This is a genomic window from Streptomyces sp. NPDC043726 (assembly GCF_056436565.1).
In genome coordinates this window covers 222860-338202 of sequence record NZ_JBWKCI010000002.1, presented here as the reverse complement: position 1 = coordinate 338202, position 115343 = coordinate 222860, and the positions used below count along the sequence as shown (strand labels likewise).

Annotated in this window: 87 protein-coding genes and 3 pseudogenes; 42 read left to right on the top strand and 48 right to left on the bottom strand. The window is 71.4% G+C overall.

Features of this window, described 5'->3' with window-relative positions; genetic code table 11:
• Positions 1-250: 250 nt before the first annotated feature.
• The gene (locus AC068Z_RS06235; protein WP_478552815.1) at positions 251-823 is read right to left on the bottom strand and encodes a DUF4383 domain-containing protein; all 573 of its coding nucleotides are present in this window, start codon (positions 821-823) and stop codon (positions 251-253) included.
• 59 nt (positions 824-882) lie between these two features.
• Positions 883-1380 (bottom strand): MarR family winged helix-turn-helix transcriptional regulator, encoded by a 498-nt coding sequence (locus tag AC068Z_RS06230; RefSeq protein WP_478552813.1) that lies wholly within the window; start codon positions 1378-1380, stop codon positions 883-885.
• Positions 1381-1454: 74 nt separating this feature from the next.
• Between AC068Z_RS06230 and AC068Z_RS06225 the strand changes: the two genes are divergently transcribed.
• The 9 genes from AC068Z_RS06225 (at position 1455) to AC068Z_RS06185 (ending at position 14213) form a co-directional block, all read left to right on the top strand.
• Complete coding sequence (locus AC068Z_RS06225) at positions 1455-3560, top strand: MMPL family transporter (RefSeq protein WP_478552811.1); 2106 nt, start codon at positions 1455-1457, stop codon at positions 3558-3560.
• A gap of 75 nt (positions 3561-3635) precedes the next feature.
• Entirely contained in the window at positions 3636-4535 is a 900-nt protein-coding gene (locus AC068Z_RS06220) for an SDR family oxidoreductase (protein WP_478552809.1), read from the top strand.
• A 481-nt stretch (positions 4536-5016) separates the two neighbouring features.
• On the top strand, positions 5017-6588 hold the full coding sequence (locus AC068Z_RS06215) for an SDR family oxidoreductase (protein ID WP_478552807.1): 1572 nt from the start codon (positions 5017-5019) through the stop codon (positions 6586-6588).
• Positions 6589-6620: 32 nt separating this feature from the next.
• A complete protein-coding gene (locus tag AC068Z_RS06210) occupies positions 6621-7985 on the top strand; it encodes a cryptochrome/photolyase family protein (RefSeq protein WP_478552805.1) in 1365 nt (454 codons plus the stop codon).
• A gap of 14 nt (positions 7986-7999) precedes the next feature.
• Positions 8000-9499, top strand: coding sequence for a cryptochrome/photolyase family protein (locus AC068Z_RS06205; RefSeq protein WP_478552803.1), 1500 nt, complete (start codon positions 8000-8002; stop codon positions 9497-9499).
• 73 nt (positions 9500-9572) lie between these two features.
• Entirely contained in the window at positions 9573-10703 is a 1131-nt protein-coding gene (locus tag AC068Z_RS06200; protein ID WP_478553731.1) for a polyprenyl synthetase family protein, read from the top strand.
• Positions 10700-12223, top strand: coding sequence for a phytoene desaturase family protein (crtI, locus tag AC068Z_RS06195; RefSeq protein WP_478552801.1), 1524 nt, complete (start codon positions 10700-10702; stop codon positions 12221-12223). The genes AC068Z_RS06200 and crtI overlap by 4 nt, the downstream gene beginning before the upstream one ends.
• Positions 12220-13206, top strand: a complete 987-nt coding sequence (locus tag AC068Z_RS06190; RefSeq protein ID WP_478552799.1) for a phytoene/squalene synthase family protein — start codon at positions 12220-12222, stop codon at positions 13204-13206. The genes crtI and AC068Z_RS06190 overlap by 4 nt, the downstream gene beginning before the upstream one ends.
• Entirely contained in the window at positions 13203-14213 is a 1011-nt protein-coding gene (locus AC068Z_RS06185; RefSeq protein WP_478552797.1) for a Rieske (2Fe-2S) protein, read from the top strand. Before AC068Z_RS06190 ends, AC068Z_RS06185 begins: the two co-directional genes overlap by 4 nt.
• Before the next feature lie 43 nt (positions 14214-14256).
• Here AC068Z_RS06185 and AC068Z_RS06180 read toward each other — a convergent pair whose 3' ends face one another.
• The 4 genes from AC068Z_RS06180 to AC068Z_RS06165 form a co-directional block, all read right to left on the bottom strand.
• On the bottom strand, positions 14257-15438 hold the full coding sequence (locus tag AC068Z_RS06180) for a lycopene cyclase family protein (RefSeq protein WP_478552795.1): 1182 nt from the start codon (positions 15436-15438) through the stop codon (positions 14257-14259).
• 8 nt (positions 15439-15446) lie between these two features.
• Positions 15447-16157 carry an SDR family NAD(P)-dependent oxidoreductase gene (locus AC068Z_RS06175; protein WP_478552793.1) on the bottom strand — a complete coding sequence of 237 codons (711 nt, stop codon included), beginning with the start codon at positions 16155-16157 and terminating at the stop codon, positions 15447-15449.
• 135 nt (positions 16158-16292) lie between these two features.
• Positions 16293-17378, bottom strand: a complete 1086-nt coding sequence (locus tag AC068Z_RS06170; RefSeq protein ID WP_478552791.1) for a GNAT family N-acetyltransferase — start codon at positions 17376-17378, stop codon at positions 16293-16295.
• A 536-nt stretch (positions 17379-17914) separates the two neighbouring features.
• Positions 17915-18274 (bottom strand): ArsR/SmtB family transcription factor, encoded by a 360-nt coding sequence (locus tag AC068Z_RS06165; RefSeq protein ID WP_478552789.1) that lies wholly within the window; start codon positions 18272-18274, stop codon positions 17915-17917.
• Between the two features lie 138 nt (positions 18275-18412).
• Here AC068Z_RS06165 and AC068Z_RS06160 point away from each other — a divergent pair, with 138 nt between their 5' ends.
• Entirely contained in the window at positions 18413-19750 is a 1338-nt protein-coding gene (locus tag AC068Z_RS06160; protein WP_478552787.1) for an MFS transporter, read from the top strand.
• A gap of 66 nt (positions 19751-19816) precedes the next feature.
• On the opposite strand, the gene AC068Z_RS06155 is transcribed toward AC068Z_RS06160, so the two are convergent.
• Positions 19817-20299 carry a molybdopterin-dependent oxidoreductase gene (locus AC068Z_RS06155; protein ID WP_478553729.1) on the bottom strand — a complete coding sequence of 161 codons (483 nt, stop codon included), beginning with the start codon at positions 20297-20299 and terminating at the stop codon, positions 19817-19819.
• Positions 20300-20438: 139 nt separating this feature from the next.
• Here AC068Z_RS06155 and AC068Z_RS06150 point away from each other — a divergent pair.
• From AC068Z_RS06150 to AC068Z_RS06135, 4 genes and pseudogenes are all read left to right on the top strand, one after another.
• Positions 20439-20567 (top strand): annotated as a pseudogene (locus AC068Z_RS06150) (helix-turn-helix domain-containing protein); the annotation flags it as partial.
• A gap of 115 nt (positions 20568-20682) precedes the next feature.
• Positions 20683-21510: a molybdate ABC transporter substrate-binding protein gene (modA, locus tag AC068Z_RS06145; protein ID WP_478552785.1), complete on the top strand. Its 828-nt coding sequence runs from the start codon at positions 20683-20685 to the stop codon at positions 21508-21510.
• Entirely contained in the window at positions 21507-22355 is an 849-nt protein-coding gene (locus AC068Z_RS06140; protein ID WP_478552783.1) for an ABC transporter permease, read from the top strand. Before modA ends, AC068Z_RS06140 begins: the two co-directional genes overlap by 4 nt.
• A complete protein-coding gene (locus AC068Z_RS06135; protein WP_478552781.1) occupies positions 22352-23440 on the top strand; it encodes an ABC transporter ATP-binding protein in 1089 nt (362 codons plus the stop codon). Before AC068Z_RS06140 ends, AC068Z_RS06135 begins: the two co-directional genes overlap by 4 nt.
• A 40-nt stretch (positions 23441-23480) precedes the next feature.
• Here the strand turns inward: AC068Z_RS06135 and AC068Z_RS06130 are convergent, their stop codons facing one another.
• From AC068Z_RS06130 to AC068Z_RS06115, 4 genes are all read right to left on the bottom strand, one after another.
• Positions 23481-24446, bottom strand: a complete 966-nt coding sequence (locus AC068Z_RS06130; protein WP_478552779.1) for a terpene synthase family protein — start codon at positions 24444-24446, stop codon at positions 23481-23483.
• A 28-nt stretch (positions 24447-24474) separates the two neighbouring features.
• Positions 24475-25341: an SAM-dependent methyltransferase gene (locus AC068Z_RS06125; RefSeq protein WP_478552778.1), complete on the bottom strand. Its 867-nt coding sequence runs from the start codon at positions 25339-25341 to the stop codon at positions 24475-24477.
• Between the two features lie 391 nt (positions 25342-25732).
• Positions 25733-26350, bottom strand: a complete 618-nt coding sequence (locus AC068Z_RS06120) for a hypothetical protein (RefSeq protein WP_478552776.1) — start codon at positions 26348-26350, stop codon at positions 25733-25735.
• A 298-nt stretch (positions 26351-26648) separates the two neighbouring features.
• The gene (locus tag AC068Z_RS06115; protein WP_478552775.1) at positions 26649-27635 is read right to left on the bottom strand and encodes a MerR family transcriptional regulator; all 987 of its coding nucleotides are present in this window, start codon (positions 27633-27635) and stop codon (positions 26649-26651) included.
• A gap of 170 nt (positions 27636-27805) precedes the next feature.
• Between AC068Z_RS06115 and AC068Z_RS06110 the strand changes: the two genes are divergently transcribed.
• From AC068Z_RS06110 to AC068Z_RS06100, 3 genes are all read left to right on the top strand, one after another.
• The gene (locus AC068Z_RS06110; protein ID WP_478552773.1) at positions 27806-28417 is read left to right on the top strand and encodes an RNA polymerase sigma factor; all 612 of its coding nucleotides are present in this window, start codon (positions 27806-27808) and stop codon (positions 28415-28417) included.
• 104 nt (positions 28418-28521) lie between these two features.
• On the top strand, positions 28522-29205 hold the full coding sequence (locus tag AC068Z_RS06105) for a DUF4397 domain-containing protein (protein ID WP_478553728.1): 684 nt from the start codon (positions 28522-28524) through the stop codon (positions 29203-29205).
• Positions 29206-29352: 147 nt separating this feature from the next.
• Positions 29353-29829, top strand: coding sequence for a hypothetical protein (locus AC068Z_RS06100; RefSeq protein ID WP_478552771.1), 477 nt, complete (start codon positions 29353-29355; stop codon positions 29827-29829).
• Between the two features lie 402 nt (positions 29830-30231).
• On the opposite strand, the gene AC068Z_RS06095 is transcribed toward AC068Z_RS06100, so the two are convergent.
• Positions 30232-30846 carry a TetR/AcrR family transcriptional regulator gene (locus tag AC068Z_RS06095; RefSeq protein WP_478552769.1) on the bottom strand — a complete coding sequence of 205 codons (615 nt, stop codon included), beginning with the start codon at positions 30844-30846 and terminating at the stop codon, positions 30232-30234.
• 114 nt (positions 30847-30960) lie between these two features.
• Here AC068Z_RS06095 and AC068Z_RS06090 point away from each other — a divergent pair, with 114 nt between their 5' ends.
• Positions 30961-32019: an aldo/keto reductase gene (locus AC068Z_RS06090; RefSeq protein ID WP_478552767.1), complete on the top strand. Its 1059-nt coding sequence runs from the start codon at positions 30961-30963 to the stop codon at positions 32017-32019.
• Between the two features lie 205 nt (positions 32020-32224).
• Here the strand turns inward: AC068Z_RS06090 and AC068Z_RS06085 are convergent, their stop codons facing one another.
• A complete protein-coding gene (locus AC068Z_RS06085) occupies positions 32225-33145 on the bottom strand; it encodes an alpha/beta hydrolase (RefSeq protein ID WP_478552765.1) in 921 nt (306 codons plus the stop codon).
• A 190-nt stretch (positions 33146-33335) separates the two neighbouring features.
• Between AC068Z_RS06085 and AC068Z_RS06080 the strand changes: the two genes are divergently transcribed.
• On the top strand, positions 33336-34226 hold the full coding sequence (locus tag AC068Z_RS06080) for a helix-turn-helix domain-containing protein (protein ID WP_478552763.1): 891 nt from the start codon (positions 33336-33338) through the stop codon (positions 34224-34226).
• Between the two features lie 97 nt (positions 34227-34323).
• Positions 34324-35727, top strand: coding sequence for a CHASE3 domain-containing protein (locus tag AC068Z_RS06075; RefSeq protein ID WP_478552762.1), 1404 nt, complete (start codon positions 34324-34326; stop codon positions 35725-35727).
• A 10-nt stretch (positions 35728-35737) separates the two neighbouring features.
• Here AC068Z_RS06075 and AC068Z_RS06070 read toward each other — a convergent pair whose 3' ends face one another.
• Both AC068Z_RS06070 and AC068Z_RS06065 read right to left on the bottom strand, forming a co-directional pair.
• Positions 35738-36040, bottom strand: coding sequence for a WhiB family transcriptional regulator (locus AC068Z_RS06070; protein WP_478552761.1), 303 nt, complete (start codon positions 36038-36040; stop codon positions 35738-35740).
• Between the two features lie 74 nt (positions 36041-36114).
• Positions 36115-36519, bottom strand: coding sequence for an SsgA family sporulation/cell division regulator (locus AC068Z_RS06065; RefSeq protein WP_478552759.1), 405 nt, complete (start codon positions 36517-36519; stop codon positions 36115-36117).
• Between the two features lie 314 nt (positions 36520-36833).
• Between AC068Z_RS06065 and AC068Z_RS06060 the strand changes: the two genes are divergently transcribed.
• On the top strand, positions 36834-37493 hold the full coding sequence (locus AC068Z_RS06060; RefSeq protein WP_478552757.1) for a response regulator transcription factor: 660 nt from the start codon (positions 36834-36836) through the stop codon (positions 37491-37493).
• Between the two features lie 30 nt (positions 37494-37523).
• On the opposite strand, the gene AC068Z_RS06055 is transcribed toward AC068Z_RS06060, so the two are convergent.
• Both AC068Z_RS06055 and AC068Z_RS06050 read right to left on the bottom strand, forming a co-directional pair.
• Positions 37524-37889: a response regulator gene (locus tag AC068Z_RS06055; RefSeq protein ID WP_478552755.1), complete on the bottom strand. Its 366-nt coding sequence runs from the start codon at positions 37887-37889 to the stop codon at positions 37524-37526.
• Positions 37890-37894: 5 nt separating this feature from the next.
• Complete coding sequence (locus AC068Z_RS06050) at positions 37895-38122, bottom strand: cupin domain-containing protein (protein ID WP_478552753.1); 228 nt, start codon at positions 38120-38122, stop codon at positions 37895-37897.
• Between the two features lie 119 nt (positions 38123-38241).
• On the opposite strand from AC068Z_RS06050, the pseudogene AC068Z_RS06045 reads away from it, so the two are divergent.
• Positions 38242-38418 (top strand): annotated as a pseudogene (locus AC068Z_RS06045) (DUF6924 domain-containing protein); the annotation flags it as partial.
• Positions 38419-38483: 65 nt separating this feature from the next.
• Here AC068Z_RS06045 and AC068Z_RS06040 read toward each other — a convergent pair.
• The 10 genes from AC068Z_RS06040 to eccD all read right to left on the bottom strand — a co-directional run bounded on the left by AC068Z_RS06040 (position 38484) and on the right by eccD (position 65966).
• The gene (locus AC068Z_RS06040; RefSeq protein WP_478552751.1) at positions 38484-39815 is read right to left on the bottom strand and encodes a ricin-type beta-trefoil lectin domain protein; all 1332 of its coding nucleotides are present in this window, start codon (positions 39813-39815) and stop codon (positions 38484-38486) included.
• A gap of 203 nt (positions 39816-40018) precedes the next feature.
• On the bottom strand, positions 40019-58147 hold the full coding sequence (locus AC068Z_RS06035; RefSeq protein WP_478552749.1) for a WXG100-like domain-containing protein: 18129 nt from the start codon (positions 58145-58147) through the stop codon (positions 40019-40021).
• 6 nt (positions 58148-58153) lie between these two features.
• Positions 58154-58489, bottom strand: a complete 336-nt coding sequence (locus AC068Z_RS06030; RefSeq protein ID WP_478552747.1) for a hypothetical protein — start codon at positions 58487-58489, stop codon at positions 58154-58156.
• A gap of 4 nt (positions 58490-58493) precedes the next feature.
• A complete protein-coding gene (locus AC068Z_RS06025; RefSeq protein WP_478552745.1) occupies positions 58494-59018 on the bottom strand; it encodes a YbaB/EbfC family nucleoid-associated protein in 525 nt (174 codons plus the stop codon).
• Positions 59015-61582, bottom strand: a complete 2568-nt coding sequence (locus tag AC068Z_RS06020) for an AAWKG family protein (protein WP_478552743.1) — start codon at positions 61580-61582, stop codon at positions 59015-59017. The genes AC068Z_RS06025 and AC068Z_RS06020 overlap by 4 nt, the downstream gene beginning before the upstream one ends.
• Positions 61583-61644: 62 nt before the next feature.
• On the bottom strand, positions 61645-62094 hold the full coding sequence (locus tag AC068Z_RS06015; protein ID WP_478552741.1) for a type VII secretion system-associated protein: 450 nt from the start codon (positions 62092-62094) through the stop codon (positions 61645-61647).
• Between the two features lie 74 nt (positions 62095-62168).
• On the bottom strand, positions 62169-62486 hold the full coding sequence (locus AC068Z_RS06010) for a WXG100 family type VII secretion target (RefSeq protein WP_478552739.1): 318 nt from the start codon (positions 62484-62486) through the stop codon (positions 62169-62171).
• Positions 62487-62546: 60 nt separating this feature from the next.
• Entirely contained in the window at positions 62547-62891 is a 345-nt protein-coding gene (locus AC068Z_RS06005) for a hypothetical protein (RefSeq protein WP_478552737.1), read from the bottom strand.
• A 166-nt stretch (positions 62892-63057) separates the two neighbouring features.
• Complete coding sequence (eccB, locus tag AC068Z_RS06000; RefSeq protein ID WP_478552735.1) at positions 63058-64521, bottom strand: type VII secretion protein EccB; 1464 nt, start codon at positions 64519-64521, stop codon at positions 63058-63060.
• Between the two features lie 44 nt (positions 64522-64565).
• Positions 64566-65966 (bottom strand): type VII secretion integral membrane protein EccD, encoded by a 1401-nt coding sequence (eccD, locus tag AC068Z_RS05995; protein ID WP_478552733.1) that lies wholly within the window; start codon positions 65964-65966, stop codon positions 64566-64568.
• A 345-nt stretch (positions 65967-66311) separates the two neighbouring features.
• Here eccD and eccCa point away from each other — a divergent pair, with 345 nt between their 5' ends.
• Positions 66312-70253 (top strand): type VII secretion protein EccCa, encoded by a 3942-nt coding sequence (gene eccCa / locus AC068Z_RS05990; RefSeq protein WP_478553726.1) that lies wholly within the window; start codon positions 66312-66314, stop codon positions 70251-70253.
• A 65-nt stretch (positions 70254-70318) separates the two neighbouring features.
• Here the strand turns inward: eccCa and AC068Z_RS05985 are convergent, their stop codons facing one another.
• Positions 70319-71536 carry a S8 family serine peptidase gene (locus tag AC068Z_RS05985; RefSeq protein WP_478552731.1) on the bottom strand — a complete coding sequence of 406 codons (1218 nt, stop codon included), beginning with the start codon at positions 71534-71536 and terminating at the stop codon, positions 70319-70321.
• On the bottom strand, positions 71533-74847 hold the full coding sequence (locus AC068Z_RS05980; RefSeq protein WP_478552730.1) for a right-handed parallel beta-helix repeat-containing protein: 3315 nt from the start codon (positions 74845-74847) through the stop codon (positions 71533-71535). The genes AC068Z_RS05985 and AC068Z_RS05980 overlap by 4 nt, the downstream gene beginning before the upstream one ends.
• 328 nt (positions 74848-75175) lie before the next feature.
• Between AC068Z_RS05980 and AC068Z_RS05975 the strand changes: the two genes are divergently transcribed.
• The 8 genes from AC068Z_RS05975 (at position 75176) to AC068Z_RS05940 (ending at position 84661) form a co-directional block, all read left to right on the top strand.
• Positions 75176-75415 (top strand): hypothetical protein, encoded by a 240-nt coding sequence (locus AC068Z_RS05975; protein WP_478552728.1) that lies wholly within the window; start codon positions 75176-75178, stop codon positions 75413-75415.
• 111 nt (positions 75416-75526) lie between these two features.
• On the top strand, positions 75527-76243 hold the full coding sequence (locus AC068Z_RS05970; protein ID WP_478552726.1) for a ricin-type beta-trefoil lectin domain protein: 717 nt from the start codon (positions 75527-75529) through the stop codon (positions 76241-76243).
• Positions 76244-76386: 143 nt separating this feature from the next.
• A complete protein-coding gene (locus tag AC068Z_RS05965; RefSeq protein ID WP_478553725.1) occupies positions 76387-79173 on the top strand; it encodes an AAA family ATPase in 2787 nt (928 codons plus the stop codon).
• A gap of 92 nt (positions 79174-79265) precedes the next feature.
• The gene (locus tag AC068Z_RS05960; protein WP_478552724.1) at positions 79266-80990 is read left to right on the top strand and encodes a dolichyl-phosphate-mannose--protein mannosyltransferase; all 1725 of its coding nucleotides are present in this window, start codon (positions 79266-79268) and stop codon (positions 80988-80990) included.
• 97 nt (positions 80991-81087) lie between these two features.
• Positions 81088-81516: an SRPBCC family protein gene (locus tag AC068Z_RS05955; RefSeq protein WP_478552722.1), complete on the top strand. Its 429-nt coding sequence runs from the start codon at positions 81088-81090 to the stop codon at positions 81514-81516.
• 217 nt (positions 81517-81733) lie between these two features.
• Positions 81734-82201, top strand: coding sequence for an SsgA family sporulation/cell division regulator (locus tag AC068Z_RS05950; protein WP_478552720.1), 468 nt, complete (start codon positions 81734-81736; stop codon positions 82199-82201).
• Between the two features lie 175 nt (positions 82202-82376).
• Positions 82377-83249 (top strand): Bax inhibitor-1/YccA family protein, encoded by an 873-nt coding sequence (locus AC068Z_RS05945; protein WP_478552718.1) that lies wholly within the window; start codon positions 82377-82379, stop codon positions 83247-83249.
• A 179-nt stretch (positions 83250-83428) separates the two neighbouring features.
• A complete protein-coding gene (locus tag AC068Z_RS05940; RefSeq protein WP_478552716.1) occupies positions 83429-84661 on the top strand; it encodes a cytochrome P450 family protein in 1233 nt (410 codons plus the stop codon).
• Between the two features lie 87 nt (positions 84662-84748).
• On the opposite strand, the gene AC068Z_RS05935 is transcribed toward AC068Z_RS05940, so the two are convergent.
• The 4 genes from AC068Z_RS05935 to AC068Z_RS05920 form a co-directional block, all read right to left on the bottom strand.
• On the bottom strand, positions 84749-85354 hold the full coding sequence (locus AC068Z_RS05935; protein WP_478552714.1) for a DUF308 domain-containing protein: 606 nt from the start codon (positions 85352-85354) through the stop codon (positions 84749-84751).
• 40 nt (positions 85355-85394) lie between these two features.
• The gene (locus tag AC068Z_RS05930; RefSeq protein WP_478552712.1) at positions 85395-86996 is read right to left on the bottom strand and encodes a DUF6351 family protein; all 1602 of its coding nucleotides are present in this window, start codon (positions 86994-86996) and stop codon (positions 85395-85397) included.
• A gap of 172 nt (positions 86997-87168) precedes the next feature.
• Complete coding sequence (locus AC068Z_RS05925; RefSeq protein WP_478552710.1) at positions 87169-87849, bottom strand: cytochrome b/b6 domain-containing protein; 681 nt, start codon at positions 87847-87849, stop codon at positions 87169-87171.
• On the bottom strand, positions 87797-88519 hold the full coding sequence (locus AC068Z_RS05920) for a molybdopterin-dependent oxidoreductase (RefSeq protein WP_478552708.1): 723 nt from the start codon (positions 88517-88519) through the stop codon (positions 87797-87799). Before AC068Z_RS05920 ends, AC068Z_RS05925 begins: the two co-directional genes overlap by 53 nt.
• A 367-nt stretch (positions 88520-88886) precedes the next feature.
• Here AC068Z_RS05920 and abc-f point away from each other — a divergent pair, with 367 nt between their 5' ends.
• From abc-f to AC068Z_RS05905, 3 genes are all read left to right on the top strand, one after another.
• On the top strand, positions 88887-90521 hold the full coding sequence (gene abc-f, locus AC068Z_RS05915; RefSeq protein WP_478552706.1) for a ribosomal protection-like ABC-F family protein: 1635 nt from the start codon (positions 88887-88889) through the stop codon (positions 90519-90521).
• A 79-nt stretch (positions 90522-90600) separates the two neighbouring features.
• Entirely contained in the window at positions 90601-92247 is a 1647-nt protein-coding gene (locus AC068Z_RS05910; RefSeq protein WP_478552704.1) for an ABC-F family ATP-binding cassette domain-containing protein, read from the top strand.
• 103 nt (positions 92248-92350) lie between these two features.
• A complete protein-coding gene (locus AC068Z_RS05905; RefSeq protein WP_478552702.1) occupies positions 92351-92905 on the top strand; it encodes a CGNR zinc finger domain-containing protein in 555 nt (184 codons plus the stop codon).
• 4 nt (positions 92906-92909) lie between these two features.
• Here AC068Z_RS05905 and AC068Z_RS05900 read toward each other — a convergent pair whose 3' ends face one another.
• Positions 92910-93827, bottom strand: a complete 918-nt coding sequence (locus AC068Z_RS05900) for an AraC family transcriptional regulator (RefSeq protein ID WP_478552700.1) — start codon at positions 93825-93827, stop codon at positions 92910-92912.
• A gap of 304 nt (positions 93828-94131) precedes the next feature.
• On the opposite strand from AC068Z_RS05900, the gene AC068Z_RS05895 reads away from it, so the two are divergent.
• Entirely contained in the window at positions 94132-94821 is a 690-nt protein-coding gene (locus AC068Z_RS05895; protein WP_478552698.1) for an alpha/beta fold hydrolase, read from the top strand.
• Positions 94822-95021: 200 nt separating this feature from the next.
• On the opposite strand, the gene AC068Z_RS05890 is transcribed toward AC068Z_RS05895, so the two are convergent.
• Both AC068Z_RS05890 and AC068Z_RS05885 read right to left on the bottom strand, forming a co-directional pair.
• Positions 95022-95597 (bottom strand): hypothetical protein, encoded by a 576-nt coding sequence (locus AC068Z_RS05890; RefSeq protein ID WP_478552696.1) that lies wholly within the window; start codon positions 95595-95597, stop codon positions 95022-95024.
• A gap of 29 nt (positions 95598-95626) precedes the next feature.
• Positions 95627-96145: a sigma-70 family RNA polymerase sigma factor gene (locus tag AC068Z_RS05885; protein WP_478552695.1), complete on the bottom strand. Its 519-nt coding sequence runs from the start codon at positions 96143-96145 to the stop codon at positions 95627-95629.
• Positions 96146-96449: 304 nt separating this feature from the next.
• Between AC068Z_RS05885 and AC068Z_RS05880 the strand changes: the two genes are divergently transcribed.
• Both AC068Z_RS05880 and AC068Z_RS05875 read left to right on the top strand, forming a co-directional pair.
• A complete protein-coding gene (locus AC068Z_RS05880) occupies positions 96450-100541 on the top strand; it encodes a discoidin domain-containing protein (protein ID WP_478552694.1) in 4092 nt (1363 codons plus the stop codon).
• Between the two features lie 214 nt (positions 100542-100755).
• A complete protein-coding gene (locus AC068Z_RS05875; RefSeq protein ID WP_478552692.1) occupies positions 100756-101307 on the top strand; it encodes a hypothetical protein in 552 nt (183 codons plus the stop codon).
• Between the two features lie 26 nt (positions 101308-101333).
• Here AC068Z_RS05875 and AC068Z_RS05870 read toward each other — a convergent pair whose 3' ends face one another.
• The 6 genes and pseudogenes from AC068Z_RS05870 to AC068Z_RS05845 form a co-directional block, all read right to left on the bottom strand.
• Positions 101334-101939, bottom strand: a complete 606-nt coding sequence (locus AC068Z_RS05870) for a GOLPH3/VPS74 family protein (RefSeq protein ID WP_478552690.1) — start codon at positions 101937-101939, stop codon at positions 101334-101336.
• The gene (locus AC068Z_RS05865) at positions 101936-103375 is read right to left on the bottom strand and encodes a dihydrolipoyl dehydrogenase family protein (RefSeq protein WP_478552688.1); all 1440 of its coding nucleotides are present in this window, start codon (positions 103373-103375) and stop codon (positions 101936-101938) included. The genes AC068Z_RS05870 and AC068Z_RS05865 overlap by 4 nt, the downstream gene beginning before the upstream one ends.
• A 147-nt stretch (positions 103376-103522) precedes the next feature.
• Positions 103523-103969, bottom strand: coding sequence for a VOC family protein (locus AC068Z_RS05860; protein WP_478552687.1), 447 nt, complete (start codon positions 103967-103969; stop codon positions 103523-103525).
• A gap of 233 nt (positions 103970-104202) precedes the next feature.
• Entirely contained in the window at positions 104203-104628 is a 426-nt protein-coding gene (locus tag AC068Z_RS05855) for an organic hydroperoxide resistance protein (RefSeq protein ID WP_269664341.1), read from the bottom strand.
• 259 nt (positions 104629-104887) lie between these two features.
• Positions 104888-105082 (bottom strand): hypothetical protein, encoded by a 195-nt coding sequence (locus tag AC068Z_RS05850; protein WP_478552684.1) that lies wholly within the window; start codon positions 105080-105082, stop codon positions 104888-104890.
• Between the two features lie 138 nt (positions 105083-105220).
• Positions 105221-105495 (bottom strand): annotated as a pseudogene (locus AC068Z_RS05845) (alpha/beta fold hydrolase); the annotation flags it as partial.
• A gap of 233 nt (positions 105496-105728) precedes the next feature.
• On the opposite strand from AC068Z_RS05845, the gene AC068Z_RS05840 reads away from it, so the two are divergent.
• From AC068Z_RS05840 to AC068Z_RS05830, 3 genes are all read left to right on the top strand, one after another.
• Positions 105729-106562 carry an oxidoreductase gene (locus AC068Z_RS05840; protein WP_478552683.1) on the top strand — a complete coding sequence of 278 codons (834 nt, stop codon included), beginning with the start codon at positions 105729-105731 and terminating at the stop codon, positions 106560-106562.
• 52 nt (positions 106563-106614) lie between these two features.
• A complete protein-coding gene (locus AC068Z_RS05835; protein ID WP_478552681.1) occupies positions 106615-107472 on the top strand; it encodes an oxidoreductase in 858 nt (285 codons plus the stop codon).
• Between the two features lie 103 nt (positions 107473-107575).
• Entirely contained in the window at positions 107576-108394 is an 819-nt protein-coding gene (locus tag AC068Z_RS05830) for an oxidoreductase (protein ID WP_478552680.1), read from the top strand.
• Positions 108395-108554: 160 nt separating this feature from the next.
• On the opposite strand, the gene AC068Z_RS05825 is transcribed toward AC068Z_RS05830, so the two are convergent.
• Positions 108555-109997: an aldehyde dehydrogenase gene (locus tag AC068Z_RS05825; RefSeq protein ID WP_478552678.1), complete on the bottom strand. Its 1443-nt coding sequence runs from the start codon at positions 109995-109997 to the stop codon at positions 108555-108557.
• Between the two features lie 260 nt (positions 109998-110257).
• Between AC068Z_RS05825 and AC068Z_RS05820 the strand changes: the two genes are divergently transcribed.
• Entirely contained in the window at positions 110258-111316 is a 1059-nt protein-coding gene (locus AC068Z_RS05820; RefSeq protein ID WP_478552676.1) for an alpha/beta fold hydrolase, read from the top strand.
• A 113-nt stretch (positions 111317-111429) separates the two neighbouring features.
• Here the strand turns inward: AC068Z_RS05820 and msrA are convergent, their stop codons facing one another.
• Positions 111430-111945 carry a peptide-methionine (S)-S-oxide reductase MsrA gene (msrA, locus tag AC068Z_RS05815; RefSeq protein ID WP_478552674.1) on the bottom strand — a complete coding sequence of 172 codons (516 nt, stop codon included), beginning with the start codon at positions 111943-111945 and terminating at the stop codon, positions 111430-111432.
• A 194-nt stretch (positions 111946-112139) separates the two neighbouring features.
• Here msrA and AC068Z_RS05810 point away from each other — a divergent pair, with 194 nt between their 5' ends.
• The gene (locus tag AC068Z_RS05810) at positions 112140-112991 is read left to right on the top strand and encodes an alpha/beta fold hydrolase (protein WP_478552672.1); all 852 of its coding nucleotides are present in this window, start codon (positions 112140-112142) and stop codon (positions 112989-112991) included.
• Between the two features lie 243 nt (positions 112992-113234).
• Here the strand turns inward: AC068Z_RS05810 and AC068Z_RS05805 are convergent, their stop codons facing one another.
• From AC068Z_RS05805 to AC068Z_RS05790, 4 genes are all read right to left on the bottom strand, one after another.
• The gene (locus AC068Z_RS05805; RefSeq protein ID WP_478552671.1) at positions 113235-114035 is read right to left on the bottom strand and encodes a GNAT family N-acetyltransferase; all 801 of its coding nucleotides are present in this window, start codon (positions 114033-114035) and stop codon (positions 113235-113237) included.
• Positions 114036-114090: 55 nt separating this feature from the next.
• A complete protein-coding gene (locus tag AC068Z_RS05800; protein ID WP_478552670.1) occupies positions 114091-114243 on the bottom strand; it encodes a BBE domain-containing protein in 153 nt (50 codons plus the stop codon).
• Positions 114237-114506, bottom strand: coding sequence for a hypothetical protein (locus AC068Z_RS05795; protein ID WP_478552668.1), 270 nt, complete (start codon positions 114504-114506; stop codon positions 114237-114239). The genes AC068Z_RS05800 and AC068Z_RS05795 overlap by 7 nt, the downstream gene beginning before the upstream one ends.
• Positions 114507-114723: 217 nt before the next feature.
• Entirely contained in the window at positions 114724-115326 is a 603-nt protein-coding gene (locus AC068Z_RS05790) for an FAD-binding oxidoreductase (RefSeq protein ID WP_478552666.1), read from the bottom strand.
• Between the last annotated feature and the right edge of the window lie 17 nt (positions 115327-115343).

Sequence of the window (115343 nt, the reverse complement as noted above, 5' to 3'; positions counted from 1 at the left end):
GTGAACAGGGGGCGGAGGGGGGCCGGGCCGTCTCCTTCGCCGCTGTCGAGGATGTACGGCGGCACGACGTCCTCGGGGTGGTCCGCGGGGGCGTCGAGCCGGGGCCCGCTCCGCCTCCTGTTCCCGTCTCGGCTCCTCCTTCCCTCATCTCCCGTGCACCTTGTCCGTGCTTCCCCTGTCGGAGCCCGTTCGGATGCGCTCGCTGAACCATTCGGCGGGCGGGGGCTCGGGCAGGGGCGTCATTCGTGCCTCACTCAGCCGTTCGCCGGGATGCCGTCGTGCCGGTCGGCTGGGACGCGGGCAGGGCCGGTGCCGCCGCGACCGGCAGGGCCGGGGCCGCGGACCTGCCGCGCCGGGCCGCCTTCTCGGGGTGCCTGCGCTGCCAGTAGGGGTTGTCGGGCGGGAGTTTGCTGGAGACCCGGCCGTACATGCCGAAGGTGGCGATCAGCAGGCCCATGACGAAGCTGAAGACCACGTTGGTCATTCCGAAGTCGAGCACGTTGGCGGGCCGGTCCAGGACGAACAGGTGGGCGAAACCGCTCAGCACGAAGAGCGTGCCCACGGTCATGTTGAGCGTGGAGGCGAAGTTGCCGCCGATCACCGCTCCGGCGAGCAGCGCGAAGCCCACGACGGCGGAGATGACGCTGAGGGCGATGTTGGTGGTCATCCCGGCGATGGTGTCGCCCGCCGTGTCGAAGGGCTTGAGGGCGTCGGCGAAGCCGAGGACCGAGAAGGTCAGCAGGATCAGGCCGCACAGGCCGGCGCCGTAGCGGTAGACGGTCGCCAGGTGGTGGTCTACCGGAAGTTCGTCTCGTAGCTTCATGCCCGCAATTCGGCGGTTTGGGACTGTACGGATGCGATTGCCCCGTATGTTCGGGTCCGCTACGCCGGGCCCTCGCGCAGGAGCACGAGTTCCCGGTTCATCTCGGTCAGGAACCGGACGACCACCGCCAGTTCCTCCTCGCTGAACCGTCCGCGCGCCGTGTCGGTACTGCGGGCCAGGGGACGGAAGTAGTCCCGGGCGAGGCCTCGGGCCGCGGGCGCGTAGTGCAGGTGGACCACGCGGCGGTCGTCCACGGCCCGGACCCGCCGTACATGGCCCGCGCGTTCCAGCCGGTCGACGCAGGCGGTCATCGCGCCGGAGGTGAGGTTGAGCTGCCGGCGCAGCCGGCCGGGAGTCATGGGGCCCTCGTCGGGGTCCGCGTCGAGGATGGCGATCAGCGCCTGGACGTCGGTCAGGTGCAGACCCTGAGCCTGGGCGAACTCCTGGGCGATGCGGTTGAACTCGCCGTTCATCCGACGCAGAAGAACGGCGAAGGACTGCAACCCCGTGGGGTCGTCGCGGAGAAGAGGTTGCGAGGGCATGCCAGGAGTGGTCATGACCCAAGTATAAAATCGCTCGATGATTGAGATACTTTACGGTTGACCTATTCCGCTCACTGCTTGGGAAGCTCATGAGAATCGCACCGCGCCTGGCCCGGTGGCTGCTGCCCGTGGTCCTGCTGTCCGTCTGGCTGGGTGTCGGGGGCACGCTCGGCCCCTACGCCGGGAAGCTGGGCGAGGTGGCCACCAACGACCAGGCGGCGTTCCTGCCACGGAGTGCCGAGTCCACTCAAGTGCTCGACGCCCGCGAGGCGTTCGACCAGTCCGAGACCCTGCCCGCCATCGTGGTCTGGACGGCGGACGGGGAACGGATCAGCACCGCCCAGCAGAGCGCCGCCACCCGGGCCATGGCCCAACTCGCCGGACAGCCCGGATTCGTCGGCCGCCCCTCCCCCGCCCTGCCCTCCGAGGACCGTCAGGCGATGCAGGCCGTCGTCCAGCTGGCACCCGACCTGGGCGACGAACTCCCCACGGCCCTCGAAGCCATTCGCAAGGCGGCTGGGGACGTGGACGGCGCCACGGCGCAGATCGCCGGACCGGCGGCGAGCCAGGCCGATCTGTCGGACGCGTTCGCGGGCATCGACGGGCTCCTGCTGGGCGTGGCCCTCGGCGCCGTGCTGCTCATCCTGCTGCTGGTCTACCGCAGCGTCCTGCTCCCGTTCCTGATCATCCTCGGTTCCGTCTTCGCCCTCGGGCTCGCGTGCGCCGTCGTCTACGCGCTGGCCGAGCGGGACATCGTCCGGGTCGACGGCCAGGTCCAGGGCATTCTGTCGATCCTGGTGATCGGCGCCGCCACCGACTACGCCCTGCTGCTCGCCGCGCGCTTCCGCGAGGAACTCGCCGCGAGCGGGGACCGCGCCGCGGCAGCGGTGGCCGCCGTACGCCGCTCTTTCGGAGCGATCACCGCCTCCGCCGCCACCGTGGCCCTCGGGCTGCTGGCCCTGCTCGCCAGTGACCTCACCAACAACCGCGCCCTGGGGCCGGTCGGCGCCATCGGCATCGTGTGTGCCGTCCTGTCCACCCTCACCTTCCTGCCCGCCGTGCTGGCCCTGCTGGGCCGTGCCGCCTACTGGCCGTCCCGGCCGAAGCAGACCGGCACGGCCGGCAGCGGCCTGTGGCGACGGGTCGCCTCGACGGTGGACCGCAAACCGCGCCGGACCTGGGCGGTGACCGCGCTCGTCCTCGCGGGCTTCGCGGCCTTCTCGCCCACCCTGTCCTCCCAGGGCGTGCCCCTCGACGAGACCTTCGTCAACGACGCGCCCTCCGTCGCCGCACAGCGCACGCTCAGCGAGCACTTCCCCGGCGGCTCCGGCAACCCCGCCGTGATCATCGCCGACGCCGACCGCCTCACCCAGGTCGCCGCCGCCGCGCGAAACACCGAGGGAATCGCCTCGGCCGACGCCGTCTCCGCCTCCGGGCGGCCGGGCGCGGGAGAGCCGCTCGTCGTCGACGGACGGGTCCGCATCGACGCCACCCTCACGTCCGCCGCGGACAGCGACGAGGCCAAGACGACCATCGAGCGGCTGCGCGAGAGCGTGCACGCCGTCCCGGGAGCGGAGGCGCTGGTCGGCGGCTACACGGCACAGCAGTACGACACCCAGGAAACGGCGGCCCGGGACGTCGCGGTCATCGTGCCGGTCGTGCTGGCCATCATCCTGCTGATCCTCATGGTGCTGCTGCGCTCCCTGCTCGTCCCCGTGCTGCTGGTCGCGACCGTCGCACTCAACTTCCTGGCCACGCTGGGGGTGTCCGCGCTCGTCTTCGAGCACCTGCTCGGGTTCAGCGGGACGGACGCCTCGGTGCCGCTGTACGGCTTCGTGTTCCTGGTGGCGCTCGGCGTGGACTACAACATCTTCCTGATGTCCCGGGTCCGGGAGGAGGCTCTGCTGCACGGCAACCGGCAGGGAGTCCTGCTCGGGCTCACCACCACCGGCGGGGTGATCACCTCGGCCGGGGTGGTGCTCGCCGCCACCTTCGCGGCCCTGATGGTGATCCCCCTGGCGTTCCTGGTCCAGATCGCGTTCATCGTCGCCTTCGGGGTCCTGCTGGACACCCTCGTGGTGCGGTCGCTGCTGGTGCCCGCGCTGGTCATCGACATCGGCCCCAGGGCGTGGTGGCCCAGCGCCCTGGCCCGCGGACGCGTCGACGCCCCGGAACGGGAGACCCAGCCGGTCTGACGACCGCCGGAATGCCGACGGCCCGGTCCGCGCCTAGCGTGGGCCGGGCGAGTGCCCTCGCGGAGAGGAACTGCCATGCCGCTCACCCGGAGCCCGCTGCACAGCCGTACCGCCGTCGTCACCGGAGCCGCGCGCGGCCTCGGCGCGGGGCTGGCGCGGGACCTGTCCCGCAAGGGCGCGAGGGTGGCGCTGCTCGGCCGTGAGGAACGCACCCTGGCCCAGGTCAGGGACGCCCTCCCGGGCGAGTCGGCGTGCTGGGAGGTCGATGTGACGGACGCCGGAGGCATGCGGCAGGCCGCCGAGGAGATCCGTGCGCGGTTCGGCCCGCCGTCGGTGGTGATCGCCAACGCGGGGGTGGCCGAGGGCGGCCCGTTCGAGGAGGCCGATCTCGTGGTCTGGCGCCGGGTCGTCGAGGTCAACCTCATCGGCAGCGCCGTCACCGCCCACACGTTCCTGCCGGACCTGTACGCCACGCGCGGCTTCTTCCTCCAGGTCGCCTCGCTCGCGTCCATCGCCGCCGCTCCGATGATGAGTTCCTACTGCGCCTCCAAGGCCGGCGTCGAGTCCTTCGCCCACGCGCTGCGGGCCGAGGTCGCCCACCGGCGCGTGGGCGTGGGCATCGCCTACATCAACTGGACGGACACCGACATGGTCCGCGACGCCGACGAGCACGCCGTACTGCGCGAACTGCGGGGCCACATGCCGCCGCCCGCGCGCAAGGTCTACCCCGTCGACCACGTCGCCGGGCGGCTCGTCACCGCCGTGGAACGGCGCCGCCCGTCCGTCTACGTGCCCGGCTGGCTGCGGTCCACGCAACTGGTGCGCGCGGCGATGCCGGCGGTCGTCACGATGCTCTCGCGCCGCGAACTGCCGCGGCTGGCCGCCGCGGAACCGTTCACCGCCACGGGACTGCTCGGCGAGGGCGGCCGGGCCGACCAGGCCGGTACCCAGTCCGTCGAACGGCAGGCGCGATAGCGGGCACAAGGCGGCGGGCGCCTCGGCATCCGCCTGCGGGGCCGCCCACAAACTGACCGCCGGGCCCCCTTCGCGGCCGAGCGGCCCACCGACTCCGCACGGCGCCGACGACACACCTGGCGGCCGACTTCACGCCGTCCCCGACTACGACAGGACGGACCACCAACTCCACGCCACCCCGACGACACGACTGGCGGCCGACTCCACGCCACCCCTGACGACACGACGGACCACCGACTCCGCACGGCGCCGACGACACAACTGGCGGCCGACTTCACGCCGCCCCCGACGACACGACGGACCACCGACTCCACGCCACCCCGGCAACACAACTGGCCACCGACTCCACGCCGCCCCCATGACACGGTCGGCCCGCATCCGGAGGCGGCGGTTCGGGCGAAGTGGTCGTATGAGCACCTGGGCGTGGCCGTTTCCGCGCCGTGGTGCACGGCTGCCGGGCGAGAGAGCGTGGAGGGCGGGTATGGGTACGGACCGGCACGGCACGGAAGGGCCGCTGCGCTGTCTGGTGACCGGGGCGTCCGGGTACATCGGCGGGCGTCTCGTGCCGGACCTGCTGGAGGCGGGGTTCCAGGTGCGGTGTCTGGCGCGTTCGCCGGGCAAGCTGCGTGACCATCCCTGGGCGGGGGACGTCGAGACGGTCCGGGGCGACGTCACCGACGCGGAGTCGGTCGCCGCCGCCCTGCGCGACGTCGATGTCGCCTACTACCTGGTGCACGCCCTGGGCGGGGGCCCGGGATTCGAGGACACCGACCGCCGGGCGGCCCGGATCTTCGCCGAACAGGCGCACGCCGCCGGTGTGCGCCGGATCGTCTACCTCGGCGGGCTCACCCCGCGAGACGTCCCCGAGCGGTCGCTCTCACCGCATCTGCGCTCCCGGGCCGAAGTGGGCCGCATCTTCCTGGACGCGCCGGTGCCCGCCGCCGTCCTGCGCGCCGCGGTCGTGATCGGGTCGGGCTCGGCCTCCTTCGAGATGCTGCGCTACCTCACCGAACGCCTGCCCGTCATGGTCACCCCCAGCTGGGTCCACACCCGCACCCAGCCCATCGGAGTGCGCGACGTACTGCGCTACCTCGTCGGCTGCGCCACCCTGCCCGACGACGTCGACCGGGCCTTCGACATCGGCGGACCCGACGTCCTCACCTACCGGGACATGATGTGCCGCTACGCCTCGGTCGCCGGACTGCCCCGGCGGCTCATCGTGCCGGTCCCCGTCCTGACGCCACGGCTGTCCAGCCACTGGGTCGGCCTGGTCACCCCGGTGCCCGCCTCCCTCGCCCGGCCGCTGACCGAGTCGTTGCGGCACGAGGTCGTCTGCCAGGAACACGACATCGCCCGCTACGTGCCCGACCTTCCGGGCCGCCCCCAGCCCTTCGACGAGGCGCTGTCCCTGGCGCTGCGGCGGGTCCGGGAGGCTCAGGTCGCCACCCGCTGGTCCTCCGCCGCCGTCCCGGGAGCGCCCAGCGACCCGCTGCCCACCGACCCGGACTGGGCCGGCGGCAGCCTCTACGAGGACGAGCGGCGGCTTCCGGTCGACGCGCCCCGGGAAGCCCTGTGGAAGGTGATCGAGGGCATCGGCGGTGACAACGGCTGGTACTCCTTCCCGCTGGCCTGGGCCGTGCGGGGCTGGCTCGACCGGTTCGTCGGCGGGGTCGGTCTGCGCCGGGGGCGGCGCGACGCCGAACGCCTACGGGTCGGCGACTCGCTGGACTTCTGGCGGGTCGAGGAGATCGAGCCCGGACGGCTGTTGCGGCTGCGAGCGGAGATGCGGCTGCCCGGACTGGCCTGGCTGGAGATGTACACCGAGACCGACGCCGAGGGCCGCACCCGCTACCGGCAACGCGCGCTCTTCCATCCCCGCGGTCTGCTGGGCCACGCCTACTGGTGGTCCGTCTCCCCCTTCCACGCCCTCGTCTTCGGCGGCATGGCCCGCAACATCACCCAGGCCGCCGCCAAGGGCATGAGCGCGCGCCGGGATCCGTACGGCGCCTCCCGCATCCGACGACCGCGCCGCGGCGGAAGTGTGCGGCAGTAGAACGCTCCCGCATCGCACCATCTGGAGTTTCCATGACCGTCGCGGTCGTCCTGTACACGTCGGACCTGCGCGTGCACGACCACCCGCCGCTGCGCGCCGCCGTCGAGGCGGCGGACGAGGTCGTCCCGCTGTTCGTCCGCGACCCCGGCGTCCACGCGACCGGCTTCGACGCGCCCAACCGCTGCGCCTTCCTCGCCGACTGCCTGACCGACCTCGACGCCGCGCTGCGCCGACGCGGCGGACGGCTCGTCGTGCGCTCGGGACCGGTCGTCCGCCAGGTCCGCGCTGTCGCCGCCGAATGCGGGGCGACGGAAGTGCACATGGCGGCCGGCATCACCGGATACGCCCAGCGCCGGGAGGAACAGCTGCGCGACGGCCTGCGCCGGCAGGGAGCGGAGCTGCACGTCCACGACACCGTGATCACCGCCGTCGCCCCCGGCGCGGTGACGCCCACCGGCGGCGACCACTACGCCGTCTTCACCCCGTACTTCCGGCGGTGGTCGCAGGAGCGCCTGCGCGACATCTGCCCCGCGCCCCGGACCGTCCGCGTTCCCGACGGCGTGAGCGGCGAGTCACTGCCTCCCCAGGACAAGACCGGCCTGTCACCGGGCCTTCCCGCCGGCGGCGAGGGACCCGGACGCGAAAGGCTCTCCCGGTGGCTCCGCGATGACCTGGCCGATTACGAGGAGCGGCACGACGACCTGCCGGGCGACGCGACCTCGCGGCTGTCGCCCTACCTCCACTTCGGTGCCCTCTCGCCGGTGGAGCTCGTCCACCGCGCCCGTACGCGCGGCGGGCCCGGCGCGGAGGCCTTCGTACGGCAGCTGTGCTGGCGGGACTTCCACCACCAGGTCCTGGCCGCCCGGCCCGACGCCTCCGTCCGGGACTACCGCGGCCGCGACGACGAGTGGCGGTCCGAGAAGGACGCGGCCGAGGACATCGCAGCGTGGCGGGACGGCCGTACCGGCTACCCGGTCGTCGACGCGGCCATGCGCCAGCTGCGCCACGAGGGCTGGATGCACAACCGGGCCCGGCTGCTGACGGCGAGCTTCCTCACCAAGACCCTGTACGTCGACTGGCGGATCGGCGCCCGGCACTTCCTGGATCTGCTGGTGGACGGCGACATCGTCAACAACCAGCTCAACTGGCAGTGGGTCGCCGGAACCGGCACCGACACCCGTCCCCACCGCGTCCTCAACCCGGTCGTCCAGGGCAAGCGGTTCGACCCGCAAGGGGAGTACGTCCGGCGCTGGGTGCCGGAGTTGCGGCACGTCGGGGGCGGTCGCGTGCACGAACCGTGGCGGCTGCCGGAGGACGAGCGGGGCGACTATCCCGCGCCCATGATCGACCTCGGGGACGGTCTGGCGCGGTTCAAGCACGCGCGGGGCCGGAACTGACGGAAGGAACACCCGTGCACTGGCTCTTCGGTGACCAACTGGGACCTCACTTCCTGTGTCCCGGCGACGACGGCGGCCCCGGCCGTGACACCCCGGTGCTGATGATCGAGGCCCGGTCGGTGCTCCGGCGCCGGCGCTTCCACCGGGCCAAGGCACACCTGGTGCTGTCCGCCATGCGCCACCGGGCGGCCGAACTCGGCGACCGGGTCACCTACGTCCGCGCCGACACCTACCGGGAGGGCCTGTCCCGGGCGGCGGGCCGCGACCCGGTGACGGTCCACCACCCCACCTCGTACGCCGCCCTGCGGCTGGTGCGCTCCCTGCCCCGGGTCACCCTCGGTCCCGCGCGCGGATTCCTGGTGCCGATGGCCGACTTCAGCGCGTGGGCGGACGGCCGGGGCGGGCAGCGGCTGCGTCAGGAGGACTTCTACCGCTGGGTCCGCCGCGGCCACGACCTGCTCATGGACGGCGACCAGCCCGCCGGCGGCCGCTGGAACCTCGACCACGACAACCGGCAGCCCCCGCCGCGTGACGCCGACGTTCTCCCGGTCGGCCGCCCCTACCGGCCACGGGAGGACGAGATCGACGCGGAGGTCCGCCGCGACCTCGACCGGTGGGAGAAGGACGGCGACGTGAGCTTCGTCGGGCGCGACGGACCACGTCTGTTCCCCGCCACCCGCACCGAGGCAAGGGCGGCGCTGCGGCGCTTCGTCGAGCACCGGCTGACCACCTTCGGTCCCTACGAGGACGCCATGCTCGCCGCCGACCCCGTCATGAGCCACAGCCTGCTCTCCTCCTCGCTCAACCTGGGCCTGCTCGACCCCGCCGAGTGCGTCGAGCAGGCGGAGGCCGCGTGGCGGGCCGGGCAGGCGCCGCTGAACAGCGTGGAGGGCTTCGTACGCCAGATCGCCGGCTGGCGCGAGTACGTGTGGCAGCTCTACTGGTACTTCGGCGAGGATTACCGGCACAGCAACGCGCTGCGGCACACCGCGCCGCTGCCGGACTGGTGGAGCGACCTGGACGCGGACGCCGTCCGGGCCCGCTGTCTGCGTACGGTCCTGGCGCAGGTGCGGGACACCGGCTGGACGCACCACATCCCCCGGCTGCTCGTCCTCGGCAGCCACGCCCTCCAACGGGGCTGGGACCCGGCCGCGGTCACCGACTGGTTCCACCGGTGCTTCGTGGACGGCTACGACTGGGTGATGGTGCCCAACGTCGTCGGCATGTCCCAGTACGCCGACGGCGGCCGTATGACCACCAAGCCGTACACCTCCGGCGGTGCCTACCTGAACCGGATGAGCGACCTGTGCGGTCCCTGCGTCTACCGCCCCGGCGACCGGACCGGCGAGCACGCGTGCCCGTACACCGCGGGCTACTGGACCTTCATCGACCGCCATCGCGACCGGCTCGCCCACCAGCACCGCACCGCCCAGGCCGTACGACAGCTCGACCGGCTCGGTGATCTGGCGGACGTCCTGGAGCAGGAGCGCGTACGGCAGGACGCACCCCCGTGATGGGTGCATCCACTCCGGCGCACTCGGCAGAAGCCGTGGTGTGCAGATGACCAAGGGTGAAAAGGGGCTGTGCATGCTGGGACTGCGGCCGGCGGCGACCGAGGCGGCACAGGTCGTCGACGCCGGGCTCACCGCTCGCGAGGCGACCGACGCCGTGGGGGCGGTGCTGGAGGACTGGCTCGCCGCTGCCCTCGACCGCGCGCACGGTACGGACCCGTTGTTCGCCCGTGAGGTGGCTTCACGCGTCCGCGACTTCGTCCTGCGCGGCGGGAAACGGCTGCGCACGGCGTTCGCCTGGTGCGGCTGGCGGGCCGCGGGCGGCTCGGGGGATCCCTCGGCCGTGCTGCGCACCGGCGCCGCCCTCGAACTGCTCCAGGCGTGCGCGCTCATACACGACGACGTGATGGACCAGTCGGTGCTGCGCCGCGGGGCACCCGCCGTGCACGTCGACTTCGCCCGCGCGCACTGGGCCGCGGGCATGTCCGGGCGTGCCGAGTGGTTCGGCACGTCCGCCGCCGTACTCGCCGGTGATCTGGCGCTGGCCTGGGCGGACGACCTCCTGACGGAGACGGCGCTCGCGTCGCCGCACGGCGCCTCGCTGCACCGGCAATGGCAGGCCATGCGCGGCGAGATGGTGGCCGGACAGTACCGCGACCTCCACGCGCAGGCGGCTCGCTCGTCCCGTACGGACGAAGCCCTGGCCGTCGCCACCCTGAAGAGCGCCCTGTACACCGTGGCGCGTCCGCTGGCCTTGGGGGCCGCGCTGACCGGGGCCGACGCCCGCACGCTGGACGCGCTGTACGCCGCCGGCCGGTGCGCGGGACTGGCGTTCCAGCTGCGGGACGATCTGCTGGGCGCCTTCGGTGACCCGGTGCGCACCGGCAAGCCGGCCGAGGACGACCTGCGCTCCCGCAAGCTGACCTATCTCCTCGCCGTCGGTGTGGAGCTCGCCGAGGTCCGCGGGGACCGGCTGGCCGCAGCCCACCTCCGCGCGGGCACCGGAACCACGGTGGAGCGGATGCGCGCGGCACTCGAACGCGTGGGCGCCCGGGAGACCGTGGAGGCGAAGATCGCGGAGCTCGCGGGCACGAGCCTGCGGCACTTCGAGGCGACCGGCGCCGAACCCGCCGTACGACGGGAGTTCGCCGCCCTCGTGCAGCGGGCCACGGGCTCGGTCGTCCCTCTCGGCGGGGAGGGCGCATGAGGACGGTGGCGGGACCGACCGACCACGTCGTCGTCGTGGGCGCCGGGCTGTCCGGCCTCGCCTGCGCCCTGCACCTGCTGGGCGCGGGCCGCCGGGTCACCGTCGTGGAACGCGACGCCGGGCCGGGCGGCCGGGCCGGACGGGTGCGCCTGGGCGGTTACGAGGTGGACACCGGGCCGACGGTGCTGACCATGCCGCACCTGGCCGACGAGGCGTTCGCCGCCGTCGGCGACAGCCTCGCCCGCAGGGTCGAGCTGATGCCCCTGCACCCCGCCTACCGGGCGGACTTCGCGGACGGAACCTCGCTCGACGTGCACACCGACGGCGGGTCGATGGAGGAGGAGGTCCGCCGGTTCGCCGGGCCCGCGGAGGCGGCGGGCTACCGCAGGCTGCGGGACTGGCTGACCCGGCTGTACGCCGCGCAGATGCGGCGCTTCATCGACGCCAACTTCGACTCGCCCGTCCAGCTGCTCCACCCCGATCTGGCCCGGCTGGCCGCGCTCGGCGGCTTCGGGCGGCTGGACCGGCAGATCGGCCGCTTCCTCACCGACTCGCGTCTGCGCCGGGTCTTCTCCTTCCAGGCGCTGTACGCGGGAGTCGCCCCCGCCAGGGCGCTGGCGGCCTACGCGGTGATCGCCTACATGGACACCGTCGCCGGTGTCTGGTTCCCCAAGGGCGGCATGCACGCCGTCCCCCGCGCCATGGCGGACGCCGCCGCGGACGCTGGAGCGGACCTGCGGTTCTCGGCGGAGGTCGGCTCGCTGGAACGCTCCGCGGGCCGGGTTCGCGCCGTTCGGCTGACCTCCGGCGAGCGCGTCCCCTGCGACGCGGTGGTGCTCAGCTGCGAACTCCCCGCCGCGTACGGCCTGCTGGGAGGTGCGCCCCGCCGGCCGGTACCGCTCAGCCACTCCCCCTCGGCGGTGATCCTGCACGCCGGGGGCGACCGCACCTGGCCCCGGCTCGCCCACCACACGCTCTCCTTCGGTACGGCGTGGGAGCGCACCTTCGAGGAACTGACCCGCTCGGGAACGCTGATGAGCGACCCCTCCCTGCTGATCACCCGGCCGACGACCCACGACGCCTCCCTGGCCCCGCCCGGCCGCCACCTGCACTACGTGCTCGCCCCCTGCCCCAACACCACCGTCGGCCCCACGGCCGCCGCCTGGCGCGACCTCGGCCCGCGCTACCGGGACAGCCTGCTCGCCGAACTCGAGCGCCGCGGGCTGGACGGATTCGCGGCGAGCGTCGAGGAGGAGCTGCTGGTGACACCGCTGGACTGGACGGCCTACGGCCACGCGGCGGGCAGCCCGTTCTCGGTCTCCCACCGGTTCGCCCAGACCGGACCGTTCCGGCCCCGCAACGTGGTCCGCGGCTGGGACAACGTAGTGCTGGCCGGGTGCGGAACCACTCCGGGTGTCGGGGTCCCGACCGTGCTCGTCAGCGGCAAGCTCGCCGCCGCCCGCATCACCGGCGGCAGCGCCCGCCCGGCCCTCCGCCCCGCCCTCGGCAGGCAGCGATGACCACCCGTGAACTGGATGCCGCGGGCATCACCGACCCCGCCCTCCGCGCCGCCTACGCCCATTGCCGACAGCTCAACGCCCGCCACGGCAAGAGCTACTTCCTCGCCACCCGGCTGCTGCCGCTGGAACGCCGCTCGGCGGTGCACGCCCTGTACGGGTTCGCCCGCTGGGCGGACGACGTCGTGGACGACCTCGACCTGGTCTGGACACCGGACGAACGCGACCGGCTCCTCAAGTGCCTCGACGACGACCTCGCCACGGCCCTGCGCTCGGGCACCGCCCACGAACCGGTGGTGCGAGCCGTGGCCGACACCGCCGACCGGTACGGCATCGACCACACGCTCTTCGCCGACTTCCTCACCTCGATGCGCACCGACCTGACCGTCACCGACTACGCCACCTACGCAGACCTGCGCACCTACATGCACGGTTCGGCCGCGGTGATCGGACTGCAGATGCTCCCGGTGCTGGGGACGGTCGTGCCCCGGGCTGAGGCGGCACCCCACGCGGCAGCCCTCGGCGAGGCCTTCCAGCTCACCAACTTCCTCCGGGACGTCGGCGAGGACCTGGACCGGGGCCGCGTCTACCTGCCGGCGGACCTGCTGGCCGCGCACGGCGTGGACCGGCCGCTGCTGGAGTGGAGCCGCCGCACGGGGCGCCGCGACCCGCGCATCCGCGCCGCCCTCGTCGCCGCCGAGGCCCTGACCAGGGAGGTGTACCGCAGGGCGAGACCCGGCATCGCGATGCTCGACCCGCGGGTACGCCCCTGCATCCGCACCGCGTTCATCCTCTACGGCGGCATCCTCGACGCCATCGCGGACCAGGACTACTCGGTGCTGCAGCGCCGTGCGGTGGTGTCGCGCAAGCGCCGTGCCGCCATCGCCGCCGCCGGTGCCGTCCAGGTGCTCGGTGCCCGCCGATGCGCCCGCGGTCGCCGCACGGCCGACGGCGCGGCACTCCTGGAGAAGGGAAACAGGACGTGACCAAGGACAGGAACGGCGGCCGGTGGACGTCGCCGCTGCGGCGACGGCACGGCGCCCCCGACTGGGCCGCGCAGAAACCGACCTGGCGCGACGCGCGGCCCGCGCTGATCGCCGACGCCCTCAAGCGGGCGTCGGCCCGTCCGTCCGGCAACTGGTTCGTCGTCGGCGCCTCGCGGGACGTGCGCGCGGGCGGGCGCCCGTACGGCACGACGGTGAGCGGCCTGGAAGTGGTGCTGTGGCGCTCCGAGACGGGAGACCTGCGGGCCGGTCCGGGCGCCTGCCCGCACCTGGGCGCTCCCCTGCGCGACAGCCGGGTGGTGTGCGGAACCCTGGTGTGCCACTGGCACGGACTGGCCCTCGACAGCACCCCGTACGCCGGCTGGAGCCCCTATCCCGTGCATGACGACGGGGTGCTGGTGTGGGTGCGGCTGGACGCGGCGGGCGGTGAGGTCCCGTCGGAGCGTCCCGTGGTCCCGGCCCGCCCAGCGCCGGGACGAGGGCTGGACTCGGTGTTCACGGCGGTGGGCCGGTGCGAGCCGCAGGACGTCGTCGCCAACCGGCTCGACCCGTGGCACGGCTCCTGGTTCCACCCGTACTCGTTCGTCGACCTGAAGGTGGTCCGGGAGCCGGAGGGAGCCGAGGACGACGCGTTCGTCGTCGACGTCTCCTTCCGCGTGACAGGCCGGCTGGTGGTGCCGGTACAAGCCGAGTTCACCGCGCCGGAGCCGCGCACGGTCGTCATGCGCATCACCGAGGGCGAGGGCGCCACGTCCGTGGTGGAGACGCACGCCACCCCCCTGACCGGGGAGGGCGACGAACGGCCCCGGACAGCGGTGATCGAGGCGGTCGTCGCCGCCTCGGACCGGCGGGGCTTCGCACTGGCCCGGGCCGCCGCTCCCCTGCTGCGGCCGGTGCTGCGCGGGACGGCCGGCCGCCTGTGGCGCGACGACATGGCGTACGCCGAACGCCGCTGGGCCCTGCGCAGCACCGGGCGATTCCCGGGGTGAGCCGACGGTCCTCACGGGCCGGGTGAGCCGACGGCCCCTCGCCTCAGGTCCGGTGGCGGGGCAGGAAGGGGAGTTCGAGGGCGGTGCGCAGCATGGGAGCGACGGGGACGCGCAGTCCGACGCCGAAGTCCTCCCGGAGCGTGGTGCCACCGTCCAGGAAGCGCAGCAGGCGTTCGCCGGGGACACGGCTGAACAGCCCGGTGAAGAAGGCGGGTCCGTCGATCCGCCCGGTGTCCAGCGCCCGCAGGAACACCGCGTCCATCGCCAGCGAGCGCCAGGAGTGCGGTGCGGGCGCGACGGCCCGCCCCTCGCGCAGAGCGGCGGCGATGACGCGGCTCTGACGCTGGACGGCGGCGAAGGTGTAGCCGGTCGAGGGGCGAGTGGCGCCCCCTGCCGTGCCGATACGGAAGACGGACGCGCCGACCCGGCGGGGGAACCGGGCGTCGGTCATGGGGATGACGCCCTGTTCCGCGCCCTCCACAGCGAACGCGCCGAGCCCCAGGACCTTTCGGCAGTAGTGACCGAGCGCCGCTTCATACGCCTCGGTCGTCAGCGCGGCCCGGGAGAACTCGGTGTACTCCACCAGTGCCCGGTCCCGGGCCAGGGGGAGCACGTAGCCGAAGGCCAGCCCGTGGCGCGGCTGCGGGACCCGGAAGTCCATCAGGTCGGCGACCGCGGGATCGAAGCGGTCCGCGTCCGTCCGTACGAACCAGCCACGGAAATGCTGGAGCAGCACGGTACGGGCCGGAGGCAGGGCGCGAGGCGGGCGGGAGTCGAACACGTGGCGGGCCCGCAGGGTCAGTCGCCGGCCGTCGGGTGCGGTGCAGCGGACCTCGGCGCCGTCGGTCACGTCGCGGACGTCGTCGGCCGTCGCGCGCAGCAGGCGTGCGCCGGGCGTGCGCGCCAGCCGGGCGTGCACCAGCTCCTCGAACCGCGTGGACCGCAGCATCCGGTAGCGCAGGGGCGCCGGGTCGACGGTGATGGCGGTGCCGTCGGCGCCGTGCACCCGGAGCCGGGACCAGGAGGCGGTGATCGCCTCCTCGAACTCGCGGGGCTCTTCGTCCCAGTAGCACCAGGTGCGTTCGGGCGGCCTCGTCGGTCCGTCCGGCGGCTCGACCACGGTGACGCGCGGTCCGCCCTCGCCCACCAGCCGGCGCGCGAGGCTCAGTCCGGCCGCCCCGCCTCCCACGACGACCACGTCGCAGGCGTCCGCCGCTCCTCCCACGCCGCCGCTCACCTGGCCTGCCGCTCGACCACGGGGACGCCGTCCGGCGCCGTGCGCACGAGTTCGGCGTCCGACCCGAGTGCGTCCACCACGGCCTCGACGACCCTGCCGGGGTCCGCTCCCGGCGGCAACGGCGGCGCCGTCCCGGCCACCGCCCGGTCGGCGAAACCGGTGCTCAGATGGCCCGGCCGGATGTCCAGCACCCGCACCCCGGCGCCGCGCGCCTCACGGCGCACGGCGTCGAGCCACGCGCACAGGGCGGCCTTGGAGGCGCTGTAGTCGGCCATCGCGGGCTGCGGCCGGTCGGCCACCACCCCGGTGAAGGCGGCGATCGCCGAGCCGGGAGCCAGCACACCCAGTGCGGAACGGAAGAACGCGGCGGGCGCGAGGAAGTTGACGGCCATCAGATGCTCGGCGACCTCGTCACCGACCTCGCCCGCCCGGCCGAAGGCGACGCAGCCGAAGGCGGTGACGACGGCGTCCAGGCCCCCCAGTTCGGCGGCGGAGTGCTGCACCGCACGCGCGCAGGAGCCGGGGTCGTACGCGTCGAAGACCACGGTGGGAACTCCCGGATGGGTCCGGGCGAGGTGGGCCAGGCGGTGCCGGTCACGTCCGGCGGCCACCACGTGTGCTCCTCGACGGCTCAGCTCGGCGGTGAGAGCACCGCCGAGCACGCCGGTGGCCCCGGCCACCAGGACACGTGCGCCATTGATGTCCACGACTCGCTCCACATCGCCAGGTCCGGGCGGGCTTCGGTGCATCGTGCTGACCCGCCTCCATCCTTCGACCTGACCGACCCGTGTGGATGCAGAGCCGTCGGCCGAAGCGACATTCGCCGCGACGGCATCCGCCCGTCAGCGGGTCCGTACGGCGCCGATCGTCCCGAGGGCGCGTTGCGCCGCCGTCCTCAGCGCGGGTCGCTCACGGACGAACCGGTGGGCGGCTCGCATCGGTTCGCGGCGCAGCCAGTGCAGGGCGGCACCCGGACCGGCCGCGCGCACGGCTCCTTCGTGGACGAGCAGATCCCCGGTCTTGAAGGAGTCCTTGTACGCCGCCTGCCCCCTGCCGAAGTCGACCTGCCGGATCCCCGACGCGGCGCACCCCTCGATCATCCGCAGGTAGAGGACGCGGCCCGGCGAGAAGGTGGCCAACGACCGGTCGTAGGAGGGGAACCAGCAGGAGAACACGGTCCGGGAGCTGAGGCCGAAGTGCGCGGCCACGGGGCGGCCGGCCGCGTACAGCACCGACAGGATGCCGGAGCAGTGCGCTGACGTGGTGGCGGCCAGCGACTCCACGAGCCGGTCGATCCAGGGCTGGGCGAAGGGGTCCCGGCGGCCGGTGCGGAGGTAGTGGGCGGACTTCCAGGCGATGAGGGTCCGCAGGGCCGCGGGGTCCCGCTCGTCGTGGACGTAGCGCAGGGGGCCGAGGTTGCGGGCCATGCGCCTCTCCTGGGCCCGTGCCGCCTTGAGGAACCCACGAGAGCGCGCCCGAAGGTGCTCCTCGTACCGTTCGAAACCGTCGGACAGGTCGACGACGGGTGAGGCGAACCCGCCCGTGGCGTACGGCAGAAACAGTTCCTGGCCGCCTTCCAGGTGGTTGAACTCCCAGGCGTTCAGGGAGCAGGCCCGCATGAGGTGCCGGGGGTCCAGATCCACGTCGGGCCGCAGAACCGCGCCCTGGCAGTCGGAGACGCCCAGGCCGACCGCTGCCCCGTGCCCCCATCTCCCTTGCTGGTAGGGGAAGTAGCCGATCGGCTCCCCACGGCGGCGCAGGACGGCGACCCTGGTGTCGGACCGCACCCGGCCGACGGCTCGGGTGAACTCCGCGCTCATGAAGGGGTTGGGCAAGTGTGCGGTCAGGGCCCGCAGTTCATTCCACCGTGCGACGTCGGCGGCGGCGAGGTCGCTGGGGTGCAAGACGTCGATACGCGGTGAGGGCATCTGAGCTCCTGGTGCGGCGGGAAAACAGGCGTACGGGAAAGCGGACGTGCCGGCAAGCACACGGGCGGGGAAATCAGGCAGGCATGCGGAAAGCGACGGGCCGGGGGCTGTGCGGAGGGCGCTGGAAGAGCTCGTCGAGCCGTGCTCGGCGGCCCCTCGGCTCCGGCGTTCTCGTCCTGCCCGCCGCGCACACCGCCGGACCAGGACACGCGCAGCGTCATCACGAGATGGCAGACCGTCTGGGCGGCACCGTGGAAAGCCGTATCCAGGACGGGGAAGTCGCAGTCGAAGAGGGCCGCATGCCGGCCGGCGGCGGCCGGCGCGGTCGCGGACGTGGCGAAGAACGCCGTCGGCAGCACCCTCCTCCCGGCCAGGCCGCGAAGCGGCGGGAGTGCCAGGAAGGGCAGGAGTGCGAGCGTCGTCATGTCCTGCCCATCGTGCGACAGAGACACGGCCGACGGGGGTCTTCGGGGAGAGCGGCGTATCGGAACATTTGCGCGGCAACTACCCCTGCCGTCGCATGAATCCCGCTGAGGTCAGTCGTGCGGCGCCTTGCCGCTGACCCGGTGGTCGGCGTGGCTCAGGGCCTCCAGGACCAGGCGGCGCAGGTGGCCGTCCCGGAGGCTGTAGTGGATGTGGCGGCCCTCGCGCCGGGTCTCCACGAGCCCGGCGAGCCGCAGCTTCGCCAGGTGCTGACTGACCGCCGTACGCGAGGCCCGGCACCGTTCGGTCAGTGAGCCGACGTCGGACTCACCCTGGGCGAGCAGCCACAGCAGATGCAGCCGCGTCGCGTCCGACAGCAGGGCGAACACCTCGGTGGCCTCCGCGAGACGGGCACTGTCCGGGGCGCGCAGATGCGCATCGGACGCAGGTGGCAGGGGCTCGCGAGGAGGCATGCACACCAGGGTAGAGGCCGCAGCGCGCGGACGCGGGGGCGGACGGCAGCACCCTGACATTGATATGTGCGCAGATGCGCAAGTGTCGCTACGATGGATTGCGTCGCGCCTGCCCTCACCGGCCCGGGAGACCTCCGCATGCTCTCCGTCCTGCGCAACCGCACCTACCGTCGCCTCTTCACCGCCCAGGTCATCGCCCTGGTCGGCACGGGCCTGGCGACCGTGGCGCTCGGCCTGCTCGCGTACGACATCGCGGGCGCCGACGCCGGTTCGGTGCTCGGCACCGCGCTCGCGATCAAGATGACGGCCTACGTGGTGATCGCTCCGGCCGTCGCGGCGGTGGCCGACCGCCTCCCGCGCCGCGCGCTGATGACGGGCGCGGACCTGGTACGGGCGACGGTGGCGTTGTCCCTGCCCTTCGTGGACCAGGTCTGGCAGGTCTACGTCCTGATCTTCCTGCTCCAGTCGGCGTCCGCGGCCTTCACGCCCACCTTCCAGGCCGTCATCCCCGATGTCCTGCCCGCCGAACGCGACTACACCCAGGCGCTGTCGCTGTCCCGGCTCGCCTATGACCTGGAGAGCCTGTTCAGCCCCGCTCTGGCCGCCGCGCTGCTCTCCCTGATCACCTACAACTGGCTGTTCCTGGGCACGGTGTTCGGCTTCCTCGCCTCCGCCGTACTGGTGGTGTCCGCCGTGCTGCCGAAACCGACGGCGGCTCCGGACAGTCGTGGGGAGAGCGTGTACGCCAAGGCCACAGCGGGCGCCCGCCTGTTCTTCGCCACACCACGTCTGCGGGCCCTGCTGGTGCTCAACCTGGCCGTGGCGGCGGCGAGCGCGATGGTCACCGTCAACACCGTGGTCTACGTGCGCGATCGGCTGGGACGCGGTGCGGCGGACGTGTCGCTGGCGCTCGGCGCGTACGGCGCCGGCTCGATGGCCGTGGCCCTGCTGCTGCCCCGCCTCCTGGACCGCGTGTCCGACCGCGCGGTGATGCTGTCCGGCGCCCTCACGCTGCCCCTGGTCTTCATCGGCCTCGGTGCTCTGTCCATGGCCGGCGACGGCTGGCGCTGGCCGGCCCTGCTGGTGACGTGGGGGGCCTTCGGCGCCGCGTGCTCGATGGTGCTCACGCCGACCGGCCGCCTGATCCGCCGCTCGGCCCCGCCCGAGCGGCGAACGCAGGCGTTCGCGGCCCAGTTCTCCCTCTCCCACGGCTGCTGGCTGCTGACGTACCCACTGGCCGGATGGCTCGGCGCAACGGCGGGTCTCCAGGCGGCCGTGCTCTGCCTGGGCGCGATCTCACTGGGCGCCGCGCTGCTCGCTGTACGCCTCTGGCCGCAGCGGGACCGACCTGTCGTGGAGCACGAACACACCGACCTCCACGCCGGGCACCCCCACCTGGTCGGCGCCCGGCGCGTGGCGTACGGCTGGCGGCACAGCCACACGCACCTCACCGACGCACTCCACGCCGGGCGGTGAGCCTGGGCGCAGCATCAGACGGGCAGCCCTGCGCGCCCGTCCCCTCCGGACACGTGCCGCCCGACGTCACGCCCACAGGGCGTAACCGCCGTCCACGCGGATCGCGTTGATCCCGCTGATGTGCCGGGCGCCGCAGCGTTCCTGGGGCAGGACGAGCTGGGGGCCCGCGCGGTCGGGCGGGGTGTCATCAATCGTGACGGCGAGCAGGACGGGTGCGCGGCCGAAGTCGGGGTCGATCTCCGCCCAGGAGAGCAGAGCGTGGTGACCGTCCGCGCCGGAGACCGCGATCAGAAAGCGCAGGCGGTCCTTGCGGCGGGCGGGGTCGAAGGCGGGACCGGCCGCCGACAGGACGTCGTGCAGCAGCGGGCCCGTGAAGCGGTGGTGCTGGATGCCGCTGGTGGCGCACTCGAAGCTGACGTCGGCCTCGTGCTGCGGCCAGGTCAGCAGGTCGGCCACCGTCAGCCGGGCCAGGCGGTCCAGATCTCCGGCCAGGACTGTCTCCGCCGCCCGAGCGGCGGCCGTACCGGCGGCTGCGAGGGACCGACTCAGGCGCTACCACCTCCGCGCAGGACCGTACCCGGATCCGCGTCCCGTACAAACGCACATGCCAACATGGCAGACCACAGTCCCGGCTCATGCAAAGCGACAGGAGACTTTCGCCTCGCATCTGCGGCATTATCATCGGCACATGCACAGCTACCGGATCGGGGACGCGGCCGCCTTACTCGGCGTCAGCGCCGACACCGTGAGGCGTCTGGTCGACGGCGGGAAACTCACCGCCGGGCACGACGAGCTGGGCCGCCGGATCACCCCCGGGGGCGGCCCGCGCCTGCGCCGGGCAGCCGACCGACGTGGTCGTCGAAAAGCCGTAGCCGGCCCGTTCAGGGCCGTTGGTGATTGAGTCCGTCAGGACCAGAGGGAGTGGACCCGTAATGACCCGTACCGCGCGCCGGAACCGCCGGACCCTGCAGGTGGCCGGTGCAGGCGCCGCCGCGCTGCTGGCCCTGAGCGCCTGCTCCTCCTCCGACGACTCCTCGTCGGCGAAGTCGGACTCCTCCGCGTCGGGCTCCGCCTCGGACAAGATCTCCGGAGACGTGACCGTCTTCGCCGCGGCCTCCCTGAAGGAGAGCTTCGAGGAGCTGGGCAGGCAGTTCGAGCAGGAGCACCCGGGCACGAAGGTCACCTTCAGCTTCGGCGGCAGCGACTCCCTCGCCGCGAGCATCACCGGCGGGGCTCCGGCGGATGTGTTCGCCTCCGCCAGCCCTAAGACGATGAAGATCGTCACGGATGCCGGGGACGCCTCCGGTACGCCCGCCACCTTCGTGCGCAACCAGCTGGAGATCGCCACCCTGCCCGGCAACCCGGACAAGGTCGACTCCCTCGAGGACCTCACCAATTCCGACCTGAAGGTCGTCCTGTGCGACGAGGAGGTGCCGTGCGGCGCCGCCGCGCGGAAGGCCCTCGACGCCAGCGAGCTCAAGCTCACGCCGGTCTCGTACGAGCAGGACGTCAAGGCCGCGCTGACCAAGGTCGAGCTGAAGGAGGCGGACGCCGCGGTCGTCTACAAGACCGATGTGAAGGCCGCGGGTGACAAGGTGGAGGGCGTGCACTTCCCCGAGTCGGCCGACGCCATCAACGACTACCCGATCACCCTGCTCAAGAACTCGCAGAACACCGAGGCCGCCAAGGCGTTCATCGCGCTCGTGCGGTCCGCCGAGGGCCAGCAGGTCCTGAGCGAGGCCGGGTTCCTCAAGCCGTGACCTCCCCGCACAAGACCGGTGCCGCGGCCGACCCCCGCACGGGTGGGCCGCGGCGCGGACGCGCCCGCACCGGCGCCCCCCTCCCCCTGCTGCTGCCCGCACTACTGGGCCTGGCCTTCCTGGTCGTGCCCCTGATCGCCCTGCTCGTACGAACGCCGTGGAGCAGTCTGCCCGAGCAGCTCACCAGCGCCGAGGTGTGGCAGGCGCTCCAGCTGTCCCTGGTGTGCGCGACGGCGGCGACCGCGGTGAGCCTGGTGATCGGCGTGCCGCTGGCCTGGCTGCTGGCCAGGGTCGACTTCCCCGGCCGCGGCTTCGTACGCGCCCTGGTCACCCTCCCCCTCGTCCTGCCGCCGGTCGTCGGCGGTGTCGCGCTGCTGATGGCGCTCGGCCGCAACGGCATCGTCGGGCAGTGGCTGGACTCGTGGTTCGGGATCACCTTGCCGTTCACGACGGCGGGGGTGGTCGTGGCCGAGGCGTTCGTGGCCATGCCGTTCCTCGTGATCAGCGTCGAGGGCACGCTGCGGGCGGCCGACCCGCGCTTCGAGGAGGCGGCCGCCACCCTCGGCGCCTCCCGCTTCACCGCTTTCCGCCGGGTCACACTCCCTCTCATCGCGCCGGGCATCGCGGCGGGCGCGGTGCTCGCCTGGGCCCGCGCTCTGGGCGAGTTCGGCGCGACGATCACGTTCGCCGGCAACTTCCCCGGCCGTACCCAGACCATGCCGTTGGCCGTCTACCTGGCCCTGCAGAGCGACCCCGAGGCGGCCATCGCCCTCAGCCTGGTGCTGCTGGCCGTCTCGATCGCGGTGCTGGCCGGCCTGCGCGACCGTTGGATGACAGCACGATGACCGAACTTCGCGACACCGCACGCATCGTCCCGGCCGAGACCTCCGGGGCGGGACTCGACGCCCGACTCGTGGTGGACCGGGGCGGCTTCCGCCTGGACGTGTCCCTCAGGGTCGCTCCTGGTGAGGTGGTCGCCCTGCTCGGCCCCAACGGCGCCGGCAAGACGACAGCCCTGCGCGCACTGGCCGGCCTCGTCCCCCTGTCCGACGGCCATCTACGCCTGGACGGGGACGAGTTGGACCGTACCCCGCCGGAATCCCGCCCGGTCGGCGTCGTCTTCCAGGACTACCTTCTCTTCCCGCATCTGTCGGCGCTGGACAACGTGGCCTTCGGACCGCGCTGTCACGGCACGGCCAAGGCGGAGGCACGCGCGCAGGCGGCCACCTGGCTGGACCGCATGGGGCTGGCCGAGCACGCCGCGGCCAAGCCGCGCAAGCTGTCCGGAGGCCAGGCCCAACGCGTCGCCCTCGCCCGCGCGCTGGCCACGAACCCCCGGCTCCTGCTGCTGGACGAGCCTCTAGCGGCCCTGGACGCCCGCACCCGCCTGGAGATCCGCACCCAACTCCGCCGCCACCTGGCCGACTTCGAGGCAGTGGCCGTACTGGTCACCCACGACCCGCTGGACGCCATGGTCCTGGCCGACCGCCTGATCGTCGTCGAGCACGGCCGGGTCGTCCAGGAAGGCACCCCGGCGGACATCGCCCGCCATCCACGCACCGACTACATCGCTCAACTCGTGGGCCTGAACCTCTACCAGGGTCACGCGGAAGGCCACACGGTCCGCCTCGACGCCGGACCGGCCATCACGACCACGGAGGATCTCACCGGCCCGGTGTTCGTGGCGTTCCCACCGAGCGCGGTCACCCTGTTCCGCGAGCGCCCCACCGGCACGAGCGCCCGCAATCTCTGGCGCTGCCACGTGGCGGGCCTGGAGACCCACGGCGACCAGATCCGCGCCGACCTCACCGGCCAACTCCCCCTCGCCGCCGACCTCACGACGGTGGCCGCCGCCGAACTGGGCCTGCATCCGGGGGCGGAGGTCTGGGCGACAGTCAAGGCGACACAGACCCATGCCTACGCCGTATGAGAGCAACACCCGCCGACACCGAGATCTGAGCGGATCGTGATCAGGTCCATCCTGAGTAGCGGCCGCTGAGGCGTTCCCAGTCGTAGTTGCCGCGGACGCAGTGACGCATCATCGACAGGTAGTCGGTGGTCTGTGGTGAAGCGGTGCGTGCGACCTCGTCCGCCAGAGCGATGAATTTCCGGGTTTCCTCGTCATGGAGCCGGGCGGCCTCGTCGATCGCTTCCTGGGGTGTCAGGCCGTGGTGCTCGGCGAGCACGGTGGGCAGTGACAGCGACGGGCGGACCGGCTGCAGAATCTCCTTGGGGTAGGAGTAGATGTCGTTGAGCCAGCTGGTGATGTTCGCCGCCATGCGGGCCAGCGAGCGCATGGTGCTGGAGACGAACTCCGGCTGGGGCAGATCGATATCCGCGCCGACTTCCAGGATGTGCCACAGCAGCATCATCGTCGAATCTTCGGCTCGGAAGAACTTGTAGTCGGACGGCGACGGCTGGCGCCCTGATTCCACGTGGACGGCTTTCCACAGGCTCCCCAGGAAATAACCCTGCCATCCGTCAGCCAGACGGAACCATTGATCATCCGTGCACAGATCACGCATGATCAGTTGGAAGTCCCGGAAAGCACGCAGGAGCGGATCATCGGCGGCGAGCGGTGCGTGAGGATCGTCGACCACCCGGAGATACCGCGGCACAGCGTCAGCGATCCTGCGTACGGGATCATCCGTCGTATCGAGGATGAGATCGTCCATGCGGAAGGCGAGCGTGAACCAGATCAGCACCGCTTCCAGGCGCTCGCCATTCCCTTGCGGGCACACGCGTGCGGTGAGATCGGCGAACTGTGCTCGCGTGTATTCGTCGACTTCGGCATCAGAGGTCAGCAGGTCGCGTTCTTGGAACCAGGAAAGGACGGCCGCACCAAGGGAATCGACCCGGGGAAGGTTACGGTCGTTCGGCGGGTCGGGGCAGTACAACCGTGGCAGGACGAGGACACACTCGGGTGCGGTGGCCATGCATGTCTCCCTGGAGATGGTGCTGTTGTCAGCAACGGTTCTTCGTGTCGGTGAGCCGGAACAACAACAGCCGTGTCTCCATGGCGTGGTCGCGCCAGATACGGAAGAGCTTGCCGTGGGTGAGCGCGGACTCAATGAGACGTTCGCGGCTCCAAGCCGTTCGCATGGTGCTTCCGTCGGCAGCACAGCGGTCCAGTTCGGCGGTGTTCCAGGCCATGGACTGCACCCAGAACTCGGCAACTCGGTCCGTGACGTCCTCGTCCTGCTCGAGTTCGAAGCCTGCGGCCTCCGCGGCGTTGATGTACTCGGTGAGGGTGCCGAGGGAGGTCTTGTAGTAGCCGTTGATGAACTCGGCCCATTCGGGGCGGCAGATGAAGTGCTCCTGGATACCGAACCAGCCACCTGGCTTCAAGGCGCGGGCCACCACCTGGAAGAGTCGCTCGCGATCCATGTATCCGGAGGACTCGTTGGCGTAGGCGGCGTCATACGCCTGCCGCTCGTTCAGGTAGTGGATGTCGCCGTGGACAGCGTTGACCCGGTCGCTGACCTCGGCTTGCCGCGCGAACTGCTTGATGAGCGGCAAATGCTCGCCGACGACGGTGAGGCCGGTGACTTTGGCTCCGTGCTCCATGGCCCAGTAGAGCGAGCCGCCACCGACGCCGCAGCCGATGTCGAGAAGGGATCCGGGGGGACTGTCGAAAGCTCCCCAGGATTGGGCGGCATGGTCGACGATGGCTTCCTGCGCTGCGACGATACGGCGCTTGAGAGCGGCCTGGGAAACGGTGGTGTTGGGGGCCGCTCCTGATGCGAACAGTCCGACGTGAAAATGAACGCGTGGACCAGGGCCGTACTTGTGCAGGATCGCTTCGGTCTTGCGCGCGTAGTAGCGCGGCACTTCACATGGGTTCGCGACCGACAGTGCGGGCTTCTCACTTAGCTGCGTTATGACGGGCTCCTGAATCTGGTGGGGGTTCCGCGTTGTGCAAGCCGGGAGCCCAGCTCCGTACGCGCCGCAGTCGGGGGGCCCGTCCCGTCGTCGGTCTGCAGCGGCCAACTCCCCGCACCGCGTGAGCGAGCACAGCGACGGCAGCCGGGGGGACGGCCGCGGAACTGGTTCCGATGCACACGTGCTGGTCCTGCCGACGGGAACATTTCAGTCCCGAGATAGACAGGTGTGTGACCGGCTACTCCTCAGCGGGCAGATCTGCACCCCCGAGAGTGACGCGCATGGCCCGGGTGCTGCAGCCGACCAGCTGCCCTGGCCCCGGGCCGCCCCACGCGGTTCCTCAGCCGGCACTGGCTTCGCCGGAGCAGGTGCCGAAGCGGTCACCGGCTTTCGCTGTCCCGGAGCCGAAGGTGTCGTTCAGGACACCTGCGAACTCAGGAGTGAGCGTGACCTCGACGCCGGAGGCACGGACGGTCGCCTTGAGCGGCACCGCGGAGAGCTCGGGATTCAACCCAGCCGGGGCCGCGTAGTCGAACACCGGAATACGGGTTCCGGTCGCCTCGCCGGACTTCACCACGGCCGTGGCCCCACCCAGGGGGAGCTTGGCATCGAGATCCGAGAACTCGACCACCTTGTCCGTACCCTGCGTGAGCGTGAACTGGCCCTTGGTCTGCACCGTCACGTCCAGGGCCTCGGCGAGCGCCGCAGGGTTGGCGGCGAGGAGGACGGGGTCGCCCTCGATGTCGACCGTGCCGGAGTTTCCGGTGAACGCCACGCCCTTCCCGCTGCCCTCACTCGAGGGAGTCTGCGCCTCGAAGGTGACGTCCGGCGCTGTCCAGGACACGGCACATTCACCTTTCAGACTGGTCACCTGCAGCGTTGCGGCCTGGGCGTAGGCACCTGCGACGAGGGCGGGGAGCGTCACCGCTCCGAGGACGAGGATCAGCTTGCGGCGCATGGAGTCTCCTGGAGATGGACGACGTGGGCCCGGAACGGACCGCTTTCCGTGGCCATGCTTGTCGCGGCCTCCACAGCGCGCACGACATCAGGACCGAACAGGTGACCGGTACAGACACGGCGTTCCGTGCTCCCGAGCGGCCTGTACCCCCGGCTTCCAACCTGTTCGCGGCCGGGCGGGGCGACGCAGTCACACCCGCCGCTCCGCCGGCTGCATCGCTTTCGGAGCCGGCGCGTGGGGCGCAGGCACTTCCGGGGACACACGCGCACACGTGCGGCGGCCTCGGCCACTCCGGCGCCTACGGATGTACCAGTGACTCCACCGCCGTAACGGCATCCGCCAGGACCGTCGGGCGGAGCAGGCCGGGCACGGTCTGACCCGCCCAGCCGGGACCGAGTGTCATGACGGCCGGCTTCTGGCGGGCGCCGCGCACGCCCCACGCCATCGCGGCGACATGCTGGGCCAGGGGCCGGCTGGCCGTCGTACGGGACTGCGCCCACAGGCCCACCACCGCCGGTCCGGTCCTGCGTACGGCGGCGACCAGCGACTCGACCGGCATCGCGCCGCCGAACATGCGGACCGGGATGCCCCGCTCGGCCAGCGCGGCGGCCAGCACCTCCAGCGGCAGGGTGTGGTTCTCCCCCGGCACGCAGGCGAGCAGCGTGGTGACGCCCGGGCGGTGGGCGGTCGCGGGAGGTGCGGCGCGGCGCAGGGCACAGGAGACGTGCCAGGACAGGAAGTGCTCGACCTCGACGTACCGCTCGCCCGATCGCTCCCACTTCCGGCCCACCGCCTGGAGCGTCGGCACGATCACCTCGGTCCAGGCCGCGACCAGACCGTGTTCCTCGATCGCGGCCGCCAGCAACTCGTCCAGGGAGGCGGCGTCGAGGCGCAGCGCCGCCCGGGCGACCCCTTTGCTCTCCTGACGGGCGTCCCCCAGGTGCAGGCCGCTGCCGCGCTCGCCGGCCGCCGGTCGTGGAGCCGGGCGGTCGACGCGGGACGGCAGCTGGTCGACGGCCACCTGTTCGCCGCTGAGCGCGAGGCGCGCGGCCTCGGCGGGGGCGAGCCCGGAGGCGGTCAGGGCGCACATGCGCTCCAGCCTCGCCACGTCCTCGGCGGTCCAGCGCCGATGCTTGCCGCCCGTGTGCGCGGCGGGCCCGAGTCGGTAGCGCCGGTCCCACGAGCGGACCGTGGTGGGCGCCACTCCGAGCCGCCTGGCGACCTCGCCGGTCGTTAGACCGGCTCGGTGGTCCGCGTCCTCGTCCTGCGCCCGGCTGCCGTCCATCGCACCAGTGTACGAGATAGAAACGACGCACAAGCGACGCATGTTGTCCGCATCGTTTCGACTTCCAAGACTGGACACCAGACGGAGCCGGAATCCCCGGCACCCAGGGCGAACAACCCGCGCCGAACGGCCTCGTCCCCGCCCCTGAAACATGGCAGGAGGAACCGGCCATGACCGCGAACGTACGTTCCACATCGCCGCCCCCACCCGGTCGGCTGATGGAAGAGACGCCGAACGAGGACGAACTCGCGCGCGGTCTGCTGGCCGCCGACGAGAACGCGTTCGCGGCGATCTACCAGCGCTGGGGCGGTCTGGTCCACACGATGGCGGCCCGCTCCCTGGGCGACAGCCACGAGGCCGACGACGTGACCCAGCAGGTGTTCATCGGGGCCTGGCGCGGCCGGGCCGGCTTCCGCCCCGAGCGGGGCCCACTGGGCGCCTGGCTCGTCGGCATCACCCGCCGCAAGATCATCGACGCCCTCGCTGCCAGGACCCGGCGCCTGCACCTGATCGACGCCGCCCAGCACACGGACGCGGTGCCACCGGACGCGGCATCGCCGGAGCACATCCTCGACCGCATCGTCCTGCTGCACGAACTCGCCAGGCTGCCCCAGCAGCAGCGACTCGTCCTTGGCCTCGCCTTCTACGAGGACCTCACCCAGGCCCAGATCGCGGAACGCACCGGACTGCCCCTGGGCACCGTGAAGAGCCACGTCCGTCGCGGCCTGCACCGCCTGCGCACCGTCCTCGAACAAGCACCCGCCGACAGCGCACCCGCTTGACCGGCCGAAAGAACGGCCGCCGGACGCATCCACGACGACGACCGTCACGGAAACCCCAGCAGCCCCCTCGACCGGCGGGCGTTCTCCTCGAAGGGATGATCACCATGATCCCGCGGCTCTGCCTCACCATCGCCGCGACGGCCGGCGCCTGCGCCCTGACCCTCGGCGTGACCACGTCCTCCCTCGCGGATTCCTCCGGCGACGACAAGGCGATGGTCTCCGTCTTCCACGGCGTACCCGGACTGACCGTGGACGTCTACGCCAACGGCGACGAACTCCTCAGCGACTTCGCCCCGGGCACCGTCACCGATCCCCAGCCCCTCGCAGCGGGCACGTACGACATCCAGGTCTTCGAAGCGGGCCAGGGACCCGACGGCACACCGGCCGTGGAGAAGAAGATCGAGGTGCCCGCGGGGGCCAACGCCACGGTGGCGGCACACCTGTCCGCGGACGGCAAACCCTCACTGACGGCGTTCGTCAACGACGTGTCGAAGGTCGACGCGGGCGAGGCCCGCCTGACCGTGCGTCATGTGGCCGCCGCTCCCGCCGTGGACGTCCGGGCCGACGGCCAAGCGGTGTTCAAGGGACTGAAGAACCCCGAGCAGGCAACCGCCTCGGTCCCGTCCGGCACCGTCTCCGCCGATGTGGTCCTGGCCGGCACGAACACCGTGGCCATCGGTCCGGCCGACCTCAAGCTCCCGGAGGGCGCCAGCACCGTCGTCTACGCCTGGGGCAGCGCCGATCAGGACAACCTGGCGCTCAAGACCCAGACGCTCAGCGGCAAGTAGACGACACCCGCCGCGCGTATGCCGACGGCACCGGCATCACCCTCACCTCCGACTCCCCCATGAGCAGTCGTGTCACGTCCGCCCGGGGTTTCGGACGGTGAGGGAAGCCGCGTGCCCAACCCGCCTCACAGGAGATCGGAGGGTGCGGTGACCCACGTCGATCCCGCCCACATGGTGGAGCTGGCGCTGGGCACCGCGCAGTCGCACGAGGCCGCCGCCGCCCTCCGGCACCTGGCCTCCTGCGCGGCCTGCCGTGAGGAACTGACCCGGATCGCGAGGGTGGTGGACATCGCGCTCAGCGTCGAGGCGTCGGACCTGACGGCCGCACCACCGGAACGGGTGTGGCGCGGGATCAAGCGAACGCTGGCCGCGGAACCGGCTCCCCCACCGGTCGGCGAAGCCGACCGAGCGTCTCCCGCGCGAGCCGCCGACCCTCGCCGCCGGACGCCCGGTGCCGTCCTGGGGACTGGCCGCGACTCCGGGCCCGCCCCGAGGCGGCGTCGCCCCCGGATCGTCGTCCCCGCTCGTTGGATCCCACTCATCGTCCTCGTCTGCGCCGGCACGGGCTGGTGGCTGACTCGACGGCGGCGGTCGCGTGTGACCGGGGCACGGGCTGGTGGCTGACTCGACGGCGGCGGTCGCGCGCGACGGGGGCATGGGCTGGTGGCCGATTCGACGGCAGCGGTCGCGTGTGACCGGGGCACGGGCTGGTGGCTGACTCGACGGCGGCGGTCGCGCGCGACCGGAACACGGGCTGGCAGCCGATTCGACGGCGCGGTCGCGTGCGACCGGAACACGGGCTGGCAGCCGATTCGACGGCGCGGTCGCGTGCGACCAGGGCACGGGCTGGCAGCCGATTCGACGGCGCGGTCGCGTGCGACCAGGGCACGGGCTGGCAGCCGATTCGACGGCGCGGTCGCGTGCGACCGGGGCACGGGCTGGTGGCTGACTCGACGGCGGCGGTCGCCAGTGACGGGCTCCCGGAGCAGCACGCCCTGCTCCACCATCCCGTCACTCCCTCACGCTCTACCGCACGTACACCCCCGCACGCCCGGCAGCGGCCGCGGCCTCGGCGGCGCGGTCCGCCGCCGCTTCGTCCAGGTCGTTGCCGCTGGTCAGCAGGCGGTAGTAAAGGGGGGCGGAGACGGCGCGGATCACCTCGTGGGGGTCGGTGCCCTCGGGCAACTCGCCTCGGTCGACAGCCTGTTGGACGCAGGGGGCCCACTCCTCTACGCGGATGTCGTAGAAGCGGTGCAGAGCCTCGGCCGTCTTGGGCTCGCAAGTGGCCGCCGCGATCACCGCCTTGAACAGCGCGCCCTGCCTCGGGTCCGCCAAGGTGCGCTGCACGAGACGGGCGTTGGCCTTGAGGTCGCCGAGCAGCGAGCCGGTCTCGGTGCGCGGTAGCGACTGCTCGGCCATGTCCATGAGCAGGTCGGCCACCAGACCGGTCACCGTCCCCCAGCGGCGGTAGACGGTCGTCTTGCCGACCTCGGCCCGGCGCGCGATGTCGGCGAGGTCCAGCTGGGCGAAGCCCCCCTCGGCCAGGCTGTCCCCGGCCGCCGTCAGCACCGCCGCCCGCACCCGAGCCGTACGCCCTCCGGGTCGGACGGTCCCCGGCTCCGCGTCGTTCGCGCCCTTCACATCCATAACGGGACCCCAGTTTCATTAATGACATCGACGTGCTAGCTTGGCGTCCATACTAACGGAACCACGGAACCGTTAGTGACTGTCGGCTGAGGAGATAGGGGTACGGCCATGGAATACAGGCGGCTGGGTGCATCCGGACTGAAGGTCCCCGCGCTGAGCTTCGGCGCCGGCACGTTCGGCGGCCGAGGACCGCTGTTCGGCGCCTGGGGCAGCACCGACGCCCAGGAGGCGCGCCGCCTCGTGGACATCTGCCTGGACGCCGGGATCACGATGTTCGACACCGCGGACGTCTACTCCGCAGGCGCGTCCGAGGAAGTGCTGGGCGAGGCGATCAAGGGCCGCAGGGAGCAGGTGATCGTCTCCACCAAGACCAGCCTGCCGATGGGTGACGGACCGGACGACGCGGGTTCCTCCCGGTCCCGTCTGATCAGGGCGTGCGAGGACGCGCTGCGCCGGCTCGGCACCGACTACATCGACCTGTTCCAGCTGCACGCCTTCGACGCCGCCACGCCGGTCGAGGAAGTCCTGTCCACGCTCGACGACTTGGTTCGCGCGGGGAAGATCCGCTACGTGGGCGTCTCCAACTTCTCGGGCTGGCAGGCGATGAAGTCCCTGGCCGTCGCCGAGAAGTACGGCCATCCGCGCTACGTCGCCCACCAGGTCTACTACTCCCTCATCGGCCGCGACTACGAGTGGGAACTGATGCCCCTCGGACGCGACCAGGGCCTCGGCGCACTCGTCTGGAGCCCGCTCGGCTGGGGACGGCTCACCGGAAAGATCCGCCGCGGCAGGCCGCTGCCCGCCGGCAGCCGACTGCACGACACCGCCGACTTCGGCCCGCCGGTCGAGGAGGAGCGCCTGTACCGCGTCGTCGACGCCCTCGACGAGATCGCGCAGGAAACCGGCAAGGCCATCCCCCAGATCGCCATCAACTGGCTCCTGCAGCGGCCGACCGTCTCCTCAGTCATCATCGGCGCCCGCAACGAGGAGCAACTCCGCCAGAACCTCGGCGCCGTCGGCTGGTCCCTCACCCCGGACCAGATGGCGAAGCTCGACACGGCGAGCACCAGAACGGCGCCCTACCCCTATTTCCCCTACCAGCGCCAGGAGGGCTTCGCCCGCCTCAACCCGCCCATGACTGGCGCCAGTTCACCGGCCGCGGCCTGAACAACACATGGGGCCCGTCCGCAGAACGCGGACGGGCCCCAGATCTGAGCGCCGGGCAGGCCTTGCACCTGCATTTCCCCGCAGGAAGCGGGGCGTCTTTCCTTGGACCACCAACGCAACGCCGACCACCCGAAGTTGCGGGCGACCAACTCGTGATCAAGTGTACGGCATGCCGGCGCGGCCATGTACCCGCATGCCGAACGGATCACTTGTCCAGGAGGCCCGCGAAGAAGTCGGTGAGCTTGTCGACGGCGGGGTCGATGTACTCGCGCTTGTCATAGAGGTCGACGTGGCTGGCGCCCTTGATCCAATGGAGTTCCTTGGGGCCGGTGGCCCGCTGGTGCGCCTCGATCGCCATCCAGGCGGTGACCGCATGCTCCCCGATGATCTGGAGCATGGGGCGCGGGGCGATGAGGGGGACGGCGAAGAAGGCGTCGTAGAAGGCGAGTTTGTCGATGCTCTCCCACGCCAGGGACTTCGCGGACCGTTCGTGCTCGCCGCGGGCGGTGCAGTAGTACTCGTAGCCCTCGACGCCGTGCTGCCCGCCGAGCGCACCGGCCTGCTCGGCGGTCTCGGGGAACATGGTCATGGCGCCGGGGTCCTCGCCACGGGCAGCCGCGGTACGGGCCTGTGCGGCGGCGCCCAGCAGAGACTGGAAGACGGACGGATCCTGCGTGCCGTCCGCGCCGAGGCGGAACTGCCGGGAGGGATCGGCGGTGCACACCGTGGCCACGGCCTTGACGCGGTGATCTCCGCCGGTCGCGGCGAGGGAGTAGCCGCCGGAGGCACAGATGCCGAGCAGGCCGATCCGTTCGGCGTCGACCTCGTCACGGGTGACGAGGTACGAGACGGCGGCCTTGAAGTCCTCCACCCGCTGGGCGGGGTCCTCCAGCCCGCGCGGCAGACCGCCCGACTCACCCTGGTGGGCGGCGTCGAAGGCGAGCGTGACGAAGCCGCGCTCGGCCATCAGTCGTGCGTACGTGCCGGACGTCTGCTCCTTCACCGCGGTACCAGGGTGGCCGACGACCAGCGCCGGGCGCGGACCCTGCGCAGCCGTGTCGGGGACGTAGAGGTGCGCGGCGAGCTCGATACCGGCGCTGTCGAAACGGACACTGATCCTGGCCATGAGAACAACTCTTTCCGTGTGAAAGGACATTCGCGTCCCGGTCGGCGGTCCTGGAGGGCGCCCCGCCGGGCACACATCCACACTGCATCGTCCAGGCGGCCCGCTGAAGAGGCGGGTTTCTGCCTGGGAAAGAACCTTCCCCCTCACACGTGTCGCGTCCTTTCCGGCCGCGCATGCCACACTGGAGAGCATGCAACCGACGTCTCCCTCCCATCTCGGCGCGTTCCTCAAAGCCCGTCGCGCGCAGTTGGACCCGCAGGAGTGCGGCCTGCCCGAGTCGGACGCCCCGCGCCGGGTCCCGGGCCTGCGCCGCGAGGAGGTCGCCCAGCTCGCCGCGATCAGCGTGGACTACTACACGCGCCTCGAACAGGGCCGCGTCCGGGCCTCGGCCGCCGTCCTCGCCACCCTGGCCCGCGCCCTGCGCCTCGACGACGACCAGCAGCGCTACCTGTACGAACTGGCCGGCCGCACCGACGACCGGCCCCGTCGCCGCCGTCCCGCCCAGCGGGTACGACCCGCCATGCGGCGCCTGCTGGACCAGCTCACCCAGACACCCGCCCTGGTCCTCGGCGACCGGCTGGACATCCTCGCCTGGAACCCCGCCGCCACCGCCCTCTACATCGACTTCGCCGCCCTGGCCGCGGCCCGGCGCAACTACGTGAACCTGCTGTTCACGGACCCCGTGATCCGCGCGATGCACAAGGAGTGGGCGCATGACGCCCGGGAGGCGGTCGCCGCGCTGCGCATGGAGGCCGCGGGCGGCCCCGACGACCCCGACCTCGCCCGGCTCGTCGGTGAGCTGTCGGTCCGTGACACGGACTTCCGTGCCTGGTGGGCCGAACACTGGGTCAACAGCGCGTCGTACGGCACCAAGCACTACCGCCATCGCCTCGTCGGCGATCTCACCCTCGACTGCGACACCTGGGCCAGCCCGGACGGCTCCGGACAACGCCTGATGGTCCTGACCGCCGAACCCGGCAGCCCCTCCCACGACGCGCTGCGCATCCTCACGTCCTGGACCGCCGAGGCACCGGGAACCGACCCCGCGCAGGACGGGAGTCGACGTTCTTCCTCGCCCTGACCGTGCGTATCACCTCGCACGGGGGGACACACTTCGTCGTTTCGCCTATACATTGCACACTCAAGGTGTGTCGGTGTCGGCTATCGGTAGGCGGAGCATGAGGGTGTGGCGGGGGTACAAGGGCCGACGACTTGGGCTGACGAGCCTGACGGTCGCGGCGGGCGGTCTGCTCGCTCTGCTGATATGTGTCGTATTCACCGTCCTTCTGTGGGCCATCGGCGACGCGAACAGCTCCGTCTCGGCCAGGCGTGCCTCCCGGACTGCTCTCGTCGAGGCGGGCGACATGAAGCAGCTGCTGGTCGATCTGGAGACGGGCCAGCGCGGGTTCGTGATCACCGAGCGGGAGTCGTTCCTCCAGCCGTGGCTGGCGGCACGCGCCGCGTACCCCGCGGCGGCCCGGCGGTTCACCGAGAGCACCACCTCCCCCGCACAGCAACGCGCCGCCGAGCACATCACGCGCGGCCTCGAATCCTTCCTCAACGACTACTCGGTGCCGCTGGTCGAGATGGTCCGCCGAGGCGACGCCACCGCCTCCGGGCTCCCCATCACGGCCGAGGGCAAACATCGCGTCGACGCCCTGCGCGCCCAGTTCGACCGCTACATGGCCCACGAACGCGCACAGCTGGAGGAGCGCTCCGACGCCGCGGGGTCCAACAGCCACCAGGCGGTGCTGACCGCGACCGTGGGACTCGCGGCGCTGACCGCGCTCGTCACCGTCTTCACCGTGCTCCAACACCGAGCGGTGGTACGGCCGGTGCGCGGAACCGCCGCCGCGGCCGAGCGGCTCGCGGGCGGGAACCTGAGCGTGCGGGTGCCTCCCAGCAGAGTGGCCGAGATCGCGGCGCTGGGCGGCTCGTTCAACACCATGGCGGCATCCCTCCAGGACAGCCGCAGACGCATCATGGAGAGCACCGAGGCGGTGCACCGGCGTACCGCACGGGATCTGCACGACGGGGCACAGCAGCGCCTGGTGAGCCTGATGATCGGGCTCCGGCTCGCCCGGGAGCTGATCCCCGACACCGAGGCCACGGCGATCGAACTGCTGGACCAGTCGATCGACAACGCGCAGACGGCGATCAACGAACTGCGGGAACTCGCTTCGGGCATCTACCCCCTTGTCCTGACCGTGAAGGGACTCGTCGCGGCGGTCAGAGACCTGGCGTCCCGGTGTCCGGTGCCGACCGTCGTCGAGTGCCGGGACGAGCGGCGGATCTCCGCCACCGTCGAGTCGAACGCGTATTTCGTGGTGGCCGAGGCCGTGACGAACGCGGTCAAGCACGCCGAGGCAACCCGGATCGACGTCACCGTCGAGTTCGGGGACGTGTTGCGGATCCGCGTCGAGGACGACGGGATAGGCGGCGTGGGCAAGGCGTCCAGCGGCAGCGGGATGCTGGGGCTGGCGGACCGTGTGGCGGCCTTCGACGGCACGCTGGCCATCGACTCCCCCGTGGGCGGTGGTACCGCGATCCTGATCCAGATCCCGGTGCCCGACCCGGCCTGAGCAGCGTCGGTCACCGCGAGGAGGCGGCATGTCTCCCGCCCGTGTCGGTGGTGTCCGCACCGAGCCGTCGGCGTTCGGCACGCGACAACCCGCCCCAGACTCCGAAGGCCTCGCCCTGCCGCACAGCCGTGGCCCCGCAGATCTCGACGACCTCGCACCGGGCACACACCAGGCGGGCCCGCTCCTCCCGCTCCTGGCGTGCCCGGCCCCGCTCGCCCCGCGGCGAGAAGAAGACCGAGCTGCTCATTCCGCGGCAGGCGGCGCGCTGCTGCCACTGCCAGTCGTTCACAAGGGGGCGCGGTGTGCTGGACATCGTCTTCCTCTCTTCCTCTCCATCGATTCGCCGGGTTCGGGTCCGCTGCGGGTGTGTCCCGCTCTCCTGCTCGCTCACTCCGCGAGCTGGACCAACTCGTCCCAGTCCACGCCGTCCAGCTCGGTCCCGTGCGCAACCATGGAGTACGTGGCGGAGAGCCACTCCTCGACAGGTTCGACGGGGATCTCGAACAGTGCCGTATGGTCCGATCCCAGCAACACGTGGAAGGACGACGGTTCTCCGTCCTGGTCGGGGACCGGCCAGATCACGACATCCCCCTCGCCCGACCGGACGGCCAGGCCCTCGGCCAGCAGCTCCCGGAGGAAGGTCCAGCGCACCGGCCGCTCGCCGTCGCTGTCGAGGAGCAGCGTGACGGCGAGCGGGTCCTGTGTGTCGTACGAGAACTCGCAGCTCAGTCTGAAGGGCAGAGCGGGAGTCACCCAGTGTGTGATCTCCAGTGAGCGGTGGAACTTCCGCATGGTCGCCTCCTAGGGACTTGGCAGGCCGACTGGCCTGAAGGACCTCCCGGATCCAAGCGCCAAGTCTCCGAGCAGGCGTCACCCGGGTCTGTCGTGCGTTCCCTCGGCCATGCTCGGGGCTCCCCCACGCCGATGTAGGGTCCACCCCACAACGCGGTGGGCATCAGCCACTTGACGTGCTACGACGTCCGCGGTCCGGCAGAGCCGGACGGCCGGGTTCGGTGCGGCTCCGGCACGGGACATGTGTGGAAGTGTCGTTCTCACACCTCGACCGTGCCATGTATGCGCCATTACGCGCAGGCTAGGATGCCGCCATGAGCCAACCACTGCGGGCGGTGCTCGGCGAGGATCAGCCGATCGTGCGCGAAGGCATCGTGACCATCCTGCGCAAGGCCGGCATCGACGTGGTCGAGGCCGTCGAGGACGCGGTGGACCTCGTCCGTGCCACGGAGGAGCACGTGCCCGACGTGGTGATCACCGACATCCGCATGCCGCCGGGTCTGCAGGACGACGGTCTGCGTGCCGCGCAGAAGATTCGTGCGACGTGGCCCGAGACGGCCGTGATCGTGCTCTCCCAGTTCCTCGACGCCTCCTACGCCCTCGACCTGGTGGGGGACGATCCGAGCGGAGTGGGCTATCTCCTCAAGGAGAAGGTCGCCAGCCCGCAGATCCTGATCGACGCCGTCGAGCGGGTCGTCGCGCGTGACTCGGCGCTCGACCCTGACGTGATCGCAGCGCTGCTGGGACGCAAGCGTCCGGAGGACCCGCTGGCAGCGCTGACGCCGAAGGAGCGCGAGGTCCTGGCGCTGATGGCCGAAGGCCACTCCAACACCGGGATCTCGCAGAAGCTCTTCGTGAGCGTGGCCGCCGTGGAACGGCATGTGACCGGCATCTTCATGAAGCTGGGGCTCAGTCAGACGGCCTCGGGGCAGCACCGGCGCGTCCTAGCGGTGCTGCGCTACCTCGGTCAGTAGCCGGGAAGAGGCCCAGGACGGCGGCTGCCGTCAGGGTGCGGAGCGGGTGAACAGGCTCCGCAGATCGGCGTCGAACAGCCGGTCCTTGGCGACGAAGGACGCGATTCCCGCTCGGCGCAGTTCCTCCTGCGACCACAGGGACTTGTCGGTGGAGGTCAGCACGATCCGCGGCGGGTCGTCCTCCTCGGCCAGCCGACGTGCCACGCTGAGCCCGTCCAGGTCGGGGAGGTGAAGGTCCAGCAGCAGCCCGTCAGGGCGATGTTCGCGCACCGCGACCAGAGCCGACGCTCCGTCCCCGGACTCCGCCACGACACGCAGGCCCCGTGCGGTCAGCAGCGTCGTGGCGATGCGGCGGAATCCGGGGTCGTCGTCGACGACGACGATGTTGATGCACATGGGTCTCAGCATGCACAACGCCCTCGCGGCCGGACCATAGGGGGAGCCCTACGGTTTGGGCACCATCGTGTGCAGGGCGCCCCACCGTGGGGGATGAAGAACGGGTCTCCCGTACGCAGCCGGAGCGGCGGCCGGTCGTCGGACTCCATGAGGACGTCGCCGCGGATGATGTAGCCGACCTCGATGCCGGGGTGGCTGTGCCGACCTGACTCCCTGTGCCGGGGAATCTGCATTTGGAGCGGGTTCACCACAAGACGAACACGTATCTCAACAGGCACACAAGGGTGAAAGTCGGCCAACTGGACACACATGTTAGCGCCTTGCCCTCATCCGCTAGCATGCCCAGGCACGTGTGCCGGGTCGCCGTTTCGTCCGCACCGATTTCTCCGACGAGGCGGCCTGGGAGGCCCTTCGCTCGGTGGTCACCACCCCACAGGAGAAGGACGGTTTCCTCCCGACGCTGCACATCGTGGACGACCCCGCCTACCGTGATCTGACCACCGAGGAGGTCGTCGAACTCGCTCCTGAAGAAGCCGACTTGCTGATCGCCGTGTCCTGGAGCGCGTGCAGGCGCTCCAGGACACACGGATCGCCCTACGGAGTACGCGTGCTCCACTTCTGGTTGGGCGTGCCCGCGCACGTCCACAGCTGCAGACGCGCTCCGTTGCTGGTCTGCTGGTCCTTCACGTCGACGCACTTGTTGCCCGAGTTCGGGTTGGTCAGGTCGTGCGACGAGTTGAGACGGAACTGCTGGGCCGCCGAGCCGTTGCACGTCGTCCAGTTGATGAGGGCGCCGTTCCCCGTCGCCCCACCGCTCACGTTCATGCACTTGCCCTCGGACCGCACGGTGCCGCTGACGAACTTCCACCGCTGGTAGGAGACGTCGTAGCAGTCCCAGATCACCAGCGCCGACCCGGTGGGCGCGTCCGGGCTGTTGGCGACGCCGATGCAGTGGTTGGACGCGTGACTGTAGATCTGCACGCCGCCGGGCCAGGGCTCGCTCGGGGCCGAGTCGGCCTTGTCGCTCGACGTCGACCCGGAGTCGGAGGAGGAGTCGCCCGAGGTACTCCCGGAACCGGCCGCGGTCCCGCCCGACCCCGACTCGCCCGTGGGCGTCTTCTCCCCGCCCGAGGACTTCTTCCCGCCACCGGACGTGCCCGTCTCCGGCGCCACCGTCACCCTGACGGGCTTGCCGTCCGGCCCGGTGCCGGTGACGACCTTGGGGGTGGTCTTGCGCTGCTTCTCGGACGGGTGCGGCGACGGTGACTGCGAGCCGACCACACCGGACGCGGGCCCCGCCGCCAGCCCCTCCAGCACGGTGCCGGGGGTGACGCCGGGCTTCTCGGACGACCGCGCGTCGTCCCCGTCGCCGCCACTGATCAGGAACGGAACGGAGATCAGCAGAGCGCCCGCGATGGCGGCCCCGGCCAGCAAGCTCTTGTGCGGCCGGCCGGGGGCGACCGCCACCGCCGTGACGGCGGAATCGCCGGTGACGGACGCGACGGACGTGGCCCCGGTCGACGCCGAGGTGTCCGAGGCGGCGGAAGACGTCTCCGTGGCAGACGCCGCGGCGTCAGGGGTCGCGGCGGACGTGTCCGTGGACCCGCTCGCTTCCGAGTCGTCGGCGGTCCGGGCGGCGGGCTCGGTCTCCGGCGATGTCACCTCGGCGGCGTCGGGTTCCTCCGCCTCCTCGTGCTCTTCGTTTTCCTCATGTCGTCCTGCCTGTGGCGGCTCTGGCTCCGGCTCGGTCATGGCGGAGGGCACGGCGGGCCGCCCAGAGCCCGATGACGCGGTCAGAATGCGCTCCGCCGAACCGGCGGAGGACTCCGTCTCCTCCTCGGCTTCACCGCCACCCTCTGGCTCGGCATGCGCCGTCACCGCGGTCGTCTGCTCGTCGGGAGATTCGTTGGGTTGGGAAGTCGTCATGACACCTATCCGGTGGTCGAGGGGTGGCACGTGTGCATGCACGCGAATCTCGAGGGCCTGATTCAAGTACGGCCGATCCGCCCTGTGTTCGTGATTCTAGGATGACACCCGAGCTGTGCAGGTTGCTCCACGGGTGTGACGTATCTCCGGGACACACCTGCGCTCGAGGCGGTCGGATGTGTCCGCTCAGCCCGCGCCGCCACTCAGGATGTTGACGAGCTGCTCCTCGGTGGAGAGTCCGGGGGCTCCGCGATCGACCTGCCCTTGCCCTTGTCCGATTCCCGGGTTGCCGTTGGGACGTAGTTTGCGTCGGGTGTCGTATCGGGCGGACTGGGAGCGGGAGTGGGCTCACTGTTGGGCTGTGGCCGGGCCAGCAGGAACTCCGCGCCGCGCCGGTACACCGTGATCCTCCTGCCCGGGCGCGGGTCAGCCGCGTCGTAGACGTCGTGCGTGCCGTCCTCATGGACTACGACGACCTCGGCGCCGTAGCTGTTGGCGGCCACCTTGGCGGCGGTGGCCACCGTGGCCCGGTTCCAGCCGTTGCCCAGGAACAGCTGGGCCTTGATCAGATCGCGCCGCTGGCGGGGGCTGAGTTCGACGTCGTCGGGGAGGCGTCCACCACTGGCGCGGAACTTCTCCCGCTGCGCGTCCGTCAGTTGCCCGAGCCTGCGGTCGGCGGGGGCCTGCCGACGCATGTCAGGGGTCGAGTCGACGTTCGCCCACAGCAGGATGTCGTGGGTGAACGCGGTCTCGGGGTCGAGCACTGCACTGTCCGGCAGCCGCTGGCCGACGACCCGGCCGACGGGGTCGTCCTCGCCCCGGGCGAAGCTCTGCTCGAAGGCGTACCAGAAGCCGTTGCCGTCCCCGTGCGGTTCCTCCAGCCGGTACTCGGTCCCGTCGGGACCGACCAGGAGGTCGGTGTCACGCCTCGTGAAGCCGGTCCCGTCGAGGGGCTGGGTCTGCCACGGCGGGGTGGTGTAGGCGGCGCCCAGGACCGGGCCGGGCGCGGTCGGCGGCGGGAGTGGTGTGGCAGCGGCTGCGGGCGGGTTGTCGGAGTGCGGGCGCATTCCGACGGGCAGGGCGACGCCGAAGTGGCGGCCCGTCTTCCGCAGGACGACAGGGGGCTGGTCCAGGCTCGCGTCGTCGCCGCCGAACTCCTCGAAGAGTCCGTCCTGATCCACGACGAACACCCTGATACCGAGCGCCTGCGCGGCAAGGGAGGGAAGCAGTTCCGCCGCACTGCTCTGCCAGGCGGGATCGTTCGCGTCCGTCCCGGTGCGCTCGAGCAGCACCGCGGCCAGGCGCGCCCGCTGGTCGGAGGCGAGTCGGTGGTGCAGGGGGATCCGCCCGGTGGCGGTGAACTCCCTGTGCTCCGGGCTGCCTTCCGGGAAGTCGATCCCTGCTCGCACGAGCTCGTCCGGCGTGACGACGCCGAAGGAATCGGAGTCGAGACGTTCCACCAGAGCCGACTGGTCCTTTGTGGTCAGCGCGTTCACCAGCAGCGACCGGAGTGTCCCCACCTCCGTCGCCGGGTCGCCGTCCAGGTGCGCAAGCGCGTCGGCGAAAGCGTGGAGGAAGCTGTCCTCGCCTGGGGCGTCGTGGACGGTGTACCGCGCGGAGCCGGGCCAGGGCCGGCCGCGCACGGTGGTCGGGGGCGTCAGCATCCGTACGCCGTCGTCCGTCGTGACGTGGCCGAAGCGGTCCGAGGCGGGCTCGGTCGTGGTCGGCTCGACGGGGTCGGGCGCGCGAAAGACGGCCTCGGGCGGTTCGGGCACACCCTGCCGCACCGCGTCCTGTGCCAAGTCCTCGCGAGGCAGCCGGTGCCAGCGCGTGAGCCGGTCCGCCGCGACCCGTACGCGGTGGTACTCGGCCGCGGCGTCCACGGCGGTCCGGTGCCAGGGCTGCAGCAGTGCCGGTGCCTCCGCCAGGGCCGCTCGGGCCGCGGAGGCGTTCTTCTTCGCCTGGCGCACCGCGCCCCGCGCGTTGTCGGTCCGCGCCGACCGCTCCCCGGTCCGGTGGATGGCGTCCGCCAAAGCTCGTTTGGCGTCGGAGAGTTCGCGCCTGCTCGCGTGGTACGCGCGGTGCCGCTCGGCCTGGTCCGCCTGCAGGGCTCGTCTGCGGTCCCAGTACGCCTTGTCCGCGTCCTCGAAAGCCTTCGCCGCCTTCTGAACCTCCGTCCACGCGTCCGCGACCTGGGGCGGGAAGGTGTCGTCGTCGATGAGCCCGAGGTCACGAGCCACGTCCTCGCTGATCCACGCGATGACATGACCCTGCGTCTCCACCGCCTGGGCGCCCGGCTTGACGTGGCCGAAGGGGCCCAGCCGCCCGAAGAACCACCGTGCGACGGCACTGTCCTTGATCTGATGGTGTACGTCGGCCACGGCGAGCCAGTCGGTCCGCACCCGGAACAGGAAGGCCCGCCCGACCGTGGGCTTGAGGGTGAGCTGTGCGGCGTTGGTGTCGGTCTGCCGGCCGGCCTCGCTCTCGGTGTTCGCCGCGTCGGCGGGAGCGAGAAGGGGCCGAAGTCGCCCGGCCTCCGCGGTGTTGAGGTGGGCACCGCCCGCGAGCCCGAGCTGCTGGGTGTGGCTGACGCCGAGGGCGTGGTCGCCGCCGTGGGTGTCCCTCGTACCGCTCTCCATGGCGGCCGCGGGGGCCACCGTGAGCAATTGGGCGTCGGTGAAGTCGGGCCGGGAGAACAGCTGGTACGAGCCTTGGGTGCCGCCGACCAGCAGGCCTTCCGTCAGGCCGGGCACCTGGTAGCCGCCGGGTTCGGTGGTGTGGGCGAAGAACGAGGTGAGGCTGGTGTTGCTCAGGCCCTCGTGCAGGGCCGACGAGGAGCGCGTGCCCGTTCTGGTCAGGCCCTCGATGCGGGCCTTGGCGAGGGGGCGGGTGAGGTCGTCACCGGTCAGCCATCGTCCCAGCGGGAAGGCGAGGTTCGTGCCGTAGGCGCGGGAGAGGGCCAGTTCCGCGGCTTCCTGGATGGTCTCCAGGCCAATGACGCGCCGGGGGGCGTATCCGAGGGCGGGGAAGGTGAAGGGCCGGTCGGTGTGGCCGCGGCGCCAGCGGCCGATGTTCTCCGGTGTGACCTCGTGCGCCGGCCAGAAGGTGACCGCCCGCTCCGGGTTGGGCAACTGCGGTGCGCCCAGGGGGTTCTCGGGGCTTGCGGTGCCTTCGGCCGCCGGGACGCTCAGGCTCACCGGGACGTGTTCACGCAGGCTGCCGACCTCGCCGGCATGCTCGATCGGCGTCGCCTCGGGACGGGGACGATAGGACAGTTGCAGGGTGAACGTCGTCCGCTGATCCGTGTGCGGTTCTTCGAGTGCGACGATGTTGTTGGCGTAGGCCGCTGTCGTGCTGCTGTCGGCGCTCTGGACGACGCTGGTGCCCTGTTCGGTCCCGCTCGGGCCGGCGGCCCTGATCAGTTCGTGACCGGTGCGGATGTAGGGGGCCACGAGCGCGGCCAGCGCCCAGGACTTGATCTTTCCGGAGGTGTTCTCCGTGGTCCGGGTGGTGTGGCGGCCGTCCTTGAGCGTCGTGCCGTGCCCGAGGCCGTCGAACCGTGTCTCGCCGGGGATCAGCCGGATGCCGACCGTCCCGGTCCGGCCCGACGCCGGGTCGGTCCACCGGAAGGAGGCGCGTACGCGGGCCGGTTTCCCCGTGGACGTCATCTGGTCGCGCAGGGATCGGACGGCCCGAGGGCTGACCAGGGACCGGATCCGGGCCCGGCTGGTCCTGCCGACTCCCGCGTCCCGCAGCAGGCGGTCGAACTCGGCCAGTACGACTGTGGCGTCCAGGGAGTCGACGGGATAGGTCCCCAGCGGGTCGCCCGTCAGTAGCGGCTGCCACGGCAGGTCCGTGTAGTGGGGCACCGGGCCCAAGTGGTCGGCCAGCAGGCCCAGTCGGTGAGCCGTCTTCTCCGATACGTGGCCGAACCAGCCGGTGGGGACGTTCACTTGTCGTCCCGCCACCGGGGTGCGGTGCAGGGTCGCGAGTCGGTGCGCGGGCGCCAGGAGGCCGTCGCCGTGCGCCTCGGCGGCGATCTCGTGGACGGCGTCCGCGGTCACCAGGACCTGGGGCCCGCTGATGACGGCGTTGACGTCCGCTGTGGCCACCTGGCTGACGGCGACTGTGCGCACCGAGGAGGTGGCGCCGCTGACGAGTGTGCCGTAGCCACCCTGGACGCCGGGGCCGACGTCGTGGGTCTGCCAGTAGAGGGCCGCACCGGTGAGGGTGAATCCACGGACATTCGTGACGGCGCCCGACACCTGGCTGTCCACGCCGAGGGTCTGCTCGATCTGCACGTCGACGGGCGCCGAAACCGCCAGCGGGCCGCGCAGTTGGACGCGGTGGACCAGCAGGCCGCGCCGGTTGAGGTACGGGCCTTGTCCGAAGAGCCCGTTGACGGCGAGGCCTTGGGCGCTGGTGAGCTGGTCGAAGTTCCCGGTCAGGTACGGCGGGAGCAGGGGTCGCAGAGCGGTCCGGTGGGCCGGGGCGCCGGGCTCGCTCAGCTGCCAGGCGCCGTGGGAGGCGTCCCGCAGGGCGGCGGTGGCCGCCTCGGTGAGGTCTTGGTGCGCGGCCACGCCGAGCACATGGACCGGCAGGTCCGCGAAGGTGTTCGGGGCGGAGGCCGGTGCCGTGCCCGCGAGGAGGGACATGGCGAGGCCGGGCGGGAGGGGGCTCACGGCCGCCTCGTGCGACAGCCCCGGTGTGAGCGGCGAGTCGACGGACGGTCGCGTGTGCTCGTCGGCGACGGAGAGGATCACCCGCCCGGTCACGGGGTCCCCCGCCGCGCCGCCGACCAGGTCCGTCATGGGCTCCTGGAAGACGAAGGGCTGGGTGCCGAGCACGCCCAGGGAGAGCGCCCCGCGCAGCATGCCGCGGAAGCGCCAGTACCCGCCGATTCGGGCCCGCAGGGAGATCCGGTAGGAGTACAGCCGCGAGGTGGAGGTACCGATGTGCTGGGTCTCGTGCGACGCCGTCGAGCCGAAGCCGGTGCGGTTGCCGCGGCCGATGCCCCGGCGCGGGCCGAAGCCGACGTAGCCCATGTGCAGGGGGATGCCGAGGTGGTCCTGCTCGCTGTCCCGCACGCCGAACGAGGCGTCGAACCCGAACTCGGCGCTGTGCATGGTGTTCTGGGTGGCGTCCAAACGTTCCGTGGCCGTGGTGCCGGCGCGCACCATGAGGTCGTCCTGGACCCCGTCGTATCTCCGCTCGGTCAGTTCGAAGGTGACAAGGAGTCGGCGGTGGGCCCGCGTTGTCCCGCTCAGTCCGGGGCCGGGGGCGACGAGCGGGATGGTCAGCCCGGTGGTGACGAGGGTTTCCAGGCTGCCCGCCACCGCGTGGAACGACAGCGCCTTCGTGACGGTCAGCAGGTTCTGGAGCTTCCGCTCATAGCTCTCCCGGTCCGTCCCGCGGACGTCCTGCCATCCGTGCCGACGCGCCGGGGCACGCAACTCGCTCAACGGGGCGATCATGTCCGGGTACTTGGCGGCGAGCGCCGCCACGACGCGATCCGTGAAGGTCTGCAGCAGGGTCGGCGGCGGAGTGGGGCCCTCCGCCGCGGCCGGTCCGCTGGTGGGCGTCGCCGGGTCGGCCAGGAACGCTTCGGGGCGGCTCATGCCCAGTACGACCGGGTGGTCCTGCGCCAAGTACGCGGGAGGCAGCGGCGCTTGGTCGTCTGCCGGAGTCCGGGTCCGGCCGTCGTCCCACCCCGCGAGTCGGCGCGCCTCGCTGCGGGGCATGCGATCGAGGCTCCACACGCGGAAGGTGCGCGGAGCCGCGTCGCCGGTCGGGCGGACGTAGACGTCCTTGAACACGACGTAGAGGTCCGTGGGCGCCTTCTTCACCTGTCCGACGACCTTGCGGTTGGCGGTGCCGCCGAAGGTGTCCCCGAAGGTGCTGGACCGGCTGTACCGCGCGTACAGCGCGACCAGGGCCCGAAGTCCGGCCGGGCTGCCGAAGAAGTGCGCGAAGTCGGCGCCGGGGCCCACGCTGCCGAAGACCTGCTGGCTGTATGTCCGGGCCAGCGAGCGTTCGTTGCGCACGCCGTGCTGGAGTGCGTGCCGCAGTTCCGCGGTCGTGGTCTCGTTGAGCAGATGGCCTTCGACGGGCACGATCCGGTCGACGACGAACGCCCCGAGAGGCCTGCCGTCCGCGCCGCGCAACTGGCCGGTGGGGACGGCTCCCATCGCCGCCCGCTGGGCGATCAGCAGGAAGTTTTTCCTGCTGAAGAACTCGGTGACGTCGTCGTGGGCCGGATCGCCGGCGGTGGCGTCGATCCTGCTCAGGGCCCAGTCGCGCAGGGGGCCTACGGGGCCGAAGTCCTCGGAGCGGATGAGCCGGAGGTCCGGGTTGCCCGCGAAGTGCAGCAGGCGCGGGGCGAGGGGGCCGGACTGGGGCGAGGTGAGGCTGTCGGGCAGGCGCACCGCCAGGCCGGAACGCATGGTGAAGGCGAAGTGGGCCTCTCCGGGGAACACCGGGTGCTGCGGACGCGGTTGAGGGGTGAAGACGCGGACCTCGTAGTGGACGTCGACCAGGTGCAGGTGGGAGGCGTCCCCCGAGCGGGTCTCGCTCTGCTGGAGCGTCTGGTCGAACAGGGCGTAGTCGTAGGACTTCGTGAAGCCGAGACCCACCCCCACGCGCGCGTAGGCGGCCGGGCCGCCGGGTGTGGGGCCGATCGCGAGCGAGGGCGTCAGGCGGACACCGGCGCTCTGCAGGACGGCGGACCCGACCGAGAACTGGCTCCGCTGGGTTGTGTCGAATTTGAAGGGCGCGCCGAACTCGTCGGTGAAGCGTTCCCAGTTGTCGTGCGGTCGCGTGTTGACGCGCAGCGCACGCGGGTGCCCATGGCGGTCCAGGAAGGTCGGGCTCTGGTAGCCCTCGCCGTGGAACAGCCAGGGCATTTGGCTTAGCGCGTGGCGGAGTTCGGCGATGACTCGGCTCTGACCGGTGCCCTCGGTGGCGGACAGGCCGGCCCGGGAGGTGATCTCCGCCAGGGCCGCGTCCGCATTGCGGAGCGTGACGCGCGCGTGCCCGTAAGCACCGCTCTCGGTGTCGGGGGTACCGCCGCCGGTGAGGAAGGCGGGCAACTCGCTGCCGTCACTGAACGTGACGCGACGGCCATCCCTGGGGGGAGGCGGGGTGAAACGGTCGAGGCGGGCCGGTCGGTGGGTGTCGAGTTGCGCTTCGATGGGGCGGATGTGTTGGGGTGGGGGCTTCAAGCCCTTGTCCACCGTGGGCGGTTCGGCGGTCGGAGGCGGTGTGATGGACGCAGAGTGCACCAGGGGCGTGGGCAGTTCACCGGCCGAGCGCGCCAGGAGGTCGGCGGACGTTGCCTGGTTGCGGCTCGCTGAGGTCACCGCGGCGGACGCGTGCGGCCCCTCGGCTCGTAGCCCGTCGAGCGCTTTGACCAGCCCGGAGACGTAGGGAGCGTGCAGCTCCCCGTTGGCGATCGCGTTCACCAGCATTCCGCGCAGGACCGTCTCGGTGCGCTGTTCCCAGGACTCGTCCGCCCGCACGGGGAAGGCGACCGGGCCGGAGGGTTCGGCTGCGCGGGGCCGGTGCCGCCTCGATCTCCTGGATCCCGGCGCCGCGTTGTCCCGCCGCCACTGGTCGTGCAAGCTGCGCAGCCGGTCGGCGAACTCCGAGTCGACGGGCACCCGGTTCCGGGGGCTGTTCGTGAGGAAGAGCCTCTCTCGCGATACGGCGTAACCGTGATCGTCGTAGCCCTCCGCGACCCGGCGGTCGAGCCGGACGCCCCCTTGGGTGAGCGCGCCCACCAGCACGGTGTTGCCGGGATCGATCCCGTTCACCCGGAGGCGCTCCCACCAGTCGAGGAACGAGGCCACCTCTCGGGGGCTCTCTCCGAGAAATCCCCCCGGCTCGCCGGGGATCTGCCCCCGGTGGCTCTCGAACCACGCCTCGACCTCCCCTGCGCGGCGGAGATCGAGCACCACGGCATGCGCGCTCGCCAGGTGCCAGTCGCGCCCCACCGCGCGCAGCCGGGAGGCGAAGGCGTCGTCGACGGCGACCCGGTCCTCGGGCCGGTCCACGAGGAAGAGCCGGGACGCGGGGAACCCGTGATCGGCGTCGGAGTCCTCGGCGGTCCGGGCCACGAGACGGATGCCGCCCCGCGCCAGGGCGTCCACCAGAACGCCGTTTCCGGGATCGATGCCCCGGACCCGAAGCCGCTCCCACCAGCCCAGGAACAACCCCAGCTCGTCCTGGCGCTGCCCGCGACCCGCGCCACCGTCACTCGGGACTCGCCCCGGATGCGCCTCGAACCACGCCGCCACCTCCGCGGCGCGCCTGATGTCGTACGACCGTGTCTGCGAGGGCACCGAGTCGCCCGCCGGCGGGCGAGAACCGGCCCTGTCCCACTCCTCGTTCACCTCGCGCAGCCGTGCGGCGAAGGCGGCGTCGACCGAAACGCGCTCTCCGGGCTGATCCCTGAGGAAGAGGCGCACACGTGACAGGGGGAATCCGTGGTCGCCCGTCCCCTCCACCGCCCGCGAGACGAGACGCACACCTCCGGCGGCCAGCGCCTCCACCAAGACACGGTTGCCCGGATCGATCCCACTGGCCCGAAGGTCCTCCCACCAGCCGAGGAACGAGGTCACCGCGCCCCGGCGGTCCGCCAGGCCCGCAGGACTGCCGCCGGGGGTTTGACCCGCGTGTGTCTCGAACCACGCCACGACCTCCGCCGCTCGGCGTGCGTCGAGCGAACGCGCCCCCGCGATGGCCGCGTCGAGGGCCGCGCGCTGAACGGTGGTCCTGTCCCAATCGCGGTGCACCGCGCGCAGCCGGTCGGCGAAGTCGCCGTCCACCGGAGCCCGTTGCTCGGGGCTGTCCTGGAGGACGAGCCGGGAGCGCAGTGCGAAGAAACCGTGGTCGTCGGTCCCCTCGGTCACGTCGGAGACGAGGCGGACGCCCCCTCGGGTCAGCGCCGCCTCCAGTGCGGCGCTGCCCGGATCGATCCCGTCGACCCGAAACCGCTCCCACCAGCCGAGGAACGAGGCCACCTCCTCCCGGCGCTCCCCAAGGGCCGGACCACCGTCACCGGGCGTCCGGCCCGGATGTGCCGCGAACCACGCCGCCAACTCGGCGGCGCGCAGGGCGTCGTACGACCGCACATGGGCGAAGGTGTGCGAACCGGGGGTGGTGTCGGCCCGCTCCCCGGAAGGGCCGGCCGCCGTCGACGTCCCCGCGGGTGCCAGCGGGTCGTCCATGTACATGTCCTCAAGGTCCGAGGGTTCGTCGGCGTCGGCGACGGCACCCGCGGGTGTCCCGGTGGGTTGCTCGGGAGCGACGACGGCCAGGATTCGTCCAGCGGTTTCCGCGTCCACAGGCACCTGGTCCGCCGGCCGGTCCCTGAGGAAGAGCTGTCGATGCAGGACCAGTTGGCCTTGCCTGTCGTAGTTCTTGAACCCCTCGACGAGCTGGATCCCCCCGTCCCGCAGGGCCTCCACCACCCGCTGTTGGTACGCGGTGTCGGGAATTCCCGAGGTCCGCAAGTCCTGCCACCTGTCGACGAATGCCTGTACGGCGGGATGCAACGCCGTCCCGTCCGCGGCTTGCCGCGTGTGGCTCGGCGTCCGGTACCAGTTGCGCCGGTCCTCGAACCATGCGCGGATCTCGGCGGCCCGACGCGCGGCGTTCACCGTGTATCTGGTCCTGGACCGCGGCAGTGCCGCCGCGCCGACCTGCACGGTCAGGCCGTGCACCGCGAGGATCTTGCGTGCCGTCTCCTCGTCGAGGCGCACCCTGTCCCGCTCGGTGTCCTTGAGGAAGTGCTTCCGGTCGACCTGTTCGAGGGTGACGCCTCCACGCCGAAGCGCCTCCGCGAAGGCGGGGCCGGTCCGCTCGCCGATCCCCACCCGCCGCAAGGACTCCCACCAGCGCACGAACCCGTTGACCACCCTCTGGTGTTCCTCCGGGTACTTGGGGAGGTGGCCCAGCGCGGTACGCGGCGTCTTGCCCGGGTGAGCGGCAAGCCATGCCTCGACCTCCGCGACGCGCAGGCTGAGCGCGTCGGAGGCGGGGGCGGCCGGTTGCGGCTGGCGGGCGGGCGCGACATCTTCCGCGGGCCGGTCCTGTCGCTTCTGTGGCTGCCGCCGTTTCCGCCGCACCTGTGGTTCCTCGCGGATCTCCGCGGGGCCGTCGGTGGCTGCTGCGGCGGGCGCCTCGTCCGCTCCCGCAACGGGCGTGCGCTCCCAGACGTACTCCCTTTGCAGGCTGAGGAGTTCGTCGGCCGACGCCACCGACTCGGTATGCCGGTTGCCGGCCTGGGCGCTCCTTATGTGGTCCCACACCTGGCCGAAGGTCAGGCCGGGAAGCTGTTCCTGGTCGAGGGTTTCGAAGAGACGGCGCTTCTGGGCGACGGTGAATCCCGCGATGTACGCCGCTCTTCCCCAGCCACGCCGGTCTCCCTGGCGGGTGCGCCAGCTGAGGTCCGCGAGCGCGCCCAGTGCGCGGCGGGCGTCATCGCTCACCGGGCCCGTGAGCGAGGCGAGTTCTTCTGTCCGCTGTTCGAAATCACGGGCGAGGAAGTCGTCCTCGACGTCCATGACGCCTTCACCCTCACCGCTGGGCGGCGACGCACTGTCGGATGCCATCTCGAAGTCGCGGGTGAGGAAGTCGTCGACGTCCATTGCGGCTTCGGGCAACTCCAGGGGGGCCTCCGGGAAGTCCTGGGGGGCTTCCGGCAATTCCAGGGGGTCGCCAAACACGTCCACGAAGTCGTCGTCGCGGTCGGGCGACGGCTCGTCGAACGCGGCTGCCAGGAAATCGCCGCTGCGGTACTCGGGAGCCGAGACGAAGCTCGGCATCTCCGGTTCGGGGTCGTCCGGTGTTCTCTCGTCCCGGCCGGTCGTCTCCAGCTCACCGCGCTGCTGGGCGACAAGGCCCGCGATGGTGTGGAGATTCATCACCGCCCACGGTTCCTGCGGGCGCATGAGGTCCACCAGGTCCCCGTCCTCGGCGCGGGACCTCTGCAGCTCGTCCAGCCTGGCGCGCTGCTCTGCCCAGTCGTGCGCCTCTTGGGAGAGCGCGGCGACGGCCTCCTCCCAACGGGCCTCGGCGACTTGGCGCGCGCGGGCGTCGCTCGCGGGGTCGCCCTCGCGCAACTGCATGGCCACGGCCAGGTCGCGGGAGGTGAAGGACTCCGAGGACGAGGAGTCGGAGTCGGACTCGGACTCGGAGCCGGTGTCGGAGCTGGTCCGAGTCCACGCTGTGAGCTGTCCCGGGCCTGCGCCGGGCAGCCGCTCCCCTGGTGCGACGACCTCCTCGAACAGCGGCAAGGGAGTGTCCGGCAGGGTCTGCCGCCAGGCGTCCGCGGCGAGATCCAGCCGCTCGGCGGCGGCCCGGACGAGTTCGCGCGCCGCCGTCACCGTCATGGCGGTGCTCGCGGAAGCCACCTCGGGCCGCCTCAGACTCTCTGCCTCGGCGAGCGCGGCCCCCGCACTGACGACCTGCGCCCGCGCGGCGAGATACTCCTCACGGACAGCGTCCTCGTCCCCGGTCAAGGAGTCGGCCCCCGATTGCCGTATCTCCTCCGCCTCGGCCTGGAACCGTGCCTTGGCCTTGCCCTTGTCGTCCCAGGAGGCGGCCCCGCTGCTCCCGCCCAGGGCTGGCAGGCCGCGCAGTTCCGTCGCCAGTTCGGCGTCCAGCTCCGGTCGGCGCAGGAGCAGCCGTGCCCGGTCCAGAGGGGTCAGGCCGGCTTCCTCCATCTGGACCGTCACGTCTGGCATGAGCGCCCAGGTGTGGTCGAGGGCGGGGTCGTAGGCCAGGCCGGCCAGGTCGGCTCGGGAGACGGGGGCCGTCGTGAGGTGCGGCGCGTCGAGGCGACGTAGCAGATCCTCCGGGATCGGTTCGTCGTCCTGGCGGGCCGGTTCGTCGGAGTGGGCGTAGGCGTCCTTGTAGGGACCGGTGTCGGCGGGGGTGGACAGGACGGTGAGTTCGGGGGAACGCGTCGGCTCGGGAGCGGGGCCGGCGACAGGCGGGTGGTCGGCGACGGTCGCGACGACCAGGCCCCGGATCTGGACGGTCGCGGCGTCGATGACGGCGATGTCCTGGTCGGGTTCCACGGCCGTGTCCGCGATCAGTCCGACCACGTCGCCCGGCGGCGGTACGGCGACCGACGCGCGGAAGTCCCGCACGGCGTCCGCCTCCGTCGTGGAGAACCGCACGAACGAGGTCGAGTCGGGGTCGGCCTGCCGGGGGAAGTCGTCGTCGCCCGCCGGGAAGATGTTCACCGGTTCGCCCGCGTGCGCCGTGCGGGGCGGGGCCAGCGGGTGCACGCGATGGAGGAGCAGGCCCTCGGCGAGGAACTTGGTGACGAGCCTGGCCACTTCGGGGCGCACCGCCCCGCCCTCGATCTGCGTGTTGCTGATGTACACGGTCCCGCCGTCGGCGGTCGTGAACCGGTGGAAGCCCCTCTCGTCGATCATCGGTCGTGTCGTGTCGCCGAGCCGCACGTCGTGCGCGCCCGGCCCGGCAGCGGGGTTGCTCTCCTGTGCCGCCGTCGGCGGTGTCTTGTCGGTCGAGCGCCAGGTGCCGTAGTCCTGGCCCAGCTGCCAGGACAGTTGGCGGGCGGCGTCCTCACCCTCGGCGCGACAGGCCCCCGCCACCAGGGACATGAACTGTCCGAGGAGGTGGATCTGCTGCTGCTGGACCGCGGTGGCGGTCTCGGCGACGTGCGGTCGCTGGTGGTCCAGCGACACCCTCAACTTCGCCCAGTCCAAAGAGGACTTGATCTGTTCCTTCGAGTACTGCTCCCGCTGTGCGGCGACCGCGCTCAGCGCCTCGGCGTGCCGCGGCAGCAAGTCGGTGACGGGTGACTCCGCGGCGCTCCACGACTGGTCGACACCGGACTTCAGCACGCTGCCCAGCCCGCGTGCCCTGTCGACGACGGAGGGGAGGGGATCGTCGCCGAGCACTTCGTGCAGGAAGCCGCGGACGAAGCCGTTGGCGCCGAAGCTGCTCTCGGCGTAGGTCCGTGAGATGTTGCGTTGGGCGTACCGATGGGCGAGCTGGACTTGGTCCGCGTTGACGCGGTACGTCCGCAGGATCACGGAACTCGTGCTGTAGACCTGCTCATCGTGCTCGAAGAACAGTCCGCCGCGGACGGACTCGTACCAGTAGGCGTTCTGCCTGCTGTCGACCGCCCCGAACCGGAAGGCCACCGGGTCAGGACGGGTCGGGACCTTCACGGCCACGGCCGGGCGCTCCCCCGCGTCGGTCCGGACCGTCATGACGATGATCTCGGCTTCCAAGGCGCCGCGGTCGGCGGCGTTCCGAGCGTAGGAGACCAGCGGCTCCAGCAGCTCCTCGGCCGTCGGGCGCGGGTCCACGCCGGCTGTGCGCCACGTGCCGTACCTGATGCCGAGTTCCTGCGACAGGGCCAAGGCGGCCCCCTCACCGCTTCGTTGAGCTCTCTCCGCCATCAGTGTGGCGAAGGCGTTCAGCATGCCGACTTGCATGACCTGGGTGGCGGTCACCTTCTCGACGTCCTCGATCAAGGGCCGCTGATGGTCGACGGCCACCCGGTGCGCGGCCCAGGCGAGCAGTTCCTCCGCGTCGCTCCGTTCCTTCCACTCCTCGGCCAGGGTCAGGCTCTCGCGATCGGCGGGCAGGAGCTGCAGGAACCTCGGGCGGTCGGCCCATTCCCTGTGTCCTCGATCGCGCATGTACTGGATCAAGGTGTTCGGTGAGACGATCTCGCTGTCGACCACGTCTTCACCGGTCGCTGCCTTCAGGAAACCCCTCGCGAAGATCACACAGTTGTAGCGCAGAAGGTTGTAGCCGCTCTCTGCGTTCCGGCTCGCGTAGTCATTGGCCGCGGCCAGCTGATCCGCGTTGATCCAGTACGTGTCCAGGACATGGCCGCCGTAGCTTTCGGTCACGTCCTCCTCGGCGGCGACGGCTCCCGCCACCGCATCGGTGAACACGCGCATGTCCACCTCGTCGCCGGGCGCGAACCCGAACGAGACCGGGCCTCGGGTCCCCGGCACCCGTACCGCCAGATGGACATGGCCGGTGCCCCTGTTCCCCGTGAAGTACTCGAGCGGCCCCTCCGCCCCCGGGCGGGCCATCAGGACGACCTCGACGTTCTTCGCGGTCCGGTCGGCGGCGTGCTGTGCGTACAGGTGCAGCGGCTCCATCAACTCCATGAATTCGCGCGGCCCTTCGACGATCTGCCGCACTGGCCGCCGCGGCTGTGGGCGCACCCACGCGCCGCGCAGCGGGGGCACCTCCTCGACGTCGAAGAGCTGATCCGCCTGGTCCCCGTCGAAGTCACCCTCGGAGCCGGCGTCGGCGAGCAGGTCGTCCAGAGTGCGCTGGACGTCCTCCAGCAGCGGTTCCATGTATTGCGCGACACTGCTCGGCCCGGCCGCCGGACCGCCCGTGTCCGCGGCAGGGAGTTCCGTCGATGCAGGTTCGGCCCCGCCGGGCAGACCTGTGGTCCGTCGCGTCCCGTAGTGCCGGGCCAGTTCCAGGGAGAGCGCACGCGCCTCGTCGACGCCCTCTGTGAGCCGGCGGTGGGTCAGGAACGTGACGAAGGATTCGATCAGTTCACGTCGCTCCGCGGCCTCCGGGTGGTTCGCGTCGATGAACCAGGTGTGGTCCGCGGACACCTGACTGCCCGCCCAGCGGGCGGCCTGCGCCCGGGCCGGCGGGTCCGCGCGGCGCAGGTACTCGGCTGCCGCGTCCAGGGCCGCCCGGTCCTCGCGCGTCAGCCCGGCCGGCCCCTGGTGCCCCGCGCTCGGGCCCCCGGATGGTGCGGCACTGTCCGCTTCGGAGACGGTCGCACCGGCCGAGCGCGCGCGCTCCAGGGCAGCCTCCAGGTCCTGCGCGGTTCCCCGCAGCATCGTCTGGGCGAGCACGACCACATGCTGGTCCGCCGAGGACAGGCCGCCGAAGTCGTCCACGTGTGCGTCGAGGCGTGCGATGAGGCGGTGCGCATGCTCCGGCGATCCGCCCAGGCCGACGTATGCCTCGGTCACCGCCGCGAGCACCGGACCGGGCAGGCCGCGGTCGGCCGACGTCTTGCCCCAGGCCCGTTCGAACGACCGCAGGGCGTCGGTGTGCTCTACCGCGGCGATGGTGTTCTGTCGCGAGAAGTTGCCCTCGTGGGTGGGTGGCCGGCCGGGGTAGACGATGACGACCTTCTCACGGCCGGAGTCCACCGGCTCCGTGATCTCCCGGTAGATCTTCTCGTCGTCGGCGTTCCTGCGCTCCCAGTACTTGGCGGCGCCGTGCACGACCGGGCTGACCGCCTCGATGATGCTGTCGATGGCGTGCTCGTAGGTGTGCGGCGTGAGGGTTGTTCCCCCGGTCGGCGTGAAGAGATCGAACAGGTCGATGTCGCTGGCCAGCGGGCGCAGTTCGCCGTCCACGTCGTGCCCGTGGACGATCCCGCCGATGACGGGGAAGCGGTCCTTGAGCCGCTCCATCTCGGGCGAGTACTTGGCGAACTCCGCGCGACGCTTCTCGTATCGCTGCCGGATCCTCTGCTGCTCGGCGGCGCTGTAGGTCGACAGGTCGGCAGGCAGCTTCGGATCGAAGAACGCGACCAGGCCGAGGCTCTCTTCCGGGAAGCGGTAGCGAGTGTGGCGTCCCTTCGACTTCTTCGCCGGCCGGGAGGCGAGGATCCGGTCGTAGGCGTTGAGGGACTTCACCTTGATGTCGAGCGGCTTGGGAAGGGCTCCTTCTTCGAGCCGCTGGGCGCCGTACTGATTGACTTCGCGCGCCACGATGACGAGGTTCAGCTTCGAGCTGATCCGCTGGAGCCGTTCGGAGTTCCGCGCCGAGATGCCTCCGATGGTCCCGGACGCGCCGGGCTCGGGCTTCCATCGCCCGGAGTCGCCGTCCAGACCGCTGACCGTTGCCATGGCGACCGTGACGTCCTCGGCGGGAACGGCGAACAGGGGCGCTTTGCCGTTGGAGAGAGCGGCGGCATCGGTGCCCGGGCCCGCGGCGGCCAGGTCCGAGAGCCAGCGCCGGATGGCTTCCGGCGACTGCGGCAACCGCCCTCCGGGGACGCCCTCGCCCTTCCCTTCCTTCGGCTTCTGGTCTGCCTCGGCTCCGGACTCGACGAAGGTGTCCCCTGAGATCGACTCCGAATCGACGAGCGTCTCCGTGTCGTCGAAGGCCGACTCGTCGTCCTCCCCGGGGTGGTGGCCGGCGCCGGGTTGCGACACGGTGGTCGTCGGGGTGGGCGGCGCGAGGTCCTCGGCGGGTCTGTCCACGTCGTCCGAGACTGTCCGCACGGGCGTGCTCGGCGTCTCCGGATCGGCGGAGGAGGCGGCCTTCTCGCCGTCGTCCAGCGAGTTCGGACTGTCGCTGCCGCGGCTGTTCGTGCCCCCGACAGGGCGCGAGGAAGAGACGGTCGCGATCGGGCTGCCGCCCGGCTGGGCGGTGTCCCGCGCGCCGGGAACGCTGCCCGGCCCGGTCCAGCCCTGGACATCGTCGGCGAGGGCCGCGGGGGCGGGCCCGGTCCCGCCCTGATCTTCGGCGGCGAGGGCCGCGGGTGTCCCCTCCGCCGGGGCGCCCAGGGGGACCGAGCCGCCGTGGTCGGCCTCCGTGTTCGTGCGGTCCTGGCCGTCCGGGGCGCCCGTGGCCTGGGGCTGGCCGGGAGCGTCGGGCTTCGCGGTCGCGGACGGGGGCACCGCCGGTCCGGTGGCCGTCTGCGCAGTGGGGGTCTGGCCGTTCACGGTCGGCGCGAGCCCGGTGCCGGACGCCGTGGCCGGCCGGGTCGCCGTGCCGTCCCCGGCGTCCGTCGCAGGCCGCGCCGTAGCGCCGTCGGCGCCCGGTGTCGTGCTGGGGCCCGCGTGGGTCGTGGTCGCGGTGCCGGTGGTCGGGCTGTGCGCCGGGGGGCTCTCCGGAGCGGTGGTGAGGTCGTCACCGGGAGCCGTCTCCGTCGGCAGGAGTACGTCCGTCTCGTCGCCCGCGGGTGTCCGGGAGGGGGTGTGCGGCGCGGCGGGACCGGTGGCCGTGTGCCTCGCCGGTACGTCCCCGCCGGTGGACACCGTCGCCGGGCCCGTCCCGGTGGAGACGGGAGGGAAGGAGACGTGAGCCGGGCTGTCGGTTCGCGGCGCGATGGTGACCGGGGAGGGGTGCGAGTGGGTCGGGTCCACGGAGGTCACGGACGGTGGGGAGGGGATGTCCGTACCCGTGGTGGGGACCCGCCCGTCCCCGGCCGGTCCGGGATCCTCCCTGTCGCCGGCTGCGGGCCCGGCGCCTCGCCCAGGCTCGTCGGACGACTCGCTGTGCGGGGTGACGTTGAGGTTCTGTTGGATCGAGGTGAGGTCGCGCAGTCCGAGGCCGAACTTCTGGCCCCCCTCGAACAGCAGCGAGGTGTTCAACGTGCTGACGACGGCGCCGTGGAAGGTCCCCCAGCTGAACTGGCCGTGGATGGCCCCCTCCGTGAGGAACTCCGACCATCCGGCGCTCATGGCGTCGTAAGCCTCGTCCACGGTCTCGGCGCCGAATTTCTGACCGGCGCTGAGCGGGCGGTCCGGACCGATGTTCTTCGCCCCGTGGGTGGTGCCGCCCGAAGTACTGTTCAGCCCGGGCATCTTGCTCTTGTCGCCGAACTTCAGGTCGAAGCCGGCGCCGATGTCGAACTTGCTCTTGAACAGGTTCGTGAACAGCTTCTTCCCGCCGTGGAAGAAGCCCTCGAACACCGAGTTGAGCGCTCCGGCGGCACCGCTCAGCGCGACGTCCTTCCAGTCGATGCCGTGCGGCTTACGACCCGGCGCCGCCGTGAGGATCAGAGCCAGCCGCGCGGCGAGCGTCGTGAACGCCTCCTCCAGCGCCTCGCTCAGGGTCGGCAGCAGATGGGTGCGTTTGGCCAGCAGTTCCAGCAGCACCAGGATCTGTGCGCGCGTCCGCAGCTTCGCCGCCGCAGCCTCACCGGACGTCGCCCCACCGGTGAAGAACGCCATCACCGTCAGGAACAGCAACTCCGCCGCCAGAATGGCGAGTTCGATCAGAATGCTGATCTTGGACTCGGCGATGCTGATGGAGGTTTTCACCCGCCCGTCGGAGATGTCGTCCAACTGCTTGGCGAACTCGGTGACATGGTTCGTTCCCCCGTCGTCGGTCAGCACATGTGCGGCACGCACGTACTGCTGGGCGATCTGAGGCGGCAGCACCCGCCCGGCGGACTGGATCGACTCGTTGATCAGGTCCGCCAGCCTGCGGAGCGTGTTCGAGAACGACTTGAAGGCCTCGTGGCTCAGATAGGCGAGATCTTCGTTGGCCTGCGGCATGCGCTCGCCCATGAGGGCGAAGAACAGGTCGTCCAGCCATTTCGGAACCACGATCGCCATGACGGGTCAGTGCCTCCCGTTCCTGGAGGCCTGGTCGTCGATGGCCTCGAAGGCGTCGTTCTGGGCGCCCTGGATGATGTTGCCGTTCACGTTCAGCGCCCTGGCCATGCCGGCGACGGCGTCCATCAAGGACGTGCCGGTGTCCGTGGTGCCCTGGCGTTCCTTCTGATCCCTCGGGCCGAGTTCCCGCGCCATCGAGTCGTCACGGCCCACCCATCCGCTGCTCGCGCGGCACGCCGCGTCGAAGTCGCCGACGGCGTGGTCGGTGATGTCCCGGATCTCGGCGAAGATCTGCGCGGCCCGATGGATGTGCCCGGTGCTCGCCGAGAACACGTCTCCCACAGCTCTACTCCTCCCCGTCCTCGTGGATCTCGTCCCGCAACGACGTACGGCCCCTGCGTGAGGCCGGCCCTTCCGGCTCCTCCAGCACGCCCGGGCCGAAGACGTCCGCCCAGTCGATGTCGTAGCCCTTCAGCTGCGGCAGGCCGGGACGGGGCCCGGTGAACGGTGTCATCGTCCGCATGACATGCCGTGACATGGCGTCACGTGCCTGCGACGCGGCCTCCAGCACGGACGCGGCGAGCTCCGTCGCGCTCATCGTGCGGTACTTGTTGTCGAGGAACCTCAAGTCGATCAACTGGCCCTGGGAGCCCACCGTGGCCTCCACCGCGCGGTCACGAGAGCGCACCACGTGGGTGGCGTCACGCAGTTCCGCCTGCGCCTTGCTCAGTCCCGCGGTGACGGCGTCCAGTTCGGCCAGTGTCTCGGCCAGGCGCTCGCTGAGTGCCTCCGTGAAGGGGTTCGCCGCCACGGTCGCGTCGGGGACCGCCTCCTGAGCACGCGTCCCCCGCTCCTTCTCCGACCGGCTCATCCGATCACCGCCGGTGCTCCGCCGTCCTCCGTGCCCCACACGTCCTCGTCCTCCTCCACCCAGTTGGTGCGCTGCCGCTCCCCGCTCTCCGTGGACTGGCCGCCCTGCATACCGCCCATCGGGGCGCCGCCCATGGGCGTGCTGGTGGTCTGGGTCCCGCCGCGCCGGAAGGGCGCGTCCTCGCCGTCGACGGCCGGTGCCACGGATCCGGTACGGCGGAGCGCGGAAACGGGGTTCGTGTCACTCAGTACCGACCGCACCCGTTCCCCGTTGGCCCCGCCCGCCGCGCCGCCGGCGCCCGCTCCGGCGCCCGTTCCCGCGGCCGCGGCGCCGAAGCCGGGGTTGAGCGGTGTGCCCCCGGTCTGTGCTGTCGTCCCGGCACCCGAAGTGGCGAGGTTTCCCACGTTCCCGCCCAGCGTGCCGCCCGTGAACGGAGTGCTGTCGTAGTCCATGTACTCGGTGTCCGCGCCCTCGTCGGAATAGCCGCTGACATCGGGGAGGCCGATCGGATCGTTCAGATCGGTCGTGGTGGTGTGACCGTCCGGACTCGTGGTGCGCAGGGTGCCGTCGGACGGGTCGAACACGGTCGTGGTGCCGTCCGGGTTCCGGGTGGTGAGGGTGCCGTCCGGATTGAGCTGGACCTGGCCTCCGTCGGGGGTGGAGACGAGGTCACCGGGGTTGAGTCGGCTCGTGGTGGTGCCACCGTCCGGGTCGGTCGTCACGAGCTCTCCGGTGTCGGGGTTGAACACCGTCGTGGTGCCGTCCGGATACGTCTGGACGAGGTTCCCGTCGGCGTCGAGGCGAGGGCCGTCGGTCGTCAGCGAGCCGGTGTCGAGGTTGAGCGGAGTCGTGCTGCCGAGGGGGCGGGTGCCGGTGGCCGCGTTCGACAGCAGGGAGGAGAAGTTGTTGAGCGGCAGTGTGGTGGCGGGGTTCGAAAGGCCGGTACCCGTGTCCGTGGCGCCGAAGTCGCCGAGCGCGCTGTTCAGACCGGTGTTCAAGGGCGAGGTGATCCCGCCGCCGCTGAACGCGGACCCGCCCGGGTTGAGGCTCTGCGTGAAACTGTTGCCCAGGCCGCTCAGGCCGTCGCTGAAACTGTTCCCGAGCCCGCTGAGACCGCTGTTGAGCTGCCTTTGGTTGTCATTGGCGTCCACCAGGCTGTTGTTCAGGTTCTCGAACAGGTCCTTGTTGTTCTTGTTGGAGTCGGAGAGGTTGTCGTTCAGGCTCTGCCAGGCTTGCTGGCTCTTCTTGTTCGCGTCGTTCAGAGCCTTCTGCGACGCTTCCTTGTCGCTCTTCGCCTCTTCCTTCTCGTAGTTCTGCGAAATGCTCTCCTGATGCTTCGTGGTGACCTCCTGGCCCAGACCGTCGGAGGCCGTGCTCCACCCTGATCCCAGCCTGGCCAGGGACTGCCGGGCCGCTCCCACCAGATAGCCCTCGACATTGCTGTTCCAGCGCGCGACCGCTCGTTCGCCGATCGCCTTCCAGGTGTTGATGTCGTCCAGCACCCCGATGGACGGGGTGTCACTGAATCCGGGCGCGGTGTCGAAGGTCTCGTCGCTGCTGTTGACGGCGAGATCCTCGTCGTTGTCGCTGCTGTCCTGATAGTTCGTGTTCGTGTAGTCCGGCGTGGTCACCAGGACGTACGGGACGTTGTTCTGGATGATCCAGCGGCTCAGCTCGTCCAGTTCCTCGAGCAGCGCCCGGTGCGGATCGTGTTCCCCGGAGCCGGCCCAGTTCTGCCATGCGGACTGCAGCACCTTGGCCTCGAAGTGCAGGTCCCACTGAGCCTGGAAGAGCATGTCGGCGTAGGTGGACGCGGGCTCGTGTCCGCCGAGCATGACGTGACCGGACTTGTACTCGGGACCCCCCATCTGGTCCACGTAGTTCTCGTAGTTCTTGTACAGCGTCTGGATGAGTGTCCGCACCACATCGGCGGACTCCCCCTTCCACGCCGCGTTGTCGCCGCCCATCGACTCGTTCCACTGGGCGAGCGGTTTCATCTGGTCCCGGAAGAACTTGGCCGCCCGGTCGAAGGACGCCGCCGTCCGGTCGAACGAGGTCAGATCGACGGCACTGGCGTCCGGCACGCTCACGCCGGCATGCGAGAAGTGCGTGGTCTTGTAGTCGTTCACCAAGGCGTCGACCACGAACTTCGGCGCGGACACGTACCGCCACAGTTCGCCGTCGTCCCACTCGTCGCCGTACTTGCCCTTGAAGGCGCCCCCTTCTCTGGTGGCGCCGGCCTCCGTCAGGTGCTTGCCATTGGCGTCCGAGAGCGTGCCGATGAACACGATGTCCGCGGTGAACAGCCGGACCTTGTCCTCGCCATGGTGCGTGTAGAAGGCGAGCCGGTAGTCCTCGCCGTGCGACGCCTGCCATCCCGACACGGCGGCAAAGTCGTCCTTGTTGACGGACCGGTTCTTGTGCTCCACCAGGTTCACCCGCATCAGCGGAATGCCCTCTTTGCTCTTCAGTTTGTCGAAGAGGCCTTTTCGGCTCGGCATCGAATAGCCGGTGTAGAGGGTGACAGCCTGGGCCCAGTAGTCATCGGGATCGGCCTCGGACATGAACGAACTCCGGGTGGTGGGGTGGGAGGATGCGGACGGTGACGCTCAGCGGGCGATGGCGCTCACGCGTCGGTCTGGGACTTGGTGTCGGACCCGCCCATGTCGTTGTCGACGTCCTCGAAGATGTCGAGCAGCTTCTCCGCCTCGATCTCGGCGATGTTGTCGCTCTGCTTGTCGCCCATGGTCTTGATGACCTGCCGGAAGTCCCGGTCGATGTCGCGGAACAACCGCTGCTGGTTCAGGAGGATCTCGTCGATGGACTTCGCCGACTTGGTGGTGGCCGCGATGAGGGCCTTGCCGTGGGTCAGGTCGTTGTCCGTCATCGGGCCGAGCGCGAGGAACTGGTTCTGTTGCAGCGTCTCGGGGGTGCTCTCGCCGGCGAGGAGACTGCTGAGCGCCCGGCCGGCGGTGTCGTCCTGCCGGATGCTCTCGGTGGCACGCACGAAATCGTGCAGGTCCGTGTCGATGAAGCGCTGCAGCGACTGCCCGTCGAGGTGGGACAGGTTTGCCATGAGTCCTCCATGGAGGGGGAGGACGACGTGCCGTCAGGAGACCGGGCACGTCGTCGCGCGGGCGAGCGGCTCGGTCAGGCGATGACCTTGATGTCGGACCACATCTGCGTCAGCGACTTCTCGGTGTACCGGTAGTTGTCGGACACGTCCGTGAGGAGATGGGCGTTGCGGTTCAGCAGTTCCTTCATGCCGTCGACCGCGGCGTTCCACTCCTGCTGCTTGTCCCCGTAGGCCAGCTTGTCCTCACCGCTCCAGGTCTGCATCAGCGGCTGGAGTTCCGCGTTCAGGTCGAGGATCGTCTGCGCGATCGCCTTGGTCTGGTGGACCATGTCGTCGGCCGCGTTCTGCATGTGGTCGTAGTCGACGTGGATGTAGCCGTCTGTGAAACTCATGGATGACCTCGTGGCTTCTCGGAGTGGGTGGGTGGTCCGGAGAGAACGGTGCTCCGGTTCCTAGGCGGCACCGGTCAGCTTGTCGAAGACCGCTTCCGCCTCGCGGTAGGCGTTGTTGATCGACTCGTTCGCGGAGCCCTGGTCCTTCTGCATGGCCGACAGGGTCGTGTTGAGGCTGTCGATCATCCCTTGGAGACCGCGGAGGGCCTTGTCGGCGTATCCCTCCCATGCCACGAGCAGTTCGCCGTAGGCGCGGCCGTCGCCTCCGCCGTAGCCCGAGCCCAGGTTGTTCCGCATCGCCTCCACGTCCTGACGGCTCCTCAGGACGCCGTTGAACGCGGATTCCAGGGCCAGGATGCCGTTACGGGTGGTCTGTTCGTCTCCTTGACGGAGATTGCCTGCCATTGCTCAGCCTTTCCGTAGCTTCCTCGGGGGTCCGTGCCGGGCATCGACACATGTGTGGTGGCGCTGAAACACCTTCGGCGGAATCGGACCCACACCTACGTTACTTGCAACATGTGTTCACTGCGCATCAGTTCACGTGTGTCGTGCGCAACGTGTTCGCCTTCCGTCATTCCGCCGCCCCGCAGTGAGCGGGCGTGGTCGTGGGGCGTACCGCACCGCTCGCCGCGTCCGGGTCGAGGTCCGGTCCGGCGGGCAGCATCGACAGCAAGGGCGACGGCAGGGACGCGACCTGGTCCTCGCCGTAGCCGAGCGCGCCCAGTGCCTCGGCCGTGGGGACGCGGTACTTGGTGCCGGTGTCGTCGACCAGGTAGGTCGTGGTGCCCAGCGTGGTGCCGCCGGCCCCGAGGGCACGTACGAGCGCCGCGTGACCCGGCCGTACGACCACCGCGTCCACCGGAAGGCAGGCCCGCGCGGCGTCCGCCGACGGCTGGGCGACGGGGGTCAGGGCGTCTGTCGCCGCGAGCAGCGTGGTGACCTTCGTGCCGTCGTCGCCGGGTTCCACGCCCACACAGGCGGACTCGTCCGCGGGTACGCCGACCGGTTTCGGCGGTGCGGGGGGCAGGCCCTCGGAGACCGGGGAGCGGCCCTCCGCGCCGGGTGCCAGGTGCTGCTTCAGCGCGTCGGCGCCCAGGGCGACCGCGCGCGGCGCCTGTCCGTCGTAGGCCTTCTGCCGTGTCTCGGGGTCGCCGATGACGAGCGCCGCCTGGGTCGCGGTCAGCGGCACCAGGCCCTCCTCGCGCAGGAGGTAGTACGGGTGTTCGTCCGAGCCGGGCACCTGGGCCTGGAACACCTGGCCCGTCGTGCTCGCGGTGCCGTCGAGCGAGGGTCCGGGGGTGCCGCGGCCCGGAACGTCGGGTGCCGTCAGGTCGGGGCCCGCGACCAGCGCGTCGAGGAAGGCCGCGGAGACCGGGCGGGGGGTCACGGAGCCGTAGCCGAGGGACACGGCGGCGCCTGACGTCTTGTCCAGGCGCAGTCTGCTGCCCTGCCAGACCAGATAGGTCGTGTGGTCGTGGCCCTCGACGACGAAGCCCTGGTCCGAGCCGAGGCCGGTGGTGTCCACGGGCGCTCCGGCCACCAGCGTGGTGTGCGCGTCCGAGGCCCGTGCGTCGGCGGTGGAGCAGACCAGCCACGCGTCGCGGTCCAGATCGCCCTCGGCGGGCACCGACTCGGGGGCGCCGGGGATGCCGATGGGACGGCCTACGGGTGTTCCACGCAGGGAGGCGGTGGCCACGGTGGAGGTGGCGAGGTCGCTGCCGGCGATCAGCCGGGCGGAGGCGTAGTTGCGAACCGGCCTGAGCCGGCCGCCGACGTACAGGTAGCGGGCGCCGGTCTCCTTGTTGACGACAAGGGTTCCGGGTGTCTTCCACGAGGTCTTGCCACCGGGCGAGATCAGCCCGAAGACCACCGCGCCGGCGGAGATCAGCACCGCGACGAGCACCCCGATGAACACGCCGCGGGTGGTCCGGCCCAGAGGGGTGTCGGGTGCGTCGGGCTCCGCGAGGAGCATGCCGGCGGTCAGCCTGCTCATGATGAAGCTGTGCGCCTGAACCTGGTCGCGCTTGGACTGCATGGTGGCCTACCTCGCGGCTCTCGTCGGAATCGGCATGGTCACGGTCAGCCGGAGATGGCGCGCAGTTCGCCGAACACCCCGACGGCCCAGAGGGTGAGCGGCAACAGGCCGATGGCCAGGGTGGACTGGAGCAGTTCGGCACCGCGGCCCCAGTACGGCAGCATCCGGCGCCCGGGGACGGTCCAGGTGACGACGGCGAGCACGGCGGCCACGCCCAGCAGTCCCGCGGCGCACACGGGCCGTTCACCGGGCGCGAGGTGGGCGCCGGTGCCCAGCAGGACCAGGGCGGCTCCCAGGGCGCCGGGCACGACGAGGACCAGTCGCTGCCACACGTTGACCATGCCGCGGCCGTGCAGCAGGAGGATCAGGGACAGGACGACGGCGATGAGCGCCTCGGGCACGGTGGGGCGGCGCACCAGCGGGGCCAGGCAGCCCGCGCAGACGGCACCGATCGAGCCGTACAGCGCGATCATCCAGCCGCTGGCCAGCTCCGTCCGGGTCGCCACGTCCCCACCGTCGTAGGGGTCGATGCCCTCCTGGAGCTGGCGCGGGCTGGTCGGCAGCGGCGGCATCCGCAGGCCCGCCAGCTTGAACGCGATGGCGGGGACGAAGCCGCCGATGAGCACCAGGCAGGCCGCGACCACGCAGGCCGCCTTGTCCACGGGGACGTCGAAGACGCTCATCAGGGCCCCGGACACGGCCCCGGCCGCGCAGACCGCGGCCGCGGCGAGGAAGAGGGGGGCGTAGACGGCGACGGCAGCAAGGGCGAGCACGGCTCCGCCCGCGCCGGCGGCACCGGCGGCCAACAGCCGTGCTCCCAGCACGTGGTAGGCGCTGGGGCCGGTGATCTCGCCGTCGGGCAGCAGCCAGCCCGCCAGAGCCAGCGCCGGGACCGCCATGGTGCCGAGCGTGGCGCCCGTGGCCGCGTCGCCGACGGCGCGACTGGCGGTGGCGGCTCCGGCGAGGAGCAACAGGCCGGTGACACCCGCCATGGCCACCCGCGGCACCAGCGGGCCGCCGGGCCAGGCGAGCACACCGAGAGCGATGAGCAGGACACCGACGAGGAAGCCGCGCAGCAACTGCCGGCTGCGCTCCGGGGTCCAGGCGTGCAGCCGTTCCCGGGTGACGTCCGCGATGCCCTCGACCAGGTCGTCGAGGCGGACCTCGGGCATCTCCTCCGCCCGGGGCCGCAGATGGAGGACCTCACCGTCGAGCAGTTCGAGGGCCTCCAGGGTGACCTCGTCGTCGAAGGCGGGCCCGCCGAGGCGTTGCAGTACCCAGCCTCCGTGGTCGAGTCCCTCCTCCTCCATCCCGTCCACGCAGTACCGCAGCAGCGTGGGGAGCAGGTCGGCCACCGGAACATCCACCGGAACGGCCAGGTCGACGGTCCTGGAGGGTGCCCGGACGGTGAGGCGGCACAGGCTGGCCACCGAGGTGTCGCTCATGGTCGGCACATTCGCTTTCGCGGCAGGAGATCAGGGCTGTCGGAGGGGGAGGTGAGACACCGGTCGGCACATATGTGTGCGTGAGGAGCCGGTGGCCGGCGGCCCGTCCGACTGTTCGTGTGCAGCGTACCCCTACCGGCGGGTCCGCTTCACACCCATCGACAGACACGTGTGTACGTCGGCGGTCGTTCCGGGCGTCTATGGTGTGTGGAGTACCCCTATCGCCGGGCCCACTTCACACCTTCGCCGCCGGGACCGGTGACACCTCGCTGGCTGCCGCCCGAAGGAGCCGATTCGTTGAGTTCCGTGCTTTTTCGTCGTCCCGCGCGCCGTCGCGGCCCGGACATGCCCCAGGGGGAGTTGAACCTCCAGGAACCCCCGGTGCTCGCGGAGACGGTGCCCGACAACTCCGCGGTGTGGACCTATCTGCCCATGGCGATGATGTCCGTCTCCATGATGCTGATCTTCCTGCGACCGGGCGGAACGAACGGTGTCTTCGTCTACCTCTCGCTGGGACTGATGGTGCTGGCCTCGGCCGCCATGATCATCGGCCAGTTCATGCGCCGCACCAGTGAGCGCAAACAGCGGCTGCGCGGTGAGCGACGGGACTACCTGCGCTATCTCGGGCAGATCCGCAAGCAGACGCAACGCGCGGTGATCGAGCAGCAGTTGGCGCTGGCCTGGCGTCACCCGGAGCCCGCCGCACTGCGCTCCATGGTGCGCACCACGCGGCTGTGGGAACGCCGGGTCAAGGACGAGGACTTCGGCGAGGTCCGGATCGCCGTGGGCGACCAGCAGCTGGCCATGAAGCTGAACCCGCTGTCCACGAAGCCGGTGGAGGACCTCGACCCGCTCGCCGCGCATGCGCTGCGCCGCTTCATACGCGCCTACAGCACGGTGCCCGACCAGCCGGTGGCCGTGTATCTGCGGTCCTGGGCACGGGTGTTGATGCGGGGCGACGAGGCCGTCCGGCGCGACCTCGTGCGCGCGATGGTCGCCCAGCTCGCCGTCTTCCACGCCCCGGAGGACCTGTGGATCGTGGTGTGCGCGGCCGACGAGCACCGGGCGCAGTGGGAGTGGGTCAAGTGGCTGCCCCACGGCCAGCATCCGCAGGAGCGGGACGGCGCGGGCCCGGCCCGGATGGTGACCTCGGCCTTCAGCGACCTGGAGGACCTGCTGGGAGCCGAGTTCGGTGAGCGCCCCGCCTTCGACCCGGAGGTGGCGCCGGGCCGGGAGGAGCCGTACACCGTCGTCATCCTGGACGGCGTGACCGTACCCTCGGGCCACCGCGTGGACGGGCAGGGGTTCCGCAACGCGGTCGTCGTCGACCTGGCCGACACCCTGCAGTGGCGTCCCGGGCGCAGCACGCTCCGCCTCGACGTCCGGCCCGGCGGGGTCAGCCTGGTGCGCACCGATCGCACCCGCAAGGAGCAGATGACGTATCTCGGCAGGCCCGACCTGATGGGACCAGTCGCCGCCGAGGCGCTGGCCAGGATGATCGCGCCGTACCGGATGAGGCTCGCGGCCGCCGCGGCCGAACCGCTGGCCGCGGACACCGAACTGACCACGCTGCTCGGCATCCCCGACCTGTACCGGCACGAACCGGCCGCCCTGTGGCAGCGCTCCGGCGGCGCCTCCCGGCTGCGGGTGCCCATCGCGGTCGGCAGCGACGGCCTGCCGGTCGAGCTGGACATCAAGGAGTCCGCACAGGGCGGCATGGGGCCGCACGGCATGCTCATCGGCGCCACCGGATCCGGCAAGAGCGAACTGCTGCGCACCCTGGTCCTGGGCCTGGCCCTCACGAACTCCTCCGAGACCCTGAACTTCGTCCTGGTCGACTTCAAGGGCGGAGCCACCTTCCTCGGCCTGGACGAACTGCCGCACACCTCCGCGGTGATCACCAACCTGTCGGACGAGGTCGCGCTGGTCGCCCGGATGCAGGACGCCCTGCACGGCGAACTGATCCGCCGCCAGGAGCTGCTGCGGGCCGCCGGGAACTACTCCTCGGCTCTCGAGTACGAGAAGGCGCGCGCCTCCGGGGCCGCACTGGCCCCGCTGCCCAGCCTCTTCGTCGTCGTCGACGAGTTCAGCGAACTGCTCTCGGCCCACCGCGAGTTCATGGAGCTGTTCGTCATGATCGGGCGGCTGGGACGGTCCCTCGGCGTCCATCTGCTGCTGGCGTCGCAGCGCCTGGACGAGGGGCGGATGCACCAGTTGGAGAGCCATCTGTCGTACCGGATCGGCCTGCGTACCTTCTCCGCCATGGAGAGCCGGGGCGTGCTGGGCGTACCGGACGCCTATCAGCTGCCCTCGCAGCCCGGCAGCGGATATCTCAAGAGCGGCGTGGAGGCACTGACCCGCTTCCGGGCCGCCTTCGTCTCCGGCGAGTACCGCAAGCGGGGCGGAGCGGTCGTCCAGGCCCGGGTGGCCAGCCAGGTCGTCCCGTGGACTTCGGGGTACGTGGTGCCGCGCACGGTCACCGAGCCCGCCCTGGCGGAACCGGACGGTGAGGAGGAGAGCGAGTCGGGCGACACCCTGCTGTCCGTCGCCCTCGACCGGCTGCGGAACGCCGGACCGGGGGCCCACGAGGTGTGGCTGCCCCCGCTCGACCGGCCCTCTTCGCTCGACGCACTGCTGCCGCCGCTCTCGGTGGACCCGGAGCGCGGGTTCACGGCGGCGCGGTGGCCCGGGTCCGGTCGTCTGAAGGTGCCGGTCGGCCTGGTCGACAAGCCCTTCGAGCAGCGGCGTGAACCCCTCGTGGTGGACCTGGCCGGCGCCGAGGGCCACATCGGCATCGCGGGCGGTTCCCAGAGCGGCAAGTCCACGCTGCTGCGTTCCCTGCTCGCCTCCCTCGCCCTCACCCACACCCCCCGCGAAGTCCAGTTCTACTGCCTGGACTTCGGCGGCGGCACGCTGTCCGGGCTGTCCGGGCTGCCGCATCTGGGCGGCGTCGCCTCCCGGCTCGACAGCGAGCGCATCAGCCGGACCGTGGCCGAGGTCATCGCGGTGCTGAACCACCGGGAGCAGTTCTTCCTGGACCACAACATCGACTCGATGGCGACCTACCGGCGCCGGCGGGCGGCCGGCGAGTTCGCCGACGAGGCGCACGGGGACGTCTTCCTCGTGGTGGACGGATGGGCGACCCTGCGCCAGGACTTCGACAGTCTGGTCCCCACCTTCCACCAGATCGCCGCTCGCGGCCTGAACTACGGGATCCACCTGGTCGTCACGGCCGCCCGCTGGATGGAGATGTCGACGCAGGTGCGCGACCAGATCGCCACCCGGCTGGAGCTGAAGCTCGGCGACCACATGGACTCGGCGATCGACGTGCGGCGGGCGGCGCTCGTCCCCCGCGTTCCCGGACGCGGACTCACCGTCGAGGGAAAGCTGCACTTCCTCTCCGCACTGCCCCGGGTCGACGGCAGTTCCACCACCGACGACCTCACCGAAGGCGTCGCCGACCTGGTCGAACGGATCTCCGGCGCCTGGACCGGGGCGTACGCGCCCGCCGTCCGCATGCTGCCGCACCGCCTGCCGGCCGCCGGACTGCCCGCCGCCGAAGCCTCCGACGGTCTGCGGATGCCGCTGGGCATCGACGAGGAGACGCTCTCCCCCGTCTGGCACGACTTCAGCCGCACCCCGCATCTGATGGCCGTCGGCGACACCGAGAGCGGCAAGACCAATCTGCTGAAACTGGTGACCTCCGCGGTCACCTCCCGGTACACGCCCCAGGAGGCGCGGATCCTCGTCGTCGACTACCGGCGGGAGCTGGTGGAGGCGATTCCCGAGGAGTACCGCCTCGGCCACGCCGTGTCCCTGACCGCGCTCCAGGAGCTGATGAACGGTTCCCAGCGGGCGCTGAAGACCCGTCTGCCGGGACAGGACATCAGTCCCGCCCGCATGCGCCAGGCGGACTGGTGGACCGGCCCGCGGCTGTTCGTGCTGGTCGACGACTACGACATGCTGGGCGGCAGCAACGCCTTCGACCATCCGTTCGCGCCGCTCTTCGAGTTCCTGGCGCTCGGTCACGAGGTCGGTCTGCACATCGTGGTCGCGCGGTCCGCGACCGGCGCCGGCCGCGGCTTCAACGACCAGTTGCTGCGACGGCTGGGCGAGGTCAACACCCCCGGCCTGCTGATGTCCTGTCCGCCGACCGAGGGGTATGTCTTCGGCAACGTCAAGCCGCGCACCCTGCCGCCGGGAAGGGCCCGGTACATCGCGCGGAACAAGGCGACACTGCTGCAGACAGCGGTGGTGGAGCAGGACCCGGAGTCGGCGGAGAGCTGACGAACGCGCGGGGGCGGGCCCGGTGGAGACACCGGGCCCGCCCCCGCGGCCGTTTCGCGGTCGGTTCAGGGCCGTGGTGGCGGGCGCCAGCCGCGGGCCCTGCCGCGCGGGACGACCAGCGCCGCCCAGCCGACCAGCACGACGACCGACACCCCCACGCCGGAGACCAGCAACGCGGTCCGGGTGGCACCCTCCCCGTGAGAACGGTCCGGCAGCCGCACTACGGCGTCCCGCGCGCCCTCCGCCGCCTCGGTGTCGCCCGCCACGGCGGCGACCGCCGCGTACGCGTCCAGCCGGGGTACGTCGTCCGGATAGGCGGTGGATGTGAGGCGCCGGGCCACCTCGGCCGCGGAGAGGTCCGGGAAGGCCGACCGTACGAGGGCGGCGGCACCCGCGGTGTAGGCGGCGGCGAACGAGGCGCCGGAGCCGACGAAGTGCCCGCTCCCGCGGGGTCCGATGCCGACCACGCCGTCGCCGGGAGCCGCCAGGTCGGCGTGGACCGGGAGCACCGCGGAGTCCGCGCGGCCGCCTCGCACGTCCACGTCGAGGACGCTCAGCACGCCGGGAGAGGCGGCCGGCCAGTAGTCGCGGGGAGCGGGCGTGCTCTCGTCGCCGCTCCGGCGCGGCGGGTCCGGTACGGCCGCGGCGACGACGAGGGCGTCGTGCTGCACGGCATAGGAGACCGCGGCGTCGAGCGCGGACGACCTGGTGCCGAACGCCGCCGACACCTGCACCACCCGGGCCCCGGCGTCCACCGCGGCCCGGATGCCCGCGGCCACGCCCGCCGGCGAGAGCGCCCCGCGCTCGGAGGTGCCGCGGGCCGCGATGATCGTGGCATGGGGTGCGACTCCGTGGAACGCGCCCCGCTTCGCCGGTGCGGCGGCGATCAGACCGGCCACGAACGTGCCGTGGCCGACGCAGTCCTCCCCCGCGGAGCCGAGCGCCTCGACCCGGCCCGACAGGGCAGGAGCCACGGTGGAGACACCCGTGTCGACGACACCGACTTTGACGCCGGCGCCCTGGGAGATCCGCGCGGCGCGGGACAGTTCCAGGCTCTGGTGCTCCCAGGGAGTGCTCGTCGCGGTGGTCGTGGACGCCTTGGTGCAGCCGGCGCCCTCCCCCAGCTCGGCCGTCATGACGGGGAGTTCGACGGTCGGCTTCCCCTCGGCAAGGGCCGTGGACGGGACGGCCAGCACGGCCGCCGCCGTCAGCGGCAGCAGGGCCGAGGCCGCCCGCCCGCGCGGAGGCCGGCGCAGGGGCCGAAGGTGCGGTTGGCGGGTCATGCGGACAGCCCCTCCCGCCGCGGCGTGTCCTGGGGCAGCAGGAGCCGCAGGTCGTCGAGTCCGGGCGCCGCCATGCGGCTGATCCGTCCCGCCTGACGCGTCATCATGCCCTCCAGGACCAGGCGCGCCAGACGCGCGTTGCCGAAGGACCGGTCACGCGGCAGCGAGTCGAAGTACTCCCGCAGCAACTGCCCCGTGCCGGGGCCGCATTCGTATCCGGACGTCGCCGCGTGGGCCCGTACGATCGTGACCAGTTCGTCGGAGGAGTAGTCGTCGAACTCGACGCGGCGGGAGAACCGCGAGGACAGACCCGGATTGGACGCCAGGAAGCCCTCGATCTCCTGGGTGTACCCGGCGGCGATCACCACCACCTCGTCGCGGTGGTCCTCCATCAGCTTCAGCAGCGTGTCGACGGCCTCGCGGCCGAAGTCGGAGGCCGAGGCACCCTCCGGGGTCAGCGTGTACGCCTCGTCGACGAACAGCACGCCGCCGAGGGCCCGCTCGAACACCTCACGGGTCAGCTGGGCGGTGTGGCCGACGTAGCGGCCGACCAGATCCGCGCGGGACACCTCGACGAGCTGGCCGCGGGGCAGCACCCCGAGCGAGGCGAGCAGTTCGCCGTACAGGCGCGCCACCGTGGTCTTGCCCGTGCCGGGCGGACCGGTGAAGACGAGGTGGTGGCTGATGCGCGGCACGGGCAGCCCCGCGGCCTCCCGCTGACGCGCCGTGGACAGCAGGTTGACGAGATCGGTCACGTCCCGTTTGACCGCCGCGAGCCCCACCAGGTCCCCCAGCCGCGCCAGTGGATCGGTCGTGGCGTGCGCGGTGCCCTCGGCGGCCTCCGTCACGGCGGCACCGGCGTCCTCGGGCAGCAGCAGTTGCAGGTCGCTCTCGGAGATGTCGGCGAGACCCGCCAGCCGGGTCGCCTGGCGGTCCACCATCTCCTCGAACACCCGTCGCGCCTCACGTCCGTTGCCGAACGTGGCGTCCCTGGGCATGCGGTCGAACCGTACGGCCAGGGCCTGGTGGGTCGCCTCCGCCAGCCGGTACTGGTGGCCCAGGCACATCTTCTCGACGATGGCGACCAGTTCGGGCACGGTGTAGTTCTCGAACTCGATGGTCCGCGAGAAGCGGGAGGCGAGACCGGGGTTGGAGGCGAGGAAGTCGTCCATTTGCGACGAGTAGCCCGCGGCGACGACCACCACGTCGTCGCGGTGGTCCTCCATCAGCTTCAGCAGCGTGTCGACGGCCTCGCGGCCGAAGTTGGCACCCGAGCCCTGGCCGTCGGAGAGCAGCGTGTACGCCTCGTCGATGAACAGGACGCCGCCGAGCGCCCGGTTGAAGGCCTCGGTGGTCTTGATCGCGGTACCGCCGACGATCTGGGCGACCAGGTCCGCCCGGGACACCTCGACCAGATGCCCTGACCGGAGCGTGCCGAGCCCGGCAAGGATGTTGCCGTAGAGCCGCGCCACGGTGGTCTTTCCGGTGCCCGGAGGGCCCGCGAAGACCAGGTGCCGGCTCATCGGCGGCGCCGACATGCCCAGGCTGGCGCGCCGTTGGGCGAGCTGGGTGAGGTTGACCAGCGTACGGACCTGCAGCTTGACGTTGTCCAGGCCGATCAGCGCGTCGAGCGCGGACATCGAGGCGTCCTCGCCGTCGCCCTGTTCACGGGTGCCGGGCGAGGCCGCCGGGTCGGTGTCCTCGGCGTCGCCCACCCCCCAGGCGTCCCGCCTGCCGTTGCCCGTACTGGTCAGGCCCTCCACCGCCACGCGGTCGCCGGCCTTGGACTGGATCAGGCCGCCGCCCGCGTTGTCCCTGACCGTGCAGTTGATCACGGAGACGGGGGCGTCGGAGTCGATGCGCACCCCGTCCTTGCCGCTGCCGCTGATCTCGCAGGAGTTCAGCGACGCCCGCCCGCCGTCGGCGATCAGCACCCCCGACTCGGTGCTCTCCCGGGCCGTCACCCGGGTCGCCGTCAGGTCGCCGTCCTTCTCGACCAGCACACCGCTGTCCGCGGCCTTGGTGATCGCGCAGTCCCGCACCGTCATGGTGCCGTCGGCGCCGACGGAGAGCCCGGCGCCCTCCGGGGCCTCCACCGCGCCCCCGCCGACGTAGACGTTGCCGTCGTCCGCCACGCGCACGCCCGCCCCCGCGGGCCGCTGGATCAGGCAGTCCTCCAAGCGGCCCCTGCCGTCCTCGACCACCTCCACGCCATGCCCCGCGGGGGAGATGATCCGGGCCCGGCGCAGCAGCGGATTGGCACCGCCGCGGATCGAGACGCCGACGCCCTTCACGTCCACGACCTCCAGTCGGTCCAGTTCGGCCGCGGACTCCTCCTCCAGCAGCAGCCCCGTGCCGGCCCCGTCCCGTACCGTCAGGCCGACGAAGACCGGCGAGGACGATCCGGTCACCCGGATCGCGGGCGCGCCGCAGGAGTCGGCCCAGCAGTCCTCGAACGTGCCGCGTGAACGGTCCGTGACGAGCACGCCGTGCCCCTTGGTCCGGGCCACCCGGCAGCGCCGCAGCAACGGATCGCTGCCCATCCCCACGGCGATGCCTACGCCGGAGGTGTTCGTCACCCGCACGTCCTCCATGACGGTGCGCGACTCGCTGGTGAGGTGCACGCCCGCGCTCGTGTCGTGCAGCACCGTGCGCAGCACTCTGGTGGTGCTGCGGCCCTCCAGCGCCACCGCGGGCTTGTCCGTGGCGGAGATGTCGCACTCCTCGACCGAGCCCTGGGCCTCGCCGTTGGCCAGCACGCCGTTGCCGCGGGCGTCGCGGATCGTGCAGCCCCGCACGGTGACCCGGCCCTGCTCCCCGATCACCACGCCCGTGGTGCCGAGGTGTTCGAGGGTGGAGGACTCCACGGAGCTCTCCGCCGGGGAGGTGACCACGACGCCGGCGCCCGTGCCGTTGGTCACCCGGCAGTCGCGCAGGGCGAGCGAGCCGCTGTTGCGGGCGAGCAGCGCGGTCCACGAGGCGGCCGCGATCTCACAGCCGTCCATCGCCACCTGGCCCCGGGGCGCGTCCACGACCGGCAACTCCTCGTCCCGGCCGCGCAGTACGAGGTCGGTGAGCATGACGGCGTCCGCCCGCAGCGTCAGCGCGGTGCCTCGGCGGGGGGCTATCTCCACGGTGCCGCGCGCCTGGGCGGCGACGATGGTGACCGGCGTGGTGATCGTCAGATTCTCCGGGTAGGTGCCGGGCAGGACGCGGAGGACGGCGCCGCTGCGTGCTCTGGCGAGCGCCTCCGCGATCGTGGACAGGCCGTCGGCGCCGTCCGGGCCGACGGTGAGTACCTGGCGAGACACGCGTGGTTCCTCCTCAGACGCTGAGTGGCGGACCGGGTGCACATGTCGGCAATCGTGCGGTGGAAACCTGTCTCGCGACCGGCCCCTGCCGACACCCCAAATCGATTGCTCAGGTGCCCCCTTTGCACACCTGGTGACAGACTAGTTGAGGTTCGACGGCGCCGAGGAACCGCACCGCGAGTGTGATGCGATGGAGCCCGGCGAGCGCACATGTTCCCGTAGGACCGCGGCAGCCTCGGCCGCGGGCACATCCGCAATATGTGTGTGTCAGGTCCGGGCCGCCCGCGAGACCCCCGCGCGCCACCGCACGCCCTCCCGAAAGGAACCCATGAATCCCTCACAGACGCCCCGGCCGGCGGGAGACCTCCCCAGGAGAGTCCCGGGCAGCGCCCGGCCGGCGGGAGACCTCCCCAGGAGAGTCCCGGGCAGCGCCCGGCCGGCGGGCAGCCGTTCCGGGCCCGCCGAGGACGGCACCGCGGCGGGCGGCGCGGAGCCGGCGCCGCCCGGCGGTGGCGACCGTACGCCCGGCCCGGTCCGCCGAGGCGGCTCGCTGCCCCGGCTCACCTAGATCTCCTCTCTCGGTTCGCGGCGGAGCAGCGACACGAACCCAGCAGCGGACGTCGCCGCGGACGTCACCGCGCCGCCAGGACCGAACGGATTCCGGGGCGCTCTGGGCGTCGTGGGCGTCATCGGGCTGTTGTCGGTGGGCGGCGTCCTGCTGACGCTGGGCCTGGTCGGCGGTGACGACGACGGCAGGCGCGACGGAGCGGCGTCGGTGGCCGTCGACTCCGGCGACCACGGCACAGGCGTCCTCGACGGACTCGGCGTGGTGCCGGCCCCCTCGGCGAAGGAGACCGGTGACGGCGCCGACGACAAGGCGGCCGGTACCGAGAAGGCCAAGTCGCCCTCCCCCACCAGTGGTGCGCCGAGCGGGGGCTCGCCGTCCCCCGGTGACCGGGCCGGTGCCCCCGGCACGGACGCGACCGGGACCAGCACCACCGCTCCGGCCGCTGCGCCGGGGGTGAACGTGTCCAGCCACGCCTCGCAGCGCTGTGTGGACATCGTGGGCGGCCAGGCCGTCCCGGGCGCGAAACTGATGATCTGGGACTGCGCGACGTCCGCCTCGCAGCAATGGACGCTCACGGGCGGAACCATGCGCGCGCAGGGCATGTGCGTCCAGCCCGCGGGCGGCTCGACCGCCGACGGGGCGGACCTGGAACTGGCCGCCTGCGACGGCGGTCCGGCGCAACGGCTCACGCTGAACGTCCGCCACGACCTGGCCCAGGCGGCCACCGGCAAGTGTGCGGACGTACGGGACAACGGCACCGCGAACGGGACCCGGCTGCAGCTGTGGGCCTGTTCCGGCGGTGACAACCAGAAGTGGTCCACGTCCTGAGGGCTCGCGGAACGGGACCGGTGCCCGGCCCTCCTACAATGGCCGGGCACCAGCGGGAGGACACACATGGCACGTCGCGGCGGGATACGCGGGTCGCACGCGTCGCGTTCGCGGCCCGTCCTGGTGAAGGGGTACGGCTCGTGATGTTCACCGACGCGGCGCGAGCCGGCGCCGCCGACGTCCTGGTGGGACGCGAGCGGGACCTGGACCACATCCTCGGATTGTTCGAGCGGGATGCGGCGGGCACCCTGCTGCTGTCCGGGGAACCCGGCGTCGGCAAGTCCGCGGTGCTGGACGCACTGGCCAGGGCCGCCGTCCAGGACGGCACCCGGGTACTGCGCGCGGCCGGTGCCGAGTTCGAGGCGGACGTCGGCTACTCGGCGCTGAACCAGGTCCTCCTCCCCCTGCACGGCCTCCTCGACCTGCTCCCCGCGCCCAGCAGGGAGGCCTTGAGTGTCGCCCTGGGCTTCGGCGGCGGGCCGGCGCCCGAACGTCTGGTCGTCTGCAACGCCGCGCTGGCCCTGCTCCGGTCGGCGGCCACGGACGGCCCCGTGCTGGTCGTCGTGGACGACCTGCCCTGGGTGGACCGGGCGAGCGCCGCCGTCTTCGGCTTCCTCGCCCGACGGCTGTCCGGCGTCCCGATCCGGTTCCTCGCCGCCTCCCGCACCGGTGTGGGCAGCTTCTTCGACGGCAGCGGCCTTCCGTCGTACGAACTGCCCGCCCTGGACACCGACTCCGCCGCCCGCCTCGTCGACCTGCGCTTCCCCGACCTGGCGCACCCGGTGCGACGGCGTCTGCTGGAGGCCGCGCAGGGAAACCCGCTGGCCCTGCTCGAACTTCCCGACGCCCTGCGCGCGGACCAGCGCCGGGCGCGGGAGGTCCTCCCGGCGGTGCTGCCGCTGGGCGAGCGCCTGCAGTCCCTGTTCGTCACGCGGATCCGGTCCCTGCCCGCGGCGACCCGCACGCTGCTGCTGCTCGCCGCCCTGGACGACACCGGCGACCTGGGGGTGCTGTCGGCAGCCGCGAAGGCGACGGACGGGGACGCGGACCTGGGTGCCCTGGACGCCGCCGAACGGGACGGCCTGGTACGGGTGGAGCAGTCACCGCGCCGCCTGGTGTTCCGGCATCCGCTGATCAAGTCGGCCGTCGTGGAGGAGGCCCCCAGCAGCGCCGGCCGCGCGGCACACCGCGCCCTGGCGCAGGTGCTCGCCGACAAGCCGGAACGACGGGCCTGGCATCTGGGCGAGGCCACCCTCCAGCCCGACGAGGACGTGGCGCTGCTGCTGGAGCGTACGGCGCGGCGGATCCAGGACCGCGGGGACGCCGTCGCCGCGATCGCCGCGCTCACCCGGGCCGCGGACCTCAGCCCGCGGGACACCGACCGCGCGCGCCGGCTGTCGGAGGCGGCCTATGTCGGCGCCGAGGCAATCGGCGCGCTCAGCAGTGCGTCGGTGCTGCTGGAGGACGCCTGGCGGGCGGATCCCCGGCACGGCGCGTCGCTGCGGTCCGCCACCGCCGCGGTACAGCTCCTGCTGAACAGCGACGGCGACCTGACGACGGCTCATCGCCTGCTGGTGGGCGCCATCGAGGAGGGCGACCACGGCTTCGACGCCGAGGACCCCGCACTGATCGACGCGCTCCACTTCCTGCTGCTGTTGTGCAACTACGGGGCCCGCGAGGAGTTGTGGGCGCCCTTCTACGCCGCCGTGTCCCGGCTGCGCCCCGCTCCCCCGCCGCTGCTGCTGGTGGCCGCCCGCACCTGGGGCGACCCGGCCCACGCCGACGAGGCGACGCTCCGCGCCCTCGACGAGATCATCGCCGGCACGGCCACGGAGACCGACCCCGCCCGCATCGTCCGGGTGGGGACCGCCGCGGTCTATCCGGACCGGCTGGCCGCCGTGCGCGAGGTGGCCTGGCGGCTGGTCCGGCGGGGACGCGACGGCGGCCCGGTGCGCCGGCACATCGGCGCCCTGCTGCATCTGTGCCTCGAGGACTACCACCGCGGCGCGTGGGACCTGGTCCTGGAGCTGTCCGAGGAGGGGCTGACGCAGTGCGCGGAGTCCGGGTACACCGTCTGCACCTGGTTCTTCCAGTACACCAAGGGCCTGGTGGTGGCGTCCCGGGGTGACACCGCGACGGCCCACGCGCTCGCCGACGCGATGACGAACTGGGCGGCCCCCCGCGGCATCCGGGAGGCGGTGCACTGCGCCCAGCACGTGCACGCGCTCGCGGACATCGCCGACGGCGACTTCGACGCGGCGTTCCGGCGCGTGAGCGCCATCAGCCCGGCCGGCAGCTTCCCCCCGTACGTCGCGCACGCCTCGTGGGTGTTCTTCGAACTCGTGGAGGCCGCGGTGCGCACCGACCGGCGCGCGGAGGCACTCGCGCATGTGCGCGCCCTGCGCGAAACGAACGTCCCCGGGCTCTCGCCCCGGCTCGCCCTGCTGTCCGACGCCGCCGAGGCACTGGTGACGGCCGACGACACAGAGGCCGCCCGCCTGTTCGCCGCGGCGCTGGCCACCCCGGACGCGGACCGGTGGCCGTTCACCCTGGCACGGGTGCGGCTGGCCCAGGGTGAGCGGCTGCGGCGGTCCCGGGCGCTGTCCGAATCCAAGGCTCCGCTGACGGCCGCGCTGGCCGCCTTCGAGCAACTGGAGGCCTCGGCCTGGGCCGAGCGGGCGCGCATGGAGCTGCGGGCGGCCGGCCGGGCCGTCCCGACCGGCGCCGGCGGGACCGGTGCGTCCCTCACCGCGCAGGAGCGCGAGATCGCGGAACTGGCCGCGTCCGGCCTGACCAACAAGCAGATCGCCGAGCGCCTGTTCATCTCGCACCGCACGGTCGGGGCACACCTGTACCAGATCTACCCCAAGCTCGGCATCGCCTCCCGGGTGGCGCTGCGGGACGCGCTGCACCGGCAGGATCCGGCCTGAGGCAGCGCCTGGACTGCCGTACGCCTCCCGGTCGATGGCCTTCTTTCGGCCACCGGCGGCTCACCGGCCGACACGACGTCTAAGGTCGACCGGTGACGAGTAGCAACACGACAGGTTTCCCCGTCCTCGAAGATGCCCGACCGACAACGGCGCCCAGAACCTGGCAGGAACGTCTTCGCCGGTTCGGTTACGTGGCACGCCCCGGCGCCGGGGTTCGCGAGCGTCTCGTTCCGCCGTTCCCGAACCCACCCGCGCGCCTGTGGGAGTTCATACGTGTCGAGCCGGAACGGGCGTACCGCCTCACGAAGGTGATGGAGTGGCTGGGGCCGGTACTCGTCGCCGTACTCGCCGGAGCCATCCGCTTCTGGCACCTCGGCCGGCCGCGGGCCGTCATGTTCGACGAGACGTATTACGCCAAGGACGCCTGGTCCATGCTGCGGCTCGGCTACGAGGGCACCTGGCCGGACCGCAAGATCGCCGACCCGCAGATCCTCGCCGACCCTCAGGTCATCTCGCTCTCCGATCCCGGAGCCTTCGTCGCGCACCCGCCGACGGGCAAGTGGGTGATCGCCGTCGGTGAGTGGATGTTCGGTCTGGACCCGTTCGGCTGGCGCTTCATGACGGCCGCTCTGGGCACCCTGTCGGTGCTTATGTTGTGCCGAATAGGCCGCCGCCTGTTCCGGTCGACGTTCCTGGGCTGCCTGGCCGGCGCGTTGCTGGCCGTGGACGGTCTGCACGTGGTGATGAGCCGTACCGCGCTGCTGGATCTCGTCGTCATGTTCTTCGCCCTGGCCGCCTTCGGCTGCCTCCTGATCGACCGGGACCAGGCCCGGGCCCGGCTCGCGGCGGCCCTGCCGGTCGGCGCGGACGGCACCGTGCGACCGAACGCGCACACCGGCGAACGCGTCGGGACGGGGCTCCGCCCCTGGCGGCTCGCCGCCGGTGTCTGCCTGGGACTCGCGGCCTCCAGCAAATGGAACGGCCTGTACGTCCTCGCCTTCTTCGTCGTCATGACCCTGCTCTGGGACGTCGGTGCCCGCCGCGTCGCCGGGGCTCACCGGCCGTACCGGGCCGTGCTGCGCAAGGACTTCGGCTGGTCGGTGCTCTCGTTGGTTCCGGTCGCCGTGCTGACCTATCTGGCGACGTGGACCGGCTGGTTCCTCTCGGACGACGGCTACGGCCGCCACTGGGCCGACGGCCGCGGTGGCACGTGGTCCTGGATACCCGGGCCGCTGCGCAGCCTGTGGCATTACGAGCACGGGGTCTACGAGTTCAATGTCGGGCTGCACTCCGCGCACACCTACGAGTCGAACCCGTGGAGCTGGCTGGTCCAGGGCCGGCCCGTGCTGTTCCACTACGAGTCTCCGAAACCCGGACAGGACGGCTGTCACACGGCGGCCGACTGCTCGCAGACGGTCCTCGCCCTCGGCACTCCGCTGCTGTGGTGGTCGGCCTGTGCCGCCCTCGTGTACCTGCTCTTCCGCTGGGCGCTGCGCCGCGACTGGCGCGCCGGCGCCGTGCTGTGCGCGGTGGGTGCCGGTTATCTGCCGTGGTTCCTCTACCAGGACCGCACGATCTTCTCCTTCTACGCGGTCGTCTTCGTGCCGTACCTGTGCCTGGCCGTGGCGATGGCGCTGGGAGCCCTGGCGAGTCCGAAGGGCGCGTCCGACACCCGACGCACCGTGGGCGTCGCGGCGGCGGGCGTGCTGGTCCTGCTCATCGCCTGGAACTTCATCTACTTCTTCCCGATCTACACCGGCCAGACGATCCCGTACACCGACTGGAACTCGAGAATGTGGCTCGACACCTGGGTGTGAGAGACCTCGCCAGAAGTAACCGCCTTGACAGGTGACGCCCATCCCTGGGACCCTCACGTCACCAGTCAGAGCAGTTACTTTCGCGTGAGGAAAACCCATGACAGTCGTACGGTTCGATCTCGTCTCCCGGCTCAGCCAGAAGGACGTACTGGCGGTGCTGACGGACTTCAGCCCCTCGCGCGCCGAGTCCTGGCCCACGATCGACGCCGCACATTTCGAGGTGCACGAACTCGGCGACACCTGGGCCGAGGTGACCGAGGGCACCGCCGCCGCCTGGGAGCGAGCCCGCTACGAGTGGGAGCCGGCCGGTGACACGGTCACCATCACCACCCTGGACTCCAAGCTCTTCGGGCCCGGCGGCGGCTGGGTGTTCCGGATGACCCCCGAGGGCGACGGCACCCGGGTCGACGTCGAACTGACGCGGCAGCCGGCCACCTTGAAGGGCAAGATGCTCGCCGCCCTGCTCCCCCTCGCCGCTCCCGCGTCCTTGCGCAAGTCCTTCGCGGGCCCGCTTCAGGCCAAGTGACTTTCCGCCGGGCGACCCGGGCACCACCAGCCCCGCCACCCGGCCCCACAGCACATTGACTTACGACGGCGCCCCGGCGGACCGTACGGCGGATCCCGGCAGCCCCAGGCACCGCACACGGTCCCACCCTTTGACCGTCAAGTGACCGATGTGCGGGTTCCCTTCCAGGCGAAGAGTGAGAGTCACAGAATTCGCCCCGCGAAGGGAACCCCCTGTCATGCAACGTGACCACTCACCCCTGCGGGCACGCTCGTCCTCCGAGCTCGTGCCACCGCTGTTGCTGGACGTCGATCAGATGCTCGACGAGTTCACGCGGCTGCCGATGCGGGCGAAGTTCCGCTTCGACCCGGACATGGCGTCGGTGATCACGGTCGAGTTCCTGCCCGGACGGGGGCCCGGTCTCCTCTGGCACTTCGGCCGTGAACTCCTGCACCGCGGGGTGTCGTCGATGAGCGGTTCGGGCGACGTGCGGATGTGGCCGACGCTGCCCGGGGCGCGGCCGTCGTCATGGCTGCTGCTCGAGTCCGAGGAGGTGGAGGCCCTGTTCGAGCTGCCCACCGAGGCACTGGCGCGGTGGCTCGACGCCACCTACCGGATCGTGTCGGCCGAGGCGGAGATGGACGGTCTGAACTGGGACGGCTTCCTCATGGAGCTGCTCGACGGGCCGGGCACGCCTTCGGAGTGACCACCCGACCGCTCCGCGCTTGCCTCCCAGCGCGTCACCTGTCAAAGTGGTGACGCGAAGGGTTGCTGTCGTCGATCCGGGTCACCGGCCACCGACACATGTATGCCAGCCACCGGCACCCGACGACAAAACGCTTGGCACCAGGCCGCGCATGCGGCGGACGAGGAGGAACGACGTGAGGACCAGCAACCCGATCTTCTCCCGCTGGGGCGCCGCCCGTGACGCGGGTCCGGCGGGCATGTACCAGCGCGAGCCCGCGCCCGCCACGGTCGGCAGACAGCCGGCCGGCGACTACGGGACCAATCCCTACGCGTCCCCCGCCGCAACCGGCCTGCCGACCGGCTCGACCGGCTCGACCGGCTCGACCGCGGTGACCATGGACGACGTCGTCGTCCGCACCGCGACGACCCTCGGCGTCGTAGCCCTGACCGCCGTACTGTCCTGGCTCCTGCTGCCCGTCGACGAGGCGAACATCGGCCGGTCCTACGGCATAGCCCTGGGCGCCGGTCTCGCCGCCGCGGTGCTGTCCGTGATCCAGGCCTTCCGTCGGGCACCGGCTCCGGGCCTGATCCTCGGATACGCCGCGTTCGAGGGCGTCTTCCTGGGAGTGCTGTCCAGCACGGTCTCGACCTACCTCTCGCCGGGCGTGGTCGCCCAGGCGGTGCTCGGCACTTTGGCGGTCTCCGCGGGCACGCTCGTCGCGTACCGGATGCGCTGGATCCGGGTCACCCGGCGGTTCACCGGATTCGTCCTCGCGGCCGCGACCGGATTCGTGCTGCTGCTCTTCGCCGACCTCCTCTTCTCCGCGTTCGGCGCGGGCAATGGGCTCGGCTTCCACAGCGGCGGCCTCGGCATCGCCTTCGGCCTCCTCGGCATCGTGCTCGGCGCGGCCTTCCTCGCCCTGGACTTCAAGCAGGTCGAGGATGCCGTCGCTTACGGCGCCCCGCGCGAGGAGGCCTGGCTCGCGGCTTTCGGGCTCACCATGACGCTGGTGTGGATCTACTTGGAGGTGCTGCGCGTGCTGACCCTCTTCAGCAGCGACAACTGAAGCCTGTCGACGACGCCTCAGGGGCATGCGCGCCGCGCATGCCCCTGAGGCGTTTTCCGGACTCGTTTCCGTACGGCGCGACCTCCTCACCGGGCCCGGCTCGTTGGCATCACGAACCCCCGGGATGCCGCCCGGCCGACCCGGACGTCACGTGAACGCCACAACGGGAGAGAGGTCCCATGAGCCTCCACGAGCAGTGCCTGGACGAGGACGGCAGGGTCAACCTGGGCCCGGCTTTCAAGGCGGACGCCCCCGCTCAGTACGCCCGCCTGCGCGCACTCGGCCCCATCCACCCGGCCCACTTCCACCTGGGTCTGCGCGGCTGGGTGGTCGTGGGCTACGACCTGGCCCGGGAGGCCCTGACCCACCCGGGCCTCCTCAAGGACTCCACGCCCGCCGCCGAGGCCCTGGCCGCCGCCGGATACGTCCTCAACAAGCCGTCCGTCGGGCTCGGCGCACAAATGCTCGAAGCCGATCCGCCCGAGCACGGCCGCCTGCGCAGGCTGGCCTCGGCCGCCTTCACCGCGCGCCGCACGGCGGAACTCGCCCCGCGCATCGAACAGATCGCCCACCAACTGCTCGACGCGCTGCCGCAATCCGGCGAGACCGACCTCGTCGAGGCGTTCCACGCGCCGCTCCCCGCGACCGTGATCGCCGAGCTCCTTGGTATCCCCGAGCAGTGCCACGCGGACTTCCGCCGCTGGTCGAGCTACGCCCTCCAGGTCACCTCGCCCGAGCACCGCCCCGCGCTCGCCGGACTGCACGGACTGCTGACCGACCTGATCGCGCACAAACGGCGGGTCCCCCAGGACGACCTGCTGTCCGCCCTCGTCGGCGTCCGCGACGAGCAGGACGGCCGGCTGTCCGAGGAGGAACTGGTGGGCACCGCCCTGATGCTGGTCGTCGCGGGCCACGAGAGCACGGTGAACCTCCTCGGCAATGCCACGCTGGCCCTGCTGCAACACCCCGACCAGCTCCGGCTCTTGCGCGAGCGGCCGGAGCTGATGCCCTCGGCGGTGGAGGAGTTCCTGCGCCACGACACCTCCGTCGAGCGGTCCACGAGCCGCTACGCCGCCCATGACCTGGAACTGGGCGGAGTGCTCATCCCGCGGGGCGGCATCGTCGTCGTGGCACTCGGCTCGGCCGGACACGACGCCCCACAGGCCGACGACACCGACCCCGCCGTTCTCGACGTGACCCGGCCCGGCGCTCGCCATCTGGCCTTCGGACACGGCATCCATCACTGCCTCGGTGCCCCACTGGCCCGGCTGGAGGCCGCCATCGCCCTGCGGACCCTGCTGTCCCGCGTCCCCGAATTGGAACTCGCCGTGCCGGTGGACTCGTTGGAGTGGATCGGCTCCGGCATCATCCGCGGCGTACGGGCCCTTCCGGTGCGCTACCGCCGCGTCTGACCGTCATGGCACCGGGCCCGCACAACGGGAAGTCCCGGCCCGCGCCACGGGGCGCGGGCCGGGACGGCACCGGAAGTGGTACTGCGGTCAGACGGTACGGGTGCGCAGTTGGCGGGTCTTCCAGCCCAGCAGGGCGGCCTGGGCGATGAAGAACACCCCGCCGCCCGTGGCGTAGACGGACAGCACGTCGAGCGAGGGATCGTCGCCCGCGGCCTGGATGTTGTAGAAGACGCCGACGAGGACGGACAGTCCGCCCGCGATCAGCATCGGCCACTGCTTGCCCAGCTCGGGGCCGCGCCGCTGGAGTCCGACGATCACCTGGGCGGCGCCGGAGACGACGGCCCAGGCGCCGAACACATGGAGCACCGGCGCCACACCGCCGGCCCCGGCGATGCCGACCGCGACGGCCGCGAGCGTGCTCAGCACGCCGTTGAACGCCGTGATCCGGCGCTCCGAGCCGTCGGGGAGGGCACGGTGGTCGATGAGTGAGGACACCGCGTCGATCAGCGGGTAGACCACCAGCAGGGTGATCGCCACGGCGTCGACGTCCTCGTGGGCTCCGGCGAACGCCAGGGCCCACGCCACGGCGAGGACGCCGCGGCCCAGGTACAGCCTCAGCAGGGAGGAGCGGCCCTCGGCCGGAGCCGGATTCGTCAGCGCCGGGGCCGTCGGCGTCGTGGTCTGCGTGCTCATGATGGTTCGGCCTTTCTCAGGTCAGGGGGCGTCGACCCGGTCAGTGCCGGGACGGGGAGACGCAGCGGAAGCTGGCGGCGGCGTCCGGGTCGCCGTAGCCCTGGTAGCGGGACACCTTGGGGTAGCCGCACAGGTTGCGGGCGACCTGCTCGCCGTCGGCGTTGACGAGGGTGGCGGGCAGCGTCTTGGGCGCCTTGCCGTGCTCGACCCAGGCGGTCAGGGCGGCGAGGCCGTCGGCCGAGCCGTCCTGGCCGTTGAGACCGCAGTGGTTGGTGCCGGGCGCGAGGAAGAGACGGTAGAAGTCGTCGGCCTTCTTGGCGCCGCCCGTCTTCCGCTCGACCTGCTCGCGGTAGTCCACGGTGCCCTGGGTCGGGATGAACTCGTCGGCCTGCCCGTGCCAGGTCAGGAGCTTGCCGCCGGACTTGCGGAAGGCGGACAGGTCCGGGTCGGCCGTACCGATGACCTTGTCGTACTCGTCCCGGGACTGCTGGAACAGCTGGGTGAACTCGCTGTAGGTGACCGTGGAGAGGTCGAAGGAGGGGTCCTTCTTCACCCAGTACGACAGCCAGGCCGCGGGCACCGGGAAGGGAGCGCCCTTGATGACGCCGTCGGTGCCGGGCGCGCTGGAGGCCAGGCCCTTCAGGTCGGCGCCGACCGGGACACCGGGCCAGAGCTTCTTGCCGGTGGTGGTGCGCGGGCCGTCCCAGATCTTGCGCACCACGGCCGCGTCGGCCGCCGTGATGGTCAGCTCCTCGCCGTTGCAGACGACCTTGGTGCCGATCAGCCGCCGCGGGTCGAAGTCGCACCGGGAGGCGTCGTTGACGAGGCCGTCCTTGGCGCCGTCGAGCGGGTCGCAGGCCTTGACGGCGGCGTTGGTGAAGGCGTCGAGCTCACAACCGGTCGGGTAGGTCTTCTCGTTGTTCATGACGACCTGCGGCCACAGGGTGGCGACCTCGTACTCGGCCCAGCTGATGGCGGGCGCGTCGGCGAGGATGCCGTCGTAGTCGTCGGGGTAGCGCTGGGCCTCCATGTAGCCCTGGCGTCCGCCGGTGGAGCAGCCGGTGAAGTAGGAGTAGGCGGCGTTCCTGCCGTAGACCGCGCCGACGACCTGCTTGCCGACCACGGCCGCCTCGTGCTGGGAGCGGGAGGCGAAGTTCTTCAGCAGGGCGGTGTTGACCTGTCCCGCGCTGTTCAGTGCCCAGCCGGTGTCGAGGACGTCACCGACGCCGGCGTCGGTGGTGGTGGCCGCGTAGCCGTTCTTCACCGCGTTGGCCAGATCGACACCGTTGTCACCGGCCCGGTAGGCGGCGCCTCCGAGCCCCTGAAAGCGGCCGTTCCAGCCCTGCTCGGGCAGCCAGGTCCGCACCGTGGCGCGGTCGTCGGCGCCGGGGTGGGAGATGGTGGTGGTCACCTCGCAGAAGGCCGGCACGCCGGTGACCTCGCCGCCCAGCAGGCCGGTGCCCTTGATGGTGCCGCCCGGCCGGCTGACCGCCGTCACGGACTCCACCTCGGTGCCGGCCGGGGCCTTCACCGTCACCGGGCCGCAGTTGAAGGGCTGGGCGGTGTCGGCCGACGCCGTCGGCAGGTACACGGCCGCGGTCAGCGGAACGCCGGCCGCGAGGGCAACCAGAAGTCGTCTCATGGGATTCCGTCCAAGAAGTAGGTGTGCGCCTCGACTGGGCGGCACGTGTGTACAACTCTGATCAGGCGATGGGGGGCCGACAACAGTCAGTTGACGGTCCGCGTACCCAGCTCCCGAAGGGGACCGGGCACGCACGTGTTAGGTCATTCGGCGGTGGAGGTGTGCCCTGGGGTCACCGCTCGCCCGTGCTTTCGCCGCGCTCCTCGCTCAGCCAGCGGGAGTGGTACCGCCGCGCCCAGGACCGGCTTACGTAACCGGTTCGCATCCCGAGCCGCGCCTCCGGGTCCTCCATGGCCCGGCGCACGTGCTCGAGTACGGCGATGGTGATGGCCCAGGCCAGCACGTCGTGGACGAAGATCGCGCTGGTGCGGGAGAGGGCGGGCAGCAAGTCCATGAACCACATCAGCAGGCCGGTGAACATCATGACCAGCACGGCGCCGGCGATCCAGCCCGCGTAGATCTTCTGCCCCGCGTTGAACTTGCCGGCCGGGCGCGCCTCGGGCGAGGTCCTGCGTCGGCGTACGGCTCGCAGCCACTGCCGGTCGTACGGTGCGAAGCGGTTCAGTCTGCGCAGGTCCGCGCGGAACTCCGAGGAGAGGAGCCCGAGGAGGAAGGGAAGCGGCAGCAGGATGCCCGACCATTCATGGACTGTGATCATGAGGTGCCGCCGTCCGACCAGCAGGGCGAGCGGGCCGATGTACAGGCAGGCGGCGGTGATCAGGCACAGCAGCATCAGGTAGCCGGTGGCGCGGTGGACCAGGCGCTGGGCGGTGCCGAAGCGGCGCACCCGGTCGAGGGTGTCAGGCTCCTTCGCCGCTGCGGTCGGCGTCGTCGAGCCAGCCGTCGATCGCATATCCGCGCTCCTCCCAATAGCCCGGGATCACCTTGTCGGTGACCGATATGCCGGACAGCCACTTGGCCGACTTGTAGAAGTACATGGGCGCCACATACAGGCGGACGGGTCCGCCGTGCGCGTGGGTGACGGGCTTGTCCTGCATCTTCAGAGCCACCAGGACGTCCGAGCGGCGGGCCTGTTCCAGGGTGAGGCTCTCGGTGTAGGCGCCGTCGAAACAGGTGAAGCGGATCGCCGTACCCGGCGAGCGCACTCCGGCGGCGTCGAGGAGGTCCGCCAACTTCACCCCCTCAAAAGGCGTTTGGTTCACCCGCCAGCCGTCCGTGCACAGCACGTCGTGGACGACCCGGGTCTGCGGCAGCGCGCGCAGATCGCCGAGGGTGTAGGTCTTGGGCCGGTCGACCAGCCCGTCGACCCGCAGTGTGTAGTTCGTCTCGTCCTTGTGCGGCACGGAGCCGACGACGCTGTAGTAGCGGAATCCGCCCGGATTGGGCAGCAGGCCGGTGAGCCCGGTCGAGTCGACCTCGGAGGCGGCGGCGAGGAAGTTCTCCCAGCCGTGCTGGAGGTAGGGCGCGGCGGCGAGTCCCGCGGCCCCCGCACCGAGCATGCCGAGCATCGCCCGCCGCGCCACGGGGGCGCCCTCGGCCCCTGGTTTCGGCTGTCCTGCCATGGTCAGTGCATCCCTTCACGACGGCGAGTCCACACGTGTGAACGCCATCGGCCGAGCACCGTGACGTCACCGGTTAAGCTGGTGACGATGGTGGCACACGGCCACTGCGGCCGTCAACGGGGGTCCCCACACATGTGCAGGAAGCACGCGACGCGGGCTGCTACGCTTGCCCACGACACAGACCTTCGATCGAGGAGTCGCAGACGTGGTGGGTGACGACGACATCTCCGGGTGAGATCCGGATCTGACGGCCACCGGCCGGCGCTGAGAGCGCTGCCGAGGTGGTCCTCTTCGTCGTACCCCTTTCCACCCGTCTGCCCAGGGCAGAGCTCTGAGTACTGCCCTCCGTACCTTCGAGGTCACTTCCATGTCCGACGCCGCCGTCGTCTGCTCGAACCTGTCCTTCGCCTGGCCCGACGACACCCCGGTCTTCCGGGACCTGTCCTTCACCGTGCCCCCGGGCCGTACCGGCCTGGTCGCCCCCAACGGCTCCGGCAAGAGCACCCTGCTCAAGCTGATCGCCGGTGAACTCAAGCCCGCCACCGGCTCGGTGACGGTCACCGGGAGCCTGGGCTACCTCCCGCAGAGCCTGCCCCTGACCGGTGATCTCACGGTCGCGGAGGTCATCGGTGTCGCCGAGGTGATCCGCGCCCTGGACGCCGTCGAGTCCGGGGACGTCAGCGAGGAGCACTTCACCACGATCGGCGACGACTGGGACATCGAGGAGCGCACCCGCGCCCAGCTCGACCGCCTGGGCCTCTCCGACCTCACCCTGGAGCGCAGGCTCAGCACCCTCAGCGGCGGCCAGGTCGTCTCGCTCGGGCTCGCCGCCCAACTCCTCAAGCGGCCCGAGGTCTTGTTGCTGGACGAACCCACCAACAACCTCGACCTGGAGGCCCGGCACAAGCTCTACGACGTCCTGTCGGACTTCACCGGCTGCCTGCTCCTGGTCAGCCACGACCGGGCGCTGCTCGACCGCATGGAACGCATCGCCGAACTCGGCAGCGACGAACTGCGCCTGTACGGCGGCAACTTCACCGAGTACGAGGAAGCCGTCCGCGCCGAGCAGGAGGTCGCCGAGAAGAACGTCCGCAACGCCGAGCAGGAACTGAAGCGGGAGAAGCGGGAGATGCAGCAGGCCCGCGAACGCGCCGAGCGCCGCGCGAGCAACGCCGCCCGCAATCTGAGCAACGCCGGGCTGCCCCGCATCTTCGCCGGCAACATGAAGCGGGGCGCGCAGGAGTCCGCGGGCCGGTCCGGCCAGATGCACGCCTCCCGGGTCAGCGAGGCCAAGGCCCGCCTCGACGAGGCCGGGCGCGCACTGCGCAACGAACAGCGGATCACCCTGGACCTGCCCGACACCCAGGTGCCCGCCGGACGCAACCTCTTCCTCGGCGAGGGCATGCAGATCCAGCTCGGGGACACGCCCGTCTTCGCGGCGGGCGGGGTCGACCTGACCGTGCGGGGGCCCGAACGCATCGCACTCACCGGACCCAACGGCGCGGGCAAGAGCACGCTGCTACGGCTGATCACCGGCGAACTCGTCCCGGACGGCGGGGAGATCAAACGCAACGACGGCCGGGTCGCCTACCTCTCGCAGCGCCTGGACCTGCTGGACCTGGACCGCACCGTGGCGGAGAACTTCGCCGCGTTCGCCCCCGAGCGCCCCGAGGCGGAGCGGATGAACCTCCTCGCCCGCTTCCTCTTCCGCGGCGCGCGAGCCCACCTGCCGGTAGGGGTGCTCTCCGGAGGTGAGCGGCTGCGCGCCACCCTGGCCTGCGTACTGTGCGCCGAACCTGCCCCTCACCTCCTCCTGCTCGACGAACCGACCAACAACCTCGACCTGGTCAGCGCGGCCCAGCTGGAGAGCGCGCTCAACTCCTACCAGGGCGCCTTCATGGTCGTCAGCCACGACGAGCGGTTCCTCGCCGAGATCGGCGTCAACCGCTGGCTGCGACTGGCCGACGGGCAGCTCAAGGAGACGGGCGCCCCCGAGGTGTGAACCGCCGACGTGTGCAGTGGCCCGCGTCCGAGGCTCCGTGCCCGGCGGGCCGTACATCGATCACGTTGGACGGTTTCCCATGCCACAGCCCGCTCTGCTCGCCCACGACATCGTCCGCGACCTGGGCGGCCGACGCGTCCTCGACGGCATCTCCCTGACCGCCTCCCCCGGCCACCGCATCGGCCTGATCGGGGAGAACGGCGTCGGCAAGTCCACCCTGCTGCGGGTGCTCGCCGGCGTGGACGAGCCCGACTCCGGAAGCGTCACCCGCCCCGCGGACCTCGGCTTCCTCCACCAGGAAATGCCCTACGACGCCCACGCGACGATCGCCGCGGTGCTGGACGAGGCACTGCGCGAGGCCCGCGAGGACCTCGCCGAGCTGAACCGGCTCGGAGAGGAACTCGCGCGTCTCGCCGAGGACGACCCCGCGCACCCGGAACTCCTCGACGCCTACGGCCGGCGCCTCGAACAGGCCCAGGACCGGGAGTCCTGGGACGCCGACCGCCGGGCCGCCGTGGTGCTGGACGGACTGGGCCTCGGCGCGTTCGGGCCCGACCGCACGCTCGGCTCGCTCTCCGGCGGACAGCGCGGCCGACTGGCCCTGGCCGCGCTGCTCGTGCGGCGGCCGTCCGCCCTGCTGCTGGACGAGCCGACCAACCACCTCGACGACGGCGCCGCCGCCTTCCTGGAGGAACAGGTGCGCGGTCTGCCCGGGACCGTGGTGGTCGCCAGCCACGACCGCGCCTTCCTCGACGCCGTGTGCACCGACCTGATCGACCTCGACCCGGCGGTGGACGGCCCGGTCCGCTACGGCGGCGGCTACAGCGCCTACCTGTCCGAGAAGCAGGCCGAGCGGGCGCGCTGGGAGCGCCGGTACGCCGAGGAGCAGGAGGAGCTGGCGGGGCTGCGCCACTCGGCGGGCGTGACCGCGCACCGGGTCGCCCCGGACCGGGGCCGCACCGACAACGAGAAGATGGGCTACGGGCACCGGGCCGGACGGGTGCAGAACCAGATCTCCCGCCGGGTCCGCAGCGCCGCCCGGCGGCTGGACGAACTGGAGCGCACTCAGGTCGCCGAGCCGCCGCGCCCGCTGCGGTTCGCGGCCGGAGAACTGGCGGCCCGGGCCGAGGACAGCTCACTGCCCTTGGTGTCCTTGCGCGAGGTACGGGTGCCCGGCCGACTCGCGCTGGCGGGCCTGGAGGTGTCGGCGACGGACCGGCTGCTGGTCACGGGCGGCAACGGCGCGGGCAAGTCGACCCTGCTGGCCGTACTCGCCGGGAGCCTGCAGGCCGAGGGCGAGGTGCACCGGCGCCGGCGGCTGACGGTGGGGCTGCTCACCCAGGACACCGTCTTCGAGCGGCCCGAGCGCACGGTCCGGGACACCTACGAGCTGTCGCTGGGCGAGCAGCGCGCCGAGAAGGTACCGCTGACCTCCCTCGGACTGATGCACGAGGCCGACCTGGGCAAGCCGGTCGGAGAGCTGTCCGTCGGCCAGCGCCGCAGGCTCGCGCTGGCCCTCCTGGTGGCCCGCCCGCCCCAGCTCCTCCTGCTCGACGAACCCACCAACCACCTCTCCCCGCGGCTGTGCGACGAACTGGAAGCCGCGCTGGGGCCGGGCCCCGGCGCAATCGTCGTAGCCAGCCACGACCGCTGGCTGCGCCGACGGTGGCAGGGCCGCGAGCTGCGTCTGGAGTCGGGGCGGAGTCGACCGGAGAGTCGCGCCTGACCTGCGCCGACGCCGCTAGAGGACGTCCTGCCGCCGGGCGGGGCGTCCTCTCGTCTCCGCGGACTTCTTGCACTCCGCCCGAGTCACCTGTCAAGATGGTGATGTGAATCTTGACCATGTATTCGTGTGCGGACACCCGGCGCTCGACTTCGCGGCCACCCTCCGAGCCAGGCGCTCGACCCGGTTCGAGATGTTCGTGACCCCGGAGCGGCTGAATGCCTGGTACCTGGAGTCCGGTCTGGTGGACACCATCACCCCCGGCGACGACATCGACGTCCGGGCGGCCACGACGCTGCGCGAGGCCGTCTACCGGCTCGTCACCGACCGCAGGCTCGGCGAGGAGTTCGACGCGACGGCGCTCGACACCGTCAACGCCGCCGCGCGCAAGACCCCGGTGACACCCCAGCTCACCAAGGCCGGACGGCACACCGAGGCCACGCCCGAACAGGCCCTCGCGACCGTCGCCCGGCAGGCCGTCGAGCTCCTCAGCGGCCCGGACGTCCCCCTGATGAAGGAGTGCAGCAACCCCGAGTGCACGCGCGTCTACATCGACCGCTCCCGGGGCATGCGGCGCGAGTGGTGCGGCATGGAGTCCTGCGGCAACAAGATCAAGGCCGCCGCGTACCGGGCCCGCAAGAAAGCAGCCACGACCGCGTGAGGTGTCAGGAGTCCGGAGCGCCGCACTCCCGGTAGTCCCTCGGTGAGGTTCCCATCACACGTTTGAAGGCGGTGCTCAACGCGCTGTCCGAGCCGTAGCCGACCGAGTGCGCGATGGCGGTGAGGGTCTCCCCGCCCTGCCGGAGCCGCTTGGCCGCCAGCTCGATCCGCCAGGCCGTGAGGTACTCGTACGGACTCTGCCCGACCGCCTTCTTGAACCGCTCGGCGAGCGCGGTGCGGGACACCGAACCCGCGCGCGCCAGTTCGGCGACCGTCCACGGGCGGGCCGGGTCCCGGTGCACACAGGCCAGCGCCGCGGCGACCGCCGGGTCGGCCAGACCCGCGAGCCAGCCGGGACCGACGTGTTCCCCGCTGGCCAGGTGAGACCGCAGCACGCGGACGAGCATGACGATCGCGAGGTGCTCCGCGATCAGGTCGGCGCCCATCCGCCGGTGCCGCAGCTCCTCGTCGATCGCGTCCAGCACCCAACCCACCGTCGCGGCCCGGCTCGTGTCGGCCGGCAGGTGGAGGACCGGTGGGAGTCCGTCGAGGAGCAGTTCCTGCGCCCGTAGGCCGAAGGAGAAACGCCCACCCAGGATGTGCACGTCCTCGCCCTCGCCCGCCCGGGCCACGCCCGAGTCGGTTTTAGCGAAGAGAGGACGCGCCGGTACGGCCGGGACGTCCGGCTCGCTGCGGAGCGTGAAAGCACGCCCTTGGGTCAGCAGGAAGCAGTCGCCCGCCGACAGCTCGACCGGCTCGGGCACACCCTCGACCTCCAGCAGGCAGCTCCCGCGCCGGACGGCGTTGAACTTCACACCGGGAGGCGGCGGGAAATCAACCGCCCAACGGCCGCCCGCCACCAGGCCGGCCGAGAGATGACCCCGCGTGTCGAGCAGCCCGAGGACGTCCTCCAGCGGGTCCACGCCGTCTGTCTCCCCTCCGCTGCGAACGCGTGTCGCGGTCTGCCGCGCGCTGCGGGCGGGACCGGCGGGGACGAGCCTACTGGCGTGGACGAGCGCGCAAGTCTCCCGGACGTCCGAACATGGTGCCCACGGGTCACACTCCCTACGCTGGCGAGCGGGACAAGCGAGACATGTCTCCTGCCGCGCGATGCCGGCGGACACCTGCGCTCCCTCCCGTCCCCTCGTCCCGGAGCTCCACCGCCCCGAACCAGCGGGCGTGCGTCCGCATGCCCTGCCGGTTCCCCTCGAGAAAGTCGTCTCCCGCATGAGCGGCGCACTGCGCAACGACCCCGTCATCCTGCTCGTCCACGGTGCCTGGCACGGCTCCTGGTGCTGGGAGCTGCTGACTCCCGAACTCACCGCGCTGGGCTGGCGGGTGGAGACCGTCGACCTGCCGAGCGCGTCGGCCGACCCCGGCAACACAGCCGGGATGTACGACGACGCCCGCGTCGTCCGCGACAAGCTGGCCGGGCTCGACGGTCCGGTGACGGTCCTCGCGCACTCCTACGGCGGCCTGCCCGTGACCGAGGCCGGGGCCGCCCCCAACGTGTCCCGGCTCGTCTACCTCTCCGCCTTCCAACTGGACGAGGGCGATTCCCTGTCCGGCCTGAGCGGCGGCGCCCTGCCCAGCGGCGAGACCGGCACCCTGCCCGCCCACGAGGACGCGAGGAACCACCTGTACGCGGACGTCCAGGACGGCATCGCGCGGCAGGCGGTCGACCGGCTGGTGCTGCAGACCGTCAAGTCCTTCAGCGAGCCCCTGACCACCGCGGCCTGGAAGTCGGTGCCGTCCACCTTCATCGTCTGCGAGCAGGACCGCGCGGTGGACCCCGGCCTCCAGGAGCAGTTGGCGGCACGCTCGGAGCGGTCGTACCGGATCGCGGCCGGTCATTCGCCCTTCCTGTCTGTGCCAGTGGAACTGGCCCGGCTGATCACGAAGGACGCGGAGCAGTGACGGGGGCGCGCCGGCGGCCCTGAGGGGGGACTCGGGCCGCCGGCGCGGGAACGGGGGTGGACCACGAAAAGCGTGGTGGGACTCCGAACTCCCCGTCGCGGCCCCGCCACCCGCGTGTCCAAGCGGCAGGGCCTTCCAACTGGTGAACGTGACAGCGGGCGGAAAGGTTCACCGCGATTCGCCCGCCGTTTCGCGCTGTTTCAGAGATACATGGCTCGGTGACTGCGGAAGGCGAACATGTCGCCCGAACTCAGAATGCTCACGATCTCCTCGCAGTAGCGCCGGTACTCCGTCTCCTGCTCCGCCGACAGGGCCACGGAGACGACAGGTCCCTGCGCGACCGCATCCCGCAGGGCGCCCAGCAGGCCCTGCGGCGGCGAGAGCGACAGCACCTCCATGACGCGCCGGAAGGCATCCATGAGCGCCTGGTCGCCGTCGAGGAACAGGGCCACGCAGGCGGCCAGTTGTCCGAGGTCGGCCGGGTGCACATCGATCGGCCAGAGACTGGTCAGCTGACCGCCCCGCACGCCGTACAGGGCGTAGCGGAGCCGCTCGGGCACAGCGGTATCGGCGGACAAGACTTCGGTGTGCCCCGTCGGCCACAGCGGCAGCTTCAGCAGCACCCGCACCCAGCTGTCGTAGGCGTCCGAGACGATCCGCTCGTCGTCGGAGTCCAGGCCCTCGACGTGCAAGTGGTGGAGGTGGCGCAGCAGCGGTTCCTCCAGGCTCTGGAACTTCGCGAAGAACACGGGATCGTCAGGGACCAGGATGTACATGGACTCCTCCTCCGACCGGCACCCGCGGGCTACGCCGCCTCCGGCCGGACCACCGTCCGCAGCTTGCGCAGGGCGTTGTGCTGACGGCTCTTGACGGTTCCGGCCGGTACTCCGAGGATGCCGGCGGTCTCCTGGATGGTGCGGTCGCACAGGTAGATGTGGACCAGCACGGCGCGGTGCTCGGGCGACAACCGGTGCAGCAGAGGCCCGGCCACCAGCGCGTCGTGCACCGCCTCGGTGCCTTCGACGCTCGACACCGGGTCGTTGTAGGCGACTCCGACGACCTCTCGGCGGGCATGGGGTTTGCGCACCCAGTCGATGACCAGGTGCCGGGTCACGGTGAAGAGCCAGCTGCGGACCGCCCCGTCCCTCCCCGTCAGACGGTCGACGTTGCGCCAGGCCCGGATGAGGGTCTCCTGGACGATGTCCTCGGCGAGTCCGCGGTCACCCAGCATCCTCTCGGCGTACGCGACAAGTGCCTCCCGGTGTGGACCCGTGAGGGTGCCGAACAGCTCGGCCCGGGACACGGCCGTGAGCGGGGTAGCCATGGCTTCTGAACCATCCTGTGGTCAGCGGTGTGTGGCGGAGGAACATCACACGTGTGCCTCCGCGGAGATCATACGTGTGAACGTCGGCCATCCTGCGCGAAAAACCCACGCCTGTCGAGCAGACCTTCGCGCGCGAGCTTCTTCCGCCGTACCGCCGCCCGCTTCACCAGCCGCCAGCGTCAAGGGCCTTGACAGGGGAGGATCCGACACAACAGCCTATGGCAACGTTGTCAGATCACGGGAGCCGCACCCGCAACAGCCGCCGCGCGCTTCCCGAGCACCCCTGGGATTGGACGACTCACCCATGGCCGATCAGCCGTGTCCCTCGCACCACCCCTCCCGGCGCACCGTCGTCGCGACCGGTTCGACGCTGCTGGCCGGGTTCGGCCTCGGCACGGTGTTCTCACCGGTGGCCGCCGCCGCGGACCGGACCGCGAGCGCGACCTCGACAAGCTCCTCCACACCGGCTGAACTCGCCGTCCACCGACCGGTCCGGGTCTCCTCGCAGGCCTACGCGCCCACCCCACCCGAGTTCGTGGTGGACACGATCCCCACGCCCGGAGTGCGCGGCACCGGCTGGCGCGCCGAGGCGGGCGATCCGCAGTGGGTCGAGGTGGACCTGGAGGCCGACTGCCGTGTCGACCGCGTCCGGCTGACCTTCGAAGCCGACGCGAGCGACCCGGTGTTCACGCCGCCCACCAGCGGCAACCCCCGACAGGGCACCACCGGCAAGGAGATCCTCTCCAGTTACGCGACCGAGTTCGTCGTGGAGACCTCGCGTGACCGCGACTCCTGGACCAGCGCGTACCGCACCACCGCGGGCACCGGAGGTGTCGTCGACATCCCGCTGACCGCACCCGTCACCGCACGCTGGGTACGGATGACCGCCCGCAGGCGCTCCAGCCCCAACCCGCTGGGCCTCAACGGCTTCGAGGTGTACGGCACCGCCCCGGGACGCCGCCCCGAGGCCACCGGCTGGACCGACTGGGGCACCCACCGCGGCGACGCGCCCGCGCTCGCCGTCGCGGACGACGGCACGGTGCCGTTCGAGTCGGGCTGGACCCTCACCCTCGACGACTGGGCGGACGGCGACGGCGCCGCCCTGTCGAGGACCGGCGTGGACACGAGCCGCTGGCTGCCGGCGACCGTGCCCGGCACCGTGCTGGGCTCGCTCGTCGAACAGGGCAGGCTGCCCGACCCGGTCACGGGCCTGAACAACCTGCGCGTTCCCGAGGCCCTGTCCCGGCACTCCTGGTGGTACCGGCGGCAGTTCGGCCTGCCGCGCGGGCTGCGCACGGACGCGGGGCGGCACGTCTGGCTGGAGCTCGACGGGATCAACCACAAGGCGGAGATCTTCCTCAACGGCCGCGCGGTGGGCGAGGTGACCTCCCCCTTCGCCCGCCGCGCCCACGACGTGACCGGCCTGCTCGCCGAGCGGGGCGACAACGCCCTCGCCGTGCGCATCTCCCCCATGCCCGTGCCCGGCAGTCCCGGCGACAAGGGACCGCAGGGCGAGGCGTGGGTGGACGCCGGCGCCAACACGATGAACCTCAACTCGCCGACGTATCTGGCCTCTTCGGGCTGGGACTGGATGCCCGCCGTACGCGACCGGGCGGCCGGCATCTGGAACCACGTACGGCTGAGATCGACCGGGCACATCGTGATCGGCGACCCGCGCGTGGACACCGTGCTGCCCGCGCTGCCGGACCTGTCGGTGGCCGAGCTGACCGTGACGGTCCCGGTGCGCAACGCGGACTCCGCCGCCCACGAGGCCACTGTCACCGCCTCGTTCGGCGACGTGCGCGTCTCCCGTACGGTCACCGTCGCGGCGCACTCTGACATCGATGTCAGCTTCACTCCGGACGCGTTCAACGCGCTCAGGGTCCGCAACCCCGAACTGTGGTGGCCCAACGGCCTGGGCAAGCCCACACTCCACGACCTCACCCTCGTCGCCCGCACCGGCGGCGCGGAGAGCGACCGGCGCACCACCCGCTTCGGCATACGGCAGTTCGGCTACGCGTACGACACCCCGCTGAAGTTCACGCCGTCCTCCGACTCCTGCACGCAGACCGTCCAGCTCGGCACTCGCCGCGCACGGCACGTCCGCGTCCGCTGTCTGACCCGGGCCACCGGCTGGGGCAGCTCCCTGTGGACGCTGGCCGTGTACGACAGCGCCCGTCCCGGCAGCGACCTCGCCCTGCACGCGCCCGCCGAGGCCTCCAGCGTCGACGAGGACGGCCACGGCCCGGCCAACGCGACCGACGGCGACCCGCGCACCCGCTGGGCCTCCGCCCACGCCGACGACCAGTGGATCCGCGTCGACCTCGGCTCGGTGCAGTCCTTCGACCGGGTCGACCTGACCTGGGAACAGGCGTACGCGCTGACCTTCGTCGTGCAGGTCTCCGAGGACGGCGAGCAGTGGACCGACGCGGCCTCCGTGGACAACACGGCCGTACCGCTGCCGTTCAACACCGCTGACGCCGCGCTGCGGGTGACCGACTTCGAGGCCCGGACCGCCCGCCACGTCCGTCTGTCCTGCGGTGTCCGCAACACCAGTTGGGGCAACTCGCTGTGGTCGCTGGCCGTCGTGGACAGCGCCAGGCCGGGCACCGATCTCGCCCTGCGCCGACAGGTGACCGCCTCCACCGAGGAGGACGGCCATCCGGCCGCGCACGCCACCGACGGCAGTCCCGGCACCCGCTGGTCCTCCGCCTACGAGGACCACCAGTGGATCCAGGTCGACCTCGGCGAGGCGCGGAGGTTCGACCGCGTCGCCGTCCTGTGGGAGCAGGCGTACCCGAAGACGTACACGATCCAGGTGTCCGACGACGGTGAGAGCTGGACCGACGTCACCACCGTCTCCAACGCCCCGGACCCGCTGAAGATCAGCGTCAACGGCGTGCGGGTGCTGGTGCGCGGCGGCAACTGGGGCTGGGACGAACTCCTGCGCCGGATGCCCGCCGAGCGGATGGAGGCGGCTGTGCGGATGCATCGCGCCATGAACTTCACGATGATCCGCAACTGGGTCGGCAGCAGCAACCGCGAAGAGTTCTACGCCGCTTGCGACCGGCACGGCATCCTGGTGTGGAACGACTTCCCCAACGCCTGGAGCATGGACCCGCCCGACCACGAGGCGTTCGTGTCCGCCGCACGCGACACCGTGCTGCGCTATCGCATCCACCCGAGCGTGGCGGTGTGGTGCGGCGCCAACGAGGGCAATCCACCCGCCGCGATCGACCAGGGGATGCGCGAGGCGGTGGAGAGCCAGGCGCCGGGGATCCTGTACCAGAACAACTCCGCCGGCGGCATCGTCACCGGCGGCGGTCCCTACGGCTGGGTCGAGCCGGAACGGTACTTCGACCCGTCGACCTACGGCAGCAAGGACTTCGGCTTCCACACCGAGATCGGCATGCCCGTCGTCTCCACCGCCGCCGGCACCCGCGCCATGATCGGCGAGGACGGACCCGAGTGGCCGATCGGCGGCGCCTGGTACCACCACGACTGGAGCGAGCGCGGCAACCAGGCGCCGCACACTTACAAGGCCGCCATCGAGACCCGCCTCGGCACGGCTCGCGACCTGGACGACTTCACGCGCAAGGCCCAGTTCGTCAACTACGAGAACTTCCGGGCCATGTTCGAGGCATGGAACGCCCACCTGTGGGACAACGCCAGCGGACTGATGCTCTGGATGTCCCACCCGGCCTGGCACAGCACGGTCTGGCAGACCTACGACTACGACTTCGACGTCAACGGCGCCTACTTCGGCTGCCGCAGCGCCTGCGAACCGCTGCACATCCAGGCCGACCCGGTGAAGTGGCAGGTCGTCGCGGTCAATCACACGCGCCGGGCGCTGACGGACGCGAAGGTCACGGCTGAGACGTACGACCTGACCGGGCGCCGGATCGCGTCGACCCGGCACACTCGTGTCGACGTGGAACCCGCGGCCTCGGCCGAGGCGTTCACGGCGACGTTCACGGACGACCTGCCGGACGTGCATCTGCTGCGGCTGACGCTCCGGGACGAACATGGCCGGGTGCTCTCCCGCAACACCTACTGGCGATCCCGCACTCCGGGAGCCCTGCGCGCCCTGAACCAACTGCGTCAGGCCGGCCTGTCGGCCTCCCTCACGCGGGTGTCGCGCGACGGGGAATGGCACGAGGCGACGGCCACCGTGCGCAACCGGGGCTCCGTGGTGGCCGCGATGGTCCGGCTCTCCCTGCTCGACCAGAACGGGGACCGGGTCCTGCCGACGCTCTACGACGACAACTACCTCTGGCTGCTGCCCGGTGAGACACGCACGGTCGCGCTCTCCTGGCCGGCCCACGCCCTCGCCTCGGGCCGCCCCAGGCTGAGCGTGGAGGGCTACAACACTCCCCCGGTCACAGCGCGGGGGTGAACCCCGTCGGGCCACATGTAGCCGAGGCCGGCCTCCTTCCCCGCCGAGGAGGCCGGCCTCGTGGCCCGCACATACGCCGGACAGTCACACACATTCTTCACCTGTCGCGACGGAGCAACTTGCCCGGAGCACCTGCCAGAGTTGACACTTATCTGCGAGAGGTCCACGGTGTGGGTACCATGCGCAGCGTCGCCCGTGTCGAGGGAGGAACAGTGTGACCAGCCAATCAGCCGCCACGCTCCGGTCGCGTTACCTGGAGCAGGCCGCGTCGGACCTGGAGCAGAACCGTCGGCAGCAGCAGGAGTTGACGGAGAAGCTCACCAGGTTGAAGCACGAGGAAGGGCTCCTGGCGGGCATCCTGGACCTCGCCGAGCAGTACGAGGGTTTCTCGGATGCGTCGCGTCTGCCCGAGCAGGCACAGGACGAGCCCGTCGTGGCGAAGTCCAAGCGCACGCAGCCCGCGGGCGGTTCCAAGCGTTCGGCATCGGCGAAGACCACCGGTACCACGGCGAAGAAGTCCGGCGGAAAGAAGTCACCCCAGCCGCTGCTCGGTGACGTCCTGGCGGACCTGCTCTCCCAGTACGAAGAGCCACGTGCGGCGAAGGAGCTGCGGGACGAACTCCTGAAGAAACACCCCGACCGCAACCCGACCCCGCAGGTCGTGCGGAACACACTCGAATCCCTGGTCGCCAAGGGACGCATCGAGCGCCACAAGCAGGACCGCTCGGTCATGTACACCCTGGTGGAGCCGGGCGCGACCGCCTGACGCCCGCCCTCCACCGAAGCACCGCCCTAGTAGCCCCGCCAGATGTTGTCGAAGGCGGCATCCTCGACGTCCCGGCGCAGCCGCACCGCCCGCAGCTCCGTCACCGCGTCCCCGACGGCTCCCACCACTGTGGTGATCGCGTCTCCGTCGGGGTTTTCGTGGTGGTCCGGCGGTGTGTCCCCGTTCCTCAGGACCGACGTCAGAGCGGCGAGGACGGACTCGCCCGATGCCTGGCGCTCCGCGGCGCGGCGGCGCTCCGGTGTGTCGGCCGGCGCGCTGCGCGAGGTCCGCGGTCGAAGGCCGCGCCCCTTTGCGGGGGCAAGAAGCCCGGCCCCTTCCAGCTCCTTCGCGTAGACCCCGGCGAGTCCGCTGCCGCGCCGCCACAGCCAGTCCTCGACCGTCTCGTACGGCTCCCGCCCGACGAGCGCGGTGGCCGCCTGGTCCAGGAGCCGGTCGCCCGTCGCCGGCTCGGGGCCGGGCACCATGCGGTCGCCGTCCAGGGTCAGCGCACCCGCCTCCAGCAGGTCGATCGCCTCGGCCCCGGCCAGCGCCAGGGAGAGGTCCCCCCGCTCCACGGTCCGGTCGGGCGGCAGGCTCAGGATGACGAGCGCGAGGTCACGTGCGGTGGTCATCGGTCCCTCCTCGTCTCCAGCAGGCGCAGCCATACCTCACTGATGGTAGGAAACGCGGGCACGGCATGCCACAGACGCTCGACGGGCACTTCGCCGGTGATGGCGACCGTGGCCGAGTGCAGGAGTTCGGCGACCCCCGGTCCGGCGAAGGTGGCGCCGACCACGGTCCGGCGGTTCCGGTCGATGACCAGGCGGGCCCGCCCCTTGTAGCCGGGGCGGTACTGATGTGCGCCCGCGAGCTGACCGATGTCGTAGTCGACGACCTCCACGGCCCGGCCCTCGCGCTCCGCGCCGGCCGCGGTCAGCCCCACGGTCGCGATCTCGGGGTCGGTGAAGACGACCCCGGGGACGGCCACGCTGTCGGCCGCCGCGCTGTGCGGGGCCCAGCGCCCGGTGTCGAGCGTCTCGCCCCGGGCCCGGGCACCGATCACGGAACCGGCGATACGGGCCTGGTACTTGCCCTGGTGGGTGTAGAGCGCCCGGCGGTTGACGTCGCCGACGGCGTACAGCCAGTTGCCGGGTATGTCGGTGACGGTCAGTGTGTCGTCGGTGGTGAGCCAGTCCCCCGGTGTCAGCCCCACCGCGTCGAGCCCGATGTCCTCCGATCGCGGGGCGCGGCCGGTGGCGAAGAGCAGCTCGTCGGCGGTGAGTTCGCCGCCGTCCGCCAGGGCGACGCGGACCCCGCCGTCAGGGAGCCGCTCGGCAGCGACGACCGACGTGTTGAAGCGTAGGTCCGCACCGGCTTCCTTCAGGCGCTCGGCGACCAGTTCGCCCGCGAAGGGCTCCATGCGCGGCAGCAGCCCGCCGTCCCGGGCGAGCAGCGTCACCCGGGAGCCCAGCCCCTGCCAGGCGGTGGCCATCTCGACGCCCACCACCCCGGCGCCGACGATCACGAGGCGGCCCGGTGGCCGCTGGGCGCTCGTCGCCTCGCGGCTGGTCCAGGGACGTACGGTCCCGATCCCCGGCAGGTCGGGCAGGGCGGCACGACTGCCGGTGCACGCGGCGACGGCGTGCCGGGCCCGCAACCGGACCGTGCGGCCGTCGGGTGTCTCCACGGACACCTCGCGCTCTCCCACCAGGCGGCCGTGTCCGCGCAGCAGGTCGATGCCGGCCGACTTGAGCCAGGCGACCTGACCGTCGTCCGTCCAGTCGGCGGACATGCGGTCGCGGTGCGCGAGGACCGCCTCGGTGTCCAGGGGGTTCTTGAGGGCCGGACCGAGACCCGGAACGTGCAGTGCGTCGGCGCGCATCAGGACGGGGCGCAGCAGTGCCTTGCTGGGTTCACAGGCCCAGTACGAGCATTCACCGCCGACCAGCTCGCTCTCCACGACGACGGTGCTCAGACCGGCGGCTGCGGTGCGGTCCGCGACGTTCTCGCCGACCGGACCCGCGCCGATCACGATGACGTCGTAGAGGGCTTCGGTCTCGGTCGTCATGTGTCCTCCGGTGAGTGGATGCCGGTCGGATGCGGCCGGTCGGACGGTGTCGGTCGGATGGTGCAGGTCGGGGGTGTCAGTCGGAGGTGTCGGTCGGAGGTGGGTCGGCCCCGGCGCGGCAGGGGGTGGCCGCGCCGGGACCGGGTCTCAGCGGCCGGGAGCGCGTTCCGTGACCTCCTGCAGGAACCACTCGTTGCCGTCTACGTCCTTGAAGGCGGCGAAGCTGCCGTAGCTCGCCCGCTCGGGGTGCGGGCCGGGGACGCGGTGCGCGTCGCCCGCGTGGTGGAAGGCGCCGGTCTCGTCGCGGAAGGGCCCGGAGACCTCCACACCACGGGAGGTCAGCTCCTTCTGCGCCTGGACGATGTCGGTGACGGTCAGCTGGAGGCCGTGCAGCGTGCCCGGCTCCTGCTGGGTGAGGCCCGTTCCGAAGATGATGGAGCACTCGGAGCCGGGCGGGGTCACCTGCACGATCCGGTAGCCGTCGTTGATCGGGAAGTCGGCGTCGAGACGCCAGCCGAGCCGCCCCACGTAGAAGCCCAGGGCACGGTCCACGTCGGAGACGGGGAGGATGACGACTTCGAGCTTCATGTCCATGGCTGTGTTCTCGCTTTCAGTGGTTCGAATCAGGCATACGTGTGAGTCGTCGAGTCCCTGTCTCCGATGGGACATGTCACCCGAGAAGGCTCGAGGCCGCCGGGCCGAATCCCGAGAACGGCACGCTCTGGGACCACAGCCACACTTGAGTGTCGGTGGGCCAGTCCCGGTCCTCGCGGTGTCCTTCTTCGCGGGGCGGCGGCCCGGCGCTGCCGGCGGAGGGGCTCTCCATGTCAGGCCGCGGCGGCCTTGATGGTGACCGGGACGTTGTCGCGCGTCGCCTTGGAGTACGGGCAGATCTGGTGGGCGGCGTGCGCGAGTTCCTCCGCGGTGGCCTGATCGACACCGCCGAGGACGGGGCTGAGCACCGCCGACAGCGAGAACTCGCCGTCGTCGCCATGGGTGAGCGTGATCTCGGCGGTGATGGTCGTGCTGGTCAGCCGTATCTTGCGGAGCGTGGCCGCGCGGCGGAGGGCACCGAGGAAGCAGGCGGCCCAGCCGGCTGCCAGGAGCTGCTCGGGGTTGGTGGCCGTGCCCGCGCCGCCGAGCTCCTTGGGGAGGGCGAGGCCCGTCTCCAGCAGGCCGTCGGAGGAACGGACGTGACCGCCGTTCCGGCCTTCTCCGTCCACGTCGACAACGGCGGTGTAGCTGACTGCCATGGCTGCTGCTCCCCATCTGGGTCGAAAGGTGGTGGCACAAAAGGTGGTGGGACGCCTCCCGACCAGGACTTTCCCTGCGTCACTTGTTGAGGCGGTGACGTAATCATGGCAGCGCCAATGTCACCCGTCAAGCCGGTGACGCAAAAATCGACCGCTCACGGAGACGCCGCCGGGAAAGCAACGACGCCGCGATTCCCGCGACCCCCTTCAGGGCCGCCGGAACCGCGGCGTCGCCGGTGCCGAAACGTCTGAGCCGGACCTACAACCCCATGTCGAGAGCCAGACACGAGTAGTACTTCCACGAACCTTCAGGGGTGTAGGTGGCGTTCGCTCCGCCGCCCGCCTCGCCCTCGACCTCTTCGGTCATGTCCTCGAAGCGGATCCGCTCGGGGAGCTTGCCGAACCGTGCGTGACGAGCCGCCGCGGCGGCGTCGATCGTGAGTCCCTTGTCCATGACCATTCCCCACTTCGCGGATCGTGTGCCACTTGTCGCCTTGAACGACCATCAGAATGACCCACCATGCATCACCTGTCAAACCGGTGACTCAATCCGCGGGGTGATCACCTCATGCCGTCGGCTTCGACGACGGCGGGGTTCCTGGGCGAGGGCCAGGTTCTGGATCAGATAGCCGTTCACGGAGATCAGCCCGGCGCACCGCTCCGGCCACAGCGCCGCGGCCACGTCAGCGGCTCGCCCACCCCAGTCGTATCCGGCGAACCGGGGCGGCGGAACGCGCAGGGCGTCCATGAACGCACAGGTCCGCGCCGAGTGCCGCCTGTTCGCCGGACCGGAAGGAGTCCGCCGAGAAAGCGGGTCTCTCCGTGGCCGCGCAGATAAGGGACGCAGCAGCGGTAGCCGCGCCGGGCGGTGCACACATGCACACGTCGTCACCACTCTGACGGGTTACGAGAAGTGCGGGTGCCGGATGTCGCTGTCATGGCGGCCCCCGGAGAACGATGACCTAAACACATGTGCCATCGGCGGACGATGCGCGAGAAACCCGCAGTCAAACGACGGACGTCCGCCGCGGGCCTCGCGAGGACAGTGAGAAACACACCCGTTCCCCTCAACCCACTCCGTCTCGACGAAGGACACAGCAATGGCTCGTACATGGTTGATCACCGGCGCGTCCCGTGGTTTCGGGCGTGCCCTGGCGGAAGCGGTTCTGGCGGTCGGCGACCGGCTGGTGGCCACCGCGCGCCGCCCAGAGCAGCTCGCGGACCTCGTCTCCCGCTACGGGGACCAGGTGCGGACAGTGGCCCTGGACGTCACCGACACCGCCGCCGCTCACCACGCCGTCGGGGCTGCCGTCGACGCCTTCGGCCGACTGGACGTCGTGGTGAACAACGCCGGGTACGCCAACAGCGCACCGATCGAGGAGATGACCGAGGAGGACTTCCGCGCCCAGTTCGAGGCGAACTTCTTCGGCGTCGTGAATGTCACCCGGGCGGCCCTGCCCGTCCTGCGCGCACAGCGCTCGGGCACGTTCCTCCAGTTCTCCTCCCTCGGCGGGCGGGTGGGCGGCACTCCGGGCATGGGGGCCTACCAGAGCGCGAAGTTCGCCGTGGAGGGCTTCTCCGAGGTGCTGGCGAATGAAGTCGCACCGTTCGGGGTGAAGGTCGTCATCGTCGAGCCCGGGGCCTTCCGCACGGACTGGCAGGGCTCCTCGATGGAACTGCACACCGTCGGCCCCGACTACGAACCCACCGTCGGCCTCATGAACACGTACCGGGCGGACAACAACGGTACGCAGCCCGGCGACCCCGTCCGCGCCGCGCAGGTGCTCGTCGAGGTCGTCGGCCACGACGACCCGCCGCGCCGGCTCCTGCTGGGCGCGCAGGCCGTGACCTTGGCCCTGGAGGCGGGCGAGGCCCGCGCCGCGGAGACGCGGAAGTGGGCCGAGGCCAGCAGCGCCGCGGACTTCCCGTCGTAGACACACCCTCCGGACCCCTCTCTCACACACAACAACCCGAAGGAGAAGACGCATGACCCGCAAGACCTGGCTCATCACCGGAGCCTCCAGCGGCCTGGGCAAGGCCCTCGCCGAACACGTCCTGGCCCACGGCGACCAGGTGGTGGTGACCGCGAGCTCGACACAGGTCACCACCGAACTGGCCGCCCGCTACCCGCACACCGCGCTGGCGGTCAAGCTCGACGTCACCGAGCCCGCGGACCGCGAGGCCGCGGTGCGTGCCGCCGAGGACTGCTTCGGCGGCATCGACATCCTCGTCAACAATGCCGCGATCGATTTCATCGGAGCCTTGGAGGAGCAGGAGGAGAGCGACTACCGCCGGCTGTTCGAGGTCAACTTCTTCGGTGCGGTCGCCCTCACCCGCGCGGTGCTGCCCGGAATGCGCCGACGGCACAGTGGTGTCGTCGTCAACGTCTCCTCCATGGACGGCCTGGCCAGTCTGCCCGCCAACGGCTACTACTCCGCCGGCAAGTTCGCGCTGGAGGGCTTCACCGAGGCGCTGTGGCAGGAGATCGAGCCGATCGGGCTGCACGCGATGATCATCCAGCCAGGTTCCTTCCGTACCGGCATCGAGAACCGCACCCGGGCGTCCGGGAAGTCCATCGAGGACTACGCGGCCACAGCCGGTGCCTTCCGCGCCATGATGGGCGGCCTCACCCCGGAGATGTTCCCCGGTGACCCGGAACGGGCCGCCGAGGCGATCCGCCGGGTCGTCCTCGCGCCGAAGCCGCCGCACTGGGTCGTCCTGGGCAGCGACGCCCAGCGGCGCATCGGCGCCAAACTCGACCAGCTCCGGGCCGAGTTCGAGGCCGGGCAGGACCTGGCGTACAGCACCGACTTCCCGGGCGCCGCCGACAACGCGGTGCTGTGAGCCGTACGGATCCACCCCACGCCCGCGCACCCTCGGCACCAGGCCCACCCGCCGAGGCAGCCCGACACATCCCGAACCCGACACAGAAATCCGAGGCATCCCCATGAGCAAGACCTGGCTGATCACGGGTAGTTCCCGTGGACTGGGCCGGACCCTCGCCGAGTCGGTCCTGGAGGCCGGCCACCGACTCCTCGCCACCGCCCGGCGCACCGAGGCACTGGCCGACCTGGCCGAGACCTACGGGGAGCGGGTCCGGCTGGTCACCCTGGACGTGCGGGACGCCGCCGCGGCCGAGGGCGCGGTGCGGGCGGCGGTGGAGGCGTTCGGGCGGCTGGACGTGGTCGTCAACAACGCCGGTTACGCCGACATGGCCGCCATCGAGGACATGTCCGAGCGTGCCTTCCGCGACCAGATCGACGCCAACCTCTTCGGTGTCGTCAACGTGACCCGGGCCGCCCTGCCCGTGCTGCGCGCGCAAGGTTCGGGGCACATCATCCAGATCTCCTCCGTCGGCGGGCGGGTGGGCGTCCCGGGCCTCGGCGCCTACCAGGCGGCCAAGTGGGCGGTCGGCGGCTTCTCGGAGGTGCTGGCTCAGGAAGTCGCTCCCCTCGGCATCAAGGTGACCGTCGCCGAGCCGGGCGGCATGCGGACCGACTGGGCCGGCTCCTCGATGGACACTCCACCGGTCAGCGCGCCGTACGAGGGCGTGGTCGGGGCCGCCGTCGCACAGATTCGTGGCGCGGACGGCCGGCAGCCCGGCGACCCGGCCCGGATCGCGCGGATCCTGCTGGACATCGCCGAGAGCGACAACCCGCCGCTGCGCCTGCTGCTGGGCAGGGACGCGGTGGCCGTCGCGCAGCGCATGGCCGACCGGCTCGCCACCGAGGACGCTACATGGCGTGCTGTCAGCGAGTCCGTGTGACCCGGTGAGCCGGGCCGCCTCCGCGGAGGGCCGGTGACGGGCCGGGCCGCTGCGGCGGCAAGCCGGTGGCAGGCAGGAAACGCCGCGACGGCGGCAGGTGGTTCGCCCCACCTGCCGCCGTCGGCGCGTCTGCCCGTGGTGTGTCCCGTACGAGCGCGGGTCATACGGTGATCGTCTTGTACTCGGTGTAGGTGCCGAGGCCGACCGCGCCGTACTCACGGCCGATGCCGCTGGCCTTGAAGCCGCCGAACGGGCCGTCGAAGGCGATGGAGGCGCCGTTGACGGTGACCGTGCCGGTGCGGACCCGACGGGCGACCACCAGCGCGTGCTCCTCGTCGGCGGACCAGACCCCGCCGGACAGGCCGTACTCGGAGTCGTTGGCGATGCGGACCGCGTCGTCCTCGTCGTCGTAGGCGATGACCACCAGGACCGGTCCGAAGATCTCCTCCTGCGCGATGCGCATGGAGTTGTCGACGTCGGCGAAGACGGTGGGGGTGACGTAGTTGCCCTTCTCCAGTCCCTCGGGGATCTGCGGGCCGCCGGCCACCAGGCGGGCGCCCTCCTCGATGCCGAGCTGGATGTAGTTGCGCACGCGCTCCTGCTGGTCGGGGCGGATCATCGGGCCGATGAAGGTGTCGGGGTCGGACGGGTCGCCGACCTTCAGCGACTCGACCAGTTCCTTCAGACCGGCCACGACCTCCTCGTACCGGCTGCGCGGGGCGAGGATCCTGGTCTGGGCGATGCAGGACTCGCCGTTGTTCAGCAGCGAGCCGAACCGCACGCCCGCGACGGCCTTCTCGAGGTCGGCGTCGGGCAGGATGATCGCGGCGGACTTGCCGCCCAGCTCCAGGCTGACCCGCTTGAGCTGCTCACCGGCGATCGCGGCGATACGGCGGCCGGCCCGCGTCGAGCCGGTGAAGGCGATCTTGTCGACCTCCTGGTGCGAGACGAGGTACTCGCTGGTCTCCCGGTCGGCGGGCAGCACGCTGATCACACCCTCGGGCAGACCCACTCGCTCCAGCAGATCGGCCAGGAAGCCCATGCTCAGGGAGTTCTCGGGGGACACCTTCAGGACGACGGAGTTGCCCGCGAGCAGCGCGGGAATGATCTTCGAAGTGGCCGAGGAGAAGGGCGAGTTCCACGGGATGACGGCCGCCACGACGCCGATGGCCTCACGGCGCACCACGCTGCGTACCGGGGAGGCGGGGTCGGAGGGCGCGAGGGTCTCCTCCCAGCCGAATTCCTCCGCCGCCTTCAGGTAGGCGTTCGCCTGCCGGGTCAGGCCGGGCTGTCCGGCGCGGGTGAACCATCCGGCCGAGCCGTTCTCCAGCGAGATCAGGTGTGCGATCCTCTCCGCGTTCTCCTCGCGCAGGCTGTTGAAGCGGCGCAGGAGCGCGATCCGCTCCGCGGGTGGGGTCAGCCGCCACTCCCCCGCCTCGAAGGACGCCCGCGCCGCGGCGACCGCGCGGTCGATGTCCGCCGGCTGCGCCTGCGCGGCGCGGCCGACCACCGACTGGTCGTGCGGCGAGGCGATGTCGAGCAGCTCGGGCCGGCTCGGCTCGACCCAGGAACCTCCGATGAAGAGCCGGTCGTAGGTGATCATGCGGTGTCTGTCTTCCGTACTCGATTCGCTCGGACACGACGCCCAAGTGCCACATCAATGTAGCACTTATGAGCGTTAGATGCGCGTAAGCGTGAAGGATGTCCTTCCTGGCCGCCCTTCAGTCGAATGACCTCGCACCCGTCGGCCGACCCCGCCCACGACACACCGTCACATGACTGATGTGTGTGCATGTGTCACCGGGGAGAGTGTGTGGCGTCGGCCCACCTGGGCGACAAGGCGCACCACGGAGGTTTTTCCACATGATCAACAGGCGTACCTTCAACAAGGCCGTCGGCCTGGGTACCGGCGCGGCCGCGGTCTCACTGTCCGGCCTGCAGAACAGCGCGTTCGCCGCGCAGGACACGGGCGGCACACGTGTTTCCACCGTGCCGACCGTCACCCCGGGCACGCACACCGAATTCGCCACGCTCAAGCAGGTCAAGGCGGGGGTCCTCGACATCGGTTACGCCGAGGCGGGCCCCGCCCACGGCCCGGTCGTCATCTGCCTGCACGGCTGGCCCTACGACATCCACAGCTTCGTCGACGTCGCCCCGCTGCTGGCCGACCTGGGCTACCGGGTCATCGTTCCCTACCTGCGCGGTCACGGCAGCACCCGGTTCCTGTCCCACCGCACGCCCCGCAGCGCCGAGCAGTCCGCCATCGCGCTCGACATCATCGCGCTGATGGACGCGCTGAAGATCGATCAGGCCGTGCTGGCCGGCTTCGACTGGGGTTCGCGGACCGCCGACATCATCGCCGCCCTGTGGCCCGAGCGCGTCAAGGCCCTCGTCTCCACCAGCGGTTACCTCATCACCAACCGCAAGGCCCAGCTGGAGCCCGCGAACCCGGCCGTGGAGCGCAACTGGTGGTACCAGTGGTACTTCGCCACCGAGCGCGGCAAGAAGGCGATGGAGCAGGTCGACGAGCGCATCGCCCTGTGCCGGTACGTATGGACCCTCGTCTCCCCCAACTGGAACTTCGACGACGCCACCTTCCAGCGCACCGCCGAGGCGTTCAAGAACCCCGACTACGCCGCCATCGTCCTGTACAACTACCGCTGGCGGATCAGCCTGATCGAGGGTGAACGCCGCTACGACCGCTACGAGAAGCAGCTGGCCGCCCAGCCGCTCATCGGCGTCCCGACCATCACCCTCGACCCCGCCCTGGACCCCTTCACCGCGCCCGGCGACGGATCCTCCTACCGCGGCCGCTTCACGGGGCCCTACGAGCACCGCACGATCGCGGACATCGGCCACAACCTCCCGCAGGAGGCTCCCACGACGTTCGCTCAGGCCGTCGTCGACGCCGACCACCTCTGAGTCCGCGCGACCTTCCGCCTCGGACGGCTGACACACGTACGGCCGGGCAGGATCCACCCTGCCCGGCCGCGTGTGCGTTCAGAACTCAGAACTCAGAAATCAGGACTCACGACTCACGCCTCGGCGCGCTTCGGCAGCCGCCAGTTCGGCCGCGGGAAGTGGCAGGTGTAGCCGTTGGGGTAGCGCTGGAGGTAGTCCTGGTGCTCCGGCTCGGCCTCCCAGAAGTCACCGGCCGGGACGACCTCGGTCACCACGGACCCCGGCCACAGTCCGGACGCCTCGACGTCGGCGATGGTGTCCTGCGCGACGAGCCGCTGCGTGTCGTCGGCGTAGAAGATCGCCGAACGGTAGCTGAGGCCGATGTCGTTGCCCTGCCGGTTGCGCGTGGTCGGGTCGTGGATCTGGAAGAAGTACTCCAGGATCGCCCGGTAGTCGGTGACCTTGGGATCGAAGACGATCTCGATCGCCTCCGCGTGCTTTCCGTGATCGCGGTAGGTGGGACGAGGCTTGTCGTCGTCACCGCTGTACCCCACACGGGTGCGCACCACCCCGGGCAGGGACCGGATCAGCTCCTGCATACCCCAGAAGCAGCCGCCGGCCAGCAGCGCCCTCTCCTCGACGTCACTCATGGCGCATCGCCTTTCTCTCCGCGTCTGTCCACGAGGGTCAACCTCGCACACCGGGCTCGAATTCCCGCATCTTCCGTCACCACCTTGACAGGTGATGAAGGGGATGACAAATTCGTCACCAGTCAGGGCGGTGACGCGATCCGGTGAAGACCGGCGGCCCGCCCGTACTCGTAGCGCCTGAAAGGGGCATTTTCGTGCTGAGCATCAACGGTGGACGCAAGCGGCTGGTGACGGGTGTGGTCTCGCTGGCCACGGCGGGGCTGGCACTCGGAGCGTTCGCCCTCAGCGGCACCGCCTCCGGCGCGACCAAGACCACCGGCGCCGACAGCGGCACCAAGCCGACCATCGTCCTGGAGCACGGCGCCTTCGCCGACGGCTCCAGCTGGAACGGCGTCATCGCCGATCTGCGCGCCGACGGCTACCCGGTCGTCGCCGCCGCCAACCCGCTGCGCGGCCCCGCCTCCGACGCCGCCGCTCTGCGCACCGTCCTCGACCACATCAAGGGCCCGAAGATCCTCGTCGGCCACTCCTACGGCGGCAACGTCATCAGCCAGGCCGCCAGCGACGACCCCCAGGTGAAGGCGCTCGTCTACGTCGCCGCCTTCCTCCCCGCCCCCGGGGAGACCGCCCTGGAGCTCACCAACAAGTACCCGGGCTCCACCCTCCCCGGCACCCTCGACCCCGTCACCTACCAGCAGGCCGACGGCACCACCGCCACCGACCTGTACATCCAGCAGGACAAGTTCCGCCGGCAGTTCGCCGCCGACGTCCCCGCGCGGGAGGCCGCCCTCATGGCCGCCGCGCAGCGCCCCATCGCTCAGGCCGCGCTGGAGGAGAAGGCCACCACGGCCGCGTGGAAGACGAAGCCGACCTGGGACATCGTCACCACCCGCGACCTCAACATCCCCGCCGCGGTCCAGCGCTTCATGGCCAAGCGTGCCCACGCCCACACCACCGAGGTCGCCGCCTCCCACTCGGTCGCCGTGTCCCACCCGCACCTGGTCGCCGACGTGATCGAGCGAGCCGCCCGGGCCACCGTCCGCTGACACCCCGCAGAGGTCCGGCACCCCGGACAGCCGCCGCCGCTCCACACTCCGGAGCGGCGGCGTCGCTGTGCGGGCCCGCGCACACCGGCCTCCCTCGCCCTACTGACACATGTGAAACCCCCCGCGATCACCGGACCGATCGGGTTCCCGCACTTGTGTCCGGCCTCGCCGAGCCGGAACGCGGGGCGGCGGGGACCGGCATTGCCGCAGCGCCGGTCCCGCCGCCGGCGCTCCGTCGTCAGGTCACTCCGCCAGCCCGTAGAAGCGCATCGGCGAGTTCGGCTCGAAACCGATCCTCGGGTACACCGGCGCTCCGGCGACGGTCGCGTGCAGCGTGGCCCTCGTCAGTCCGGTCGCGCGGGCGCCCTCGTACAGCGCCTTGCGGGTCACCGCCTCGCCGTAGCCGCGGCGTTGGTGGTCCGGGTCGGTGGCGACGAGCACGACGAACAGGCGGCCCTCTGCCTCCACGGTGGCCACGCAGGCGACGGGGACGCCGTCGCGTACGGCCAGGAACGCGTAGAACTCCTCCTTCCACAGCGCGGAGCCCTCCAGACCGTCACGGCCGTCCTCCGGGCTGAAGCCGTACGCGCGGGAGTTGATGTCCGCGTAGGCCCGCAGCTGTGCGTCCGTGGTCACGCGCTCGAAGGTGAGCTCCGGATGGCGGGGCTCCGGAATGGGCAGCAGGTCGCCCGCCATACCGGTGCCGGGGAAGGCGTGCGCCAGGCCCGCGCGCCGTACGGCCTCGTCAAGGCCCGCGCGCGCCTCCTGCGTGAGGAGGTCCTCGAAGAGCCACAGGAAGCCCGGCCGCCGTTTGGACCGCATGATGTCCGCCGCCTGGCCGAGCCGCTGCTCCAGGAGCCCGGCGTCCGCCCCGACGTCGGTGAGGGTGATCGCGTTCCAGAACGCGAAGCGGCAGTCCGCCCAGCGCACGGCGACACCGGGCAGGTCCCGGACGTCCGCGTCCTTGTCCCGGTCGAGCACCATCGCTCGCCACACCGTGGAGAGCTGTCCCACCGATTCGACCGCCGCCGCGAGATCCGTCATCGCCACTCCTCGACTCCCTGTGATTTCTTGCAACCTGTCCTGCCCAGAACTCTGGTCAGGCGGGGACGATGTTGTGGTTGAACCGGAAGACATTGGCCGGGTCGTAGCGCTTCTTCACCTCGGCGAGCCGGTCGAACCGCTCGGCCCCGTACACCCGGCGCACGCCCTCGGCGTCCGTCGCCTCTTCCGGCGAGAGGAAGTTCACCATGTTCCGCCGCGCGGCCCAGGGCTCCAGCCCGTCGACGACCCGCGCCAGCTCGGCCGCAGCGCCCCCGCCCGGTCCGGCGCCCCCACCGCGAAACCGAAGACGACGTACGGCAGACCGCGGCTCGGCACCGCGTTGGGCACCGCTGGTTCACGGTCGAACGCTCCCCCGAGCGCACGGATCTCCACGCTGCGGTCGAAGTACGGCATCGGGTCCACCGGGTCCATGTGGATCTCACCGATCGCGGTGAAATGTTTCTCCCCCACCAGGTCGAGCAGGGCCGGCGCGAACGCGCGCAGCGGCGCGATGAGTTCGCCCCCTCGGCCCGCGAACCCAGGTAGCCGATCCGCAGGTGGATCACGAAGGCGCCGCGCATCGGCTCGGAGAGCAGCGGAACGTCGGGCAGCCGCTGGACGGCCACGGAGGACGTCATGTCCTCCCCCACCGTCGGCAGCCAGGCACGCCAGGCCTCCAGTACCTGCCCTAGCCTCGCAAGGCCGCCCAGAACAGCTCCGGTTCACTCACCGGGGTCACCCGGCGCAGTTCTCCGTCCGCCGTGACCATGTTCAGCCGGCGCACGTGGTCGGCGGCGTAGCCGAGGCTCCGCCCCAGCAGCGGGCTCTGACCGCCACCGAGGAGGTACCCGACCACCCCGACGTCCGGGGCCGAACCCGCGATCGGGGCCAGGCCGAACTCCGCCGCCAGGGGCAGCACGTCGGACCACCGGGCACCCGGCTCGGCCCGCACAGAGCGCTCCGGCGCGTCGACGGCGATCCGCCGCATCCGCCGCGTCGTGATCAGCAGCCCGCCCTCGGCGGAGGAGACGACCTGATGGGCGGCGGACTTCACCGCGACGGGCAGCCCGTGCCGCACCGCGAAGCGGACCGCCGCCCGGACGTCCGGCTCACCGGCCGCGCCGACCACCAGGGCCGGCCGGAGGCCGCAGGTCAGGTTGTACGTGGCACACTCCGCCGTGTACTCCTCGGTACCCGGCTCCAGCACCGTCCCCGCCACGGAGCGCCGCAGCGCCGCGATGTCCTCCGCCCGGAAACTCGCCCTGCCCGCAGCCGACTTGTCTGTACTCACTTTGTCCTGACCTCATT

What these genes read in the sequence shown, in the direction of transcription:
- AC068Z_RS06235 (WP_478552815.1), bottom strand. Translation starts at nt 823, where the DNA reads ATGAAGCTACGAGACGAACTTCCGGTAGACCACCACCTGGCGACCGTC.
- AC068Z_RS06230 (WP_478552813.1), bottom strand. Translation starts at nt 1,380, where the DNA reads ATGACCACTCCTGGCATGCCCTCGCAACCTCTTCTCCGCGACGACCCC.
- AC068Z_RS06225 (WP_478552811.1), top strand. Translation starts at nt 1,455, where the DNA reads ATGAGAATCGCACCGCGCCTGGCCCGGTGGCTGCTGCCCGTGGTCCTG.
- AC068Z_RS06220 (WP_478552809.1), top strand. Translation starts at nt 3,636, where the DNA reads ATGCCGCTCACCCGGAGCCCGCTGCACAGCCGTACCGCCGTCGTCACC.
- AC068Z_RS06215 (WP_478552807.1), top strand. Translation starts at nt 5,017, where the DNA reads ATGGGTACGGACCGGCACGGCACGGAAGGGCCGCTGCGCTGTCTGGTG.
- AC068Z_RS06210 (WP_478552805.1), top strand. Translation starts at nt 6,621, where the DNA reads ATGACCGTCGCGGTCGTCCTGTACACGTCGGACCTGCGCGTGCACGAC.
- AC068Z_RS06200 (WP_478553731.1), top strand. Translation starts at nt 9,573, where the DNA reads ATGCTGGGACTGCGGCCGGCGGCGACCGAGGCGGCACAGGTCGTCGAC.
- crtI (WP_478552801.1), top strand. Translation starts at nt 10,700, where the DNA reads ATGAGGACGGTGGCGGGACCGACCGACCACGTCGTCGTCGTGGGCGCC.
- AC068Z_RS06190 (WP_478552799.1), top strand. Translation starts at nt 12,220, where the DNA reads ATGACCACCCGTGAACTGGATGCCGCGGGCATCACCGACCCCGCCCTC.
- AC068Z_RS06170 (WP_478552791.1), bottom strand. Translation starts at nt 17,378, where the DNA reads ATGCCCTCACCGCGTATCGACGTCTTGCACCCCAGCGACCTCGCCGCC.
- AC068Z_RS06165 (WP_478552789.1), bottom strand. Translation starts at nt 18,274, where the DNA reads ATGCCTCCTCGCGAGCCCCTGCCACCTGCGTCCGATGCGCATCTGCGC.
- AC068Z_RS06160 (WP_478552787.1), top strand. Translation starts at nt 18,413, where the DNA reads ATGCTCTCCGTCCTGCGCAACCGCACCTACCGTCGCCTCTTCACCGCC.
- modA (WP_478552785.1), top strand. Translation starts at nt 20,683, where the DNA reads ATGACCCGTACCGCGCGCCGGAACCGCCGGACCCTGCAGGTGGCCGGT.
- AC068Z_RS06135 (WP_478552781.1), top strand. Translation starts at nt 22,352, where the DNA reads ATGACCGAACTTCGCGACACCGCACGCATCGTCCCGGCCGAGACCTCC.
- AC068Z_RS06130 (WP_478552779.1), bottom strand. Translation starts at nt 24,446, where the DNA reads ATGGCCACCGCACCCGAGTGTGTCCTCGTCCTGCCACGGTTGTACTGC.
- AC068Z_RS06120 (WP_478552776.1), bottom strand. Translation starts at nt 26,350, where the DNA reads ATGCGCCGCAAGCTGATCCTCGTCCTCGGAGCGGTGACGCTCCCCGCC.
- AC068Z_RS06115 (WP_478552775.1), bottom strand. Translation starts at nt 27,635, where the DNA reads ATGGACGGCAGCCGGGCGCAGGACGAGGACGCGGACCACCGAGCCGGT.
- AC068Z_RS06110 (WP_478552773.1), top strand. Translation starts at nt 27,806, where the DNA reads ATGACCGCGAACGTACGTTCCACATCGCCGCCCCCACCCGGTCGGCTG.
- AC068Z_RS06105 (WP_478553728.1), top strand. Translation starts at nt 28,522, where the DNA reads ATGATCCCGCGGCTCTGCCTCACCATCGCCGCGACGGCCGGCGCCTGC.
- AC068Z_RS06090 (WP_478552767.1), top strand. Translation starts at nt 30,961, where the DNA reads ATGGAATACAGGCGGCTGGGTGCATCCGGACTGAAGGTCCCCGCGCTG.
- AC068Z_RS06085 (WP_478552765.1), bottom strand. Translation starts at nt 33,145, where the DNA reads ATGGCCAGGATCAGTGTCCGTTTCGACAGCGCCGGTATCGAGCTCGCC.
- AC068Z_RS06080 (WP_478552763.1), top strand. Translation starts at nt 33,336, where the DNA reads ATGCAACCGACGTCTCCCTCCCATCTCGGCGCGTTCCTCAAAGCCCGT.
- AC068Z_RS06075 (WP_478552762.1), top strand. Translation starts at nt 34,324, where the DNA reads ATGAGGGTGTGGCGGGGGTACAAGGGCCGACGACTTGGGCTGACGAGC.
- AC068Z_RS06070 (WP_478552761.1), bottom strand. Translation starts at nt 36,040, where the DNA reads ATGTCCAGCACACCGCGCCCCCTTGTGAACGACTGGCAGTGGCAGCAG.
- AC068Z_RS06065 (WP_478552759.1), bottom strand. Translation starts at nt 36,519, where the DNA reads ATGCGGAAGTTCCACCGCTCACTGGAGATCACACACTGGGTGACTCCC.
- AC068Z_RS06060 (WP_478552757.1), top strand. Translation starts at nt 36,834, where the DNA reads ATGAGCCAACCACTGCGGGCGGTGCTCGGCGAGGATCAGCCGATCGTG.
- AC068Z_RS06055 (WP_478552755.1), bottom strand. Translation starts at nt 37,889, where the DNA reads ATGTGCATCAACATCGTCGTCGTCGACGACGACCCCGGATTCCGCCGC.
- AC068Z_RS06050 (WP_478552753.1), bottom strand. Translation starts at nt 38,122, where the DNA reads ATGCAGATTCCCCGGCACAGGGAGTCAGGTCGGCACAGCCACCCCGGC.
- AC068Z_RS06040 (WP_478552751.1), bottom strand. Translation starts at nt 39,815, where the DNA reads ATGACGACTTCCCAACCCAACGAATCTCCCGACGAGCAGACGACCGCG.
- AC068Z_RS06035 (WP_478552749.1), bottom strand. Translation starts at nt 58,147, where the DNA reads ATGGCGATCGTGGTTCCGAAATGGCTGGACGACCTGTTCTTCGCCCTC.
- AC068Z_RS06025 (WP_478552745.1), bottom strand. Translation starts at nt 59,018, where the DNA reads ATGAGCCGGTCGGAGAAGGAGCGGGGGACGCGTGCTCAGGAGGCGGTC.
- AC068Z_RS06020 (WP_478552743.1), bottom strand. Translation starts at nt 61,582, where the DNA reads ATGTCCGAGGCCGATCCCGATGACTACTGGGCCCAGGCTGTCACCCTC.
- AC068Z_RS06015 (WP_478552741.1), bottom strand. Translation starts at nt 62,094, where the DNA reads ATGGCAAACCTGTCCCACCTCGACGGGCAGTCGCTGCAGCGCTTCATC.
- AC068Z_RS06010 (WP_478552739.1), bottom strand. Translation starts at nt 62,486, where the DNA reads ATGAGTTTCACAGACGGCTACATCCACGTCGACTACGACCACATGCAG.
- AC068Z_RS06005 (WP_478552737.1), bottom strand. Translation starts at nt 62,891, where the DNA reads ATGGCAGGCAATCTCCGTCAAGGAGACGAACAGACCACCCGTAACGGC.
- eccB (WP_478552735.1), bottom strand. Translation starts at nt 64,521, where the DNA reads ATGCAGTCCAAGCGCGACCAGGTTCAGGCGCACAGCTTCATCATGAGC.
- eccD (WP_478552733.1), bottom strand. Translation starts at nt 65,966, where the DNA reads ATGAGCGACACCTCGGTGGCCAGCCTGTGCCGCCTCACCGTCCGGGCA.
- eccCa (WP_478553726.1), top strand. Translation starts at nt 66,312, where the DNA reads ATGCCCCAGGGGGAGTTGAACCTCCAGGAACCCCCGGTGCTCGCGGAG.
- AC068Z_RS05985 (WP_478552731.1), bottom strand. Translation starts at nt 71,536, where the DNA reads ATGACCCGCCAACCGCACCTTCGGCCCCTGCGCCGGCCTCCGCGCGGG.
- AC068Z_RS05975 (WP_478552728.1), top strand. Translation starts at nt 75,176, where the DNA reads ATGAATCCCTCACAGACGCCCCGGCCGGCGGGAGACCTCCCCAGGAGA.
- AC068Z_RS05965 (WP_478553725.1), top strand. Translation starts at nt 76,387, where the DNA reads ATGTTCACCGACGCGGCGCGAGCCGGCGCCGCCGACGTCCTGGTGGGA.
- AC068Z_RS05955 (WP_478552722.1), top strand. Translation starts at nt 81,088, where the DNA reads ATGACAGTCGTACGGTTCGATCTCGTCTCCCGGCTCAGCCAGAAGGAC.
- AC068Z_RS05950 (WP_478552720.1), top strand. Translation starts at nt 81,734, where the DNA reads ATGCAACGTGACCACTCACCCCTGCGGGCACGCTCGTCCTCCGAGCTC.
- AC068Z_RS05940 (WP_478552716.1), top strand. Translation starts at nt 83,429, where the DNA reads ATGAGCCTCCACGAGCAGTGCCTGGACGAGGACGGCAGGGTCAACCTG.
- AC068Z_RS05935 (WP_478552714.1), bottom strand. Translation starts at nt 85,354, where the DNA reads ATGAGCACGCAGACCACGACGCCGACGGCCCCGGCGCTGACGAATCCG.
- AC068Z_RS05930 (WP_478552712.1), bottom strand. Translation starts at nt 86,996, where the DNA reads ATGAGACGACTTCTGGTTGCCCTCGCGGCCGGCGTTCCGCTGACCGCG.
- AC068Z_RS05925 (WP_478552710.1), bottom strand. Translation starts at nt 87,849, where the DNA reads ATGCGATCGACGGCTGGCTCGACGACGCCGACCGCAGCGGCGAAGGAG.
- AC068Z_RS05920 (WP_478552708.1), bottom strand. Translation starts at nt 88,519, where the DNA reads ATGGCAGGACAGCCGAAACCAGGGGCCGAGGGCGCCCCCGTGGCGCGG.
- abc-f (WP_478552706.1), top strand. Translation starts at nt 88,887, where the DNA reads ATGTCCGACGCCGCCGTCGTCTGCTCGAACCTGTCCTTCGCCTGGCCC.
- AC068Z_RS05910 (WP_478552704.1), top strand. Translation starts at nt 90,601, where the DNA reads ATGCCACAGCCCGCTCTGCTCGCCCACGACATCGTCCGCGACCTGGGC.
- AC068Z_RS05895 (WP_478552698.1), top strand. Translation starts at nt 94,132, where the DNA reads ATGAGCGGCGCACTGCGCAACGACCCCGTCATCCTGCTCGTCCACGGT.
- AC068Z_RS05890 (WP_478552696.1), bottom strand. Translation starts at nt 95,597, where the DNA reads ATGTACATCCTGGTCCCTGACGATCCCGTGTTCTTCGCGAAGTTCCAG.
- AC068Z_RS05885 (WP_478552695.1), bottom strand. Translation starts at nt 96,145, where the DNA reads ATGGCTACCCCGCTCACGGCCGTGTCCCGGGCCGAGCTGTTCGGCACC.
- AC068Z_RS05880 (WP_478552694.1), top strand. Translation starts at nt 96,450, where the DNA reads ATGGCCGATCAGCCGTGTCCCTCGCACCACCCCTCCCGGCGCACCGTC.
- AC068Z_RS05870 (WP_478552690.1), bottom strand. Translation starts at nt 101,939, where the DNA reads ATGACCACCGCACGTGACCTCGCGCTCGTCATCCTGAGCCTGCCGCCC.
- AC068Z_RS05865 (WP_478552688.1), bottom strand. Translation starts at nt 103,375, where the DNA reads ATGACGACCGAGACCGAAGCCCTCTACGACGTCATCGTGATCGGCGCG.
- AC068Z_RS05860 (WP_478552687.1), bottom strand. Translation starts at nt 103,969, where the DNA reads ATGGACATGAAGCTCGAAGTCGTCATCCTCCCCGTCTCCGACGTGGAC.
- AC068Z_RS05855 (WP_269664341.1), bottom strand. Translation starts at nt 104,628, where the DNA reads ATGGCAGTCAGCTACACCGCCGTTGTCGACGTGGACGGAGAAGGCCGG.
- AC068Z_RS05850 (WP_478552684.1), bottom strand. Translation starts at nt 105,082, where the DNA reads ATGGACAAGGGACTCACGATCGACGCCGCCGCGGCGGCTCGTCACGCA.
- AC068Z_RS05840 (WP_478552683.1), top strand. Translation starts at nt 105,729, where the DNA reads ATGGCTCGTACATGGTTGATCACCGGCGCGTCCCGTGGTTTCGGGCGT.
- AC068Z_RS05835 (WP_478552681.1), top strand. Translation starts at nt 106,615, where the DNA reads ATGACCCGCAAGACCTGGCTCATCACCGGAGCCTCCAGCGGCCTGGGC.
- AC068Z_RS05830 (WP_478552680.1), top strand. Translation starts at nt 107,576, where the DNA reads ATGAGCAAGACCTGGCTGATCACGGGTAGTTCCCGTGGACTGGGCCGG.
- AC068Z_RS05825 (WP_478552678.1), bottom strand. Translation starts at nt 109,997, where the DNA reads ATGATCACCTACGACCGGCTCTTCATCGGAGGTTCCTGGGTCGAGCCG.
- AC068Z_RS05820 (WP_478552676.1), top strand. Translation starts at nt 110,258, where the DNA reads ATGATCAACAGGCGTACCTTCAACAAGGCCGTCGGCCTGGGTACCGGC.
- msrA (WP_478552674.1), bottom strand. Translation starts at nt 111,945, where the DNA reads ATGAGTGACGTCGAGGAGAGGGCGCTGCTGGCCGGCGGCTGCTTCTGG.
- AC068Z_RS05805 (WP_478552671.1), bottom strand. Translation starts at nt 114,035, where the DNA reads ATGACGGATCTCGCGGCGGCGGTCGAATCGGTGGGACAGCTCTCCACG.
- AC068Z_RS05800 (WP_478552670.1), bottom strand. Translation starts at nt 114,243, where the DNA reads ATGGTGAACTTCCTCTCGCCGGAAGAGGCGACGGACGCCGAGGGCGTG.